At 62.7% G+C, this 112,555-nt stretch carries 117 protein-coding genes and 2 pseudogenes (1 of these 119 cut by a window edge); 60 read left to right on the top strand and 59 right to left on the bottom strand.

Features of this window, described 5'->3' with window-relative positions; genetic code table 11:
* From N1058_RS20495 to N1058_RS20330, 34 genes are all read right to left on the bottom strand, one after another.
* Positions 1-47, bottom strand: partial view of a hypothetical protein gene (locus N1058_RS20495; RefSeq protein ID WP_265519458.1) — the 5' end (the start) only. The gene continues 337 nt to the left of window position 1, outside the view; the window shows 47 of its 384 coding nt (coding positions 1-47); it begins with the start codon at positions 45-47; its stop codon lies off the left edge, out of view.
* Between the two features lie 2 nt (positions 48-49).
* Positions 50-796, bottom strand: a complete 747-nt coding sequence (gene fliR / locus N1058_RS20490; RefSeq protein WP_265519457.1) for a flagellar biosynthetic protein FliR — start codon at positions 794-796, stop codon at positions 50-52.
* Positions 797-803: 7 nt separating this feature from the next.
* Positions 804-2,891, bottom strand: a complete 2,088-nt coding sequence (gene flhA / locus N1058_RS20485; RefSeq protein ID WP_265519456.1) for a flagellar biosynthesis protein FlhA — start codon at positions 2,889-2,891, stop codon at positions 804-806.
* 72 nt (positions 2,892-2,963) lie between these two features.
* Positions 2,964-3,230: a flagellar biosynthesis protein FliQ gene (fliQ, locus tag N1058_RS20480; protein WP_265519455.1), complete on the bottom strand. Its 267-nt coding sequence runs from the start codon at positions 3,228-3,230 to the stop codon at positions 2,964-2,966.
* A 3-nt stretch (positions 3,231-3,233) separates the two neighbouring features.
* Entirely contained in the window at positions 3,234-3,629 is a 396-nt protein-coding gene (gene flgD, locus N1058_RS20475) for a flagellar hook assembly protein FlgD (RefSeq protein ID WP_265519454.1), read from the bottom strand.
* 1 nt (position 3,630) lies between these two features.
* Positions 3,631-4,068, bottom strand: a complete 438-nt coding sequence (gene flbT / locus N1058_RS20470; RefSeq protein WP_265519453.1) for a flagellar biosynthesis repressor FlbT — start codon at positions 4,066-4,068, stop codon at positions 3,631-3,633.
* Positions 4,065-4,412, bottom strand: coding sequence for a flagellar biosynthesis regulator FlaF (gene flaF / locus N1058_RS20465; protein WP_265519452.1), 348 nt, complete (start codon positions 4,410-4,412; stop codon positions 4,065-4,067). The genes flbT and flaF overlap by 4 nt, the downstream gene beginning before the upstream one ends.
* A gap of 26 nt (positions 4,413-4,438) precedes the next feature.
* A complete protein-coding gene (locus N1058_RS20460) occupies positions 4,439-5,488 on the bottom strand; it encodes a flagellar hook-associated family protein (RefSeq protein WP_265519451.1) in 1,050 nt (349 codons plus the stop codon).
* Positions 5,489-5,493: 5 nt separating this feature from the next.
* A complete protein-coding gene (flgK, locus tag N1058_RS20455; RefSeq protein ID WP_265519450.1) occupies positions 5,494-6,954 on the bottom strand; it encodes a flagellar hook-associated protein FlgK in 1,461 nt (486 codons plus the stop codon).
* A gap of 47 nt (positions 6,955-7,001) precedes the next feature.
* Positions 7,002-8,261, bottom strand: a complete 1,260-nt coding sequence (locus N1058_RS20450; protein WP_265519449.1) for a flagellar hook protein FlgE — start codon at positions 8,259-8,261, stop codon at positions 7,002-7,004.
* 121 nt (positions 8,262-8,382) lie between these two features.
* Positions 8,383-9,054 carry a response regulator transcription factor gene (locus N1058_RS20445; protein WP_265519448.1) on the bottom strand — a complete coding sequence of 224 codons (672 nt, stop codon included), beginning with the start codon at positions 9,052-9,054 and terminating at the stop codon, positions 8,383-8,385.
* 137 nt (positions 9,055-9,191) lie between these two features.
* Complete coding sequence (locus tag N1058_RS20440) at positions 9,192-9,743, bottom strand: transglycosylase SLT domain-containing protein (protein ID WP_265519447.1); 552 nt, start codon at positions 9,741-9,743, stop codon at positions 9,192-9,194.
* Positions 9,712-10,989, bottom strand: a complete 1,278-nt coding sequence (gene fliK, locus N1058_RS20435) for a flagellar hook-length control protein FliK (protein WP_265519446.1) — start codon at positions 10,987-10,989, stop codon at positions 9,712-9,714. The genes N1058_RS20440 and fliK overlap by 32 nt, the downstream gene beginning before the upstream one ends.
* On the bottom strand, positions 10,986-12,086 hold the full coding sequence (locus tag N1058_RS20430; RefSeq protein ID WP_265519445.1) for a chemotaxis protein: 1,101 nt from the start codon (positions 12,084-12,086) through the stop codon (positions 10,986-10,988). The genes fliK and N1058_RS20430 overlap by 4 nt, the downstream gene beginning before the upstream one ends.
* Positions 12,087-12,181: 95 nt before the next feature.
* A complete protein-coding gene (locus tag N1058_RS20425) occupies positions 12,182-13,513 on the bottom strand; it encodes a MotB family protein (protein WP_265519444.1) in 1,332 nt (443 codons plus the stop codon).
* Complete coding sequence (locus N1058_RS20420; protein ID WP_265519443.1) at positions 13,510-14,088, bottom strand: hypothetical protein; 579 nt, start codon at positions 14,086-14,088, stop codon at positions 13,510-13,512. Before N1058_RS20420 ends, N1058_RS20425 begins: the two co-directional genes overlap by 4 nt.
* A gap of 65 nt (positions 14,089-14,153) precedes the next feature.
* On the bottom strand, positions 14,154-15,797 hold the full coding sequence (gene fliF / locus N1058_RS20415) for a flagellar basal-body MS-ring/collar protein FliF (RefSeq protein ID WP_265519442.1): 1,644 nt from the start codon (positions 15,795-15,797) through the stop codon (positions 14,154-14,156).
* 113 nt (positions 15,798-15,910) lie between these two features.
* A complete protein-coding gene (locus tag N1058_RS20410) occupies positions 15,911-16,780 on the bottom strand; it encodes a flagellin N-terminal helical domain-containing protein (RefSeq protein ID WP_265519441.1) in 870 nt (289 codons plus the stop codon).
* 197 nt (positions 16,781-16,977) lie between these two features.
* Positions 16,978-17,859: a flagellin N-terminal helical domain-containing protein gene (locus N1058_RS20405; RefSeq protein ID WP_265519440.1), complete on the bottom strand. Its 882-nt coding sequence runs from the start codon at positions 17,857-17,859 to the stop codon at positions 16,978-16,980.
* 195 nt (positions 17,860-18,054) lie between these two features.
* On the bottom strand, positions 18,055-18,792 hold the full coding sequence (gene fliP / locus N1058_RS20400; protein ID WP_265519439.1) for a flagellar type III secretion system pore protein FliP: 738 nt from the start codon (positions 18,790-18,792) through the stop codon (positions 18,055-18,057).
* Positions 18,789-19,292 carry a flagellar basal body-associated FliL family protein gene (locus N1058_RS20395; RefSeq protein WP_265519438.1) on the bottom strand — a complete coding sequence of 168 codons (504 nt, stop codon included), beginning with the start codon at positions 19,290-19,292 and terminating at the stop codon, positions 18,789-18,791. Before N1058_RS20395 ends, fliP begins: the two co-directional genes overlap by 4 nt.
* Positions 19,293-19,304: 12 nt before the next feature.
* A complete protein-coding gene (gene flgH / locus N1058_RS20390) occupies positions 19,305-20,012 on the bottom strand; it encodes a flagellar basal body L-ring protein FlgH (protein ID WP_265519437.1) in 708 nt (235 codons plus the stop codon).
* Entirely contained in the window at positions 20,009-20,140 is a 132-nt protein-coding gene (locus tag N1058_RS20385; RefSeq protein ID WP_265519477.1) for a hypothetical protein, read from the bottom strand. Before N1058_RS20385 ends, flgH begins: the two co-directional genes overlap by 4 nt.
* Entirely contained in the window at positions 20,137-20,673 is a 537-nt protein-coding gene (locus N1058_RS20380; protein ID WP_265519436.1) for a MotE family protein, read from the bottom strand. The genes N1058_RS20385 and N1058_RS20380 overlap by 4 nt, the downstream gene beginning before the upstream one ends.
* 11 nt (positions 20,674-20,684) lie before the next feature.
* Positions 20,685-21,875, bottom strand: a complete 1,191-nt coding sequence (locus N1058_RS20375; protein ID WP_420848023.1) for a flagellar basal body P-ring protein FlgI — start codon at positions 21,873-21,875, stop codon at positions 20,685-20,687.
* The gene (gene flgA / locus N1058_RS20370; protein ID WP_265519435.1) at positions 21,872-22,357 is read right to left on the bottom strand and encodes a flagellar basal body P-ring formation chaperone FlgA; all 486 of its coding nucleotides are present in this window, start codon (positions 22,355-22,357) and stop codon (positions 21,872-21,874) included. The genes N1058_RS20375 and flgA overlap by 4 nt, the downstream gene beginning before the upstream one ends.
* Positions 22,358-23,146: a flagellar basal-body rod protein FlgG gene (gene flgG / locus N1058_RS20365; protein WP_265519434.1), complete on the bottom strand. Its 789-nt coding sequence runs from the start codon at positions 23,144-23,146 to the stop codon at positions 22,358-22,360.
* Between the two features lie 11 nt (positions 23,147-23,157).
* Positions 23,158-23,466, bottom strand: coding sequence for a flagellar hook-basal body complex protein FliE (fliE, locus tag N1058_RS20360; RefSeq protein ID WP_265519433.1), 309 nt, complete (start codon positions 23,464-23,466; stop codon positions 23,158-23,160).
* Positions 23,466-23,882 carry a flagellar basal body rod protein FlgC gene (flgC, locus tag N1058_RS20355; protein ID WP_265519432.1) on the bottom strand — a complete coding sequence of 139 codons (417 nt, stop codon included), beginning with the start codon at positions 23,880-23,882 and terminating at the stop codon, positions 23,466-23,468. The genes fliE and flgC overlap by 1 nt, the downstream gene beginning before the upstream one ends.
* Before the next feature lie 4 nt (positions 23,883-23,886).
* Positions 23,887-24,264 carry a flagellar basal body rod protein FlgB gene (gene flgB, locus N1058_RS20350; protein ID WP_265519431.1) on the bottom strand — a complete coding sequence of 126 codons (378 nt, stop codon included), beginning with the start codon at positions 24,262-24,264 and terminating at the stop codon, positions 23,887-23,889.
* 68 nt (positions 24,265-24,332) lie between these two features.
* Positions 24,333-24,956, bottom strand: a complete 624-nt coding sequence (locus tag N1058_RS20345) for a hypothetical protein (RefSeq protein ID WP_265519430.1) — start codon at positions 24,954-24,956, stop codon at positions 24,333-24,335.
* Positions 24,946-26,283 (bottom strand): flagellar protein export ATPase FliI, encoded by a 1,338-nt coding sequence (gene fliI, locus N1058_RS20340; RefSeq protein ID WP_265519429.1) that lies wholly within the window; start codon positions 26,281-26,283, stop codon positions 24,946-24,948. The genes N1058_RS20345 and fliI overlap by 11 nt, the downstream gene beginning before the upstream one ends.
* Before the next feature lie 55 nt (positions 26,284-26,338).
* Positions 26,339-27,058, bottom strand: a complete 720-nt coding sequence (gene flgF, locus N1058_RS20335; protein WP_265519428.1) for a flagellar basal-body rod protein FlgF — start codon at positions 27,056-27,058, stop codon at positions 26,339-26,341.
* Positions 27,059-27,835, bottom strand: a complete 777-nt coding sequence (locus N1058_RS20330; protein ID WP_265519427.1) for a DUF1217 domain-containing protein — start codon at positions 27,833-27,835, stop codon at positions 27,059-27,061.
* A 142-nt stretch (positions 27,836-27,977) separates the two neighbouring features.
* On the opposite strand from N1058_RS20330, the gene motA reads away from it, so the two are divergent.
* Genes motA through N1058_RS20300 form a run of 6 tightly spaced genes read left to right on the top strand, consistent with a single transcriptional unit; the run spans position 27,978 to position 32,836 of the window.
* Positions 27,978-28,865, top strand: a complete 888-nt coding sequence (motA, locus tag N1058_RS20325) for a flagellar motor stator protein MotA (RefSeq protein WP_265519426.1) — start codon at positions 27,978-27,980, stop codon at positions 28,863-28,865.
* Positions 28,866-28,872: 7 nt separating this feature from the next.
* Positions 28,873-29,817, top strand: coding sequence for a FliM/FliN family flagellar motor switch protein (locus N1058_RS20320; protein ID WP_265519425.1), 945 nt, complete (start codon positions 28,873-28,875; stop codon positions 29,815-29,817).
* Between the two features lie 30 nt (positions 29,818-29,847).
* The gene (fliN, locus tag N1058_RS20315) at positions 29,848-30,210 is read left to right on the top strand and encodes a flagellar motor switch protein FliN (protein ID WP_265519424.1); all 363 of its coding nucleotides are present in this window, start codon (positions 29,848-29,850) and stop codon (positions 30,208-30,210) included.
* Positions 30,211-30,247: 37 nt separating this feature from the next.
* Complete coding sequence (locus N1058_RS20310) at positions 30,248-31,252, top strand: flagellar motor switch protein FliG (RefSeq protein WP_265519423.1); 1,005 nt, start codon at positions 30,248-30,250, stop codon at positions 31,250-31,252.
* Positions 31,253-31,290: 38 nt separating this feature from the next.
* Positions 31,291-32,394: a flagellar biosynthesis protein FlhB gene (gene flhB / locus N1058_RS20305; RefSeq protein WP_265519422.1), complete on the top strand. Its 1,104-nt coding sequence runs from the start codon at positions 31,291-31,293 to the stop codon at positions 32,392-32,394.
* Between the two features lies 1 nt (position 32,395).
* The gene (locus N1058_RS20300; RefSeq protein WP_265519421.1) at positions 32,396-32,836 is read left to right on the top strand and encodes a hypothetical protein; all 441 of its coding nucleotides are present in this window, start codon (positions 32,396-32,398) and stop codon (positions 32,834-32,836) included.
* Here N1058_RS20300 and N1058_RS20295 read toward each other — a convergent pair.
* The 5 genes from N1058_RS20295 to N1058_RS20275 are packed head-to-tail and all read right to left on the bottom strand — an operon-like array spanning position 32,820 to position 37,989.
* Positions 32,820-33,827: an ABC transporter ATP-binding protein gene (locus N1058_RS20295; protein ID WP_265519420.1), complete on the bottom strand. Its 1,008-nt coding sequence runs from the start codon at positions 33,825-33,827 to the stop codon at positions 32,820-32,822. The genes N1058_RS20300 and N1058_RS20295 overlap by 17 nt on opposite strands.
* 10 nt (positions 33,828-33,837) lie before the next feature.
* On the bottom strand, positions 33,838-34,896 hold the full coding sequence (locus N1058_RS20290) for a Gfo/Idh/MocA family protein (protein ID WP_265519419.1): 1,059 nt from the start codon (positions 34,894-34,896) through the stop codon (positions 33,838-33,840).
* The gene (locus tag N1058_RS20285) at positions 34,893-35,732 is read right to left on the bottom strand and encodes a carbohydrate ABC transporter permease (RefSeq protein ID WP_265519418.1); all 840 of its coding nucleotides are present in this window, start codon (positions 35,730-35,732) and stop codon (positions 34,893-34,895) included. Before N1058_RS20285 ends, N1058_RS20290 begins: the two co-directional genes overlap by 4 nt.
* A gap of 18 nt (positions 35,733-35,750) precedes the next feature.
* Positions 35,751-36,671: a carbohydrate ABC transporter permease gene (locus N1058_RS20280; protein ID WP_265519417.1), complete on the bottom strand. Its 921-nt coding sequence runs from the start codon at positions 36,669-36,671 to the stop codon at positions 35,751-35,753.
* A 58-nt stretch (positions 36,672-36,729) separates the two neighbouring features.
* Positions 36,730-37,989, bottom strand: coding sequence for an ABC transporter substrate-binding protein (locus N1058_RS20275; RefSeq protein ID WP_265519416.1), 1,260 nt, complete (start codon positions 37,987-37,989; stop codon positions 36,730-36,732).
* Positions 37,990-38,356: 367 nt separating this feature from the next.
* Here N1058_RS20275 and N1058_RS20270 point away from each other — a divergent pair, with 367 nt between their 5' ends.
* A complete protein-coding gene (locus N1058_RS20270; protein ID WP_265519415.1) occupies positions 38,357-39,241 on the top strand; it encodes a glucosamine kinase nucleotide-binding domain-containing protein in 885 nt (294 codons plus the stop codon).
* Positions 39,242-39,250: 9 nt separating this feature from the next.
* Here the strand turns inward: N1058_RS20270 and N1058_RS20265 are convergent, their stop codons facing one another.
* Positions 39,251-40,537, bottom strand: a complete 1,287-nt coding sequence (locus N1058_RS20265) for an NAD(P)/FAD-dependent oxidoreductase (protein WP_265519414.1) — start codon at positions 40,535-40,537, stop codon at positions 39,251-39,253.
* Positions 40,538-40,747: 210 nt separating this feature from the next.
* Here N1058_RS20265 and N1058_RS20260 point away from each other — a divergent pair, with 210 nt between their 5' ends.
* Positions 40,748-41,761, top strand: coding sequence for a YeiH family protein (locus N1058_RS20260; RefSeq protein ID WP_265519413.1), 1,014 nt, complete (start codon positions 40,748-40,750; stop codon positions 41,759-41,761).
* Positions 41,762-41,780: 19 nt separating this feature from the next.
* On the opposite strand, the gene N1058_RS20255 is transcribed toward N1058_RS20260, so the two are convergent.
* Positions 41,781-42,062 (bottom strand): hypothetical protein, encoded by a 282-nt coding sequence (locus N1058_RS20255; RefSeq protein WP_265519412.1) that lies wholly within the window; start codon positions 42,060-42,062, stop codon positions 41,781-41,783.
* Between the two features lie 200 nt (positions 42,063-42,262).
* On the opposite strand from N1058_RS20255, the gene N1058_RS24290 reads away from it, so the two are divergent.
* From N1058_RS24290 to N1058_RS20235, 4 genes are all read left to right on the top strand, one after another.
* Positions 42,263-43,327: a DUF2793 domain-containing protein gene (locus N1058_RS24290; RefSeq protein WP_265519411.1), complete on the top strand. Its 1,065-nt coding sequence runs from the start codon at positions 42,263-42,265 to the stop codon at positions 43,325-43,327.
* A gap of 115 nt (positions 43,328-43,442) precedes the next feature.
* Positions 43,443-44,273, top strand: a complete 831-nt coding sequence (locus tag N1058_RS20245; protein ID WP_265519410.1) for an ImuA family protein — start codon at positions 43,443-43,445, stop codon at positions 44,271-44,273.
* On the top strand, positions 44,164-45,723 hold the full coding sequence (locus N1058_RS20240; protein ID WP_265519409.1) for a Y-family DNA polymerase: 1,560 nt from the start codon (positions 44,164-44,166) through the stop codon (positions 45,721-45,723). The genes N1058_RS20245 and N1058_RS20240 overlap by 110 nt, the downstream gene beginning before the upstream one ends.
* Positions 45,720-49,043 (top strand): error-prone DNA polymerase, encoded by a 3,324-nt coding sequence (locus N1058_RS20235; protein WP_265519408.1) that lies wholly within the window; start codon positions 45,720-45,722, stop codon positions 49,041-49,043. The genes N1058_RS20240 and N1058_RS20235 overlap by 4 nt, the downstream gene beginning before the upstream one ends.
* 39 nt (positions 49,044-49,082) lie before the next feature.
* Here N1058_RS20235 and N1058_RS20230 read toward each other — a convergent pair whose 3' ends face one another.
* Positions 49,083-49,976 (bottom strand): hypothetical protein, encoded by an 894-nt coding sequence (locus N1058_RS20230; protein WP_265519407.1) that lies wholly within the window; start codon positions 49,974-49,976, stop codon positions 49,083-49,085.
* A gap of 1,083 nt (positions 49,977-51,059) precedes the next feature.
* Here N1058_RS20230 and N1058_RS20225 point away from each other — a divergent pair.
* From N1058_RS20225 to N1058_RS20210, 4 genes are all read left to right on the top strand, one after another.
* Positions 51,060-51,821: a response regulator transcription factor gene (locus N1058_RS20225; protein ID WP_265519406.1), complete on the top strand. Its 762-nt coding sequence runs from the start codon at positions 51,060-51,062 to the stop codon at positions 51,819-51,821.
* A gap of 131 nt (positions 51,822-51,952) precedes the next feature.
* Positions 51,953-52,630, top strand: a complete 678-nt coding sequence (locus tag N1058_RS20220; RefSeq protein ID WP_265519405.1) for a MerR family transcriptional regulator — start codon at positions 51,953-51,955, stop codon at positions 52,628-52,630.
* The gene (locus N1058_RS20215; RefSeq protein WP_265519404.1) at positions 52,627-53,304 is read left to right on the top strand and encodes a hypothetical protein; all 678 of its coding nucleotides are present in this window, start codon (positions 52,627-52,629) and stop codon (positions 53,302-53,304) included. The genes N1058_RS20220 and N1058_RS20215 overlap by 4 nt, the downstream gene beginning before the upstream one ends.
* Before the next feature lie 95 nt (positions 53,305-53,399).
* Entirely contained in the window at positions 53,400-55,847 is a 2,448-nt protein-coding gene (locus N1058_RS20210) for a heavy metal translocating P-type ATPase (protein ID WP_265519403.1), read from the top strand.
* Between the two features lie 12 nt (positions 55,848-55,859).
* Here N1058_RS20210 and N1058_RS20205 read toward each other — a convergent pair whose 3' ends face one another.
* The 3 genes from N1058_RS20205 to N1058_RS20195 form a co-directional block, all read right to left on the bottom strand.
* Positions 55,860-56,186, bottom strand: a complete 327-nt coding sequence (locus N1058_RS20205; RefSeq protein WP_265519402.1) for a YnfA family protein — start codon at positions 56,184-56,186, stop codon at positions 55,860-55,862.
* On the bottom strand, positions 56,186-56,392 hold the full coding sequence (locus N1058_RS20200; RefSeq protein ID WP_274709353.1) for a MerR family DNA-binding transcriptional regulator: 207 nt from the start codon (positions 56,390-56,392) through the stop codon (positions 56,186-56,188). Before N1058_RS20200 ends, N1058_RS20205 begins: the two co-directional genes overlap by 1 nt.
* A gap of 174 nt (positions 56,393-56,566) precedes the next feature.
* A complete protein-coding gene (locus tag N1058_RS20195) occupies positions 56,567-57,244 on the bottom strand; it encodes a glutathione S-transferase family protein (RefSeq protein WP_265519401.1) in 678 nt (225 codons plus the stop codon).
* Between the two features lie 147 nt (positions 57,245-57,391).
* On the opposite strand from N1058_RS20195, the gene N1058_RS20190 reads away from it, so the two are divergent.
* The 6 genes from N1058_RS20190 (at position 57,392) to N1058_RS20165 (ending at position 63,435) form a co-directional block, all read left to right on the top strand.
* Positions 57,392-58,315 carry a LysR family transcriptional regulator gene (locus N1058_RS20190; protein ID WP_265519400.1) on the top strand — a complete coding sequence of 308 codons (924 nt, stop codon included), beginning with the start codon at positions 57,392-57,394 and terminating at the stop codon, positions 58,313-58,315.
* A 152-nt stretch (positions 58,316-58,467) separates the two neighbouring features.
* Positions 58,468-59,220 (top strand): FadR/GntR family transcriptional regulator, encoded by a 753-nt coding sequence (locus N1058_RS20185; RefSeq protein WP_265519399.1) that lies wholly within the window; start codon positions 58,468-58,470, stop codon positions 59,218-59,220.
* Positions 59,221-59,277: 57 nt separating this feature from the next.
* Positions 59,278-60,180, top strand: a complete 903-nt coding sequence (gene kdgD / locus N1058_RS20180) for a 5-dehydro-4-deoxyglucarate dehydratase (protein ID WP_265519398.1) — start codon at positions 59,278-59,280, stop codon at positions 60,178-60,180.
* A gap of 250 nt (positions 60,181-60,430) precedes the next feature.
* Complete coding sequence (locus N1058_RS20175; protein WP_265519397.1) at positions 60,431-61,408, top strand: Bug family tripartite tricarboxylate transporter substrate binding protein; 978 nt, start codon at positions 60,431-60,433, stop codon at positions 61,406-61,408.
* Positions 61,409-61,462: 54 nt separating this feature from the next.
* Entirely contained in the window at positions 61,463-61,927 is a 465-nt protein-coding gene (locus N1058_RS20170; protein ID WP_265519396.1) for a tripartite tricarboxylate transporter TctB family protein, read from the top strand.
* Positions 61,927-63,435: a tripartite tricarboxylate transporter permease gene (locus tag N1058_RS20165; RefSeq protein ID WP_265519395.1), complete on the top strand. Its 1,509-nt coding sequence runs from the start codon at positions 61,927-61,929 to the stop codon at positions 63,433-63,435. The genes N1058_RS20170 and N1058_RS20165 overlap by 1 nt, the downstream gene beginning before the upstream one ends.
* Positions 63,436-63,459: 24 nt before the next feature.
* Here N1058_RS20165 and N1058_RS20160 read toward each other — a convergent pair whose 3' ends face one another.
* Positions 63,460-64,467 (bottom strand): DUF3179 domain-containing protein, encoded by a 1,008-nt coding sequence (locus N1058_RS20160; protein ID WP_265519394.1) that lies wholly within the window; start codon positions 64,465-64,467, stop codon positions 63,460-63,462.
* Between the two features lie 126 nt (positions 64,468-64,593).
* Here N1058_RS20160 and rhaM point away from each other — a divergent pair, with 126 nt between their 5' ends.
* Positions 64,594-64,911: an L-rhamnose mutarotase gene (gene rhaM / locus N1058_RS20155; RefSeq protein ID WP_265519393.1), complete on the top strand. Its 318-nt coding sequence runs from the start codon at positions 64,594-64,596 to the stop codon at positions 64,909-64,911.
* 115 nt (positions 64,912-65,026) lie between these two features.
* Here the strand turns inward: rhaM and N1058_RS20150 are convergent, their stop codons facing one another.
* Positions 65,027-66,037 carry a helix-turn-helix domain-containing protein gene (locus N1058_RS20150; RefSeq protein WP_265519392.1) on the bottom strand — a complete coding sequence of 337 codons (1,011 nt, stop codon included), beginning with the start codon at positions 66,035-66,037 and terminating at the stop codon, positions 65,027-65,029.
* 268 nt (positions 66,038-66,305) lie between these two features.
* Here N1058_RS20150 and N1058_RS20145 point away from each other — a divergent pair, with 268 nt between their 5' ends.
* The 8 genes from N1058_RS20145 (at position 66,306) to fghA (ending at position 74,164) form a co-directional block, all read left to right on the top strand.
* Positions 66,306-66,716 (top strand): cupin domain-containing protein, encoded by a 411-nt coding sequence (locus N1058_RS20145; RefSeq protein WP_265519391.1) that lies wholly within the window; start codon positions 66,306-66,308, stop codon positions 66,714-66,716.
* A 114-nt stretch (positions 66,717-66,830) separates the two neighbouring features.
* Positions 66,831-67,700, top strand: a complete 870-nt coding sequence (locus N1058_RS20140) for a class I SAM-dependent methyltransferase (RefSeq protein ID WP_265519390.1) — start codon at positions 66,831-66,833, stop codon at positions 67,698-67,700.
* Positions 67,701-68,034: 334 nt separating this feature from the next.
* Positions 68,035-68,640, top strand: coding sequence for a sigma-70 family RNA polymerase sigma factor (locus N1058_RS20135; protein ID WP_265519389.1), 606 nt, complete (start codon positions 68,035-68,037; stop codon positions 68,638-68,640).
* The gene (locus N1058_RS20130; RefSeq protein WP_265519388.1) at positions 68,637-68,870 is read left to right on the top strand and encodes an anti-sigma factor family protein; all 234 of its coding nucleotides are present in this window, start codon (positions 68,637-68,639) and stop codon (positions 68,868-68,870) included. Before N1058_RS20135 ends, N1058_RS20130 begins: the two co-directional genes overlap by 4 nt.
* Positions 68,871-68,914: 44 nt before the next feature.
* Positions 68,915-70,147, top strand: coding sequence for a MerC family mercury resistance protein (locus tag N1058_RS20125; RefSeq protein ID WP_265519387.1), 1,233 nt, complete (start codon positions 68,915-68,917; stop codon positions 70,145-70,147).
* A 245-nt stretch (positions 70,148-70,392) separates the two neighbouring features.
* Positions 70,393-71,874 (top strand): alanine/glycine:cation symporter family protein, encoded by a 1,482-nt coding sequence (locus N1058_RS20120; RefSeq protein WP_265519386.1) that lies wholly within the window; start codon positions 70,393-70,395, stop codon positions 71,872-71,874.
* Positions 71,875-72,084: 210 nt separating this feature from the next.
* The gene (locus N1058_RS20115; RefSeq protein ID WP_265519385.1) at positions 72,085-73,197 is read left to right on the top strand and encodes an S-(hydroxymethyl)glutathione dehydrogenase/class III alcohol dehydrogenase; all 1,113 of its coding nucleotides are present in this window, start codon (positions 72,085-72,087) and stop codon (positions 73,195-73,197) included.
* A gap of 124 nt (positions 73,198-73,321) precedes the next feature.
* Positions 73,322-74,164 (top strand): S-formylglutathione hydrolase, encoded by an 843-nt coding sequence (fghA, locus tag N1058_RS20110; protein ID WP_265519384.1) that lies wholly within the window; start codon positions 73,322-73,324, stop codon positions 74,162-74,164.
* A 55-nt stretch (positions 74,165-74,219) separates the two neighbouring features.
* Here fghA and N1058_RS20105 read toward each other — a convergent pair whose 3' ends face one another.
* The gene (locus N1058_RS20105) at positions 74,220-75,125 is read right to left on the bottom strand and encodes a LysR family transcriptional regulator (RefSeq protein WP_265519383.1); all 906 of its coding nucleotides are present in this window, start codon (positions 75,123-75,125) and stop codon (positions 74,220-74,222) included.
* 115 nt (positions 75,126-75,240) lie between these two features.
* Here N1058_RS20105 and N1058_RS20100 point away from each other — a divergent pair.
* From N1058_RS20100 to N1058_RS20090, 3 genes and pseudogenes are all read left to right on the top strand, one after another.
* Positions 75,241-75,381, top strand: a pseudogene (locus tag N1058_RS20100) (FAD-binding oxidoreductase); the annotation flags it as partial.
* A gap of 63 nt (positions 75,382-75,444) precedes the next feature.
* Positions 75,445-76,971 carry an L-piperidine-6-carboxylate dehydrogenase gene (gene amaB / locus N1058_RS20095; protein ID WP_274709352.1) on the top strand — a complete coding sequence of 509 codons (1,527 nt, stop codon included), beginning with the start codon at positions 75,445-75,447 and terminating at the stop codon, positions 76,969-76,971.
* 55 nt (positions 76,972-77,026) lie between these two features.
* Positions 77,027-77,158: pseudogene (locus tag N1058_RS20090) on the top strand (aspartate transaminase); the annotation flags it as partial.
* Between the two features lie 117 nt (positions 77,159-77,275).
* Here the strand turns inward: N1058_RS20090 and N1058_RS20085 are convergent.
* From N1058_RS20085 to N1058_RS20035, 11 genes are all read right to left on the bottom strand, one after another.
* A complete protein-coding gene (locus N1058_RS20085; protein WP_265519382.1) occupies positions 77,276-78,322 on the bottom strand; it encodes an L-idonate 5-dehydrogenase in 1,047 nt (348 codons plus the stop codon).
* Between the two features lie 10 nt (positions 78,323-78,332).
* Positions 78,333-79,610 (bottom strand): TRAP transporter large permease, encoded by a 1,278-nt coding sequence (locus tag N1058_RS20080; RefSeq protein ID WP_265519381.1) that lies wholly within the window; start codon positions 79,608-79,610, stop codon positions 78,333-78,335.
* Positions 79,607-80,113 (bottom strand): TRAP transporter small permease, encoded by a 507-nt coding sequence (locus tag N1058_RS20075; RefSeq protein WP_265519380.1) that lies wholly within the window; start codon positions 80,111-80,113, stop codon positions 79,607-79,609. The genes N1058_RS20080 and N1058_RS20075 overlap by 4 nt, the downstream gene beginning before the upstream one ends.
* An 81-nt stretch (positions 80,114-80,194) precedes the next feature.
* Positions 80,195-81,163: a TRAP transporter substrate-binding protein gene (locus tag N1058_RS20070; protein ID WP_265519379.1), complete on the bottom strand. Its 969-nt coding sequence runs from the start codon at positions 81,161-81,163 to the stop codon at positions 80,195-80,197.
* Between the two features lie 38 nt (positions 81,164-81,201).
* Positions 81,202-81,897 carry a GntR family transcriptional regulator gene (locus N1058_RS20065; protein WP_265519378.1) on the bottom strand — a complete coding sequence of 232 codons (696 nt, stop codon included), beginning with the start codon at positions 81,895-81,897 and terminating at the stop codon, positions 81,202-81,204.
* A 211-nt stretch (positions 81,898-82,108) separates the two neighbouring features.
* Positions 82,109-83,581, bottom strand: a complete 1,473-nt coding sequence (locus N1058_RS20060) for a mannitol dehydrogenase family protein (protein WP_265519377.1) — start codon at positions 83,579-83,581, stop codon at positions 82,109-82,111.
* Between the two features lie 21 nt (positions 83,582-83,602).
* Positions 83,603-84,331 (bottom strand): SDR family oxidoreductase, encoded by a 729-nt coding sequence (locus N1058_RS20055; protein WP_265519376.1) that lies wholly within the window; start codon positions 84,329-84,331, stop codon positions 83,603-83,605.
* Positions 84,332-84,910 carry a P-loop nucleotide/nucleoside kinase family protein gene (locus N1058_RS20050; protein ID WP_265519375.1) on the bottom strand — a complete coding sequence of 193 codons (579 nt, stop codon included), beginning with the start codon at positions 84,908-84,910 and terminating at the stop codon, positions 84,332-84,334.
* Positions 84,907-85,812, bottom strand: coding sequence for an ROK family protein (locus tag N1058_RS20045; protein ID WP_265519374.1), 906 nt, complete (start codon positions 85,810-85,812; stop codon positions 84,907-84,909). The genes N1058_RS20050 and N1058_RS20045 overlap by 4 nt, the downstream gene beginning before the upstream one ends.
* Positions 85,796-86,701: a tagatose-bisphosphate aldolase gene (locus N1058_RS20040; protein WP_265519373.1), complete on the bottom strand. Its 906-nt coding sequence runs from the start codon at positions 86,699-86,701 to the stop codon at positions 85,796-85,798. Before N1058_RS20040 ends, N1058_RS20045 begins: the two co-directional genes overlap by 17 nt.
* Positions 86,702-86,804: 103 nt before the next feature.
* Positions 86,805-87,761: a sugar-binding transcriptional regulator gene (locus N1058_RS20035; protein WP_265519372.1), complete on the bottom strand. Its 957-nt coding sequence runs from the start codon at positions 87,759-87,761 to the stop codon at positions 86,805-86,807.
* A 163-nt stretch (positions 87,762-87,924) separates the two neighbouring features.
* Between N1058_RS20035 and N1058_RS20030 the strand changes: the two genes are divergently transcribed.
* From N1058_RS20030 to N1058_RS19905, 26 genes are all read left to right on the top strand, one after another.
* Entirely contained in the window at positions 87,925-88,896 is a 972-nt protein-coding gene (locus N1058_RS20030; RefSeq protein WP_265519371.1) for an ABC transporter substrate-binding protein, read from the top strand.
* Positions 88,897-88,934: 38 nt separating this feature from the next.
* Positions 88,935-89,906 (top strand): ABC transporter permease, encoded by a 972-nt coding sequence (locus N1058_RS20025; RefSeq protein ID WP_265519370.1) that lies wholly within the window; start codon positions 88,935-88,937, stop codon positions 89,904-89,906.
* Complete coding sequence (locus N1058_RS20020; protein ID WP_265519369.1) at positions 89,903-90,643, top strand: ATP-binding cassette domain-containing protein; 741 nt, start codon at positions 89,903-89,905, stop codon at positions 90,641-90,643. The genes N1058_RS20025 and N1058_RS20020 overlap by 4 nt, the downstream gene beginning before the upstream one ends.
* Positions 90,644-90,772: 129 nt before the next feature.
* Positions 90,773-91,720 (top strand): tagatose kinase, encoded by a 948-nt coding sequence (locus N1058_RS20015; RefSeq protein WP_265519368.1) that lies wholly within the window; start codon positions 90,773-90,775, stop codon positions 91,718-91,720.
* Positions 91,717-93,030, top strand: coding sequence for a D-tagatose-bisphosphate aldolase, class II, non-catalytic subunit (locus tag N1058_RS20010; protein ID WP_265519367.1), 1,314 nt, complete (start codon positions 91,717-91,719; stop codon positions 93,028-93,030). Before N1058_RS20015 ends, N1058_RS20010 begins: the two co-directional genes overlap by 4 nt.
* A 76-nt stretch (positions 93,031-93,106) precedes the next feature.
* On the top strand, positions 93,107-94,408 hold the full coding sequence (locus N1058_RS20005) for an amidohydrolase family protein (protein WP_265519366.1): 1,302 nt from the start codon (positions 93,107-93,109) through the stop codon (positions 94,406-94,408).
* 91 nt (positions 94,409-94,499) lie between these two features.
* Positions 94,500-95,489, top strand: coding sequence for a BMP family protein (locus N1058_RS20000; RefSeq protein WP_265519365.1), 990 nt, complete (start codon positions 94,500-94,502; stop codon positions 95,487-95,489).
* A gap of 13 nt (positions 95,490-95,502) precedes the next feature.
* Positions 95,503-96,948 (top strand): amidase, encoded by a 1,446-nt coding sequence (locus tag N1058_RS19995; RefSeq protein ID WP_265519364.1) that lies wholly within the window; start codon positions 95,503-95,505, stop codon positions 96,946-96,948.
* Positions 96,945-98,486, top strand: a complete 1,542-nt coding sequence (locus N1058_RS19990) for an ABC transporter ATP-binding protein (RefSeq protein WP_265519363.1) — start codon at positions 96,945-96,947, stop codon at positions 98,484-98,486. Before N1058_RS19995 ends, N1058_RS19990 begins: the two co-directional genes overlap by 4 nt.
* Positions 98,476-99,525 carry an ABC transporter permease gene (locus N1058_RS19985; protein ID WP_265519362.1) on the top strand — a complete coding sequence of 350 codons (1,050 nt, stop codon included), beginning with the start codon at positions 98,476-98,478 and terminating at the stop codon, positions 99,523-99,525. Before N1058_RS19990 ends, N1058_RS19985 begins: the two co-directional genes overlap by 11 nt.
* Positions 99,522-100,466: an ABC transporter permease gene (locus N1058_RS19980; RefSeq protein ID WP_265519361.1), complete on the top strand. Its 945-nt coding sequence runs from the start codon at positions 99,522-99,524 to the stop codon at positions 100,464-100,466. Before N1058_RS19985 ends, N1058_RS19980 begins: the two co-directional genes overlap by 4 nt.
* Positions 100,467-100,591: 125 nt before the next feature.
* The gene (locus tag N1058_RS19975) at positions 100,592-100,906 is read left to right on the top strand and encodes a co-chaperone GroES (RefSeq protein ID WP_265519360.1); all 315 of its coding nucleotides are present in this window, start codon (positions 100,592-100,594) and stop codon (positions 100,904-100,906) included.
* Positions 100,907-100,955: 49 nt separating this feature from the next.
* Positions 100,956-102,590 (top strand): chaperonin GroEL, encoded by a 1,635-nt coding sequence (groL, locus tag N1058_RS19970; RefSeq protein WP_265519359.1) that lies wholly within the window; start codon positions 100,956-100,958, stop codon positions 102,588-102,590.
* 125 nt (positions 102,591-102,715) lie between these two features.
* On the top strand, positions 102,716-102,913 hold the full coding sequence (locus N1058_RS19965) for a hypothetical protein (RefSeq protein ID WP_265519358.1): 198 nt from the start codon (positions 102,716-102,718) through the stop codon (positions 102,911-102,913).
* A 51-nt stretch (positions 102,914-102,964) separates the two neighbouring features.
* Positions 102,965-103,114: a hypothetical protein gene (locus N1058_RS19960; protein ID WP_265519357.1), complete on the top strand. Its 150-nt coding sequence runs from the start codon at positions 102,965-102,967 to the stop codon at positions 103,112-103,114.
* Positions 103,115-103,339: 225 nt separating this feature from the next.
* Positions 103,340-104,359: a LysR family transcriptional regulator gene (locus N1058_RS19955; protein WP_265519356.1), complete on the top strand. Its 1,020-nt coding sequence runs from the start codon at positions 103,340-103,342 to the stop codon at positions 104,357-104,359.
* A complete protein-coding gene (locus N1058_RS19950; RefSeq protein ID WP_265519355.1) occupies positions 104,356-105,840 on the top strand; it encodes an NAD(P)-binding domain-containing protein in 1,485 nt (494 codons plus the stop codon). The genes N1058_RS19955 and N1058_RS19950 overlap by 4 nt, the downstream gene beginning before the upstream one ends.
* Complete coding sequence (locus N1058_RS19945) at positions 105,837-106,319, top strand: CMD domain-containing protein (protein WP_265519354.1); 483 nt, start codon at positions 105,837-105,839, stop codon at positions 106,317-106,319. The genes N1058_RS19950 and N1058_RS19945 overlap by 4 nt, the downstream gene beginning before the upstream one ends.
* Positions 106,316-106,894: a peroxidase-related enzyme gene (locus N1058_RS19940; protein ID WP_265519353.1), complete on the top strand. Its 579-nt coding sequence runs from the start codon at positions 106,316-106,318 to the stop codon at positions 106,892-106,894. The genes N1058_RS19945 and N1058_RS19940 overlap by 4 nt, the downstream gene beginning before the upstream one ends.
* Positions 106,895-106,951: 57 nt before the next feature.
* On the top strand, positions 106,952-107,929 hold the full coding sequence (locus N1058_RS19935; RefSeq protein ID WP_265519352.1) for a TRAP transporter substrate-binding protein: 978 nt from the start codon (positions 106,952-106,954) through the stop codon (positions 107,927-107,929).
* A 59-nt stretch (positions 107,930-107,988) separates the two neighbouring features.
* Positions 107,989-108,489 (top strand): TRAP transporter small permease, encoded by a 501-nt coding sequence (locus tag N1058_RS19930; RefSeq protein WP_265519351.1) that lies wholly within the window; start codon positions 107,989-107,991, stop codon positions 108,487-108,489.
* Positions 108,490-108,492: 3 nt separating this feature from the next.
* A complete protein-coding gene (locus N1058_RS19925) occupies positions 108,493-109,791 on the top strand; it encodes a TRAP transporter large permease (RefSeq protein WP_265519350.1) in 1,299 nt (432 codons plus the stop codon).
* A gap of 177 nt (positions 109,792-109,968) precedes the next feature.
* Complete coding sequence (locus N1058_RS19920; RefSeq protein ID WP_265519349.1) at positions 109,969-110,565, top strand: ABC transporter ATP-binding protein; 597 nt, start codon at positions 109,969-109,971, stop codon at positions 110,563-110,565.
* A complete protein-coding gene (locus N1058_RS19915; RefSeq protein ID WP_265519348.1) occupies positions 110,562-111,362 on the top strand; it encodes an ABC transporter permease in 801 nt (266 codons plus the stop codon). Before N1058_RS19920 ends, N1058_RS19915 begins: the two co-directional genes overlap by 4 nt.
* Positions 111,363-111,458: 96 nt before the next feature.
* Positions 111,459-111,842 carry a hypothetical protein gene (locus N1058_RS19910; RefSeq protein WP_265519347.1) on the top strand — a complete coding sequence of 128 codons (384 nt, stop codon included), beginning with the start codon at positions 111,459-111,461 and terminating at the stop codon, positions 111,840-111,842.
* 408 nt (positions 111,843-112,250) lie between these two features.
* Entirely contained in the window at positions 112,251-112,469 is a 219-nt protein-coding gene (locus N1058_RS19905; RefSeq protein WP_265519346.1) for a hypothetical protein, read from the top strand.
* Positions 112,470-112,555 lie beyond the last annotated feature (86 nt).

Raw genomic sequence — 112,555 nt, 5'->3', positions numbered from 1 at the left:
TGCAGGGTGACGAGGCGGGCCAGCCGCTTTCTACTATCGTGCGTCATGCCTATCGCCCCACCGTTGCGGGAAAGAAGCCGTCAGCGAACAAGCTGAGGAACGTGCCGCTGGCGATATAGAGAAGCAGCAGGCCACCGGCGATCACGAAGGGCAGGGAGATGAAGTAGATCGGTATCTGGGGCGTGAGCTTGTTGATGAAACCGATCGCCAGATTGACCAGGATCGCGTAGGCGACGAAAGGGCTGCCGAGCCGGATCATGACGAAGAAGGCTTCCGAGAGCGTGTCGGTAAGATCGACCAGCGCCGACTGCGCATCGAATAGTGCGTCGATGGGGGCAAGGCGGTAGGAACCGACCAACGCACCGATAATTGCGTGGTGAAAATCCAGGATGAAGAGCAGCATGAGCGCCGAGAAGGATATCAGCGCGCCGATCGCAGGCTGGGGCTCCTGCTCCTCGATGGCCGGCCCGCCGCCGGCCATGCCGAAGCCTGTCATCATGGCGATTGCCGAACCGATGAATTGCAGGGCGAGCACGTAGTAGCGGGCGACCAGGCCGATCAGCGAGCCGATCAGCAGCTCCGAGCCGATGAGAAGCAGCAGCGGACCCGGCTGGCGCGTCACGTGCGGCACGATGACCTCCCAAAGATGCACAAGGAGCGCCAGCGAGGCGGCGACGGCCACGAAGAGCCTGATCTGCGGCGGCACCCGCGCGCTTCCCAGCCCCGGCAGGAACATGAAGCAGGCGCCGATGCGGCAGAAGGCGAGAAAGGCGGCGAGGACGGCGGTTTCGATCATCCTCAGGTCACGAGATCGCGCCGAGCACGTTCAGTTCCACTCCCTTGGCGATTTCGACGTGGCTGAGAACGGGCAGCGTCGGGAACAGCCTTTCGACGATCATACGCACATAGGGACGGGCCTCGGGCGCGGTGACGAGAATGAAACGCGCGCCGGTGTCGAGATGGCTGCGGATTGCCTTGCCCGCTTCCTGGCCGAATTCCTCGAGCTGGCGCGGGTCGATGTCGAACTCGCGGACTTCGCCCTTGGCATCACGCTTGAGGCTCTGGTGGAAGGCAAGGTCCCAGCGATTGCCGAGGCGCAGCACCTTGAGCACGCCGCCTTCGCTCAGGTCGCCGCAGATCTGCTGGGCCATGCGGATGCGCACGTGCTCGACGATCTGCTCGGTGCGTCGGATATGCGGCGCGATCTCGGCAATGGCCTCGATGATGAGATGCAGGTTGCGGATGGAGATGCGCTCGGCAAGCAGCAGCTTCAGCACGGCCTGCAGGCCCGGATAGGTGATGTGCGAGGTGCAGATCTCGTCGGCGAGCTTGCGGTATTCGGGATCGAGCCGTTCGATCAGCGCCTTCATGTCCTTGTAGGACAGAAGCTGGGGCAGATTGTTGCGGATAACCTCGCTCAGATGCGTCAGCAGCACCGACATGTTGTCGGCGAAGGGCAGTTGCTCGCGCTTCAGATCCTCGGCAAACATTTCCGGCACGGAGTAGGCGCGCATGCCGAAAGCGGGCTCCTTGACCTCCTCGCCCGGCATTTCGGGTGCGGGCTTGCCGCCGAGCAGCACCATCAATTCGCCGACCCGGAGCTGGTGTTCGGTGACGACGGTGCCGTGGATCTTGATCTGATAGCTTTTCGGCGAGATGGCGTAGTCGTCGGCCAGCCGCACCTCGGGCACGACGAAGCCGTACTGCGTGGCGAACTTCTTGCGCATTTTGTTCATGCGGTAGGCCAGCTCCTGGTGGGAGGCCAGGAGCTTCGTCGACAACTGCTTGCCGATGAGCAGTTCGATCTCGGCCGTCTTGAGCGAGGCCTTGACCGAATTCTGTTCCTCGTCGACGACAGATTGCTCCTTTTCACGCACGGCGGCCTTGGCTTCCTCCTCCCGCTGCCGCTCGCGGCGCGGCAGGACGTAGCCGAGGCCGGCCAGCAGCCCGGCCAGCGCCAGGAAGGGTATCGCCGGAAGTCCCGGCATCAGCCCGATCACCGCCAACAGCAAGGCCGCAACGACAAGCGCGCGCGGATGCGCTCCGAGCTGGCCGAAGACCGCCTGGTTGGCCGCGCCGCGGGTTCCGCCCTTCGACACCAGCAGGCCGGCGGCCAGCGAGACGATCAGCGCCGGGATCTGCGAAACCAGGCCGTCGCCCACCGAGAGCTTGGTGAAGACGTCGGCGGCTTCTCCGATCTCCATGTCGTGGCGGGAATAGCCGATGGCGATGCCGCCGACGATGTTGATGGCGGTGATGATGAGACCAGCCACGGCATCGCCGCGCACGAATTTCGAGGCGCCGTCCATGGCGCCGAAGAAGGAGCTTTCCTCCTCCAGCTCGTGCCGGCGGCGCTGGGCCTCCTTGTCGTCGATGGTGCCGGCCGACAGGTCCGCGTCGATGGACATCTGCTTACCGGGGATGGCGTCGAGGGTGAAGCGCGCGCCCACTTCGGCGATGCGGGTCGAGCCCTTGGTGATGACGACGAAGTTCACCACGATCAGGATCAGGAAGACGATCAGACCTATGACGAAGTCGCCGCTCATGACGAGCTGCGAGAAGCCACCGATCACAAATCCCGCCGCATTGGTGCCTTCATGACCCTCCGACAGGATCATGCGGGTGGTCGCGATATTGAGTGAAAGCCGCATCATCGTCGCGATCAGCAGGATGGTAGGAAACGACGAAAAGTCGAGCGGGCGCGGAATCCACAGCGCCACCATCAGGATAAGGACGGAAAAAGCGATGGAGAACGCCAGGCCGACATCGATCAGGAATGCCGGAACCGGCAGGAACAGGACCGCCAGAATGATGATGATGCCGACGGCAAAGCCGATGTCGCGGCTATGCTTGCGGGTTTCGGTACCGGCGATGACTTCGCTGAGCGCCATTTCTGCCTCCTGAATGGCGGCACATTATGGGCTCAAGCTTGCGCGAAGGCGGAGGAAGCCTTTCCGACCTGCCTAGAATCCGCTCTCGATGCGCTGGAAAATCACCGTAGTGAAGGAGGATATCTGCGAGCCGACGAAGGGGCCGGAAAAGGCGACAGCAAGCAGGATAGCCACGATCTTGGGCACGAAGGTAAGCGTGATTTCCTGCACCTGGGTCAGGGCTTGGACGAGCGCTATGCCCACGCCGACAACCATCGCCACGATAACAGCCGGCCCGGATGCCACCAGCACGGTCCAGATGGCATACTGAACGATATCGAGGGCGTCGGCTTCGTTCATAGGCTAGCGTATCGACACGCCGGGGCCGACGACGACTTTTTCGCCGCTTTCCAGAACGGCGACCACGCCGTCGCTGAAAAGGCGCACTTCCTTCACGATGCCTGTCTGGCTTTCGTCCGCGGAAGTGATCTGTCGTCCGATCAGGCCGCTGGCCTGCGACAGCGAGGACGCCTGCAGGATCTGGTCGAGCTTCGAGTTGATCTGGACCGACTGCTCGACCTGCGAGAACGTAGCCAGCTGCGCCACATAGTCGGTGGATTCCATCGGGCTCGTCGGGTCCTGGTTCTTCATCTCCGCCACCAGCAGCTTGAGAAAGGACTGGTAGTCGACCGCCTGCCCGGAGGATTGGGCGGGGTTGGTTGCCGCTCCGGCGTCAAGCGTCACATTGGATACGTTCATCCTATTCTCCCACGGCCCTGGCGAAGGCAAATTGTGTGTCGTCGTCCTCGCGGCCGAGAATGTCGGCCTCGAGAGGGTATAGCGCGCGGATCGCCTTCAGCGCGTCGTAGACCTGGCCTTCGCAGACGAGCGTATCGATGTCCTTGAGCTCGACGAGAATGTCCTGGTCCTTGAAGGCCTTAAGCAGATTGGCGATGGTCTGCCTGAACACCGTTCGCGTTGCCTCGGCACCTTCCGGGTTCATCAGCATGATCTGGACGACGAAATAGAGCTGGCGCAGCGGCGTGCTCGCATCCTCGGGCTGCAGAACATGGTTCTGCAGCAGGAACTGGACGTCGTTGAGGAATTCCAGCGAGCATTTGCGGTCGGCCTTGATGACCGCGCCGTTCACATAGATCTTCTCGTTCGCCTTCAGCGAGATCTTGAGCGTGTTTTTCATCTCATGCCGTCACGTATGATCTGCGAGACCTCGATCAGGCCGTCGAAATTGTTGGAGCGACCCTGGCGCACTTCCTCGCCTTCGCGCAGCAGCCAGAGGCCGATGGAGATGAGATTGGCCCGCAATTCCTTCGGCAATTCGTTGTCCGGGTTGCCCAGATCCTCGATCAGCGAGGTCCAGACCCGGTTCATGAACAGGACGGCCTCGATGGATTCCCGGGACTCAACTCCCGCCTCGCGGGCAGCGGTCAGCAGGTCGATCGATCGTGTCAGGAGCTGGCGTTCCCGGTCCTTCGCGTCGGCGACGGAATCTGTCTGAACCTCGCTGTAGGAAAATTGATACATGGGTCTGCGATCTCGCTTGCTGACGGTTACGACAGGTAGTTGAGCAGGCTCAACTGCTGGATGCGCGCTGTAAGCGCGTAGGAGGTTTCGATTTGGGTGAGAAGCTCGTTGACCTTTGTCGCCGCCTCAAAGGCGTCGACGCCTTCGAGGTCGGTGATGAAGGTCTTGAAGAGATCGATCTGCGCGGAGACGCGTTCGTTGGCATCCTGGATGCGGTTCTCGGCCACGCCCACTTCCGACTGGGTCTTGGCAATGTCGGCGACGGCTTCGCCGATCAGGGCCGTCGATCGCTGATAGAGCGCGGCGCGGGCCTCGGCGTTGAGAGACCCCTCGAGGAGGTCGGACAGTGACGCGGCGACCAGCGCCAACTTGCGCATGCCGGTGCTGTTTGCCGTCGTGGACGTCTCGGCAGTTTCGTTCTGTGTGATGCGGCTGGTGATCGTCTCGTTGGAAGCGTTCGACCATGTGGCCTGCCAGCCGGTGCCCATGAAGCTTGGTTCCAGCACCGTGCTCAGGAAGTCGTTCATCTGGGCGGCGGTGATATTGGCCGCCGCCGGGTCAGTCTGCCCAAAGCCGAAATAGCCGAAGAAGTCGGCGTCGAACTGGGCCTTGTTGGGCGCGCCCGGCGCGGTGAAGTCGTTGATCGGCTTCACGTCCGTATTGATGCCTGCGAACAGGTATTCGCCGTTGAGATTGCTGTTGAGGATGCTGGTTACCGATTCCAGAACGCGCTCGGCGCTTGTGCGTACGATAGCGGTGTCGTCTACGCCCGAAACGGCCGCCGTCAGTGTGGAAAGAAACTCCGAGCCGATGTCGCTGAGCTGCTGAAGCGAGTTCTGTGTGGCGCCCAGCCGGTTAGCCGCCACGCTGTTGGAATCGAGCAGTCCTTCGTAGCGCTCGATGTCACGCGCCATGGAAAAACTGTAACCCGCCCGCGCGCCGAGCGCGACGCCTGCATCGGCCACGCGGCCTGTAGTGGCTTCCTGTTGTTTCTGTGCAAGTTCCACCTGCATGCGCATCATCTGGCTGCGCATGGAGTGCGACATGGCATGGGATGAAATGAAGGAGGTTTTCATGACGGCTACCTCGCAATCGATATCAAGGTGCCCAGCATCTCGTCGATGACGCTCATGAGCCGCGCGGAAGCCTGATAGGAATGCTCGAGGTCGAGAAGCAACGCCATTTCCTCATCGATATTGACCCCGGTTTCGTTGGAAAGCGCCGCCTCGGTCCGGGTGATGAATGCTTCCTTGGCCTCGGCGCCAGTGGAAGCTTCTCGCCTCAGGCTTTCGAGCCAACTGATGGAGCCGGAGGTGAATGCGCCAAGGCTCATGGAAGCGCCAAGTGAAGCCGCCGGATCGAAGGCCATGGGTTCGTCGAGCTTGGCTGTGTAGGCCAGAAGCAGGTCCGAAAACGAGGCGCCGCCGGTGCCGTTATGGACATAGGCAGCGCCATTCGCGCCGCCATCCCGGAGCAGTTCCGGATCGCCGCCTTGCGTGGAATCCATGGCAGCGTTCACGGTAATGGTGCCGGCGAGGCCATCGATCAGAGTGCCGGATGCCGGGAGACTCGGCCCGGCCGACCAGGTGAACAGACCGGCGGCATCTGCGAGGACGCCGTTCGGGTCGGTCTCAGCAAAAGCCGTGATCAGCCCGCGCGCGGCCTCGTCGAGTTGTTGCTGCATCTGCACCGCTACCGTATCGCGAAGCTGCAACTGGGCCGCCAGCCTGCCGGTCGCGGTGGTGTTGCCTCCGGAGCCGGCACTAAGCGGCACGCCGTCGACATAAACCTGATTGCCGCTCGTGCTGGCGGTATAGGTTTCTGTCTGGGCGAACGTTATCGGGCGGGCGACGGTTTCGAACAGGGTCGCGCCGTCGTGCGTCATGACCACCATGTCGTTGTCGCCGCGCCTGATGGTGGATACAGGGACATATTCGGCGATCTTTTTCAGGAGCGCTTCACGCTGGTCCAGCGCATCATTGACGTCGCGCCCCATGCGTGTGCCGGTGACGATCTGCCTGTTCACACTTTCGAAGTCGGCCAGGAGGCGGTTCAACTCCTCGACCGATTGCGCGATTTCCCGATCGGCATCGGCGCGGAAAGACTGGACGGCGGCCGTGCCACTGTTCAGGGTGCGGACAGTGCTGCGGGCCGCGTTGACGGCGTTTTCCGCTAGCGTCTTGTTGGAGGGCGTTGCCGCGTAGGTTTCCAGCGCCTGAATGAGCTGACCGAGCGACGCCGCAGGCGAGGTGGCGTTGTCGACGCCGTTGATCTGGAGCTGCAACGTGTCGAGGCCGCGAGAAAGGCCGGATTGCGCCTGCCAGCTCGATATCGCCGACAGATTTTGCCGGAAGAGGATTTCGTTGGTTGCCCTGCGGACCTCGGCGACGCGCGCACCGGCTCCCGTGCTCGAAAGGATCGCGTTGCGTCGCGCATAATCTGGATTGGACGCCTCCGAGATGTTGCGGGAAACGACGCTCGTCTGCCGAGACGTATTGAATAGCGCCGACTGTGCGATACTCAAAGCAGTGGTGAGCGACATTTCATCTCCTTAACGACCTTCCTTGCGCGAATTTTTCGCGCCCCCGGCTACCTCTTGAGGTTGACCAGGAGCTCCATCAAATCCGATCCGGTCTGGAACACCTTGGAATTCGCCGTGTAGCTGCGCTGCGACTCGATCATGCTCGTCAGTTCCTCGGCGATGTCGACATTGGAGTTCTCCAGCGCGCCGGAGACCATCTCGCCCAGCCCAGCCTGACCGGCAAAGCCCATGCGCACGGCACCCGATTCGGGACTGGCGGCGAAGAGGTTGCCCGATATGACCTGCAGTTGGTCCGGGCTCGGCACCGAGGCCACCGGTATCTTGTACATCGGACGGAAAGAGCCGTCCGCATACTGGGCATAGATGACGCCATCCGTGCCGATCTCGACGCTTTCAATCGCACTCGGCGCGGCGCCGTCGACTTCCGCATCGAGCACTTCGAAATCGACCGCGAGCTGGGTCATCGAGGACAGGTCGATCTCCAGATTATCGCCGTCGGGCACCGGCACGGTGATGTCGGTGGCACTCGCGCCGTCGAGCTTGCCGTTCGCAGGGTCGAAGGTCAGGCTCTGGGTTGCCAGCGCACCCGAAGCGTAGGGGAACGAGGTATTGGGTGCGGCATCGGCGCGATTATAAACGGCCACCTCCCAAGCATCGGTTCCGGTCTTGGTGAAGTAGACATCCAGCAATATCTGTTCGCCGCGATTGTTGTAGGCGACCATCGATGTCTTGGCCGAGTATTCGGCGGTTGCGGCGTTGGCGGACGGCAGATTGGCCGGTGCGACGACGGCGGCATCAGCCGGCAGGTTCGCCTTCAGCAAGCCGTTGCGGGACGGCGTGGCGACAAGTTCGGCCTGTGCGACCGTCACGGGCTCAAGACCGTTGAAACCGTTGGCCGTCGCCGTTGGTTCACCATCGGCAAAGCTGTAGCCCATCAACTTCAGCCCGGCCGCATTAACCATCTGGCCTTCGCTGTTGAGGACGAAGGAACCGGCGCGGGTCAGAAACGGCTGCCCGCCGGGGTCCTGCACGACGAAGAAGCCTTGGCCCTGGATGGCAAGGTCCGTGACTGACGTGGTGTATTGCAGCACGCCCTGGGTGGAGACCGCATTGCGCACGGTCGTGGTGACGCCGCCGGAATTATAGGCGCCCTCTGTACTCGGCACGACGAGCGTGGAAAATTCCGTCTTGGCGCGCTTGTAGCCATTGGTGCTGGAGTTGGCGATATTGTCGGCGACCGTCGACAAGCGGTTCGCTTGGGCATTCATGCCGGAAACGCCGGTTCGCATCATGCCGTAAAGGCTCATCGGGACTTCTCCTCGTATTCCACGCCGATTATCGGGGAGAGGATAGCGTCTGTGACTTGTGCGAAGCTGGCCTCCAAAAGCCTGCCCACAGGAACGGTCGCGGCTACAACCGCGACCGCCATCACACGACCAGCCGGTAGCCGAGATAGCGTTTGGAATCGATGGGATCGAAACCGAGCTTCGTGCGCAGCTTCTTACGCAACTTCGAGATATGGCTCTCCACGACGTTCTCTTCGACGTCCTCGTCGAAGATGCCGTAGATGGCGTTGAATATCTGGGTCTTGGTCACCCTGCGCGAGGCATTGCCTGCCAGATATTCCAGAATGCGCCTCTCGCGGCGGGGCAGCGGCAGTGGCTTGCCGTCGATCTCGGGATCGCGCCCGTCGGCAAAGATGCGCATCGCGCCAACTTCCGTATAGTTGGGCTCCATGGCCTGCGCGCGCCGGCTGATCGCCGTGATGCGAGCCATGATCTCCCGCACATGCACCGGCTTGCGAACGACGTCGTCGACGCCGGATTCAAACAAGCGAAGCGTATCTTCCAGTGAGTTCTGTTCGGCAAGGGCGATGACCGGCGCGTTCGACCGGCCGCGAATGCGCCGCGCCGGCAAGTCACCTGTCTCACACTGGCCGAGCAGAAACGCGCTGACGGCTTTCAAATCGTCTTCCGCGACAGTCTCGACCCATTCGCCGAACTCGCCGGGACCGAAACTCGCCGTCGCGATCCCTTCTCGTCCGAAAAGTGAGTTATACCCCTCGGTTACGAGCTCACGCTCGTCCACCACTACAATCATCGGCCCGCCCTCCGAATCACTTCCTGTACAAGAGGTACAAGGTCGAACGAATCGGAGACAACAATTATTTTTAATATTTAATTATTCGAGAGGTTCGAGTACGGGTATGACGGGGCCTTCCGGCGAATGAAACTCGCCTATCGGTTGCAGAAATCTCGTGCCCGGTTCGTCCATTGTCCGAAACCGGTGGCGACCATGTTGGCGATGACCCGGCAGATATAGCGCTTCTGGGCGGGGTCGTTGTCGGGGCCGGCATGATAGCGGGCGACGGCCATGGACCATGTCGCGTGCCTCTGCTTCAGCCTTACCAGGAAGCGCGCGGCATAGTCGACATTCTTGTGCGGGTCGAGCATTTCGACGACGGACCGGAACTCGGCGCCGTGATAGTGATGGTTGACCTGCATGCAGCCAAGGTCGATCAGTGTCTTTCCCCGAGCCTTGGCCTCAGTGAAAGCCGCCTGCGCCTCGCCACGGCTTTTTGGGAAAAAAGCCTTGCCCTCGATGTTCAGCGCGTAGGGCTGCAGGCTGCCGCGAACGCCGGTCTCCGTAAGACCTACGGCGTACAGGATGCCGGCGGGGATATGGTATTTCGACGAGGCCCGCAGGATCTCCGCTTCGCAGGGATTGGCGTGCGCGGTCCCTGCTGCGACGATGAGGCTAGATGTAAAGATCACCGCCCGAAGGATCATTGTTCCTCATCTCGCCGCTATGGCGGTCCGCTGCTTTTCGGCCGTGGCCGGAATTCCCTTCGCCGTTCGCACCGCTGCCCGATTGGCGATCCCCGCCGGTGCTCTGCCGCAGCGAGGGCTCGCGGCCGCTGGGCTGATTGCCGGCAGCCGGAGCGCCGTTGCTGGCGTTCTGCGAAATCTGGATGCGGTCGACTTCGTAGCCCATCGCCCGCAAGGCCCGGAGCATGGAGTCGCCGTCCGCGTTCAGCCGTTGGCGGGCATCGGCGTTGTCGACCTGTATTTCTACCATGAGTTGCTCTCCCGACAGGCTGAGCTTGGCCGTCACGGCGCCCAGCTCTGCCGGGTGAAGCTGGATTTTCAGCGTGTGAAGCGGACCGGTCGGCCGCTCGCCGCCGGAGGCCGCGATCCGTGCCGCTTCCGCTGCGGCTGCCGCAAACCCCGGATCAGCGTTGAGCGTCCCGACAAGCGCGGTCCCGGTTGGACTTGTCGAAACCGTCACGGCAGCCGGTGCCGGTGCGGACTGCACGCTCACTACGCGAAATGCCTTCGCATTCTCGCCATTTCCGCCCTGCTGACGCTGGTCGGAGCGGTCTTCCGTCATGTCGCCAGCCGATCCGGATTTGCCCGCCGCCGCTGCAATTTTGTCGCCTACCGCCACAGCGCCCTGTCGCTGCGTGTTTTCAGCATCACCCGAGCGGGTTTGAGGGAGAACCAATGCTTCTCGTATCTCGGAAGGCCCGCTGATTGATTTCGCTGCTTGCGCGCCGGGTCTGGCGGTCACCTGAGATGCCTGCGTATGGTCGCCGGGCTGCCTTGCCTGCTCAGCCTCCTCGCCGGCGGGATCGGCTTTCGGCTGATCGGATTGACCGCGGGCAGGGCCGACAGTCGGTGCAAGATTGCCCTTTACCTCCGCTGCTGACGCGCCCGCCGTAGGCATGCTCGACTGTTGGTTTTCCGTATCGCCGGCTTCGATAGGAGGGACTGGCAGCTCGATCTCGGTCGCTTCGTCCTGTCCGGCATCTTCCGGCAGATCGAGCTTCTGGAAAAGGTCGGACAGTTTCAGATCGGCCTTGGGCTGTGCCGCATCCTGGGGCAGAGTGGGAGGATCGCTCTCCTTGCGGGGGATGTTGTCGCCCAGTTCCTTGCTAAAAAGGTCCGCCAACGTGGTGCCGCTTTCCGCATTGCGGGGGACATCGCGGGATCGGCCCATGACGGCAAGCACATTCGTTCTGATCGCGTCTGTCATTCCTTATCCTCGCCGAGCAAGGCATCCACGGATTTGAGTTTGTCCCGAGCCGCCGCGAAGAATGCTTCGCTCTCGTCGGCAGCCGTCGCTTCTTCCGTCGCTTCGGTCTCGGTTGCTTCAGCGACTTCTTCAATGGCCGGCGCGGATGCATTTGTGTCCGGTGGGGACACGACCCGCTCGGCAATGGCGCGAGCCGCCTGCAGTAGCTGGCGGTCGTTGGCGGAAAGCTGCCGCTCGTCGAGCCCTTTCAATGTCTCCAGAACGCTGCCGACATTCTCGGAAGTCACGGAGGCGACGTTCGCGTAGAGCACGGCGCGGGGGTCCGGCCCGGCTTCGCCGCCTTCGGCATAGGCTTCAGCATTGTCGGAGGCGAAAGCAAGGAGCCGGTCATACCCTTCGATTGCGCTTTTGCGCGCGATGCGAAGGTAGATCACCTGCGCCCGCTCACCCTCCATGGCACCGATGACACGCTTGACCAGGGCCAGGTCCGCAGTTTCGTGCATCTCGATCACACCGCTAACGAATGCCTCGGCGAACTGGCTGGCATAGGGGGAACCGAGGAAACGCCGTACATACTGCATCGAAACGCTGGCGAAGCGCGTCATGTCGTGAATGTGGGCGGCAAGCTCCACGGAGCGGCGAAGCGCTGCTTCCTCGATCAGCGTGCCGGGGCTGAGAAGCCGAGCCTCGTCAAACAGGTCGAGAGCCCGGTGGGGATCGTCGCGCACATGCAGCGCACCGGCGACGAGCGCCAGCGGAGCCGCCAGGTCGCCGTCGACTTCGCGCGGGTCGAAACCGTCGAGAGCTTCGCGCGCCGAGGCCAAGTCGCCGAGCGAATAGCTGACGACGCCCCTGCCCAACCGGTCGCGGTCGCCTTCCAGCTCAAGCCGTGAAACGACGCTGGCGAGCGTCGCGGGATTGCCGCCGCTGGTTCCGTAGATGAGGAGCGCGTTGAAGTTTCGCGAATCTTGAAAGTCCGCGGCTTCGGCGGCGCGGAATTTCTCGTCGATAATGCCAAGCAGCTTGCGCTGCATGGGCAGCGCCGCGTGGTCGCCATCGGCAATCTTGTCCTGAACGACCTGGAGTGAGCGGACCATCTGATATGGCTGCAGGGCACCGGCCTGCGCGCCCGGTGCCAGCGTCAAGCCCAGCAGCACAAGGCAAGGCGCGAGGAAAATGCCGCGGCAGCATCTCACTGCGGCACCTCAAGGAGAATATCTATGCGGCGGTTGGCGGCGGCGAACGGGTCGCCGGGAATCTTGAGCTGGCGGTCGGCGAAGCCGGCGACCTCGCTTATCCGGGCTTCGTCCAGGCCACCGCGCACCAGCATGTACTGCGCGGCATGAGCACGGGCGGTTGACAAGCGCCAATTGTCATAGGAGCCGTCCGCAAACGGCCTTCCATCGGTGTGCCCGTGCACGCGAATGGTGCCCGGCTTGTCGGCCAGGGTGGCGCCGATCTTTTCCATGGCAAGTACCAGCTCGCGCCCCGGCACCGCCGAGCCGATGGAGAACATGCCGTGCCGCATGTCGTCCGTTACCGAGATCATGACGCCTTCGCGGCCAGCCGAGACGGTCACCGAGGCCTCCAGCCCTTCGCCGGCCAGCGCCCGTGAAAGCTCGGCACGCACGCGCTCGGCCGCGTCGCGGGTGCGCTCGGCCTGTTGCGTCTCCGCGGATGCGGGGTCGGGTTCAGCGTCGGCGGCCGGTTCCGCGGGGGCAGGGATTTCGCGCAGAGGCTCTACTTCCGGGACCGGAGCCAGCGCGGCGCGCTCGCCGGCTTCGATTTCGTCCGCCCTCGTTTGCGCCGGTCCGCCGAATGCCGGTTCCGCCTCGCCTTGCGAAGCGAGCTGATGGGAGCCGGTTTCGGCCGCACGCTCGTCGGCGCCGGAAGGCTGATCCCGTGCCTCGTCGGGATCGCCTTCGACGCCGATGCGGGGCGTGACGACCTGCTGCGACCAGAAATCGGGAGCGAACGGATCGCGGTAGGCTTCACCGCCCGATGCGCCCGAGGATGGGCCGGCCAGCTGCGCGCCGCCTTCCCCCTTGGCCGATATATTCTGCATCGTGCCGGTTTCCGATGCGATTTCGGCCAGCACCGCATAGGGATTGGAGAAGAAGTTCTCGTCGGAATACTTCCTCGTATCCGAAAGGTCGGTCGAGTTCTTGAATGTCGAGGGGCCTAATGTTTTGTCGTTCTCGCCGGCCGGCGCGTCGGTGGATTTCTCGGCATCGCTGTCGGATGTCGACGTCTGCGGACCTTGGCCAATCTCCTCGAGACCCTTGCGATTGGTGTTGCGGTCGATCAGCTTCACCGGGTTGAAATAGCTGGCAAGCGCGGCGCGTGTCTGCTCGTTCGCTGCATTGATCAGCCACATCACCAGGAAGAAGCACATCATCGCCGTCATGAAGTCAGCGAAAGCGATCTTCCAGACGCCGCCGTGATGGCCTTCGTCCTCGTCGTCGCTTTTGCGGCGGACGATGATGATTTCCGGGCGCCGGTCCTGTGTATCGTCCATGCTCATCCGAATACCTCGGCGAGCGCGTCCGACCATTCGCCCAGCCGAGTTTCGAGCAGGGTTTCATCGAGCTGGACGGTGAGATCCATATCGGTGCCGTCGGCAAAGGTCACTCTGTTGGCTTTGTCGCCGATCTTTCCGCGCAGCGCCTCGCACATGAGCGGCGTCCCGCGCACGCGCACATTCACGATGTCGCTGTCAGCCAGCGCCTGGTTTACGATCCGCGCCAGTTCCTCGATGGAGCGCCGCTGCAGGTCTTCGGTGAGTGCGACGCCAAGGATGCGGGCGGCGACGGCGCTCGTCAGCGACACCACCTGCTGCTCCAGCGCCTCGAAACGGGCGCCGATCAGCGCCGCGGCTGCCTCTCCAAGTTGCGCCTTCAGCGATTGGGCCTCGGCTTCGTGTTTCTCGCGTTCGCCGGCCAGCAACGCCTCATATTCCTGCCTGACACGCTCTTCCGCCCTGGCTTCAGCCTCGGCAATCCCGGCTTCCAGTTCCTTGCGCGATACGGTCGGCTCGGGTTCGGGGGGGCTGGCGGCCGGCTGCTGCGTAGCAGTTCCGGCGGCGGTAAAGTCGGCCATGCGGCGTCGGGGCAAAACCTGGCCTGAGCCAAAATCTGTCAAAGCGTCGGCTAGTGCGATAGCGTTCATGTGCGTGCTACCTCGGTTTCAGCGCGCGCCCATTTACGCAGTATTTCCGCCGTGCGTTCCTCGCTCAGGTCGACCATGCGGGCCAGCCTGTTCTGAGGCGCGGGGTTGAGGCGGAGCGGGTGGTCCGCCTCCTCATCATCGGCTTCAAGGTCGGCCATCTGATCAGTCGCGCCAGGCAGACGCGGCTCATTGGCAGGATTGGGCAGGGAGCGGCGGGCCTCTTCCATGGCCGCCGCGCCGCCCCCGGCGGGTGAGAGCAAGGCAGCCGTCATCGGCTTCAGGCCGAACCAGGTGACGAGGAAGGCGACGAGCACGAATGCGGCAGCATTGATCAGCGTGCCCGTGTGCTGGCCAAGCTGCGCCAGCGGGCCGGGCTCCACGATCTCGACGCCGTCCAGCCCATCGATGAACTCTACCGCCGTGACATTGAGGATGTCGCCGCGAACTTCGGAAAAGCCGGTGGCAGAGGCCACGACCGACTGGATCTCGGCGATCCGTTCGTTCAACTGGTCCGGCGTGGCGCCTTCGCCCAGCACGGCCTGGAGGCGTGCCCGGTTGACCACGACGGCAATCGACAGCTTCGAGATCTCATAGCCATTGCTCGTCGTGGCGATGCGTTTGGTGTTCATCTCGTAATTGGTGGTCTCCTCGCGCCGCTCGCTTTCCTCGGTGGAACTTGGCCGTTCGGTGGCCGGGTTGTCTTCCTGCGGCAGGTTCTGGAGAACGGTGGTGGGGGTTGCGGCCGTCTCCTGGCTGGCGCTGTCGGAAGAGCGGACGACCTGGACGGAGCGCTCGACGCGGGAGTCGGGATCGTAGATCACCTCCTCGACCTGTCTGGCATCCGTGTTCACGTCGGCTTTCACGCTGGCGCGGAAGTTGTCGGGCCCGAGATAGGGGGCCAATGCTCTGCGGATATTGTCCTCGACCTGCGCCTCCACCGTGCGCTCCACGCCTATGGAGCGCTGTGCCGTGTTGTTGGCGGGATCGTCGCCCGCTGCAAGCAGCGTTCCCGAGGAATCGAGAACGGTGACTTTTTCTGCGTTAAGTCCAGGAACGGCGGCCGAAACCAGGTACCGGATCGACGCGGCCTTGGCGCTGGCCTCGATGCCCGATGACCGGATCACGACCGAGGCGGACGGCTCCTGCTCTTCCCGTCTGAAATTGCCCCGTTCCTGCATGACGATGTGAACACGCGCGGCCTTGATGCCCGCGATGGACTGGATGGTGCGGGCGATTTCTCCTTCCAGCGCGCGGACCCGCGTGACTTCCTGCATGAAGGTCGTCAGACCAAGTGATCCCACGTTGTCGAAGAGCTCGTAGCCGGCATTGGTGCTCGTCGGCAGGCCTTTTTCGGCCAGGAGCATGCGCGCCTGCGCGGTCTTGCCGGCCGGAACGAGCACGGCGGTTCCGTCCGACACCACGTCGAAGCCGATGCCGGCTTCTCCCAGTACGAGGCCGATCTGGTTCACGTCGGAGCGTTCGAGGCCAATATAAAGCGTTTCGTAGGCGGGACGGTTGAGATAAAGCGCGCCTGCCACGACCATGGTCATGACGAGGGCCAGGATGCCGGCCATCATGCCCAGCCTTCGCGGCCCGAGCGCCCGGAAATTATCGAAAACGGTTTGAAGCTGTTCAGGCAAAGTCCACCACACTCCTCGGCAGGATACGTAGTGACACTAGGCCTTGAAACTTGTGCGAAAATGAAATGGGCCGCGCATGGAGCGGCCCATCATTCAGATACGTACAACGGTGATTACTTGAAGAGGGCGAGGATGCTCTGGGCGTTCTGGTTGGCGATGGAAAGCGCCTGGATGCCTAGTTGCTGCTGAACCTGAAGGGCCTGGAGCTTGGTTGATTCCTCGCTCATGTCGGCATCGACCAGCGCACCGACACCACGCTCGATGGAGTTCTTGAGGTTGGCGACAAAATCTTTCTGCAGGTCCAGCCGGGTTTTTGCCGCACCGAGATCGGCGGCCGCATTGGCCATCAGGCCCATGCCGGTTTCGAGCTGCGTCAGAAAGGTGTCGACCTGAGCATCTGTTGCACCGTTGACGTCTATTGCCATGATGTCGGCGACCATGGGCTCGGCGACGGCGCCGGCGGCGTCGAACAGCTTTATCGTCGCGATGGACACGGTGATGGTTCCGACCGAAACGGTGCCGTCGGATGCACGATTGTAGGACGAAACGATCTCGACATCGGCGGTGGAATCCGTCGCCAGGATATTGGTGCCGGCATAGCTGGCGCCCATGGCGGCGTTTCTGATGTGGTCCTGCAGAACCGAGATTTCGGCCTGGATCTTCGTCTGGTTCTCCGCGCTCGCCCCGCGCGCTGAAACAAGCTTCGACTTGATCTCGTCGACCCGACCGATGATGTCACTCATGGAGGTGTAGGCCGTGTCGATCTTGCCTGCCCCCAGCCCCAGCGAATCCTGTACCGCCGAAAGCGCCTTGTTATCGGAGCGCATGGTGGTGGCAATCGACCAGTAGGCGGCGTTGTCGCTGGCTTCCGCCACCCGATAGCCCGTGGAGATGCGGCCCTGAACGGTGTCCATCGCCTTGTTGGTGGCTTTAAGGCTCTGCAATGCAACCATTGCAGAGGCGTTCGTCATGATGCTGGCCACGTTGCTCACCCCTTCGACTGTGTGCCTCGGGCCGGTTGGGACCCGGCGGCGAAACCTTTGGTTAACCATGACTACAAAGCTATGGTTAACAACTGTTTAACCGGTGATGGGTCGGCAAGCAAAAACGGGCCGCCTCCCGTAGGAAGCGGCCCGACCGATTGTCATTTCGCTCCGGGCTAGGCCCGGAAAACCGCGGATTAGCGGAAGAGCGAGAGAATGCCCTGGGTGTTCTGGTTGGCGATCGAAAGCGCCTGAACGCCCAGCTGCTGCTGAACCTGAAGGGCCGACAGACGGGCCGATTCTTCGTTCATGTCGGCGTCCACGAGCTGGCCCACGCCGCGGTCGATGGCGTCGGAGAGCTTGGAGACGAAGTCCTTCTGCAGATCGATGCGCATCTTGCCGGCGCCAAGGTTCGAGGCCGCAGTGGCCATTGTTCCAAGCGCGGTGTCGATGTCGGTGATGAGGTTGTCAATGTCGGCATCGGTCGTTCCGACAACGGTCATCCCGAGGACCGTAGAGCCGGAGGCCGCACCTACTGTTTCCAGGAGGCCGTTGCCCGCGCCAGCGTCCACGAGAGTAACGGTGCTCAGGTCGATGTTGATGGTGCCGACGGCTCCGTCGGCAAAGGACGACACGACACTGACCGAGGTCGGATCGGTGTCGGAATTGCGCGACAGCCAGTTGTCGCCGGCATAGGACGCGGAGTTGGAGATGGCGGTCAGCTGATCCTGATAGGCATCGATTTCCGCCTGGATCTTCGCCTTGTCCTCAACGCTTGCGCCGCGCGCCGTGATCAGCTTCTGCTTGATCTCGTCGACCGCCTCAAGAGCGCTGTTCATGCCGGTATAGGCCGTGTCGATCTTGCCGGCGCCAAGGCCGAGCGCGTCCTGCACTGCCGAAAGAGCCTTGTTGTCGGATTTCATCGACGTGGCGATCGACCAATAGGCCGAGTTGTCGGACGCTTCGGCGACACGAAGGCCGGTCGAGATGCGCGACTGGGTGGTCGCCATGTTCTTGGAGATGGAGTTGAGGGTCTGCAGCGCGGTCATTGCCGACGCATTGGTATTGATGCTTGCCATGGGAAATACGCCCCTGAATACGAAAATTACGCGGGACATACCGGGCGATCCGGTAGGACGGAGAGGCATCATGCCGGTGACCTACATACACGGTCACTCCGCCCTGCTTTCGGATGCATTTATGGGGAGGAAATCCTACCAAAAGGATAATCGGCCGAACTATTTTCGGCAGGCACGTCCCGCGCGCGAGGCGCTCTAAAGGAACGACCGCACGAGGCTGCCTACGAGCAGATTCCACCCGTCGATCAGCACGAAGAACAATATCTTGAACGGCAGCGAGACCACGGTGGGCGGCAACATCATCATGCCCATCGACATGGTTATGGTGGCGACGATCAGGTCGATCACCAGGAACGGCAGCACGATCAGAAATCCGATCTCGAAGCCTCGGCGGATTTCCGAGATCATGAAGGCCGGGACGAGGACGCGCAAATCCACGCTGTCCGCGGAAATTTCTATTTCGCCACGTTCCGCCGCCAGGTCGGCGAACAGCGCGAAGTCCTTTTCGCGCACATTGTTCGCCATGAAGGTGCGGAAAGGCTGCGCGATACGCTCCATGGCCACTGTTTCAGTGATCTCGTTGTCCATCAGGGGACGCACACCTTCGTTCCACGCCCGGTCGAAGGTCGGGGCCATTACATAGAATGTCATGAAGAGCGCCAGGCTGATGAGGATGAGATTGGCCGGCGTCGATGGCAGACCCATGCCGGCCCTGAGGATCGAGAAGGCGATGACGAAGCGGGTGAAGCTCGTCACCATGATCAGGATACCGGGCGCGATGGACAGAACCGTGAGCAGGCCAAACATCTGGATGATGTAGCCTACGGTCGTTCCGTTCGTATCGCCCGCGAGCGCACCGAAATCGAGAGTCTGGGCCTGGGCGGGTGCGGCAAGGAAAAGCAGCGCCATTGCGAAGGGCAGCGTGCGGATCATTCGAACAGAAATGTCCTGAACAGAACATTCTCCACCTGGCCGTCGCTGCGAATGCGGGCGCGTTCGAGCAAGTCTTCCTTCAGGTGCTGGAAGCCGCTCGCGCTTTCGATCTGACGCAGCTTGACCGTGCGCATGAAGGCGAACAGGTCTTGGTGAATGGCTTCGGCCAGTGCCGGGTCCGGCTGCGCCGAAAAGACGAGCGCGACTTCCATACGAACCCAGATTTCGCTCGGGTCGGCCAGATTGGTGGTGATGGGGTCAAGCGCATGTATCACAGGCGGAAGAGGGGCTTCGCCTTCGGCAGCCGCCGGCGCTGCCGCTGCCTTGCTCCCGTCGTTGAAGCCGGTTGGTTCCGTCTTGACGATCTGGCGCTCCTCCAGGTAGCCACCGGTGAACCAACCCATTCCGACAGCCATCGCTGTCACGACCAGCAGGGCGACGACCTGCAGGATGAGCGACGGCCCCTTCTTTTCTTCTTCTTCCTGGATGACGAGTGTCACGGACGCTTGCCCTTAGAATGGGAGTACTTTGTCGAGGAATTCCTGGCCGTAAGGCGGCTGCTGGACCTCGGTGAGGCGGCCGCGCCCGCCGTAGGAGATGCGCGCCTCCGCTATACGTTCATAGGAGATCGTGTTGTTCGGTCCGATGTCGCTGGGTCGGGCGATGCCGGCAATGGTGAGTACGCGCAACTCCGCATTCACGCGCACTTCCTGGGTGCCCGAAATACGAAGATTGCCGTTGGGCAGCCTTTCGGTGACGATTGCCGCGACCGTAAGTTTGATCGCCTCGGAACGCTCGGTCGCGCCGGCGCCGTTGGTCGAGGTGCCGGAGCCGATTTCGGCTTCGGCCGAACCAGACGATCCCGCACCGCCGAGGGCGAATGCCCCGGAAAGGCCAAGATTGCGGCTGGCCTGGCGCGAACGCTCCGATTCGTTCTTGAAACTGGCCTTGTCGTCGATCGAAATCTCCACCGTCAGGATATCACCCACTTCCAGCGCGCGCGGGTCGGTGAAGAAGCGGCTTTGCCGGTCGCTCCATAGCGAATAGCGGCTGACCGAGGAGGGGGGGCGGTTCGGGTAGTGATAGGCGGGAAGCGAAGTTGGTTCGGCCCCCGCGCCGACCGGTGAAAGGGCGGGTGGTCTGTTGAACTCGCTGTCGGCGGCGCAGCCGGCCACCGCCAGGGTCACCACGAGCAGCGGCAGGCGGGCGAAACGTATCATGAGGGATCCTCGGGGCGTGCCGCGCTGGCGATGATGGTGGTCAGGGCCGCGGCCGATTTGCTGTTCATTTCGTTGAGGATGACGCCGGCCACGCGGGGCTGCAGCGGCAGGCGGGCGAAACGTATCATGAGGGATCCTCGGGGCGTGCCGCGCTGGCGATGATGGTGGTCAGGGCCGCGGCCGATTTGCTGTTCATTTCGTTGAGGATGACGCCGGCCACGCGGGGCTCCAGCTTCATCAGAATGGCGGCGGCCAGTTCCGCCCGCACCTCGGCCAGGCGCTCGGCGGCGGCGTCGGGCCGCATGCTTGCATAGATGCTTACGACGCCGCCCTCCGCCTTGGCCAGGAAAGCGTCCCGGCGGGCGAGCCAGCCCTCGTATTCGGAGCGCTTTTCCTCCAGCGCCACGATGCGTTCGTCTATCTCGCCGCGCAGCTTTTCAAGCTCCAGGCGCTGCAGCGAATAGCGCCGGTCACGGGCGGCGTCGGCGATGTTGGCGCAGAACCGCTCGATCTCGTCCTGCGTGGCGTTGGCCATGCTCTCGGCCGCCTGCAGGGCGCGCTGGCCCGGCGCCGTGGACAGCGCCAGCACGGCCACGCACAAGATCAGAGCACAACGATCCCAGCGGAGGGTTTTGGGCCATCGCGGCACGGAGAGCTTCATGGTCACGATCCCTATTGCAACACCAGCTCGGCCTGCAGCGCGCCGGCCGATTTGATGCCCTGGAGAATGGCGATGATGCCGTCGGGTTTTACGCCGAGACGGTTGAGGCCGGCGACCAGCGTTTGCAGGTCCGGCCCGTCAAGGACGGCGACCCGTGCATCCGGCTGGTCGGCCTCGATGACGGTGTAGGGTTCGACCGCCGTCTCGCCAAGCGAGAAGGGTTCCGGCTGCACGACCTGCGGCATTTCCGTGATGCGGACGGTGAGTGCGCCATGGGAGATGGCAACGCGCGAGATGCGGACATCCTGGCCTATCACTACGGTACCGGTGCGCTCGTCGACGACGACGCGGGCGGGGCCATCGGATTCGACGACGAGGTTCTCGATCTCGGCATAGAAGCGCGCGGCCGATATATCCTTCGGACGGCGTATCCGGATGGTTCGCGCGTCCTGTTCGGCAGCGGTGATCATGCCGAAGCGCTGGGTGGTATAGGCGTTGATGGCGTCGGTGATGCGCACGGCGGTGGAGAAATCGGGGTTGCGAAGTTGCAGCGTCAGGACGGAAGTATCGCCGAATTCCGCTGCGACCTGCCGCTCGATGATGCCGCCATTGGGCACGCGGCCGGCGGTCGGTACGCCCTGAGTCAGGGATTCGGCCTGCCCCTGGGCGCTGAATCCGGAAACGATGACCGACCCCTGACCCACGGCGTAAATCTCGCCATCGGCGGCGCGCAGCGGGGTCATGACGAGAGTGCCGCCGGCCAGCGAGGTGGCGTCGCCGAGCGAGGAGACGGTCACGTCGATGCGCGCGCCGGACTGCACGAAAGGCGGCAGGTTGGCCGTCACTATAACTGCGGCGACGTTCTTGGCGCGGGCACGCCCGCCTTCAGTGGCGATGCCGAGGTTCTCGAGCATGGCGCGGATGGACTGCTCGGTGAAAGGGGCGTTGCGCAAGCTGTCGCCGGTGCCCTTGAGGCCGATGACGAGGCCATAGCCGACGAGCTGGTTGTCCCGTGCGGCCTGCAGTTGTGCGATATCTTTGATGCGGGAGGCGGCCATGGTGCCGGAACCGCTGCCGAGCGCCGAGGGGGAGGACGGGGACGACGGGTACGACGGCGCGGAAGCCTGAACATAGTCGTAATCGGCCGCGCCGGAGGACGTCGCGATAGCCATTGCCGCTAAAAGGACGAGGCGGCCGATCATGACGCGCCGACCTGCACCGTGCCGTCGGCCATCACGATACCGCTGAACACGGCGCCGCTATCGGCGTTGCGCAGTTTGATCATATCGCCCGCCGCGCCAGGCTGAAGCGGTACGGCCATCAGCGATATGGTCAGCGCTCCCTGACGGTAGACCGCCGTAACGGCGGTGCCGGTTTCGACGAGGTAGGCCTCGCGCACCGAGGACAGAGGCACCAGCCGGCCGGGCAGCAATGTGCGCCGCGCAACCTTGCCGTCGAGATCGGTGACGCTGCGCGCGATCTCTGCCCCGCCGCGCGGCGGCCGGCGCAGGGCTACCTCATTAAGCGCATCCATGGTGACCACCTGCCCCGGATAGATGACGCGGGTGGGGATGACGGCGATCTCCTGCGCGCCGGCCGGGCCAGCAAGGACGCAGGCGAAAAGCGGCAGGACCGTCGCCAGTCCTGCCAGTAAGGCCCGCCGCGGGAGAAAACCGTGTTGCATCTATCGCATCGCCTGGGTGATGGTGGAGGCCATTTCGTCGGCTGCCTTAATGACCTTGGAATTCATCTCATAGGCACGCTGCGCCGAGATCAGCTCGGTAATCTCCTTCACCGGATCGACGTTGGAATCTTCCAGATAGCCCTGCTCGACGGTTGCGAAGCCCGGATCGCCCGGCACACCGACATTGGCGGGACCGGACGCGGCTGTTTCGCGGAACAGATTGTTGCCGATGGGTGCAAGGCCGGCTTCATTGGCGAAATTGGCAAGTGTGAGCTGGCCCAGATCCTGCAAATCTTCCTGTCCGTCGATGCGGGCGAAGATCTGTCCGGTCTTGTTGACGATTACCTCCACGGTGCCCTCGGGGACGACGATGGCGGGATTGACGGGGAAGCCGTCGGCGGTGACGAGCTGGCCGGTGGCGTTGGTGTTGAAGGCTCCGGCGCGGCTGTAGAGCATTTCCCCGTCCGCGCCTTCGATTTCAAACCAGCCCCTGCCGACCAGCGCCATGTCGAACTTGTTGCCGGTGTTGGTGAGCGAGCCCTGGATGTGGACATTGCGCACGGCCGAGGTCTTAACGCCGAGACCGATATTGGCCCCCTCCGGCACGATATTGGCGTTGGCCCGTTCCGGCACGCCCTGCAGCCGCTCGACCTGATAGAGAAGGTCGGAAAACTCGGCCCGCGCACGCTTGAATCCGGTGGTGTTGATATTGGCGATGTTGTTGGCGATCACCTCGAGATTGAGCTGCTGTGCGCTCATGCCGGTGGCTGCGATGGATAGGGCCTTCATATTCTTCTTCCTCAGATCGCCATGCGGCTGACTTCGAGATAGGCGGTCACGATCTTGTCGCGGATGGCGATGGCCGCCTGCAGGGACTGCTCGGCGCTCATCACCGCATCGACCACCTGGCGCGTATCGGCCTCGCCCTGGAGCGCCTTGACCGAGAGCTGCTCGGCGGATTCGAGGCGGGTAACGGTGCTCGTCGCCAGATCGCTCAGCATCGCCGCGAAGGCGTCGCCGGACGGAGCTGCCGCGCCCTGTGTCTCCTGCCCAGGCAGGATCGATTGCGGCCCCGAAAGCCTCGTAAGTTCACCTATACCGGAAATCATCAGCTGCTCCGCAGGAGGTCTATGGTCATGGAAATGAGTTCGCGCGCCTGCTTGATAACCTGGAGATTGGCCTCGTAGCCGCGGTTCGCCTCGCGCATGTCGGACATTTCGACAAGCATGTTCACGTTGGGCCGCTTGACGTAGCCGGCCTCGTCGGCGGCTTCGTGGCCGGGATCATAGTCGATGGTGAAATCGCCGGGATCGCGGGAGATGGCGGAGACCTCCACCATGCTGCCGCCGCTGGCCTTGTCGAGCTCGGCCGAGAAGCTGATCGTCTTGCGGCGATAGGGGTCGCCGCCCGGTATGTCGCTGGTCGATTGGGCGTTGGCCAGGTTCTCGGAAACGACCCGCATCCGCTCCGACTGGGCGGTCAGGCCGCTGCCGGCCACTTTCAGCGCGGTGGAGAGGGCATCCATTCGATCAGGTCCTCGTGGTCATCATCATCATGCGGTGGAAGGATTTGACGATGGCGGTATTGAGTTCGAATGCGCGACGTATCTCGCCGGCCTTCACCAGTTCTTCCTCCATCACCACGCTGTTCTTCGAGGGAAGAAGCTTCGGATCGTCGGCTTCGTTGAGACCGAAGGACGCCGGCGTCACACCGTTCTGGTTGTGAGAGGCATCGGTGGCCTGCATGGCCACGCGCGTGTTGTTCAGCACGCTTTCGAAAGGCTCGACATCGACCGTGCGGTAGCCGGGCGTGTTGACGTTGGCGACATTGCCGGCCACGGCGGCCTGGCGGACCGAAAGCCACCGAGCCTGCTGCGCGGCCAGATCGAACAGGTTAACCGGTTGCATGGCGACTCCCACGATTGTTCGCCACGGAATCTAGGCGTCCAGTCTTGCGTGGGCCTTGCGTCGTCCCCTCAAGGTTGGCCGAGGGCGATCTCGGCGTTTCGGGTGGTCGTCAGCACCCAGCCTTCATTGCGCTTTTCGATGGAGGCGACGCGGCTGCCGTCGGGGAGGGGCGAACCACGCTCGACGATCCAGAAGCCGTCCTGGTCCTCGATCATGGCGCGCCCGGCAGCAGCATGGATGAGCTGAAACGCCACGACGTCGCCGGGGAAGGGCTGGGTAACGGGACCGCCTTCCTCGAAAGAGGTCGTGCCGATCGTCCCGGTGGGAATGAAGTCAAGCTGCTCAGGCGCCATGCCGAGCGGAATCCTGGCGCCTGTGAGCTGGGGCTGAAGTGTGGCGGCGCTTCCCGCACTTGTCTCGCGGCCGGCAAATTTCAACGGCCTGATGCCGAATTGTTCCTGGTTGAAAAAGATGTACCAGGGAAACACGGCACAGACGACGGCAAGGCCGATCCCGCACGTGGCGAGCAGCCAGTCGCCGCTCGTCCGATGGCTCATCTTCGTGCGCCAGCGGCCTCGCAGCCGCCATTTGCGGCGGACGCGGCTATTCGGCGCTTTCGGCTCGTCGTCCATGTCCAGCGCCTCGACGGGCGTCATGTCGGGCAGCACGAGGTCCGCGAGCTTATCCTTCACGCGGCATCTCCCTGGCTTTCAGCCTCGTGGCCAGTTCGGCGAAAGGATCAAGCACCGGCGGATCCTGGGGCGACTGGCGCAGCACATCGTAGATGACGGGGACCTGGCGGACGGCGGCGTCCAGCTCGGCATCGACGCCGGCCTGGAAGCCGCCCAGAAGACGAATGTCCCTCGTTTCCTCAAAACGGGCGATCATCGCCTTCAAGTGCTGAACCAGGCGGCGCTTGTCCTCGCCCCAGGCATGCTGGGCGAGCCGCGAGATCGAGGCGAGCGGGTTGATGGGCGGATACCGCCCCTGCTCGGCTATCGCGCGGTCGAGAACGACGTGGCCGTCGAGGATGCCGCGCACATTGTCGGCCACCGGGTCGTTGTGGTCGTCGCCGTCGACGAGCACGGAGATGACGGCAGTGATCGTGCCGGCGCCCGCTTCGCCGGGCCCCGCACGCTCCAGAAGGCGCGGCAGGTCGGTGAAGACGGAAGCCGGATAGCCGCGTGCGACCGGCGGCTCGCCCGCGCTGATGGCCACTTCGCGCGCGGCGTGGGCATATCGGGTGATGGAATCGACGATGAGCAGCACGCGCTGCCCCAGGTCGCGAAAAGCTTCGGCCACACGCATGGCCGTATCGGCCGCGCGCCGTCGCATCATGGCGCTTTCGTCGCTGGTGGCGACGATTGCGATGGCCTTTTCAAGGCCCTTGTCGCCCAGCGTGTCTTCCAGGAACTCGCGCACCTCGCGACCGCGCTCGCCGACCATGGCGACCACGACCGTGTCGAAAGCGTCGGCACGGGCAAGCATGGCGAGCAGGGTCGATTTGCCGACGCCCGAACCGGCGAAGATGCCGATGCGCTGGCCGTGGCACAGGGGCGTGAAAATGTCGATGGCGCGCACGCCCGTGCTGAAGGGCTTGACGACGCGCTGGCGCTTCAGCGCGGCGGGCGTCCGCGATGTCGGGAGCGCGTTGTCCGCCGGTCGCACCAGCGCCGGCCCGCCGTCGATCGGTTCGGCCAGGGCGTTGATGACGCGCCCGCGCCAGCTTTCGTGCGGGACGATGGTCAGCGGTCCGCTGGAGAAGGCCGGCTGGCCAAGATTGGCCTGCTCGTTCTGCCCGAAGGGCGCGACTAGAATGTCCTCGCCATTGATGCGGACGACTTCGCCGCAGTGGCTCCGGCCCTGGTGCTGATAGGAGACGATGTCGCCGAGGCAGGCAGCGGCGGAAAGACCGCGCACGTGGTAGTGCACGGGCGTCACCTCGGAAATGCGCCCGCCATGCTTGATGGCCAGCCGCGGATCGCTGAAGCGCAGGTAAAGACCTTCGAGAGCTTCCAAGGCCCGAGTGCCTCGAAGGGTGCCGGACACGGGTTCGCCGGACGTAGTGTCCACCTCACGAACCCATGGTCTTGATGGCATCCTTGAGCGCGGTGTCGCTGTCGCGCATCAGCGTCGTCACCTGCTCGAACGCCCGCTGGACCTGGATCAGGCGCATCATCTCGTGGACCGGATTGACGTTGGATTGCTCGACGAAGCCCTGGGCTACTCCGACGTCGGGCTGGTCCACGACCGGCTCGGGCTGATTGCCGGGGATGAAGCCGGAATTGCCATAGCGAACCGAGTTCGGCCCCGGATGGAAGGAAAACAACCCGATGGCCCCCGCAAGTTGCCCATTTTGCCGCAAGGTGCCGTCGGCCCCGGCCTCGGGCGGCCCCGCAAACGGATCGAGCAGCAACGGGGCACCGCCGGCGTCGAGCACCGGATGGCCTTCGAGTGTGACGAGTTCGCCCGTATCGCGCAGCGTGAAACGGCCGTCACGGGTCATGACCGGGCCTGCGGGCGTCTCGATGGCGAACCAGGCATCCCCCTGGACGGCGAAGTCAAAAGGATTCGACGTCTCCTGCAGCGCACCGGCGGCGGTATCGTAGGAATCATCGCCCGGCGAGACGAAGCTTACCGCCTCGTTGGTCAATCCGGTGAGTATGTCGTCGAAGGTGACGCCGCCGGCGCGGAAGCCGGCGGTGCCGCTATTGGCGACATTGTCGGCCAGCGTCGTCATCCTGCGCTCAAGCGCCATCTGCGCGGAAAGCGAGACGTAAAGTCCGGTCTGCATCTATTTCCTCATCTGGGCGATGGTCAGCAGCATGTCGGTCGAAATGCCGAACTCGGCCGGCTGCGCGAAAAGCGCGGCAATCGAGCTATTCGGCGTGTAGCTGGGGTTCTCGATCTCCCACATGGTGGTGAAGCGCTTCAGGAATTCCTCGACCTTCTCCGGATCCTTGAAGTCCGCGATGTCGATGCGGTCCTTGAACATGTCCACCTGTTTGTCGACATTGGCCTGGGCAAGGGCTTGCGGAAAACCCAGCGCGGTGCGCACCACCTGCGCCAGAGCAGGATCGGCAAGCACTTCGTAGAAATTCTTGATACCGCCGGCTTTGCGCTGGAAATAGAGGGCCAGCCGCACGCCTTCGTTCTGCTTGCCGGCGTCCTCTTCCAGCGTCTGGCGGAGATATTTGTCGATCGTGCCGGTCGTCGGGCTGTAGAAGGTGGTCGTCGCCTCGCCGTCGCGGGCGAAATTGAAGGTCTTCACGAAGTCGCGGTAGCGCTTGTCGGACAGGCTGTTGGCGAAGCTTTCCTCGTCATCGATCCCGCCTTCCAGCGCCTTGACCATGAAGGCTTTGGCATAGGCCATGTCCTCCAGCCCATGCGCCTTCATCGCATAGCGGAAGAGGCGCTCGTCGCCGACAAATTCTTCGATCGTTTTCACATTGCCGATGTTCTCGCGATAATAATCGCTCTCGCGGTTCACAAGCGGCTGGCTCTCAATGCGATCGAGTGAACTCGTGATATCCCTCGAGATCAGCTGGTAGCTGGTATAGGTGTTGATCACGTCGCGGCTCCGGCAGGATAGATCGGCCTGAAGCTAGCTGCCGTGCCTTGCGCGAGGCTTTCCTTCCTGTCTCCGGTGTTCAAGCCTCGCGCAAGCCACGGCAGCTAGGCATAGGTCGACTGAACTCAACCGAGGGCACTCCGTGAGCATTCTGATTGGTCTGATCGTCACATTTGGCTGCGTCATAGGCGGCTTCATGGCCATGGGCGGTCACGTGGACGTACTGGTGCAGCCGTGGGAGTTCGTCATCATCTGCGGCGCGGCGATCGGCACCTTTCTGGTCGCCAATCCAATGGGGGTGGTCAAGGACACCGGCACGGCCAGTCTCGAAGCCTTCAGGCAGAAAGTGCCCAAGCAGACCGAGTATCTGGAAACGCTGGGCGTGCTGCATGCTCTCATGCGCGAATTGCGGGCGAAGTCCCGCAGCGAGGTCGAGGCGCATATCGACAATCCGGAGGAATCGGCGATTTTCCAGGCGTTTCCCACGGTGCTTGCCAATAAGGATCTGACGCATTTCATCTGCGACTATTGCCGCATCATCATTATCGGCAATGCGCGCCCCTTCGAGATCGAGGCGCTGATGGATGAGGAAATCCAGACCATCCGCCGCGACAAGCTCAAGCCCTACCACGCGCTCCAGGGCATGGCCGACGGCCTGCCCGCGCTCGGCATCGTTGCCGCCGTCCTCGGCGTCATCAAGGCCATGGGTGCGCTCGACCAGTCACCGGAAATCCTGGGCGCGCTGGTGGGTGCGGCACTTGTCGGAACTTTCGTAGGCATCTTCATGTCCTATGCGGTCGTCGGACCGATCGCGACCAAGATCAAGATCGTGCGGGAGAAGAACAACCGGCTCTACGTCATCGTGAAGCAGACACTGCTCGCCTACATGAACGGCTCGCTGCCGCAGGTTGCGCTCGAATTCGGCCGCAAGACGATCTCCGCCTATGACCGCCCGTCGATCGACGCGGTGGAGCAGAGCACCATGAATCCCGGCGCTGCCGCCGGCGGCATTGAAAAGAAGGCGGCTTGACGGGATCATGACGCTGGGCGCTGACAATCCGGAGCTGATGCGAAAGCTGATCGTGGAGCGGCTGGTGGGCGCCACCGGCGATCCCCGGCACGTCGCGGAAGCGGCCAAGGCGACCTCCATGCGCGCTCTTCCGGTCTTGGCGGACATGTTTCGCGACAAGTTCGTTTCTCCCGTCATGCTCGATGTCGGCGACATCGACGTCGTGCGGCTCGCCGAGCTGAAGCCGGAACGCGAAGCGTTCGATGCGATCGTCGTCGTGCCTGGGGACCGGTCTCGCGATGCCCTGACCATGTGCCTCGATGGGCAAGCGCTTTCGCTGCTGGTGGGGGCGTATTTCGGTGGCGATCCCGATATTCCGCCGCCACCGCTGACGCGTCCGCCGTCGCGGATCGAACTCGATGTCGCCACCATGGTCTTTGAGGCGTTCGCGCAGGCCATCAACGGCACGGGAGCGCGCGCGCTGGGCCTGCGGCTGCCCATTCCGCGGCCGTTTTCCGGGCCAACAGATTTCAAGCGTTTCGTCGTGCGCGACGGCCCCGGCGTGCGCGTCAGTTTCACGCTTGGCGTCGGCGACGAGGTGGGAGAACTGACGGCCTGGTTCCCGCAGAGGGTGATCCTGGAGACGCGCGTGGTTGCAAAGCCCGATCCGATAATGGAGCAGGCAAGAGCAGTCGAGTGGCATCATCGTTTCAGCGAGGAAGTAAAACGCTCGAACGTCGAGATGGAAGCGACCATTCCATTGGCGCGCATGCCGCTTCGCGCGTTGGCCGATCTTCAGGTGGGGCAGATCCTAGAGCTTGGCGAGACGGCGCAAACCGAAACGAAACTCTCGGTGCGCGGGCGCACCGTGTTCGTCTGCGAATTCGGCAAGTTGGGCAAGCATTACACAGTGCGGATCCGGCAACCCTTCGATGCAAGACAGGAAGTCATAGACGGGCTGATGGTCGGTTGACGCTGGCCTTCCCGACAGGAGCGAAAGAAAATGACGAAGAACGATCCGGCGGGCGAACAGGGCAATGACGAGCAGCTCAACCAGGCGATCGAGGAATTGCGGGGCGTTCTCCACGACGGTGGGCAGAGAGCGGACACACCGCATGGCGGTCCTGCCAATGCCGACCTGGTCATGGGCATTCCCGTTGATGTGCAGATCGTGCTGGGCAGCGCCGAGATGCCGGTTTCCGAATTGATGGCCTTGCAGAAGGGATCAACCGTCTCTTTGGATCGGCGCATCGGCGAGCCGGTCGATGTCGTCGTCAACGGGCGGCGCATCGCGCGCGGCGAAATTACCCTTCTGGAAAGCGATCCCAGCAGGTTCGGCGTCAAGCTGACCGAGATCGCGGGCTAATCCGGTTGCGTAGCGACTTATCGGGGGAAGAGCGTTCATGAACCAGCCATTGAAGCTGACCCAGGCGCAGAAAGCTGCGGCCATTCTGGTTGCCATGGGAAAGCCGTCAGCAGGCAGGCTCCTGAAGTTCTTCAAACAGGAAGAGCTCAAGGCGCTGATTGAGGCTGCCCGGCTGTTGCGAAGCATTCCGCAGGCGGAGCTTGAAAAGGTCGTGCGCGAGTTCGAGCACGAGTTCACTGTGGGCGCGGGCCTGCTGGATTCGGCCGACAGCATGGACACTATCTTGACCGAATCGCTTTCGCCCGAAGAGGTCAACATCCTGCTTGGCCGAAGTGAGGCGCCGCCACCCAGCCTGGAGGAAGTATGGGCTGAGCTCGAGAAGATCGACGCGGAGCGGCTTTCGCAAATCCTGCGGGGCGAGCACGACCAGACCGTGGCGGTCATCATGACCAACCTTGCGCCGCAGGCGGCCTCGCGCGTCCTCGTGCTGCTCGACAAGGGACAGCGGGGTGCCGTGGTGCGCCGCATGGCGACGATGGGCCAGTTGCCACTTGCCGCCAAGCAAATGATCGAGAAGCGGATCGCAGAGATCCTGCGGGCAGAAGCCAATGGCAAGGATGCGTCTGCCGGGCACGCCCGCGTGGCCAGCGTGCTTAACGAGCTCGACAAAGAGCAGGTGGATGAGGTGATGGAGGAGTTGCGCGCCACGGGCTCGGACGATGTGGATGCGATCCGCTCGCGGCTGTTCACGTTCGAGGAACTCGTTACCCTGTCGCAAAAGGCGCGTGTGGCGCTGTTCGACGGTCTTCCGACCGACCAGGTGACGCTCGCTTTGCGCGGCGCGCCGAAGGATCTTGTCGAGGCGGTTCTTTCCGCCCTGGGCGCACGGTCGAGGCGCATGATCGAGTCCGAGCTGGCAGGTGGCGATGACAATGTCCTGGCGGAGGATGTCGGCCGCGCACGCCGCCGCATCGCATCGACCGCGGTCCAACTTGCCCAAGCTGGAAAAATCGAACTTCAACCTTCCCAGGAAGCCGCCTGAGAATCGGGCCAGACCGGCTGATCCGCGGGGAGATTTGAATGGCCGAGAAGCCGGACAAGGAAAGCAAAACCGAAGAGGCGACCGAGAAGAAGATCCGCGATTCCGTGGACAAGGGCCAGCTTCCCTTTTCCAAGGAAGCGCCGGCGCTGGCTTCCTTCCTCGCCATCCTGGTGTTTGCGATCTTCTTCGCGCAGGACAGCGCCGTGCGGCTCGCCGGTTTTCTCGCCATTTTCCTGGAGCGCGCCGACGGGTGGTCGCTGGAGACGCAGACGGACGCGATCGCGCTCTATCGCATCGTGTTCCTGGAGATTTCCAAGGTCGTGGGCACGCTGATGGCGCTTCTTATCGCCGCCGGGATTTCCGCATCCGTGCTGCAGAATGTGCCGCGCTTCGTGCTCGACCGGATCCAGCCGAAGATGTCGCGCATATCGCTCAAGGAAGGCTGGACACGCCTGTTCGGAGCGAAGGGCATGGTGGAGTTCGCCAAATCTCTGGGAAAGATGATGATCGCCGGCGCCTTCGTCATCTTTACCCTGCAAGACGCCCAGCCGCGGATGCTTGCCGGCATGGTCACCCACCCATTTGCATTCACCCTGACCATCCGCGAGATTTTCATTCAGATACTAACCGCGATTACGCTTGTGATGGTGGTGATCGCCGTCGCCGACATCCTGTGGTCGCGCTTCAACTGGCGGCAGGACTTGCGCATGACCCGCCAGGAAGTGAAGGATGAGCAGAAGCAGACTGACGGCGATCCGCTGGTGAAGGCCCGCATGCGCTCGCTTGCCCGCGACCGGACGCGCCAGCGGATGATGTCGGCTGTGCCCCAGGCGACGCTCGTCATCGCCAACCCCACGCATTTCGCCATCGCCATGCGCTATGACCGCGACAAGGATGCGGCACCCGTAGTGGTGGCCAAGGGGCAGGATCTTATCGCCCTGCGCATCCGCGTGATCGCTGAAGCCAACGGCGTGCCCGTTTTCGAGGAACCGGCGCTGGCCCGTTCCATGTACAAACAAGTTTCGGTCGATAGCATCATACCGTCACAGTTCTACAAGGCGGTCGCGGAGTTGGTGCGGCGTGTCTACCAGGCTGGGCGGAAGCCACGACCTAATACCAATTCCATGCTTGAGGCGACATAAGATGGACCGGCAGCCTTTTTCTGTCACACGCGAAATCATCGTTGCGAACGCCATCCAGGACGTGGCCAGCGAATTGCGGCTCATCGAACTGGCGGATTACATTGCCTTTATCCGGCTGGAGAGCATGGCGAATATTGCCGACATCGTGGAATCGGCGGCCGAATTGTTCTTCATGCCAGGCACGTTGCTGCTGCGGCACGGCTGCGAGGCGCACGTGACGTGGACGGATAGCCCGCGCATAGCGCTCGACCTGGAACTGCGGCCGGAAGGCGCCACCATCTATTTCACGCTATCGCTCACTGCCTTCAAGGCGGGCGTGGAGGTCAACTATGTAGCCTTCCAGAACCCGTCGGACGATCCCGAGCTCAATTCGGCCTTCCTCAAGGAAACCCTTGAGAATGCGCGTATACGCAAGTCGTTTCCTTCTAGCCGCTCGGCATGACGGCGCCGGTGTTGTCAAACCGGTAGAGGCGCGCGCTGTCTGGGCTGGCAAACAGGGTTTCGTCGGGCACGAATTTGTGCTCGCCGAAGAGCCGGACGGTCAGGAACCCCGCCTTCTCGCAGTCCATGTAGACGATCGTGTCGGCGCCCAGATGCTCGACATGCAGAACTGTTCCTTTGAGGTCGCCCCGGCTGCGGTCCACGGTGATGTGTTCGGGGCGCACGCCGACCGTCCTGGCTCCGGACTGGCCGAGCAACGCGGCGTCGATGAAGTTCATTCTGGGCGAGCCTATGAAGCCGGCGACGAACATGTTCTGCGGGTTGTTGTAGAGCTCCATCGGCGAGCCGATCTGCTCGACCCGCCCTTCGTTCAGGATGACGATGCGGTCGCCCAGCGTCATAGCCTCCACCTGATCGTGCGTGACGTAGATCATGGTGGCGTTCAGCTTGCGGTGTAGCTTGGCGATCTCGATGCGGGTGTTCACGCGCAGCGCGGCATCGAGATTGGACAAGGGCTCGTCGAAGAGGAAAAGCCTCGGATTGCGCACGACGGCACGGCCGATGGCGACGCGCTGGCGCTGGCCGCCCGACAGTTCGGCCGGCCGGCGGTCGAGATAGTCGTCAAGGCCCAGCATCCTGGATGCCGTGGCGATGCGCTCGGCGATCGCATCCTTCGGCCGTCCCGCCTGCTTGAGGCCGAGGCCCATATTGTCGCGCACGGTGAGATGCGGATAGAGCGCATAGCTCTGGAAGACCATCGCTATGCCGCGCTTTGCCGGCGGGACGGTATCGACCTCGTCGCCGTCGATCGAGACAGAACCGGCGGACGCATCCTCAAGGCCCGCTATGACGCGCAGCAGCGTCGACTTCCCGCAACCCGACGGCCCGACGAAGATCACGAACTCGCCGTCTTCGACTTCCAGGTCGATGCCCTTGAGGACTTCCACCTGGCCGAAGGACTTGCGGATATTTTCCAGTTTCAGCGAACCCAATTGACGACCCTCAAAGCCTGATTGCGCGACCGGTGCGCACGCTTTCGTCCGCCGCAAGGCAGACCTTCAGCGATTGGACCGCGTCTTCCATGTGCCGGGACAGATCGACGTCCTCCCGGATCGCCTTCAGCACGAAGGCCTGTTCCCGTTCGCACAGTTCCTGGTGCCCCGGCTCGCCCTCCATGCGCATGAGCTCGTCCGGTTCGGCAAAGCTGCCGTCGGGCTTGCGCGCGGCCTTGTGCAGGCGGATCGTGGCCGTCTTGGTGTGCGTGTCGATGTCGTCGGATTTGGCCCCTTCGTCCATGACGATGGAGACGCTGCCTTTCGGCGACATGATGTCCTTAACGAAAAAGGCGGTTTCGGAGATCATCGGGCCCCATCCAGCCTCGTACCAGCCGACAGAGCCGTCTTCGAACAGCACCTGCAGATGGCCGTAATTATACATGTCGGGCGCAATCTCGTCGGAAAGCCGAAGCCCCATGCCGCGCACCTCCACCGGCTTCGCGTCGGCGATCTGGCACATGACATCGACATAATGCACCCCGCAGTCGACGATGGGCGAGGTGGTCTGCATCAGTTGCCGGTGGGTGTTCCAGGTCGGACCGCTCGATTGCTGGTTGAGGTTCATACGGAAGACATAGGGACCTCCGAGAGCCCGCGCCTCGGCGATGAGCTTCTGCCATGACGGGTGATGGCGCAGGATATAGCCGATGACGAGCTTGCGGCCATTGGCTTTTGCCGCGGCCACCACGCGTTCGGCGTCCTTCACGGTCGTTGCCAGCGGCTTTTCCACGAAGACGTGGGCGCCCGCTTCCATCGCGGCGACCGCATAGCCGGCATGGCTGTCGGAGTATGTGTTGACCGAAACCACATCCGGCTTTTCCGCGGCCAGCGCTTCCTCGAAGGAATGGCCGATTGCGTAGCCAGCCAGTTCGCCACCCAGCTCTACCGGCGAGCGGTTGACGAGGGCGGCGATCTGGAAACCAGGATTGCGGTGATAGGCCAGCGCGTGGCTGCGGCCCATATTGCCGAGGCCGGCCACCACGACGCGCAGCGGCTTGTCGCTCATTTGACGGCTCCTGCTGTGATCCCGCGGATGAGTTGGCGGGAGAAGATGAGATAGAGAACGAGCACCGGCAGAATGGCCAGCGACAGGGCCGCCAGCACCGCATTCCAGTTGGTCACGAACTGGCCGATGAAGACCTGTGCGCCGAGCGTGATCGTCTTGGTCTCCTCCGACGGAGCCAGGATCAGCGGAAACCATAGATCGTTCCATATGGGGATCATGGTGAACACGGCGACGGTCGCCATGGCCGGCCGCACCAGCGGCAGCACGAGCCGGAAAAAGATCGTGTATTCGGACAGCCCGTCTATGCGGCCGGCGTTCTTGAGGTCGTCGGAGACCTGTTTCATGAACTCCGACAGGATGAAGATGGCGAGCGGCAGGCCTTGCGCCGAGTACACGAGCACGAGCGCGGTCAGCGTGTTGACGAGGCCGCCTGCCACCATAAGCTGCAATATGGCGACGGTGCCGAGCCGGATCGGGATCATGATGCCGAGCGCGAGGTAGAGCCCCATCAGCGGATTGCCGCGGAAACGGTATTCGGCAAGCGCGAAAGCGGCCATCGCGCCGAAAAGAAGGACACAGGCGAGCGAAGCCACGGTGACAATGAAGCTGTTCTGGAAATAGAGCAGGAAGTCACCCTGCTTCAGCACGGTCTCGAAGCCGATGAGCGTGAAGCTCTCGGCGTCGGGCAGCGACAAGGGAGAGCGGAAGATCGCCTGCCGCGACTTGAAGGCGTTGATGATGATCACGATCACCGGGAAAAGCGCGATGGCCGTATAGAGCAGCAGCACGCCATGGGCGGCGGCCGAGCGGGGGAGGGATGTGCGTGCCTTGCTCATGACGATTTCAAAACCGGCTCAAAACTGGTAGCGGCGCAGCCGCGTCTGGATCATGAAGAGGTAGATGCAGACGCCGACCAGGATGATGAGGAACATCATCGAGGCGATCGCCGCGCCCATGTTCGGGTCGCCGATCTGCAACTGGAACCCGAAGAAGGTCCGGTAGAGGAACGTGCCCAGGATGTCGGTCGAGAAGTTGGGCCCGGCCATGGCGCCCTGGGTGGCGTAGATCAGGTCGAAGGCGTTGAAATTGCCGACGAAGGTCAGCACCGAGATGATGCCGATGGAGGGCAGGATGAGCGGCAGCTTGATCTTCCAGAACTGGCTCATGCCGGTGATGCCGTCGCATTCGGCCGCCTCCAGCAGCTCCTCGGGAATGGAAAGAAGCGCGGCGTAGATCAGCATCATCGGAATGCCGATGAACTGCCAGACCGAGATCAGGCCGAGCGTCGTCAGCGCATATTCCTCCTTGCCGAGCCACGGCTCGAACAGGCTCCTGAGGCCGACCATGTCGAGCAGGCTGGGCGCCACGCCCCATAACGGGCTGAGGATCAGCTTCCAGGCGAAGCCGACAATGACGAAGGAAAGGATCGTCGGCACGAAGATCGCCGTGCGGTAGAAGCCGCGCAGCCGCAGACGGGGATTGGAAAGGAGGGCGGCCAGGAGGATGCCGATCGGGTTCTGCACTGCCATGTGGATGATGAAGAACCAGGTATTGTTCCACAGCGCGTTCCAGAAGCTGGCCGACCAGCGCGGGTCGAACAGGAGCGTGCGGAAATTGTCGAAGCCGACGAAGATCAGCCCGCTTTCGCCGCGGCCGAACAGCGAAAGCTGCAGCGTGCCGAAGAGTGGCAGGATCATCACCGACGTGTAGATCAGGACGGCCGGAGCCAGAAAAACGGCAATATGCCAGCGGACCGGCTTCTTAGCGGCTGCCATGGTTCCCCCGATTGTTCAAATCGGGGGCCGCGCCTGGCGGCCCCCAATCGATCGTCCGCTATTGCTGCGGCTCGTACCAGCTTGCCAGGCCTTCCTGCAGGCGCTTGGCCGCTTCCTCGGGCGTTTCGGTGCCGTTGATCACATTGGCGGCCGCGACCCAGGTCTCGTTTTCGAGATTGGGCGTTCCGCGCGACAGGATCTGGTATGTCGAGCGGATGGTCGGCTCGCACTTCTCGCGCCAGGAAACGAATTCCTTGGCCAGCGGGTCTTCCATCTCGACCGGGGTGGAAGAGAGGCTGAAGAAGCCCGGCAGCGCATTGGCGTAGATCGTGGCGAATTCGTCCGAGGCGACCCAGTTGAGGAAGGTCCTGGCTTCCTCGGGATGCTCCGTATCGGCGTTCATGCCCATCGCGATGTCGGTGTGGTCGGAGATGTAGCAGGTGTCGCCTTCGGCCTGAACCGGCGGCGGGAAAGCGCCCATCTCGAAATCTGCCTGCTCGTTGAAGACGGAGATTTCCCACGAACCGGCGGGATAAATCGCCGCGCGGCCGAGCGTGAACAGGTTCTGGCTGTCGGGATAGGACTGGGCCTCGAAGCCGTCGCCCAGGTAGTCCCGCCAGCGCGCCAGCGTTTCATAAGGCGCGACCCATGGCTCGTCGGTCAGCTTCTGCTCGCCCTTGATGAGCGCCAGCCGGCCTTCCTCGCCTTTCCAGTAGTTGGGGCCGATATTCTGGTAGCCCATGGTCGCCGCTTCCCAGAGATCCTTGGTGCCCATGGCCATCGGGATATAGGTGCCGTCTTCCTTGATCTTGTCGAGCACGGCGAAAAATTCTTCCTCGGTGGTCGGCGGCTCGATGCCGATTTCCTCGAAGGCGTCCTTATTGTAGATGAAGCCGTGGATGACCGAGGCCATCGGGACGCAGAAGGTGGCGGAACCATCGTCGGTCTGCCAGGCCGACTTGGCGACGTCGGAGAAGTTCTGCATGCCTTCAAGGTCGCTGAGGTCGGCAAGCTGACCCTTCTTGTAGAGTTCCAGCGACGCGTCGAACGGCCGGCAGGTGATGAGGTCGCCGGCCGAGCCCGCCTCGAGCTTGGCGTTGAGCGCGGCGTTGTATTCGGTCGGCGCCGAAGGCGAGAACTCCACGTTGATGCCCGGATGCTGGGCTTCGAAGGCGGGGATCAGTTTCTCCTGCCAGATCGCCAGGTCGTCGTTGCGCCAGCTCTCGATGGTCAGCGTCACGTCCTGGGCCTGGGCCGCGCCGGACATGCCGAGCACGGTGGAGGCCATGAGTAGAATCGATAGATGCGCCCGTTTCATTCTTCATTCTCCCAATTAGGCGTCTGGGACGCCCGTTCCCGTCTGAAACCGTCCCGTGACAGGGAAGTGGACATGTCGTTCAGCGTATACCCTGGCAGTCAAAATACAATTGGCGGAACGTGCCCTCTGGCCCTTCGCCCGGACTGTCGGCTATGTTCTTTTCCCGCTGACGATTTTCCCCCGCTCCCGGCGCGAATGGCTGGCGCCTATTCAGGTCATTGGACAGAACCAAGTCAATACCATTTTTTCTGGAGAATCCAGACTGAAATTTTTATTAATGATAAACAGTGCTTTGGTTTGAAGGCAGCAGGACGGCATCTCGCAGTGGCCTGCTACTGGTATCTATACGAGCTGCATGGAGGAAGATTTGCGGCACCTGGTGGCGGTAGACGGGGGAGGGACGGGATGCCGCGCGCGCATCGCCGATCCCTCGGGGGCCGTGATCGGCAGCGGCCAAAGCGGGCCTGCCAATGCAATGACGGATCCCGACAGGGCTGCCCTCAACGTGATCGAAGCAGCCGAACTGGCCGCCGGGGCGGCGGGCCTCGCGCCCGATGCGCTGTCGGATGCGAAAGCGGTGGTCGGGCTGGCCGGGGTCAATGTCGGCGATTACGGCGAACGGCTTCGCCGCCGTCTGCCATTCGCCGAGAGCGTGGTGCTCTGGGATGCGGAGATCGCGGTTCGCGGCGCGCTGGGCCCGCATAACGGTGCGGTGGCGATCGTCGGCACCGGCTCGGTCTTCGGTGCACGCGACGGCGATGCGGTGCGCCTTGTCGGCGGATGGGGCTTTCTCATCGGCGACCAGGCGAGCGGGGCACGGCTCGGCCGTGCCCTTCTGGAGCACACGCTCCTCGCCCATGACGGCGTGGGCTCCGGCTCCGCGCTGACCGATGCGGTCCTGAAGCGTTTCGATGGCGAGGCGCGGGAGATCGTCTCCTTCGCGCATTCTGTCAAACCTTCCGAATTCGCGGCCTTCGCCCCGCAGATATTCCAGGCGGCGGCGGCCGGCGATCCGATAGCGCTCGAAATCGTCGGTGAAGGTGTGGCCGCCATCGAGGCGTCGCTTAGGGCGGTGATGCCGCGCGATTGCCGCCGCATATGCATGCTGGGCGGCCTTGCCGCACCCTACACGCCATTTCTGGCCGACAGCCTCAAGGCCATGCTGTATCCCGCGCAAGGCAGCGCGGTGGATGGCGCGATGGCAATTGCAGTGGAGCGGTTTGCCGGCGCATCGAGCGCGGCCCGGTCTTGAGCTGCGCCCTTACCCGAGCATCCGCATCAGGTGGATCGCCTGCGCACCCCATTCTATGCCCGCCTCTCGTATCGCCCGCAGGCGCTGCGGCACGGGCAAGGTGACCGGGAGCGGAAGATCGCTCCCGCCGATCCTGCCGCCGATATGTTGGGCCAGGACCTTGCCGAACGCCGTGCCCGGCGCGATGCCCCGGCCATTATAGCCGCTGAAGCCGACGATGCGGCGGTCGAGGCGATGGAACTTCGGGAGGTGATCGTCGGTCATGCCGATCATGCCGTGCCATCCCTGATGGAAGCCGACATCTTTCAGCATGGGAAACATGCGCGTCATGGCGCGCCGCGCCCAGGCCTGATGAACGGATCTGCCCGTGCCCGAAAGTGCGCCGACGCTGCCAAGCACCAGGCGGCCGCTCTGGTCGAGGCGGAAGGAGGTGAGCACCTTGTTCGTGTCCCACGCGCCTTGCTTTTCGGGCAGGATGGCGGAAAACGCCTCCGGCGGCAGCGGTTCGGTGGCGAACTGGAAGTAGGGCAGGTGCACGAGTTCCTCGCGCAATTGCGGCCAGAGACGGGTGGTATAGGCGTTCGTGGCAGCGATGACCCAGTCGGCCGTAACGCTGCCACCCGGCGTGACGGCGCGCCAACGGTTCCCATCTTCCTCCACCCGCTCGACCGGCGAATGGGTGAATATTTCAGCGCCTGTCTGCAATGCTGTCGCCGCCAGTCCGCGCGCATAGGCCAGCGGCTGGATCGTGCCGGCGCGTTCGTCGAGCAGCGCGCCGGAGAAGACGTCCGTTCCCGTCTTGTCGGCGGTTTCACGCGACGAAAGCAGGCGCACGGGTGCGCCGCGGCGCCGCCATTGTTCGGCACGGGTTTCAAGCTGGCGCAGACCGCCGCTGCCAACGGCGCAGTGGAGCGTGCCGGTATTCACCGCTTCGCAGGCCATGCCGTGCTTTTCCACAAGACCATAAACCAGCTTCGGTGCATCGCCCAGAAGTTCCAGCAGGCGTTCGCCATAAGGTTCGCCGAGCGTCGCCGGCAGGTCATCGGGAAGGACCCACATGCCGGCATTGACCAGGCCTACGTTCCGTCCCGACCCGCCATGGCCGATCTCGCGGGCTTCGAGCACCACCACTTTCGCGCCTGCTTCCGCCAGATGCAAAGCTGCTGAAAGGCCGGTGAAACCACCGCCGACGATCACAACATCGGCTTGCAGGTTGCCCGCCAGAGAGGCGGTTTGTGGCGCCGCGGGGGCGGTGGCATCCCAAAGGCCGTTAGCGGCTTGTTCGAGCTTCGTCATGCAGGCTCCGGCGTGGAAGGAATTGCGGCGGGTTCCGTTTCTTCAACAGAGCGCCGGCCACAACGTCAAGAGACGCGTGTAAGGAAGCCCGGCGGCAAATGGTTTTCCATTTATCCGTGGCCCTTGTATTAGGAAAGGCAGTGCCAATTGCCGAGCGTTTGGGAAATGTGTTGCTGTCGGCGACGAGCGTGACGTAAAGGATTTCCGATCGTGGCCCAGTCGACCTATTCCATCGCCGGTGTGAAATCGGTCTTTCCAGGACTGCTGGTTTGCCTCGTCATTGCCGCCGCCGCGCAATTCCTGGCGGATCACTATGGCGCACCACAAATGCTGTTCGCCCTACTCATCGGCATGGCGGTGCACTTTCTCGCCGATGACGTGAAGACGGCACCGGGGATCGGATTTGCGTCGAGCACGGTGCTGCGTATCGGCGTCGCGCTTCTGGGGCTGCGCATCACGCTCGATCAGATTTCCGGTCTTGGCGCGTTCGCCGTCGTGTGGGTGGCGCTCGGCGTTCTCGCCACCATCCTCTTCGGCTATGCGCTCGGCCGTTTCACGCGCGCCGGCAGCCGGCTCGGCGTCTTGAGCGGCGCCTCGGTGGGTATATGCGGCGCTTCCGCCGCGCTGGCCGTGGCGGCGATCATGCCGCGCGACAAGGATCAGGAGCGCAACACGATATTTGTCGTGATCACCGTTACCACGCTTTCCACCATATCCATGATTGCCTATCCGATCCTGGCGCAGGCCCTGGGCCTGTCGGACAACGAGGCGGGGTTGTTCCTCGGCGGCACGATCCACGATGTGGCGCAGGTGGTGGGGGCCGGCTACTCGGTTTCGGAGGAGACAGGCAATGTCTCGACGGTGGTCAAGCTGTTTCGCGTCGTGCTGCTGGTTCCCGTGGTGCTGGTGCTGGGATTTGTCTGGCGACAGGGCGAGGGCGTTGCGGCCGGCGCCGGCAAATTGCCGCGCGTGCCGCTGCCAAGCTTCGTCACCGGCTTCATTGCGCTGGTGCTCGTCAACAGCTTCATGCCGCTGCCCGAAGCCGTGAACGCCGTCCTGGTCGACGCATCGCGCTGGTGCCTGGTTACGGCCATCGCCGCACTGGGCATCAAGACCTCGCTGCAATCGCTAGGGGAGGTTGGGTTTCTGCCGGTCCTGATGATTGTGCTCGAGACGGTGCTGCTCGCTGCATGGGTGCTGGCGGGCCTTGCCTATCTTGGCTGAGGCGAGGGGCAACAGCCAATCAGCACAGTTGCGGGCTACCGGGTCGGGAGACGGCGCGAACGGAATATGCACCGCCCGACGCCCGCTCGACGGCCTCTGTCGCCTCCTGCCCGCATGCATAGAAGGTGCGCCCGCAAGCGCGGAAGACGATCGCCGCCTCACTGCAAGTCGCAGGAGCCGCGTCGAAAGCATAGAAAGCCGACAGGCGATAGTTTTTCTTGAAGATCGATATCTCGAACTTTTCCGCCGACGATGCGGCGGTAGTCAGGAAAAGCGCCAGACAAGCCAACAGCAGTCTCATACAACCCGTTCCTTCGGCTCGACCCGTGCTGTGTTGTGAACCTGCGGCTATATATAGGAGATTTTCGCCATTGCACGCATTTTCCTATGGGCGCTGTGCTGGCAGCGGCTATGGAAGCACATCTTTTACCCCCGATTTATCCACGGTCTTCCGGGCGGCGGTATTCTTCCTCCTGCGCAACTCAAGCAGGATAGCTGACCATGCAGAACTCTCCCTCTCTTTCACTCCCCTACATACTTCCATCGCAGGCTCAGAAGCACGTGACCCACAATGAGGCGGTGCGGATGCTCGATGCGCTGGTGCAGGCGAACGCCGCCAGCGATACGTTGGCGGCGCCGCCGGCCGAGCCGGCCGAAGGCGAAGCCTATATCGTGGCCGGCCCGGCTTCGGGCGCATGGGCCGGGCGGGAAGGTGATCTGGCTGCCTATCAGGATGGGGCGTGGGCTTTCTTCGCGCCCTCGGCGGGCTGGCGCGTTTGGGTGCAGGACGCGGCGCGACTGCGCGTTTTCGACGGTTCGGCGTGGATCGATATTTTCGAGCGGGTGGAGATGCTGGGAATTTCGGCCGATGCCGATGCAACCAACCGGCTTGCCGTTTCCTCGCCGTCGACGCTGCTTAACAATGCCGGCGCCGGTCATCAACTCAAGATCAACAAGAACGCGGCCGGCGATACCGCCAGCCTCCTGTTCCAGACCGGCTGGTCCGGCCGGGCCGAGATGGGAACTGCCGGCAGCGACGATTTTTCGGTGAAGGTGAGCCCGGACGGCGCGGCTTGGGGCACGGCGTTGGCCGTTCACGCCGACAGCTCGGTTCGTTTCCCCGGCATAGGAACGACCGCGAACGCGGCCAACGCCTATCTCGACAGCGCCGATGGCCTCAGCCTTCTGCGGGTGACGTCGAGCGCCCGCTACAAGACGGACGTCCAGGCGCTGGAGATATCGCGGGCAATGGCGCTGATGGGGGTCAAGCCCGTGCGTTACCGCTCGCTGGCCGCTTCCGACAATCCGGGCTGGAGCTGGTACGGCTTCATCGCGGAGGAGGTGGCGGGGATCGACCCGCGCATGGTGCATTGGGGCTATGGGCCGGACGATTACGAGACGATCGAAACCACGGACAAGGACGGTGGGCTGAGGCCGGGCGCGGAGTTGAAACCGCAAAGCGTGGCCTATGACCGTTTCGCGGTGATCCACCATGCCGTGCTCGATCATGTGCTGCAAAGGCTCGATGCCCTTGAAGGCGTTGCCGCTTCACAGCCGGGGGCATGATTGCTGCAGGGGGCGGGCTTCGGCCCGCTCCCTGCTGTCCGGCTTTTGGAGGGGAAAGGAGCCGTTGACTCTCGGTTTCTCCTGAGTCTTAATAGAACAAAATAGGAACATAGCCATGGATGCGAGACGCCATATCCATGCGCTGCGGAAGGTTATCGATGCCGTCCAACCCGCCGTGCCCGCAAGCGCGGAGAGCCGGTTTGCGCTTGGCGCGAACGGGCCGGACAGGGCGTTGGGCGGCGGGCTTCAACGCGGCGCGTTGCACGAGATTATCGCTGCCGGCCAGCCCGATGCGGCTGCGGCGGCGGGGTTTTGCGCGGGCCTGTGCATAAGCGCCACCCGGCGGGCCCCTGGCGCCGGCGCCAGGGCACCGGCTGCGGCGCGCCGGCACGGGGTTGTGTGGATCAGGCAAGTCTATGGCGAGATGGAATCCGGCAAGCTTTATCCGCATGGCCTGCGCGAAATGGGCATGCCGCCGGGCCGGCTCATCCATATCCGGCTCAAGGATGCGACCGAGATCCTGCGTGCCGGCATGGAGGCGATCGGCTGCAAGGCGCTGGGCGCGGTGGTCGTCGAAATACCGGGCAGCCCGAAGATACTCGACCTGACTGCCACGCGCCGATTGTCGCTGGCAGCGGAAAAAAGCGGCGTGCCGCTGTTTCTCCTGCGGATTTGCCCGCAGGCGGAAGGGAGCGCGGCGACGACCCGGTGGCAAATCCGTTCCGCCCCCTCGCGCGCCCTTGAAGCCAACGCCCCGGGCCTGGCGGCCTTCGACATCACGCTTTTGCGCCACCGCGCCGGACCGGCCGGCCAGCGCTGGCGACTGGAGTGGGACCGTGACGCACAGCTTTTCAGGGAACCGGCGCTATCTCGCCCTGTGGTTTCCCTATCTCCCGACCGACCGGCTGCATCGTCTGGCAAGGAAGAATGGCGCCGGGCCGGGTGAACGGCCGACGGTGGTGACGACGCGCCACAACAATGCGATGCGGGTGGCCGCCGTGGACCGCCGTGCGGCATTGCTTGGATTGAAGGCGGGCCTTGCGCTGGCGGATGCCCGCGCGCGGGTGCCGGATATCGACGCCCACGAACACCAGCCGGAGGCGGATCAGGCCCTTCTTGCCCATGTCGCCGACTGGTGCGATCGCTATACGCCCGTGGTCGCCGAGGATTTGCCGGATGGCCTGACGCTGGAGATTTCCGGATCGACCCATCTTTTCGGAGGCGAGGCCGCGCTGATGGCCGATCTGCGCGGCCGCCTGAAAGGCTTCGGCCTTTCGGTCCGGACGGTGATCGCCAGCACCACGGATTGCGCCCGCACCCTGGCGCGCTTCGGCGGGCAGGGCCTTGTCGCCAGGGGAGAGGAAAAACGGGCTTGCGCGTCTCTTCCCGTCGGCGCTCTGCAACTCGATCAGGACAGGATGGTCGCCCTGCGGCGCGCCGGCCTTGCCAGGATCGCCGATCTGGCTGAACGTCCCCGCAAGCCGCTGGCCGCCCGCTTCGGCGTCGACATGATCGAGCGGCTTTCCGGCATTCTGGGAGAGGTCGACCGTCCCCTTTCGCCCCGCCGCCCGATACCAGAATTCAGCGCCGAGCAGCGCTTTGCCGATCCCATCGGGCTTGCCGAAGACATCGGCGCCGCTTTCGACGCACTTTCGCGCGACCTGTGCGAGACCCTTGAGAAATATGGAAAGGGCGGGCGCCGGTTCGAGGCGGTCTTCTTCCGCGCCGATGGGGCGACCCGGCGCATCCAGGCGCTTTCGGGGCGTCCCCTGCGCGACCGGACGGCGCTCAAGCGTCTCTTCACGACGCGCCTCGAAGCGCTGGCCGATCCGCTCGATCCCGGTTTCGGCTTCGACATGATAAGGCTGTCGGCATTCGGGATGGAGGCGGCCGCGCCGGCGCAGGTCCATTTCGAACGCGAGCACGCCGAAGAGGAGGCGGTCGCCGATCTCATCGACAGGCTGACGGCGCGCTACGGACCCGCTGCGGTCGAGTGTTTCCTGCCGGAAGAAAGTCATGTTCCCGAACGCGCCGCGCGCCATGTGCCGGCGATTTCCGCTATGCCGTGGAAAAGCGGATGGCCCGAGGCTTTACCCGGCGAGCCGCCGCTGCGCCCGCTCCTGATGCTCTGCCCCGCCCAGCTGGTCGAGACGGTGGCCATGGTGCCCGACGGTCCGCCGCTCAGGTTTCGCTGGCGCCGGGTGCTGCACGAGATCGCCCGCGCGGAAGGGCCCGAGCGCATCGCGCCGGAATGGTGGCGGAAGGAGCCGGGCCAGACCCGCGACTACTACCGTGTCGAGGATACGCAGGGCCATCGCTTCTGGCTGTTTCGCTGCGGCCTTTACGGGCGGGAGGCCGGAGAAATCCGCTGGTATATCCATGGGTTGTTCGCATGAAGGGCTATGGCGAACTGGCCGCGGCGACGAATTTCTCCTTCCTGCGCGGGGCTTCGCATCCGCAGGAGATGGTGCTGGCGGCGCTGCTTCTGGGCCATACCGGCATCGGCATTGCGGACCGGAATACGGTGGCCGGCGTGGTCCGGGCCTATGGCGCGCTCGAGGATCTGAAGGGCGGGGAACTGCCCGCGGAAAAGATGCGCGAAGGCTCGGGTCCCGGCGAATATGTCTGGATCGAGCATCCGGACAGCGAGGCCTTTCCGTTCACGCTGGAGGCGGTGCGGGAGAGGGCCCGCCGGTTCAAGCTTGCCGTCGGCGCCCGCCTCGTCTTTTGCGACGGCACGCCGGATATCCTTGCCTATCCGGAAAACAGGGAAGGATGGGCAACGCTCTGCCGTCTTTTGACGCTCGGCAATCTTCGGGCGGAGAAGGCGGATTGCATCCTGCGCCTCGACGATCTTCTTTCCCATTGCCGCTCGCTGCTGCTTGCCGTCATGCCGGAGCTGGACATCGAGGGCATGGGCGGGCTCCTGAAAAGCATGGGAGACGCGGCGCCGGGCGCGGTTTGGCTTGCCGCGCCGATGCTTCACCAAGGTGGCGACCGGCGGCGGCTGGCGCGGCTGAAGGCGGTTGCGGGATCGGCCGGCGTGCCGCTTCTGGCCGTCAACGACGCGCTCTACCACGCTGCCGAGCAGCGCGATCTCCAGGACATCCTTACCTGCATTCGGGAGGGAACAACCATCGAAAGCGCCGGCCGGCTCCTTCTTGCCAATGCCGAACGCCATCTCAAGACGCCCGAGGAAATGGTCCGGCTTTTCCGCGATTGTCCCGAAGCGATCGCGGAGACGCAATATCTGATGCAGCGCCTCGATTTTTCGCTGGGCGAACTCAAATACGAGTATCCGGACGAGCCGATACCCCCCGGCCGGACACCGGAGGACTGGCTTGAGGAACTGACCTGGCGGCGGGCGGAGATGCGCTATCCGCAAGGCATTCCCGACAAGGTGAGGCGGCTCCTGAAGGAAGAACTCGCCCTCATCGGCAAGCTTGAATATGCGCGCTATTTCCTCACGATCTACGACATCGTCCAGTTTGCCGAAAACAACGGGATTCTATGCCAGGGGCGCGGCTCGGCGGCCAATTCGGCGGTGTGCTATGCGCTCGGCATCACCGCCGTCGATCCGGCCAAGCACGAGCTTCTTTTTGCCCGCTTCATTTCCGACGAGCGCAAGGAGCCGCCCGATATCGACATCGATTTCGAGCACGAGCGGCGCGAGGAGGTGATTCAGTATATCTATCGCCGTTACGGCCGGCACCGAGCCGGCATCGCCGCCACCGTCATTCATTACCGGCCCAAGAGCGCCATCCGCGAGGTCGGCAAGGCGCTGGGGCTGAGCGAGGACGTGACGGCGCGGATCGCCGGCACCGTATGGGGAAGCTGGGGGAGCGATACGCTGCCGGACAACCGTATCAGCGAGGCAGGGCTCGACCCCGCCAACCCGGCCATCCGCCGGGCGGCGGATTTCGCCGCAAGGCTTCTTGGCTTTCCCCGCCATCTTTCCCAGCATGTCGGCGGCTTCGTGCTGGCGCGCGGCAGGCTCGACGAGATGGTGCCGATCGGCAATGCCGCCATGGAAGAGCGCACCTTCATCGAGTGGGACAAGGACGATATCGACCGGCTCGGCATGATGAAGGTGGATGTCCTGGCGCTCGGCATGCTGACCTGCATCCGCAAGGCGTTCGACCTGATCGAGGCCCATTACGGCCAGTCGCTCGATCTTGCCACGGTCGAGCAGGAAGACGGGGAAGTCTATCGGATGCTGCAGCGCGGCGATTCCATCGGCGTCTTCCAGGTGGAAAGCCGGGCCCAGATCAACATGCTGCCGCGCCTGAAACCGGAAACTTTCTACGATCTGGTCATCCAGGTGGCGATCGTGCGGCCCGGCCCCATCCAGGGCGATATGGTTCATCCCTATCTGCGCCGGCGGGATGGGGAAGAACTGGATTATCCTTCGCCCGCGCCACCGCATGACCCGGACGAGTTGCGCAATGTCCTGATACGGACGCTGGGCGTTCCCCTGTTCCAGGAGCAGGCAATGAAGATCGCCATGGTGGCAGCGGAGTTTTCCGACGCGGAAGCCAATCAGCTTCGAAAGGCGATGGCCACCTTCCGCAACAACGGCACCATCGGAAAATTCGAGAAGATGATGGTGGAGCGGATGGTCCAGCGCGGCTACAAGCGCGAGTTCGCCGAACGCTGCTTCAATCAGATCAAGGGTTTCGGCGAATACGGCTTTCCCGAAAGCCACGCCGCATCCTTCGCCAAGCTCGTCTATGTCTCGGCCTGGATCAAGTGTCATCATCCGGAGGTCTTTGCCTGCGCGCTCCTGAATTCCCAGCCCATGGGATTTTATGCGCCCGCCCAGATCGTCCGCGACGCGCGGGAGCATGATGCCGAGGTGCGGGCGGTCGACATCAATGAAAGCGCCCTCGACAATACGCTGGAGCCGCGCGGCGGCGGGCCTTGCGCATTGCGCCTCGGCTTCCGGCAGATCGACGGGTTCCACGACGACTGGGCCGGCAAGCTGACCGCCTTGCGGGGCGGCGGCTATGAAAGCGTCGAGGATCTGTGGCGCCGCACCCGCCTGCCGCACCGGGCGCTGCGGCTTCTGGCGGATGCCGATGCGATGCGGTCCGTCGGGCTCGACCGGCGGGAGGCGCTTTGGCAGGTCAGGCGCCTGCCCGACGACGCGCCGCTGCCGCTTTTTGCCGCCGCCGACGAGCGGGAATTGGCGAGGGAAGAAGATGTGAGACTGCCCGACATGGCGCTGTCGGAGCATGTGGTCGCCGATTACCAGACGATCCGGCTTTCGCTGAAGGCCCATCCGATGCAGTTCCTGCGGTCGTTTTTCGAGCGCGAGGGCATCGTCAGTTGCGCGGGCCTGTCGGCTCTTCCCGATGGCGCCTGGGCGCGTGTCGCGGGCATCGTCCTGGTGCGCCAGCGGCCGGGCAACGGCAAGGCCATCTTCATGACGCTGGAGGATGAGACGGGCATTGCCAACGCGCTCATCTGGGCGCGCCGTTTCGAGCGTTTTCGCCGGCCGATCATGTCTGCGCGGCTGGCGCTGGTGGAAGGACGGGTGCAAAAAAGCAAGCAAAACGTGGTGCACCTGATGGCAACCGCCGTCCATGACCGGACGGGCGAGCTCGACCGGCTGTCGGCCGTCGATGCTGACGAGGCGCCAAGTTCCCAGACGGCGTCCCGCCATGGCCACCCGCGCAATGTGCGCATCATGCCGAAATCTCGGGATTTTCATTGAGAAAGAGAGGCGTGAGACGTGATGCGTTTGTCCTGGCGATCAGGACTCGTGGGACCAATCGGAGAAGTTGAGCAACTGCGCTACGCCACCGTGGCCGGTGACGCCCCCGGCCAGAACCAGCTCCGCTGCCTTGAGCGCCCCGGCGAGGAGGCGCACCGTCGGCGCCGGCCCCAGTGCCTCCAGCGGCATTCCCATCTGCCCCTTGCCGGGCGCGCGGGGCGGCCAGACCTCAAGCCCGAAATAGTGCGCTGCCTTGCGGTCGATGTCTCCCCAATATTGGATGATGGTAGCGTTGGGAGCGGCCTCGGCGATGCGTCCGAGGTCGCGGATGCCGAGGCTCGGTTGATCGGTTGGCCGTTGCGCCAGCACGATGGCGTCCCAGGAATGCGTGAACATCGTGCTTGGATTGGGGAATACGACCACCTTTACTCCGGCCGCCTGCATGCCCTCCTCGAGGTTGCGGGCCAAGGGGTTGCCGCAGATGAGCGCAACAGTGGCGCCGACAATCGCAACGCCGGCAGCTTCGAGAAGCTTGAGACACAGGGCGGGCTGATAGTCGGCGCCACCGATCGCGGGACGGGACTCGTTGACGGCGGAGATGGGAACCTGATGTTCCTGGCACGCCATGATATCTATCTCCCCCTTCAACAGCATCCACGCCTCATGCATCGTCGCTATGACCGACGGCCGGGGCAGCCGCTCGATGATCGAGCGTGTAACGGGCCCCGTGGGGCCGCTGCTGACGAGAAGGTTTGTGCTGCGGCAGGTCAGGTGGTCGATCCGCTCGCTGACCCTGAGGCCGGCATGGACTCCGGCAAGCGATGCCAGCGACAGGGTGGTATCGGCCGCTTCCTCGGCGGAATGATACCGGTTAGAGGGACGTGTGATGGCCGTCACACTGGCTGCTCCCGCGAGAAGTGCGAGCGTTGCCATGGCCGCCTGGTATCCTCTCGTTGCCGGAGCCACAACGTGCAGCCCGGAGAGATTCAATGCAAAGTTGTCGACGTTTCTCCGGATGAGCGACAGGACCCGAGGCATGTCAGCTCGTGCGATCGCTCTTTGGGAATTGCCAGCGTACCACATTGCGTATTCATGCTCTGTTCGCACATGCTTGCGTTGGGTCATTTTTCGCATCTGCTGCTCGAACACAGAGTCCATCATTGTGCGACGGTTTTTTTGAAAGAAATGAGGAGATATGTAGTCACGAAACCGAATGGCACTCGCCCGTCTGCAGAATCCGATTTGCATGTCGGGAGGACAATTCATAGAGCCGCATTCGATTGATGCAGCCAGTATATCGGACGAAGATTCCGGCGCATAGGTATTAGCACCTCATCTGGTGAGTGTATGGGGGCACTTGGCCTAGTCAATTTGATGCGTTTCTGGCTGTGCCCTGGGTGAAGGAAGGTAGCCCTGGTCGCGGTTTCGCCATCTTCCCGATAACCGCGTCTTTCTTGCCGAGCAGGCTTCACTTGCGGACAATTCGGGGAGATTGATAATCTGCAACCTCTCCGAATGGCGCCAGCGTTCGCGCCGATCGTGCGCTTCAGCCTCACTATCTCCTTCCCCTCACCGATGGGGGCGAGGTTTTTGGCTAATCTCATCAAGGTTTTGCGCCCGACCACGGAGCACCTGTCGCCGAAGGGAATCAGTTCAGTAAGTGGTTGCTAGTAGAGGTAATAAGTCAACTTTTGCGCGATTCTGTTTCGTGAAGAAGTCGAGACTGAACGGTGAAATATCGAGCACACCATGGGCATCCAATTCTACAGTTTCATGGCTACTCGTTTTGCACGAGACTCTACCACCTTGGGACAGATGCCTAACGAAATTTGTATGTGCTATATTGGGCACGTACTCATCTTAGTAGTTGGCAAAGATTGATCTGGAACCGGGGCATGCGGAGTGAGTCCTCCGCCAAAAAGCAGAAACGGAAGTTCGGGAGAGCCGCAAATATCGCGAGTTGCGGCTGCGCTGATTAGTACTGGCGTGTGAATAACCAGTCAGGGGAGTGGTGCAATGGAACTCAGGAGCGCGACTGCACAAGATTCAGGCCTCAAGCGGGTAACGAATTTACCAGGGGCGTTCGCGAAAGCCGGAAAGTACAAAACAGAGAGCGTTTCCGGTCAGGAGGTAGTGCGCGATCTTGTCCTCCTGATCGACCCCCGTGTGCTCGACCGGGAGTGTCTGGCGCACAGCCTGAGTGCCCAGAATCCGGCCATGGATGTCGTCGCGGTCGGGTCCGCAGAAGAGTGGCAGGAGAGCGGCGACCCGCGGGAACCGTCAGCGGTGCTCTTTATCGTCGGTAGCAGGAAGATCGCGGATCCGGCGGTCAGCGGGGAGATACACGACCTTGCTGAGGAGTTCGAAGACAAGCCCGTCGTTGTACTCGCCGATACGGATGATCTCGGGCAGATTCTGAAGGCGCTCGATTGCGGGGCGCGGGGCTACATTCCCAGCAGTGTGAGTATTGACGTGGCGGTGGGGGCAATCCTCTTGGCGCGTGCGGGCGGGGCGTTCGTGCCTGCCAGCGGCGTTCTCGCCATGCGCGACGCCATCAACTCGACGTCCAATCGCGCGGCCAGGCTTGGCAGTCTTTTCACGGGGCGCGAGGCGGAGGTCGCCGAGGCATTGCAGCGCGGAAAGGCAAACAAGATTATCGCCTATGAACTGCAGCTCTGCGAAAGTACGGTCAAGGTCCATATCCGCAACATCATGAAAAAGCTGAATGCGACCAACCGCACCGAGGTTGCCTACAAGATCAGAGAAATGATGCCCTGACCCACGGGCGTGGCGTCTGCCGTATGGACTGGCGCTTTTCCATGCGCCAGCATAATCGCCGGCTGTAGTTGACTCCGTATCATGGTACGGAGTCTATACTCCGTACCATGAGACCAACTCCTCAAGCGTCGATGACTATCGGAGTGCTGGCCGAGGCGGCCGGTGTCGGGGTTGAGACCGTGCGTTTTTACGAGCGCAAGGGCCTGATCGCGCAACCTCGGAAGCCGCAACGGGGCTTTCGGTATTACGCTCCTGAAACGGTGGAGCGCATCAGATTCATTCGGCAAGCCCAGGAACTGGGCTTCACGTTGCGGGAGACCAGGGAACTGCTCTCCTTGCGCACCGCCCCCGGTGCCGACTGCGCGGCCGTACGCGCGCAGGCACAAGCCAAACTCGATGACGTGATGGAGAAAACCCGTCGCCTCGAAGCCATCTGCCAGGCGCTGCAAACCCTGATAGCGGCATGTCCCGGCAAGGGACCCACGGTCGCTTGCACCATCCTCGATGCTTTCGGCAGCCAGGGCTCGCAAGGCGCGCCGCAGCAGGTAAAAGTCAGGCGCAAGCAAACGAAGGCGCAACCAAGCGGTTCGATGAAAACGCTCGTTCTGTCCATTTCGGGAATGCACTGTGCCGGCTGTACCGAGACGGTCAAGTCGCTGCTCGAACTTGAGGAGGGCGTTCAAACGGCCGCACTGTCACTTGAGGAAGCAAAGGCGCGTATTCTGTACGATTCCACTGTGACGGAACCCGGACGGCTGGTGAAAGTCGTCGAGCGCGCCGGATATTCGGCGTCGACGCCTGCCGAATGACGGCACCCGAACTTCTGAACCTCGTTGTGCTGCCGATCGGGCTTGGCCTGTTCGGCTTCATCGAGCCATGCTCCATCGGCTCGACGTTGGTGTTTCTCAAGGTTTTGGAAGGGCGCGACGGCGCATCGAAGGTTCTACAGGTCTGCATCTTCATGGTCACACGCGCGTTTGTCATCGGCTTGCTCGGCATGTTAGCCGTCGTGGCGGGCGCTGCTTTCCTTCCGCTCCAAAAGGCGGGCTGGCTTCTGCTTGGCTGGCTCTATGCGGGCATCGGCATCGTCTATTTGACGGGCCGCGCCGGAATGTTCATGACGACGCTGGGGCCGCGCCTGTCCTGGATTTCCGGGAAAGGCGGGTCGGCCGGCCTCGGGGTTCTTTTCGGGCTGAACATTCCGGCTTGCGCGGCTCCGCTTCTGTTCGTTCTGTTAGGCACGGCGGCAGTCGGCGGTGCTGGCGGCAATCCGAGGTACGGTTTCCTTTCGCTCGGCCTTTTCGGTTTGGCGCTATCGCTGCCGATCGCGGCGGCGGTGATCGTGCCGGAGGCACGGCGCCTGCTCGACCGTGTCGCGGGCCTGTCGCGCCGCCTGCCTTTCTGGACCGGCGTGCTCATGGTCCTGCTTGGCGCCTGGTCTATCTGGTTCGGCCTGTTCGTTACGCTCCAGCCCACCACCTGATACGACCGAAAGGGATTTATCCCGGACTTGACTCCGCACCCCGATACGGAGGGCATGATCCTTGCCCGAAACATCAGGCGAGGATGAGGGCAGCCATGAGCGCGCAATCCACGGCCGCAGCAAAAGCAGAACTCTGGACGGAGGAGCGCGCTTCCCGTGAAGGCAGGGCTCGTTTGCGTGCACGGATCGGCGGTCTGCACTGCTCTCTCTGCACGGGCACCATCGAAAAGGCGCTCGGACGCAAGCCCGGTGTCGACAAAGTGGCGGTCAGCCTGACGCACGAGCAGGCCCTTGTGGAGTACGATCCGGAGGTGGTGCGACCCGTGGATCTGCTCAAGACGCTCAAGGATATCGGCTACACGGTCTCCGATCCGCGCAAGACCCGGCCCTTCGAGGAAGAGGAGCGTATGCTTGTACGAGAGGGCCGCCGGTTTCTGGCCGCCATCGTCTTCAGCCTTTTGGCGATCGCCCTGGTTTCGGAGCCGAGCGGGCCGTTGTCGGCGTTGCTGCCTGCCGTTGTCGGCATCAGTCTCGTCGCAGCGGTTTTCCTGGTGCTCAGGTCGAGCGGGCTTGGCATCGCTCTTCTTGGGGCGGCGGGGATCGGCGTGGTTTCCTTCGGTCTGCTCTTCCTGCGCGAGCATGTAGGGCTTGGCTCCGCGATACCCTGGATAGCGGCGGGAATGGCGTTCGTTCTCGTATTCATCGTCGCGCGCCACATTTTGCGCATGGCTGTCCAGGCGTTGCGCAGAGGCATCCTGAACCAGCATGTCCTGCTCGAATGCGCCGCTTTCGCAGGCATTGCAGGGGGTGTCATCGGGTTCGTTCTCAACCGGCCGGACTATCCAACGGCGGCATTCTTTGCTGTCGCCGTAATGGTCGCCACCTATCACATCTTTTCCGAATGGCTGTCGCTCATCGTTAAGACGCGAAGCTCCCAGACGGTCCGGCGGTTGCTCGACCTCCAGCCCGATCGGGCGCGCATTCTGCGGGAGGGGCAGGAAATGGAGGTTGCGCTTGAAACGGTCACAGTCGGCGACCTCGTCCGCATCCGGCCCGGCGAGCGTATCCCGGTAGACGGCGAGGTGGAGGACGGTCGCTCAGCAGTCGACGAGTCGCTCGTAACCGGGGAGCCGATTCCGGTCGAGAAGAGGGTAGGCGACGGGGTGACGAGCGGAGCCATGAACGGCACCGGGACATTGCTGATCCGGGCGCAGGTGGTGGGCGAGGAGACTTTCCTGCAGCGGGTCGTGCGCGAGGTGGAAATCTCGCGGGCGCTGAAGCCCGGAATCATGCATCTGGTCGACCGGGTGCTGCGCGTCTACACGCCAACGGTGCTGACCATATCGGCCCTCGCCTTTGTCGGCTGGATGCTTGGGCCCTTGTTGTTCGGCATGGAAAGCCACCTTGAACGCGCGGTGTTCGCCGGTCTCAGCGTTTTGGTCATGGGTTATCCCTGTGCCGTCGGCATTTCGGCGCCGCTTGCAATCGTGCGCGGTGCTGCCCAGGCGGCGGAACAAGGCATTCTGATGCGGACGGGCGAGGCGTTTCAGGGCTATCGGCTCGTGGGTCATGTGGTTCTCGACAAGACCGGCACGCTGACCGAAGGCAAGCCGGTGGTACGCGAGATCGTTGCCGCGGCTGGAGAAGAAGACCGGGTACTGGCTGTCGCCGCGGCGGCGGAAGGTGCTTCGGAACATCCTCTGGCGAAAGCTATCGTGGAAGCCGCATTCGAGCGGGGTCTGACGCCGCCGGGTGTGGCGGAATTTGAAGCCATTCCCGGGATGGGAGTTGTCGCGGAAACCGAAAACGGCAAAGTTCTGGCCGGCAAGCTCGCGCTTCTGGAGAAGAACGATGTCGAAGGGCTGTCGGCTTATGATGACCGGTTGGCGGAACTCGAGGCGGCGGGCCTTACGGTGATCGCTGTCGCCCAGGACAGCTCCTTTCTCGGGGCTTTGGCGCTGGGAGATGCGCTGCGCGCGGATGCGGCGGATGCCGTTGCAGAGTTGCGCAAGATCGGGCTCGAGGTGAGTATCGTCACCGGCGACAATGAAGGCACCGCCAGACGGATCGCGACCGTCCTCGGCATAAGCAACGTATTCGCGGGCATTCTCCCGGGTCAAAAGGCTGAGCTTATACGCTGGTTCCAGAAGAGCGGCCGGGTCGCGATGGTCGGCGACGGCATCAACGATGCGCCGGCGCTCATGCAGGCCGATATCGGCATCGCCATGGGCAGTGGCACGGACACGGCGATCGACTCGGCGGACATCATCCTTCTGGGCCCCCGTCTCATGGCGCTTGTCGATGCCTATCGGATCAGCCAGCTAGGGTACCGCAAGATGCTGCAGAATGTATCGATCGCCTTCCTGTTCAACGGCATAGGGGTGCCTTTGGCGGCGACCGGGCTCCTCTATCCGGTCTGGGCGATGGCAGCGATGGCTGTCAGCGTGACGGCTATTTTCCTGAATTCAATCGGCGACCGTCCCGCGATCTTCGTCGATGCCATCACCAGCGTCGGGTGGCCGACGGGAAATTCGGCCCAATAAAACATGCCCCTCTCAGCCGGCCCGGGGCCCCCAAAGAATAATCGCCGCACCGACGAGGCAAGTTGCAGCACCAAGTAGATCCCATCGGTCCGGAATTTGCCTCTCGACACTCAAGAGCCATAGAAGCGAGGCGGCTATATACACGCCTCCATAGGCGGCATAAGCCCGGCCGGCGAAATCGCTGTCGATGCGTGTCAGGAGGTACGCGAACAAGGCGAGGCTGAACATTCCCGGTGCTAGCCAGACCGCGGATTTTCCGTGCCGGATCCACGCCCAGAATGCAAAGCATCCAGCGATTTCAGCAAGCGCAGCTCCTATGTAGATCGCCGCCGCCGTCATTATGCGAGCGCCTCCAGTACGGGACATTCCGGCACGCCCTTGCCCATGCATTTGGCTGCCGTGGCGGCCAGGACGCTTTCGATGCGCTTCAGGTCAGCGATCTTCGCCCGGAGATCGGCAAATGGCGTGCGTGGCGGGGCGGGTATCAGGCCGATATTCTCGTAGTAGCGAATGGCCTCCTGGTTGCAGCCGGTCCGCTTCGCCAATTCCGCCCGCTTGAGCCCTCGAGCGACTTCGCGTTCTCTGCCATCGGAGATATCCTCGTCTCTGTAGTCGACACAGAGTATAACGCGCTGATGGCAAGCGATCCAATTCATACCATGGGCCATGGATAACGTCCGCCTTGACCGGAGCTATTGCGTGTCGTTGCAAGGCGCGCCTCACGCCGCGATCTTGAGAATATGGGCGTCGTGTGCCGCCAGGAAAACGTGCAGGCGGTCCTCGTAGCCGTCGGCTGCCGCTTGAATGACGCTCGGCCGTTCCGACAACGCAGACCGCCAGGCACGCACTTTCGGTGTCTTGTCGAATATGCCGTGCGATGCCAGCTGATCGAAGACATTGAAGTAGCGAAACACCGGCGCGAAAGCGGCATCAACCAGGCTGAAATCCGGGCCCGCAAAGTAGGAACCGTCGGCCAGTTCCGCCTCGACCCGACCGAACTTTTCGGTCAGGCGCTGCTGCGCGGCGTGATAGCGCTCCGGCCCGGTGGCCGTTTCCAGGTTCCAGATGTCGCCAAGGACAGCGGAGCCGAATTCGATCCAGGCGCGATGCCGGGCGCGCTCCAGCGGATCGGCTGGGTGCAGCGACGTGCCGGCCTGCGTTTCCTCGATATATTCACAGATCACAGCACTTTCGAAGACCGCCGTCTCGCGGCCATCGCCGTGGATTACTTGTAGTACGGGCACCTTGCCGAGCGGCGACAGGGTGAGAAACCAGGTGGGCTTGTTTGACAGGTCGATGTAGACCCGCTCGAAGGGCGCACCTTTTTCCACAAGGGCGATGGCGGCTCGCTGCACATAGGGGCAGAGGTGATGGCTTATAAGAGTCAGATCCGTCATTGCGGCCTCCGTTGATCGGCTTGCTTTGTCCGGTCCGTTGGAACCGAGAATGCGGCCGGTATAGACCAAGCAGATCAGCAAGGCACCTTGGGAATTTGCTAGCTGTCCTTGCATGACTGCAAGGAGAAACTCGGCTATGTTTACTCCATGGACGATTGGAACGATCTCAGGCTGATTCTGGCTGTTCGGCGCGCCGGCAGCCTGACCGCGGCCGCCGGCATCCTCGGTGTCGATCACTCGACGGTTTTCCGCAAGCTCAATGCCATCGAGGCCAAGTTGGGCGCGCGATTGTTCGAGCGGTTGCCGGGCGGCGTCTATCAGGCGACCGCGCCGGGCGAGCGCATGGCCGTCGCCGCCGAGAGGATGGAAAGCGAGGTGCTGTCGGTGGACCGCGATATCAGCGGCCAGGATAGGCGCCTGAGCGGCCGGCTCGTGGTGACTTCGTCGGAGACACTGGCCTATAGCAGGCTGACGCGGCATCTGGCCGCCTTCCGTTCCGCGCATCCAGGCATCGTCGTGGAGCTTATCATCGATAACCGGGTGCTCAGCTTGTCGCGCCGCGAGGCCGATGTGGCGTTGCGCCCGACCAGGCCCAGCGAAGGGGATCTGTGGGGCAAACGGCTGGCCGATGTCGCCTGGGCGCTCTATGGCAATCGGGACATGATCGATGCCGAGGACAGTGCGCAGGCCTGCCTGGCTGCGCTCAAGGCGCATCCGGTGATCGGCTGGGACGAGACGGCGGCCGGCGTGGCCGCCGCCGCTTGGCTCGCCCGTCACGCGCCGCCGGAAAACGTCGTCTACCGCACCAACAGCCTGGTCAACCAGCTGATCGCGGCCAGGGAGGGTATCGGCCTTGCCCTGCTGCCTTGCTATCTGGGCGATACGGAGCCCGGCATGACCCGTGTCTCGGCGGAGTCCTTGCCAGCACTCACCGGCGAGTTATGGATCATCACCCATGCCGACCTGAAGGCGACGGCGCGTGTGCGTGCCTTTTTCGATATCGTCGGTGCGGGCCTGGCGCGGGAGAGCAGGGCATTCGAAGGAGCTGCGCAAGACGGCGCTGAAGGATGAACCCCGGGAGTTTCCGCCAATCATCGTATGACATTGAGAATTGCATAGTACCACTTGCGCTCCCCTCGCCATGGTCTAAGAATTGCGACATGACAGTGGCCGGAAGACAAGCGGCCCATCGGTTCAAGTTCAGGCAAGGAGCATTGAAGGCAATGGTAGCTGCCGTGTCGAAACGGTCAAGGAAGAGTCTTTCCGCGGGGGTGGCCGAAGCGCTGCGCGAGGACATTTCCGGCGCCATCTACCGGGTTGGCGACAAATTGCCGACGGAGCCCGAGCTTGTTGACCGCTTCGGCGTCAGCCGGACCGTCATCCGCGAGGCGATTGCGGCGTTGCGCGCCGATGGGCTGGTGGTGTCACGCCACGGCGTGGGTGTATTTGTGGTCGAACCGCCCAGCACGATTCCCGGATTGCAGTTGCTGACCCGGATCAACAAGAAAATATCCGATATAATTGAAGAGCTTGAGCTGCGCGCCTCCGTGGAGATCGAAGCGGCTGGCCTCGCGGCGGAGCGTTGTTCTCCTGCCCAGGAAGCGGAGATCCAGGCGCAGCTCGATGCGTTCGGCAAGCTAATGTCGGCAGGCGCGCCGACGGAACAGGCCGATTTCGAGTTCCACATGGCGATCGCGCGGGCGACCAACAATGCGCGTTTCGAGGAGTTCCTGGCGCATCTCGGTCGCCGCACGATCCCGCGGTCCAAGCTGAAGGATTTCAGCGCTGGGAACGACCTGCGAGGCAATCGCGACGCTCAGCTTCACAGCGAACATCTGGCCGTCGCCGAGGCGATCTATGCCCGCGATCCCCAGGCAGCAAGAGATGCGATGCGCGTACATCTGGGCGGCTCTCTCCAGCGCTATCGCGTGCTGAGTCGACCCATAAACGCGCTGGACGACAAGAAGTCATCTTGACGAGTATCGCATGGTCATCATATGACTTGACGATACAACAGATCAGGATCAGCCTTTATGACGCCCACCGAAATCCAGTCCCGCATCTCCTCCGGTCTGCTTTCCTTTCCCGTGACCCATTTCAACGAGGACCATTCGTTGAATCTGGAAAGCTACCGCCGGCATGTGGCGTGGCTGTCGGGTTTCGAGGCCTCGGCCCTCTTCGCCGCGGGCGGTACGGGCGAGTTCTTTTCGCTGTCGCCGCAGGAGGTCGTTGCGGTCGTTGCGGCCGCCAAGGAGGTGGCCGGCGACGTGCCCATCATCTCCGGCTGCGGCTATGGAACCGAGATGGCGAAGGAGATCGCGCGCGGGGCGGAAAAGGCCGGCGCCGACGGTCTGCTCGTCTTGCCGCAGTATCTGATCAATGCGCCGCAGGAAGGGCTCTTCCAGCATGTGAAGGGGGTATGTGGGGCCACCGGCCTTGGCGTGATCGTTTACAACCGCGACAACTGCGTGTTCGAGGTCGAAACGCTGCAGCGCCTCGCCGACGCCTGTCCCAACCTCGTCGGTTTCAAGGATGGCACCGGCAGGACCGATCTCGTGCGCCACGTCACCGCCGCGCTCGGCGACCGGCTCTGTTTCATCGGCGGCATGCCGACGCACGAACTCTTCGCCGAAGCCTATAATGGCGCCGGAGTCACAACTTATTCCTCCGCCGTGTTCAATTTCGTGCCGGCGCTCGCCGTTCGTTTTTTCAATGCACTGCGGGGCGGCGATACGGCAACGATGCGGCAGATCCTGACGGATTTCTTCTTCCCCTTCGCCACGCTTCGCGACCGGCAGCCGGGCTATGCCGTCTCGGCCATCAAGGCGGGGGTTGGTATAGCAGGATATGGCCCGGGCCCGGTTCGTCCGCCGCTGACGAACCTGACGGACGAGGAAACAGGAATGCTGCGCGGCCTTGTCGAACGGGCAACGTGATCAGTGTGCGGCGCGCCTCGGCGGGCGCCGGGCGTGAAACCTTTCCGGCGCCGGCCCCATGGCGCCGTCATATGCCGTCGGAGGTGGTTTGTCTTCGGCGGAGAGGAGGAGGGCGGCCCCGACGCGGTCGGCAGAGAACTCCGGCACCGGTCCGGCGTTCAGCGGCCTGCCGCATGGGATTTCCGACCTGCAGGCGCGTGACCGCGGCGCGCCGGAAATGACTGCGAACTGCAATCCAGGGAGAGAGAGAATGTACAGGAAATTTCTGACACTGCTGGCTGCTGGCGCCATGGGCGCGCTCATGACCTCGGCGGCGATGGCCGACTATCCGGAGAAGGATATCCGCGTCATCGTGCCGTGGGGAGCTGGCGGCGGCACCGACGGCATCGTGCGCAAGCTGACCTCGATCGCCGAGAAGAACATCGGCGCTTCCATGTATGTGGAAAACATCGAGGGCGGCATCAGCGCCACCGGCGTTTCCCAGGTCATGAACGCGCGGCCCGATGGCTATACGATCGGCGCGCTGACCTATGACAGCGTGGTGACCGTGCCCTGGCAGGGCCTGCTACCCAGCTACAAGATGGACAAGCTCAAGCTCATAGCCCGCGTCACGAGCGAACCCGATGCCATCATCGTCGGCTCCGATACGCCTTATGAGACCATCGACGACCTCATCGCCGCTGCGAAGGAGGCCCCTGGTACCGTGAAGATTGGTATCCAGAATGTGGGTTCCCGCCTGCATCTGGCGATCCTGCAACTTCAGGACGAGACGGGCGCGGAGTTCAAGATCATCGCCTATCCCGGCGGTGCGGCGCCGCAGAAGGAAGCCATCCTCAACGACGAGGTCGATGTGGTGGCCACCAGTCTCGGCGATTTTGCGCCGCTTATCGAAAGCGGCGATGTGCGTGGCATCCTCGAGTTCTCCGAGACCACCAACCCCACCTTCAACACCGTACCTACCGCCAAGGAGGCCGGCCTCGATCTGCGCATGGGCAGCTTCATCGTGTTTGCTGCACCGGCCGGTACCCCTGACGAGGCGATCGAAGCCTTGGAGCAAGCCTACAAGCAAGCGCTGGAGAGCGACGAATTTCAGACATGGGTCGCAAGCGTCGGTGTGACGCCCGATTGGCTCGGCACGGATGAGGTCACTCAGTGGGCGGACGAAACCAGCAAAACCCTGTTCGATCAAATGGACATGCTGGTCGAGGAAGGCGTCATCAAGAAGTAGCTGCAGTAGGCGCCGGCGGGACAGCACTCGCCGGCGCTACACGGGAGGATAGCGATGGCCGTGCAACAGCAACGTTGGAGGAGCCGGCTCCTGCTGCCGGTTTTCCTTTTCCTTTTGACGACAATCTACGTCGCTGCGACGTTCCAGATCACGCCGCAGTTCAGTGAGGGTTTTGTCGGCCCGCGTTTCTTGCCGCTGCTGGCGGCCCTTCTCATGTATGCCGCGCTCGCTCATATAATCTGGCGGGATCTGGCCTCCGACGAAACCAGCGAGACCGGATCCTTCCTGCAGCCGGTGGCGGTGGTTCTGGCAACGGCGGTCTACATCGCCGTCTTCAAGCCACTTGGCTATAGCCTGGCAACGCTCCTCTACGTGTTCTTCCTGTTCCACATCTTTCATTATCAGCAGGGCCGGCCGGCCCGGCGGCTACTCTATGCGGTTGCCGTGACCGCGGTGTTCTACGGCTTGTTTGCGCTGGTGTTCGGAATCCGGCTGCCAACCCTTCTGGATGTCATCTGATGGATTTCTTTCTGGATTTGCTCCAGGGCTTCGCGACACTCGCGCGCCCCGACGTCCTGGCCTATATGGTGCTCGGTTTCGTCATCGGCACATTTTTTGGCGCGGTTCCCGGCTTGACCTCGGTGCTGGCGATCGCGCTGCTTCTGCCGATCACCTACAGCATGGATGTGGTGCCCTCGCTGGTCATGTGCGCGGCCATCTTCATGTCCGGCATGTATGCGGGCAGCATCACGGCGACGACGATCAACATTCCCGGTGCGCCGTCCTCCATGATGACCGCGATCGAGGGCTATGCCCTGATGAAGAAGGGAGAGGGCGCCAATGCGCTCGGCCACGCCGCCCTCGGCTCAATGATCGGCGGCAGCCTCGGCGCGCTGCTGCTCATGGCGCTTATGCCGCTCGCCGCCAAGGCCTCGCTACTGATCCAGACGCCCGGCAAGTTCGCGCTGGTTCTTTTCGCCCTGGTGGTGATCGTCATCGTCCAGCGCGGCGCGGTCGCCAAGGGTGTCGTCGCGACCATGCTCGGCGTCATGATCGCGACCATCGGCATCGACGTGATGCAGCCCATCCCGCGTTTCAATTTCGGCACCGAGATGCTGGTGGAAGGGATCGACATGATGCCCATCATCATCGGCACCTTCGCCATCAGCGAAGTCCTTTATCAAGCCTACCACAACCGGGACGACATACACCTTTCCCTCTCCAAAGCCGCGTCGGTGACCATCCGGCGGCGGGATTTTCTGCCGCCCCTCGGGCAGATCCGCCAGATCGGCCTGTTCACCTACCTGAAAAGCTCTCTTTTGGGATACGGAATCGGCATACTTCCCGGCGTCGGCGGTTCGATGGCGGCATTCGTTGCCTATGCGGATGCCAAGCGTCGCTCTGAACGCCCTGACGAATACGGCCACGGCAGCCGCGAAGGTATCGCCGCGGCGGAAGCCGCCAACAATTCCATGTGCGGCGGCGCGTTCGTCCCCATGCTCATGTTCGGAATTCCCGGCGATCCGACGACGGCTATCGTGCTCGGCGTCCTGGTGATCAACGGCCTGCAGCCGGGGCCGCGCCTGCTCGAGACCCAGGCGGATCTCATCGCGCCCATGCTCGCATCGCTCTTCATCAGCGCGCTCGTGCTCATTCCGTTGACGCTGTTTCTGCTGGGCCCGTGGTTCGTCCGGATTGTCTCCATCCCGAAGGGCCTGCTCTACGCGTGCATCGCGGTGGTCGCGCTGGTCGGCAGCTTTGTGGCGACCTTCTCCATCTTCCAGATGGGGCTCGCGCTACTGTTCGGCATCCTCGCCTTCTTCCTGCGCCAGCAAAACTACCCGACCGTTTCGCTCCTTCTGGGGTTCATTCTGGGGCCGGATCTCGAACAATATCTGCGTCGCTCGCTCTCGCTCAGCGACGGTAATCCGATGGTTTTTCTGACCAGCCCCGATAGCCTGTTCTTCCTCGCGCTGATGGCTATGTTCCTGTACTTCATGGTGATCAGGCGACCGAAGGAAATCTGACCGGAGGCGCACGCCTGCGAGTATCTACTCGCCGTTTAACTTGATGAGACCTTTCTCGGTGAGAACAGAGGCATCCGGGTGGAATGCATACACCACGAACGCGAATGTGATGTCATGCACCAGCGGTTTTCCATCATCGATATTTTGGGCTTGCACGGCCCCAATATCGGCCCCGCCGGCAACTTCGGCGGCATCCAGAGCCGAACTCATGCCATCGCGCCAGGTCAGCTTCACATCCCGGATCTCAATAACCCCCTGTCGCCGAAGATGAGACAAAGCGACAGCGACCACCTGGTTGTCTTCCTGGACGACGATCACCCGCGCCATCGGCGCGATTTCACTGGGCAGCTCGCCTGTATAGAGCGGATAGGGCGCGTTTCGGCGATCATAGCCTATGTAAGGATTGCGCCCGTAGGGTCGCAGCGACGGGTCATTGGGGACTAGCACGTCGCCATCGGGAAAGTCGGCTAGGAAATGCGCGAAACTTTCTACGCGGGAGGGAAGCATTTTGAGTTCCTCGCCAGCGTATTTGCCGACAATGCCCCTGCCGGTGAATTGCTGCCACCAGCTGTGCGTCGCGCGATCGTACATGATCATATCGGAATTGCGCAGCAAACCACTGACGCCAAACTCCGCAACCGAGCCGTCGGAAAGTCGACGGTTGAACACGACGGAGGAATTGCACAGGGGGCAGTAGGTCACCGCGACCGGCACGCCTTCGATGATGTCGTTGGCGATTTCGTGCCAGATCAGGATGCGGAGCGGATAGGCCCGTGCGATACCGTCGAGTTCGAGGCGAATGACAGGTTCGTTCGGTTCGAGATTTCCGACATCGCTGGCGGTCTCAAAGACCGGTGAGTTGATCGACGGGATTCCGTCACGAGGGGGCCCGCCCGATATGACCTCCGCCAGATCAATCACGGTGCGATTGAAATCGGTCTGCCAGCCGGCACTGCGCCAACGCTCCGGTCCTGCCATGGTGTGTGTGGATGCGGCAACGGTCAGCAATATGGCGACAATTAGCGGTCTCATTGTCCATGGTCCTTAGTATAACCATTATCGCCTTTACGTGACGCACGAACCAATCAAGGTTTGGTGAAATGCCATGGTGCTCATCGATGGAGGTCTGTTTGCCAGTCTGCAATGGGGAGGGAACCGATGCCGGAGAAATTTGCCTTTCGAATGAACCTCAGTCCCGGCCATGCGGCTGAATACAAGCGCCGCCATGACGAGATCTGGCCCGAACTGGCCGCGCTTCTAAAGCAAGTCGGCGTGTCGGACTACTCGATCTGGCTCGACGAGGAGACCCACCATCTCTTCGCCGTCCTGACGCGCGCCGACGACCACGCGATGGATACGCTGGTGACCAATGCAATCGTGCGCCGTTGGTGGGATTTCATGGCCGACATCATGGAGACCCGACCGGACAACGAGCCGGTGCAGGTGCCGCTCGAGAAAATGTTCCATCTGGAATAGGGAACGGAGAATCCGCAGTTCGGCCCAAAATTGCCGCCAGCTTTCGCCTCAGCAAACTGCGGCAGCAGCATTGCGCAATCCAGGCCGTTATCGTCTCACGTAATTCTTGTTGGCTTCAAGCGGCCTGCCGCCGTGCCTCGCCCGGCGTCGTCTTGTAGCGTTCGCCGAAGCGGCGGTAGAAGGTCGATAGGTCGTTGAAGCCCGACAGGAAGGCAATTTCGGCGATGGACAGTTGGTTCGAGGCCGGGTCTTCGAGCAGCGCCCGACACTTTTCGAGGCGACGGCCGGCCACGAGGTCCGCGAAACTAACCCCGATATCTTTCAGGAGCGCGTGCAGCCAGCGCGGCGAGATGCCGAGGTCCCTTGCCGTGCGCCCGGCCGTGAGGCGACCGTCGGCCAGATGCGTCTCGATATGGGTCAGGATCCGCTGGCGCTGGTGGGAGCGATAGTTGCAGTTGCGCACCCGGCGCGGCGTCTTTTCCGCTTCGATGGCAAGTCCCAGAAGACCGCACAGATGCGCGAGCAGACCGCGCTGGATATTGCTATCCAGCCGCTCAGCCTCACGGGCGAGCTCGCGTATGTGGTGTGCAAGCACGGTCATCAGGCCCTCGCGTGCCGGGAGATATAGCACCGAACGCTTGCCGCCCACCGGCAGGAAGGGCGCGATAAGGGTCTCGGGAAAGCTTAATCTCAGCAGGCGGGAACTGACCGGAGAGACCACTTGAGACGGTTCGGCGGTGTCCAGGATAATGATGTCGCCCGGCGCTTGAGTGACGGTGCCACCCTCCCAGCAATAAGTCCCATGCCCCTCCAAAAGAAGAATGACATGGATGCGGTGGGAATCGCCTCCGGCCGAGTTGTCCTGCGTCACCGTGACAGGCGGGGCGGCGATCTCCGCAAAAGCGGCGTCGGCAATAGGCAGCGGCCGTATCGCAAGCGCCTCCGGCCGGTCGCAGAGCAGTTCGATCGTCTTGTTCCACAATTCCGGACAGGAAAATTCCCTGGTTTCCCCGGCTCGGACGGAAGCATCCGATATGCGCTCCCGGTGTGCTGGTGTCGATAAATTGGAAGTCGCTGGCAGCCGCGTCGCCGGCTTGGTTGGGCGCGCGGAAACAATCTCGGCCATGTCCTCCCCTCCTTTTCCAGGTTCGGCAGTATAGGACGCGACCTTCCTGAAAAAGTTCCCGGAGAATACGCCGCCCCGAAGCGGTCATGACGACCTAGTCCCGGTGCACAAATCGCAAAGCCTTGCTTCTCGAAACGCCAAGACCGGCGGCCGGCCTGTCCACTAGTTTGTTGTCCGTATTGGTCGTCGTCCTGCCGATTACTCCGCAGGATGCGCCAACAGACGAGCCAGGGCCGAACAATCGGCAAGAGGTGGAAGGATCATGGCAATGAAATCTAAAGGTTTCGCGGCATGTGCCGCTGTGGCGATGCTGGGTGTGGTTGGTGTCGGTGTAAACGGCGCCTCTGCGGATGAGACAAGTACGACGCCGGTGCTGAAGACCGAACTGTCGGGCGTCGAAGGGACGGAAGCCAATATCGTGCTGTTCGACGTGGCGGCCGGGTGGGAAACGCAGCGCCACATCCATCCAGGCCATGTCTTTGTCTACGTGACGGAGGGCTCGATCCAGGTCGATGTCGATGGAGAGGAGCCACGGACCTTCGCCGCCGGCGAAGCGTTTTACGAACTGCCGGACAAGCCGATGGTGGCACGCACCACCTCGGCCGATGAAGGCGCCCGTTTTATCGTCTTTCAGGTGGGACCCACCGGGGAGCCGATCATGGTTCCACATCCGCAATGAGTTCATGCCGGGCCGGGGGCGCGATGCAGCGCCTCCCCGGGGGGCGGCATGACCGCCGGCCTTCCGGTGCTCGGGGGCGTGAGAGGAAACTGCGGAACAAAGGGAGAGACAATCATGAGCACAACAGCAGGCACGCAACAGAACGAATATGTTGACTTCTGGAACGAGGTACTTGTTCCGAAATTCACCCGCTTCAAGCACATCCTTGTCGGTGGGCTGACACATCACAGCGCAAAGGTTCTTCCCACGCTCGCCGTGCGCGAAGGGGATCGGGTGGTCGATGTCGGTTGTGGCTTCGGCGATACGGCCATTGAACTGGCCGGGCGCGTCGGACAGTCCGGGTCGGTATTGGGCATCGACTGTTGCGACGCCTTTCTGGAATATGGGCGCCGCGACGCCGAAGCCGCCGGCATCGATAATGTCACCTTTGTCGAAGCCGACGTGCAGACCTATCCGTTCGAGCCGGTCCACGACTTCTGTTTTTCCCGTTTTGGCACACAGTTTTTCGAAAACCCGGTGGCCGGTCTCAAAAACATGCGCGCTGCGCTGAAGCCTGGCGGGACCATGACAATGATCGTCTGGCGGACCATCGACGACAATCCCTGGCTCGGCCAGCCCAAGCAGGTTGTCATGCAGTTCCTACCGCCGCCGGGAGAAGATGCGCGAAGCTGTGGCCCGGGCCCGTTCTCAATGGCCGACCAACCCATGGTCACAAAGCAGCTTGAGATCGCCGGCTATGACGACATTGAATTCGAACGCATAGACGCGCCCTTGATGGTCGGGCGTACGGTCGAGGATGCGGTCGCTTTCCAGCTGGCGCTTGGCCCCGCCGGTGAGGTTTACCGCGAGGCTGGAGATCTCGCGGAGCAGCGCCATGTCGAGATTGTCGATGCGCTGCGGGCAAAGCTCGCGGCTCACGAGGCGCCGGAGGGCATCATGATGAACTCCAGTTCCTGGAAGATCAGTGCGCGCAATCCAGGCTGATCGGGCAACCGGTGCAGGCTCGGCGGGGCAGGCGGTAAAGCGTGAAGTACAGCGGCATATGGGTTATGATCAGCATGCGCGATTTGCGAGGCCATATGGAAGAGCGGTCATCATTGTCTGCCGATCCTCTGCTGAGGTCTTTTGAGGCGAGGATCGCCGACTTCGCTTTGTGGAGTGCCGCACGCCGGCTGGTGCGTCAACACGGTTCGGCTGCCTCGATGCAGGCCCGCAGGAAAGAGGAAGCCGCGAGCTTCGACGGCGATGCCGACGGAGTACGGATTTGGCGCGCAATCGGTGCCATTTCCCATGCACTCACAAGGGAGGGCGGGACCAGATGACCAGCATCGGCAAACCGCTTCGCAGCTTCTTTGAGGCGGAAGTGGAGCGCCTGTTGGACCGCCTCTACGGCACGGCATTGCGGCTGACACGCGACCGGACCGACGCCGAGGATCTGGTTGCCGACACGCTCGCCAAGGCCTGGGCCAAGCTCACCGATCTGCGGGATCGGCAGGCTTTCGAGAAATGGGTCTTTCGCATCCTCGTCAACAGTTTCATCAGCGAACGCCGGAAGCAGCGAATAAGGCCGCACGAGGTTTCGGCCGAGGCCGGATGCGGAGATGAAGCTTTTTCCCTGTTTGAGAAAGTGCATCAGCCATTTCTCCTCTGGTGGGGCAATCCGGAGCAGGCGCTGCTCGACAAGCTGTTGCGCGAGGATATCGAAAGCGCGGTGGAGGAGCTTCCGGAGGAGTTCCGGCTCGTCGTGATCATGGTCGAGTTATGGGGTCTCAGCTATGCCGAGGCGGCCGACACACTCGACGTTCCCGTAGGCACGGTACGCTCCAGGCTGAACCGCGGCCGCAGCCTGCTTCAGGGTGCGCTGTGGCGCCAGGCAGGCGAGGCCGGGCTCGCGTGCGGCAATGCGAAAGGTGGTGTCCGATGACGAGAGATCTGCGCTGCGAGGAGGTGATAGACAAGCTCCTCGAATACCTCGATCAAGAGCTGGACGGCGAGACCGATCGGGCGCTCGCACGTCACATGGAGACCTGCCGGGCCTGCTTTACGCGGGCGGAGTTCGAGCGGAAGCTGCGCGCGCGCGTCAACGAGACCGGCAAGGTGAAAGCGCCGGAAACGCTGCGCCGGCGCGTCCGCGCGATCCTCGATCACTATTGAACACATGGAAAGGTGCGCCGCCAAAGACGAACCGGAGGGGTAATATGGTTGCGATCCTGGGGTTCTCGAAAGAGCAGATCAGCGAAGCCGTGCAAGCCATGTATGCCAGCGTGGCGGACGATCCGCATCAGGGCTTCCACTTCCCGGTGGGCCGACCGGCGGCGCTGGCCGTAGGCTATCAAGGGAAAGAACTCGACGGCCTTCCGCCTTCCGCTCTCGACCGCTTTGTCGGTGTAGGCTATCCCTTCCGTGCCGATGTGATCAGGCCCGGTCATACGGTGCTCGACATTGGCTCGGGTTCGGGAACCGACACGCTGATAGCCAGCAGGATTGTCGGAGAAACCGGCAAGGTCTGGGCGCTCGACATCACGCCGGATATGCTGACCCGGCTAAGAGCAACGCTGAAAGAGGTCAGTATCGAGAATGTCGAAACCATCGAGGCGGATGCCGAGCGCATCCCATTGCCCGACAATTCGGTGGATGTGGTAACCTCGAACGGCGTACTCAATCTCGTTCCGGATAAGCACAAGGCGTTTGCGGAGATCTTCCGTGTGCTCAAGCCCGAGGGGCGCGTGCAGCTTGCCGATATCGTCATCAGCAGGCCGGTGCCGCTCGGCGGGCGAAGCGATCCCAAGATGTGGGCCGAATGCGTGGTCGGTGCGTCGGTCGACGAGGACTATCTGGGACTGTTCAGTGAGACAGGCTTCACCGACGTCGAACTGCTTGGCGAGTTCGACTATTTCGCTGAGAGCCCCAGCGCCGATACGCGGCGCATTGCAGCGGGCTTGGGTGCACGCTCCGTTCAGGTCGTCATGCGCCGACCGGCCGTGGCGAAGGTGCCCACCAACATCGAGCGCCTTGTATCTCGCCTGCACCCGCGACGTCTAAAGATGATGATCGGTGGGCGTGGACTATGGGGGGCGGTTGCGGCCATCGTGGCGGCGGTCGCCTGCTATGGTACGCTCGCATTTGTGGGATTTCTGTCGCTGATGGGCATTGCGCTGGCGCTTCCCGAGGGCACCTGGGCGGTCACCATCATTGCCGCCGCCGTACTCGCGGTCGTCGCCACCGCGTTCAATCTGCCGCGTCACCGGCAGCCCTGGCCATTGCTGGCCACGGGCCTTGGCGCCATTCTCATCGGCTATGTCATGTTCTGGGGCTACAATGCGATCACCGAAGCACTGGGCTTCGCCATTCTGATCGGCGGTATCGGCCTTGATCTTTATCAGATCTACCGGGTCGAGTGCGCTCCTGCCCGCGTCGAGACGCCTCGCTAAAGGCTTGCGCTATAGTATTAAGCCGACACCACCGGCTACGGCGCGCTCGCTGCCGTCTGCCGCCATCTCGGCGACAACTTCGGTCGCTTCTCGATGACTTCAGAGCGATTTCGCATCACATCGGAAGTTGGGCGTAAGTAGCCTTCGCCGCTTGTTTTTCCGGTCATAATCGGCAGATAGTCGAAGTTGGGCGCAAGCAGGGGTTGACTTGCGTTGGGACTCCAGACTTGGAAGGTGAGAAGCCGATGGACATGATTACGAGCTTTTTCGGCCTGATTGAGGACCTGACTTGGGGATGGGCTTTGATCCCGATCCTGGTCATCTTCGGCGTCTTCATCACCCTTATGAGCGGGTTCGTCCAATTCGAGTATTTCGGCAGGATGTTCCGGGTTCTTTCATCGAAGAACCAAAGCGGCGACCCGAACGCGATCAGCGCGCGCGAAGCACTCCTCGTTTCTGTCGGCGGTCGGGTCGGCGGCGGCAATATTGCCGGCGTTGCCGTAGCGATTACGCTCGGCGGACCAGGGGCGGTTTTCTGGATGTGGGTCATCGCTCTGATCGGCATGGCAACAAGCCTTGTCGAGTCGTCGCTCGCCCAACTCTATAAGCGCTCCAACGGTGACGGAACCTATAGAGGCGGTCCGGCCGGCTACATCATCTACGGGCTGGGAGCCCAATTCCGCTGGCTGGCCGTTCTCTACGCAGTCTGCCTGATGGCTGCCTTCGCGTTTGGTTTTAACGCCTTCCAGGGCAACACTTTCGCTGGCGCCGCGAATGACAGCCTTGGGATCGACCGCATGTGGAGCGGATTGTTATTGGCCGTGATTACCGGCTTCATCGTCTATGGCGGCATCCGGCGAATTGCAAAGGCAGCGGACATCATCATCCCGATCATGGCCTTTATCTACATAGCGATGGCGCTTCTGATCATCGTTCTCAACATATCCTCCCTTCCGGGCGTGCTGTGGACCATCGTTGCCAACGCGTTCGGGCTCGAGGAAGCCGTGAGCGGCGGCGTCGGCGCAGCGCTGGCGCAGGGATTGCGGCGCGGGCTGTTTTCCAACGAGGCCGGATTGGGCTCCGCTCCGAACGTGGCGGCGACCGCCGATGTCCGACACCCGATCAGTCAAGGCATAACCCAATCGTTTTCGGTCTTCATCGACACCATCATCATCTGTTCCTGTACGGCCTTCATGATCCTTCTTAGCCCGGTTTATGTGCCGGGTGCCGAGGGGATCGACGGTGTCGCGCTTACCCAGCAATCGCTGGTCAGCCAACTCGGGAACTGGTCGCAGTATTTCCTCACGTTCGCCATCCTGCTCTTTGCCTTCAGCTCGATCATCTACAATTACTATCTCGGTGAGACGGCACTGAGGGTCATGACAAACAATCGGTCAGCGTTGCATGTGCTACGGCTCGCTATCGTGGTCATTGTTTTTCTGGGCGCCACGGCCCCAGGTGCAACCGCGGTGTTCTTCTTCTCCGACCCGCTGATGGGTGTGCTGGCCCTCGTCAACCTCATGGCCATAGTGATGCTGTTCCCGGTCGCGTTGCGCATCCTCAACGATTTTCGCGCACAGCTAAAGGCAGGTGTCGCACGCCCCGTTTTCGATCCGCAGAAGTTCTCAGATCTCGACCTCGACCACAGCGCCTGGCTCTACGCCACACGCGCGCAAACGATGGCGGAGGGGGTAACAGCCCCGATCTCGTCGGGTGCGGGTCGTTGAGCAGTCGAACTTGATGTGGTAGCGCGACGCAGAACGCGCTTGCCGGCTGGGTGACGCAACCTGGCGTCACCGAAGATGTATCCGCTTTCATTGCCGTGAAGCGGTCAGGACGTGCCTGGGGCCGTTGAGCGAGGCGAGGGCATCCCGTAGAGTGAGCTTGTCGTCAAGGGGCTGCCGGGTGGGCGGCTGGTTAATGGAGAATTTTCCGACATGAAATCACGCGCAGCGGTCGCTTGGGCGGCGAACAAGCCGCTTTCCATCGAGACGGTCGAGATCGGCGGTCCGAAATCCGGCGAGGTTCTGGTCGAGATCATGGCTACGGGCGTTTGTCACACTGACGCCTACACGCTCTCGGGCCTCGATTCGGAAGGCAAATTTCCCGCGATCCTTGGCCATGAGGGAGCGGGGATCGTGCGCGAAGTCGGTGCCGGCGTTACTTCGTTAAAACCCGGCGATCACGTTATCCCGCTTTACACGCCGGAATGCCGCCAATGCAAAACCTGCCTGTCGCAGCGTTCGAATTTGTGCACCTCGATCCGCGCGACGCAGGGTCAGGGCCTGATGCCTGATGGCACCAGCCGCTTCTCTTGCGATAGCGGTGATGTCTTCCATTACATGGGCTGTTCGACCTTCTCGAATTTCACCGTCCTGCCCGAAATCGCCCTCGCGAAGGTTCGCGAGGACGCGCCCTTCGACAAGATTTGCTATATCGGCTGCGGTGTCACCACCGGCATCGGCGCCGTGATCTATACGGCCAAGGTCTGGCCGGGCGCCAATGTCGTGGTCTTTGGTTTGGGCGGCATTGGGCTCAATGTCATTCAAGGCGCCCGCATGGTCGGGGCCGACAAGATCATCGGCGTCGATCTCAATCCGGCCAAGGCCGAGATGGGCCGGAAATTCGGGATGACCGATTTCATAAATCCCAACGATGTGGGCACCGACAAGGTTGTGGAAGCGATTGTCGACCTGACCGATGGCGGGGCGGATTTCTCCTTCGATGCCACCGGCAATGTCAACGTCATGCGGCAGGCGCTGGAATGTTGCCATCGCGGTTGGGGCGAATCCATCGTCATCGGCGTTGCCGAGGCAGGCAAGGAAATTTCCACACGACCTTTCCAGCTTGTCACCGGCAGGGTCTGGAAAGGCACGGCGTTCGGTGGCGCTCGTGGCCGTACCGATGTGCCGAAAATTGTCGACTGGTATATGGACGGAAAGATCAATATCGACGATCTGATCACCCACACCATGCCGCTCGAGGAAATCAACACCGCGTTCGACTTGATGCATGAAGGCAAGTCCATCAGAAGCGTTATCGTCTACTGACGCGGCAAGATCGTTCCCGGACAGACATATCGCTGGGCTGAAAATTGGCGGCTTCGCGGCCAGCCGAGAAGGCCTGAGTGCATGCCACGGTCCGGGGCGCATTGAGTAGAACGGGGAATATCCGATGGGCCCTTTCGAGAAAATATCCGACAATCAGTGCTTTGGTGGGACACAGCTTACGCTTGCCCATCACAGCCGGACGACAGGCACGAAGATGCGGTTGAGTGTCTACCTGCCGCCCGCGGCCAAAGATGGGCCTGTACCGGTGGTTTATTACCTTTCCGGCCTGACCTGCACCGAGGAGAATTTTACCGTCAAGGCGGGCGCTCAGCGCGTGGCGGCGGAGATGGGTCTCATCGTCGTCGCGCCCGACACCAGCCCGCGTGGCGAGAACGTCGCGGATTCTTCCGAATATGATTTGGGCCAGGGTGCTGGTTTCTATGTCGACGCGGTGCAGGAACCCTGGGCACCGCATTTCAAGATGTACTCGTATATCGTCCACGAACTGCCGCAGCTTGTCGCAGAGGACTTCCCGGTGCGCCCGGGCGGAGCGGGCATTATGGGCCATTCGATGGGCGGACATGGCGCCCTGACAATCGCGATGCGCCATCCCGATCTGTTCAAGTCGGTCTCAGCCTTTTCACCTATCGTCGCGCCGTCCCAGGTGCCGTGGGGGCGCAAGGCGTTTGCTGCCTATCTGGGGGACGACGAGGCCGCATGGGCGGAGCATGACGCATGCCATCTCGTCCGCGAGCGCGGGTTTCCCACCCAGATCCTCATCGATCAGGGCGCTGACGACCCCTTCCTGGAAGAGCAGTTGCAGACACACCGCTTTATCGACGCGCTGAAGGAAAAGGGTCAATCGGCCAAGGTGCGCATGCAGCCCGGCTACGACCATTCCTATTTCTTCGTCGCCTCATTCATCGACGATCATCTGCGCCACCATGCCCTTGTGCTGAACGGCTGAGTTCCGCTCCCGCCAAGGTGGCGCCCCATGCTACAGATCGACGGCAACTCCCGGGTCAGGAAAACCTTGAGCCGACCTGTTCCAGAAGCCAGCGCTGAAAGGCCTTCCCGAGCGAACTCTCCTGCTTGCCCTCGGGAAGAACGACATAATAGCTGTTGTCCGTAGGCATCGGTCTGTTGAAAACGATCTGCAACTTGCCGGAGGCGACCTCGTCTTCGATCAAGTAGAGCGGGAGAAGCGCGAAACCCAGCCCGCGCACCGCCGCTTCGATGATCATGGCAATCTGGTCGAAGCGATTGCCGCGATAGGCGTTCTCCCAGTCGATCCCGTTGAGCTCGAACCATTCGGCCCAGAGCTTCGGCCGCGTCGCCAGGTGCAGCAGCGGCTTCCCCTGCAAGTCCTCCATCCGCGCGATGGGGCGGGATTGGATGAACGAGGGACTTGCCACCGGCAGGATGATCTCGCCGCAAAGATAGGTGCACGTGGCATGCGCCCATACGGGCTGGCCATAGTGGATGGCGAGGTCGAAACCCTCCGTCGTAAAGTCGAACGGTTCCGAGCGGGAGGCGATATTGATGGCTGTGCCGGGATGCCGGCGCAAGAAATCGGCCAGGCGCGGCACCAGCCAGCGGCTCCCGAATGTCGGCAGCGAGGCAATCGACAGCACGTGTTCGCCATGCGCGGAAGTTCGCGCCCGCACGACGATTTCTTCGGACTGGTGCAGCAGGCGGCGGATATCCGGAAGCAACGTTCTCCCGGTCTCCGACAGGACGACCCGCTGGCGAACCCGCTCGAACAGAAGCACACCAAGCTGCGCCTCGAGCGTTTTGATCTGACGGCTGACGGCGCTCTGGGTCAGGTTCAGCTCGACCGCGGCCTGGGTGAAATTGCCGTGCCGGGCAGCGCATTCGAATGCCTGGAGAACGCTCAGGTCCGGGATTAGCGTTCGGCTCAACTTCATTCTTATCTCGCATTAAGCTAGTCCGATTCCTTGCAACATCGGCCAAATAGGTTGCGCTATGATCAGAATGCAGAATGAACTATCATTAGCGCAGAGCGATCTTCAACGCCATGGCAAACGGTCTCCTCACCCCGCCGATCCTGCTTTCGCGGCACGCCTGCGGGAACAGGTGGTCGCGGTTGAGGAGTTCGATTGCAGCTTCAGTGCCGAACATGCGATCGGGCGGAAGAACCAGATATTTTACGACCGCTATACGCTCGGCACGGCGACGTTCTGAATTGAGGTGGCAACGACCGCCCACGGCAAGGAGATTAAGACCATGACCAAAACAGTGGATGTGAGAGAGGAAACGGCGCGCATACTTGATACGCTGGGCGTTGCCCACAGCAGCTGGACCGGCGGCGACATGCCGTCTTACAGCCCGGTCAACGGAGAGGAGATCACCAGGCTCAAGGCGGCTTCCGCTGCCGATGCCGGCCGGATCATCGAAACAGCGGATGAAGCGTTCAAGGCCTGGCGCACGGTGCCGGCACCCAGGCGCGGCGAGCTCGTGCGGCTGCTCGGCGAGGAGTTGCGTGCGGCTAAAGCGGATCTCGGCCGCCTCGTTTCCATCGAGGTAGGCAAGATCGAGCCCGAAGGCCTGGGCGAAGTGCAGGAGATGATCGACATCTGCGATTTCGCCGTCGGCCTTTCCCGCCAGCTCTATGGTCTCACCATTGCAACCGAGCGCCCCGGGCACCGCATGATGGAGACCTGGCACCCGCTTGGCGTCGTCGGTGTCATTTCCGCATTCAACTTTCCGGTCGCCGTCTGGTCGTGGAATACGGCGCTGGCGCTCGTTTGCGGCAACACCGTCGTCTGGAAACCATCGGAGAAGACCCCGCTCACGGCACTCGCCTGCCAGGCGATCCTCGACCGCGCAATCGCTCGCTTCGGCGAGGCTCCGAAGGGTCTCTCCCAGGTGCTGATCGGCGGCCGCGATGTTGGCGAGGCGCTTGTCGATCACCCGAAAGTGGCGCTCGTATCCGCCACCGGCTCGACGCGCATGGGCTGCGAAGTGGGTCCGCGTCTTGCCAGACGCTTCGCCCGCTCGATCCTGGAGCTTGGCGGCAACAATGCCGGCATCGTTTGCCCCTCGGCCGATCTCGACATGGCGCTGCGCGCCATCGCCTTCGGCGCCATGGGCACCGCCGGCCAGCGCTGCACGACGCTGCGCCGCCTCTTCGTACATGAGAGCGTCTACGGCGATCTCGTGCCGCGCCTGAAGAAGGCCTATGAAAGCGTATCCATCGGCAATCCGCTGGAGACATCCGCTCTCGTCGGGCCGCTGATAGACAAGGGCGCCTACGAGAACATGCTGAAGGCATTGGAGGCCGCCAAGACGGCAGGTGGCAATATCACCGGCGGCAGCCGCGTGCCAGACGCCGGCAAGGAGACGGCCTATTACGTGCGGCCGGCTCTGGTGGAGATGCCGGAGCAGACCGGCCCCGTTCTGGAGGAAACCTTCGCACCAATCCTCTATGTGATGAAGTACAGCGATCTGGATGAGGCGATCGCCCAGCACAATGCCGTGGCGGCCGGTCTTTCCTCGTCGATCTTCACCCTCGACATGCGCGAGGCTGAACACTTCCTTTCGGCGGAAGGGTCGGATTGCGGCATTACCAATGTCAATATCGGCACCTCGGGCGCCGAGATCGGCGGCGCTTTCGGCGGCGAGAAGGAAACGGGCGGCGGCCGCGAGTCCGGTTCGGATGCCTGGAAGGCCTATATGCGCAGGGCAACGAATACAGTGAACTATTCCACCGCGCTGCCACTTGCCCAAGGCGTTTCCTTCGATATCGAGTAGCACGATGACAATCGCACCCAAGGTCGAGGAAGCGGGCTTTCGTCCCGCTTCCCGCACCTTCGCCGGCTGGGCCGGGCCTATCGGCAAGACCTTCGCTGGCGGCAAGACGATCGCCACCGACTTCACGGATTATCTTCTGAAAGAAGCGCATGTCGCCGTGAGGCCGGGTTCGGCGTTCGGCCTGTCGGGAACTGCGCTGACGAGGCTACTTGGCTGCAGTTTCAATACCGACGCACCAACATGTGTGACAGTTTCGGAGCGGATATAGACAGAGGCGGCAAGCCGCGCGAAATCATCCGAAGGTTCAGGAGCCAGAGAAGGTAAGCTGTATCTTCACTGCCCGGCTGCGATCGCCGGCGCGCTCGAAGGCATCCTCGGCTTCTTCCAGCGGATAGCTGCCTGAGATGATCGGGCGCACGTCTATCGCGCGGCCGCCGATGAGGCGCACGGCCTCCACAAACTCGGTGTCGAACCGGTGCGACCCGACGAGATTGATCTCCTTGCCGACCAGCATGTTCAGCGGGATCGGCAGGTCCCCGGCCACGCCGAGTTGCACGACCGTGCCTTGCGGGCGTACGGCCTGTATGGCGGATTTGAGGGCAGGGGCGGCGGCGGAACATTCGAAAGCCAGGTCGAACGTTCCCTTGGCCTCGAAATATGGATCGAGAGCGTGCGGCTCCGTCGCCATGTTCACCGTGTTCGTCGCACCCACGGCGCGCGCCACGGTCAGAGCTGCGTCCTGCAGATCGGTAACGACGATTTCGCTCGCGCCCGCATGGGCGCACGCCGCCGTCGTCAGAGTGCCGATGGGTCCGGCGCCGGTTACCAGTATGCGCTTGCCGCGTATGTCGCCGGCACGGCTCAGTGCGTGCAAGCACACTGCCAGCGGCTCCGCTGCCGCGGCCTCCGCGAGACTCGCTTCGCGTTCGATTTTCTCGCATTGAAAAGCGTCCGCCACGATCAGGTCGCGAAAACCGCCCTGTTCGTGCGGGAAGCGCAGTGCCGAACCGTAGAAGCGCATCGAAAGGCAATGCTGGCGCAGCCCCTCGCGACAATAGCGGCATTCATTGCATGGCCGGCTCGGATTGAGCGCCACGCGATCGCCCGCGATGAGGTCACCCACGCCTTCGCCCACAGCTTCGATCGTGCCAGCCACCTCATGGCCCAGGATGATCGGTTCGCGCACGCGGATCGGCCCGAACCCCCCGTCGTGATAATAGTGCAGGTCCGATCCGCAGATACCGCCGGCGCCGATGCGCACCAGTACCTCGCCCGCGCGGGGCTCTGCCACGGGCTGGCGCTCGATGCGGATATCATGCGGACCGTAGAGGCGGCAGACGCGCGTTTCCATCGCAGTAACCTCAGTCGAACAGAAGGGAGGGAAGCCAGGTCGCTAGCGGCGGGTAATAGGAGACCAGCAGCAGAACCAGGACGTTGGTCAGCAGAAACGGCGTGATTGCCCGCACCACCGGCGCCAGCGGCAGCCGGGCAATGCCCGCGCATACGAACAGGCACACGCCGACGGGTGGCGTGGTGAGACCTATCATCAGGTTCAGCACTGCGAAGGTGGCGAAGTGCAACGGGTCGATGCCGACGCTCTGGGCAAGGGCCAGTAGGGGCACGAAAAGCACGATGAGCGCGGCAATCGTCTCCATGAACATGCCGATGAAGAGCAGGAAGAGGTTGATGAGCAGGATGACGAGGAACTTGTTGTCCGTCACCGAGAGCACGGCCGCCGCCACCGTCTGCGGAATGCGCTCGGAGACCAGAATCCAGCCGAAGACATTGGCAAAGCCCACCAGCGCCAGGATGGCGGCGGAGGAGACGGCGCTGTCGACCAGCACCTTCGGCACCGCCTTGAGGGACAGCTCGCGGTAGATGAAGGCGCCCACGATGAAGGCGTAGACGCTCGCCACCACCGCCGTCTCCGTCGGCGTCATCATGCCCGAAAGCAGCCCGCCGACGATCAGCGCCGTCATGGCGAGCGCCCAGAAGGCGCCCATGAAGGACCGGCCGAGTTCGCCCACGCCCTGCCAGGGCTGGCGTGGAAAGTTGCGGCGCGTGGCGATGATGTAGGTCGTCACCATCATGGCCAGGCCGAGGAGAATGCCCGGCACGGCGCCGGCGATGAACATTCGGCCGACCGAAATGCCCGATAGCGAGCCGACGATGATCATCGGTACGCTGGGCGGGATCATAGGGCCGACCGTGGAGGAGGCGGCGGTGACGGCGGCTGAGAAGTCAGCCGGGTAGCCGGCCTTCTTCATGCCCGGGATCATCACCCCGCCGATCGATGCGGCGTCGGCCACCGCGGTGCCGGAGATGCCACCGAACAGCATGGAGCCGGCCACGTTGGAAAGGCCGAGCCCGCCGCGCATCCAACCCACCAGCGCATTGGCGAAGCGGATGATGCGCTCCGTAATGCCGCCATGGTTCATCAGATTGCCGGCGAGGATGAAACCGGGGATCGACAGCAGCACGAAGACGTCGATGCCCGCATACATCTTCTGCGGCATGACCACGAGCGGTATGCCGGCGGCCAGGAGATAGCACATCGAGGCAAGCCCGAGGGTGACGGCGACGGGAATGCCGGCAGCAAGCCCGCCGACGAAGACGCCGATCAGGATGGCAAGGTTCATTGCGGCAAATCCGGGTTGAAGACTGGGCGCCCGTCGCTGCGGCCCGACAGCATCGCAAGCCCCCGAATGAGCGCGAAGAGCAGGAGGGACGCGATGAGCACCAGCACGCTGGCGTGGATAAAGGTCATTTTCCAGCCCAGCGCGGGCGAGGTCTGCAGGCTGCCGATCATCGTGAAGCGCCAGGAGGGGAGGATGAGCGCCGCGCACAGCCCAACGGTGGCCAATGCCGAAATCAGCCGCAGGATGAACGGCAGGCGGCCCGGCAGCGATTCGCTGATGATATCGACATTGACGAGATCGCCGGTGCGATAGGAAAGGCCGACACCGAAGGCCGTCAGATACAGAAGCGCAAAGCGTGTCAGTTCCTCCGTCCAGACGGGAGAACTGTTGAAAACGGAGCGCCCAAGAACCTGAACCAGAACCGCGAAGATCAGCACCGCGAAGGCCAGCCCCACTGCAACCTGGAAAAGCGCGATCAGACCGCTATAGAGCTGCTTCCACATGGCTGGCTCCGCTTTGAAAAAAAGGGTGTTGTGGCCCCGGGGGGCGCGGGAGTCGACCCGCGCCCCCCCGGGCTCTTCGGTTCAGTTGGCGAAGAACTGCTCGACGATCGGGCGGATCTCGTCATTGACGTTTGCCAGCACGGCGTCCTTCGCCTTCGAGGCAAAGGCGTTGGTGTCCACCTCGACGAAGGTCATGCCCTTTTCCTTGAGCACACTGGCCAGGCGCTGCTCGTCTTCCAGGAACAGCTCGCGCTCATACTCCTGCGCGCGGCTGGCCGCTTCCATCACGGCTTCCTTGTCCTCGTCGGAAAGCTTGTTCCAGGTCATCTCGGAGATGGTGAGATAGATCCAGGACCGTACGTGCTCCGTCAGGTTCACTTGGCTCTGCACCTCGTAGAAATTGGCCGAGTAGATGAGCGCCAGCGGGTTTTCCTGGCCGTCGATGGTGCCGTTCTGCAGCGAGGTGAAGACCTCGGAAAAGGCCATCGGCGTCGGCTGGGCGCCGAGCGCGCCCCAAACGTCGACGAAGAGCGGCACGTTCGGCACCCGCAGCTTGAGCCCGTTGAGCTCGTCCGGCGAGGTGATCGGCCGGTTGGAGGTCAGGTTGCGCGGTCCGCGGGCGAAATAAGCGATGGGGCGGATCTGCGCCTTCTCAATGATCTGCGCCTCGATCTGATCGCCGATTTCCCCGCTCGCCACCTCGTCCATGTGTTCAAGGCTCTTATAGGCGTAGGGAACGGCCAGCAGCGCCGCCATGGGTGCCCAGTTCTGCAGGCTTTCGCCGGTGATGGTCATGTCGGCTGTGCCGAGCTGCATGCCGTTGATAAGATCCATTTCCTTGCCGAGCGACTCGTTTGGGTAGACCTCGACGGCGATGCGGCCGTCCGTCAGCGTCTGCAGTTCTTCGCCGAATTTCACGGCGGCCTTGTGCCAGGTGTTCTCCTCGTTGGCGAGATGGCCGAGCTTCAGCGTCATCTCCTGCGCCAGGGCTGTGCCGGTAACCAGTACGCCGGCGAGGCCGGCGATCAGCGTTCTTGCGATGGCTTTCATCTGTTTTCCTCCGTCTTGGTTGGTTTGGGTCTTTGCGCTCAGCCTGCCGTCTCGAAGAGATCGGGGCGGGTGCTGGCGATGGCGGGCAGATCGGTCAGGATCTTTCGCAGATGCGCGCGCATGGCACGGGCGGCGCCCTCGGCATCGCGCGCGCCGATGGCCGTCACGATCTCGCGGTGCTGAAGGACGAGCTCGCGCTTGGGGAAGTGAAGCGCGCTCAGATAGCGCACGCGGTCCATCTGCGCTTTCACTTCCTCGATCACCTTCCAGGCATAGGACTTGCCCGCCGCATCAGCGAGCGTGCGGTGAAAGCGCTCGTCGAGCTCGATGAACTGGTGGGCCTCGTTGTCCGGAAGCTTTTCCTGACGCATCAACTGGTCGTGCAGATCCGCCATCAGCACATCGTCCACCCGCTCTGCCACCAGCTTGACGATGTCGGCCTCAATGGCCTCGCGCACGAAACGCGCGTCCATAACGGCCGCTGGGGATATCTTGCGCACGAGGGTGCCGCGCTGCGGACGGATCTCGACGAGGCCGTCCTCGGCAAGCTTGATGAAGGCTTCGCGCACCGGCTGCCGGCTCAGGGCGTAGCTCCTGGCGATCTCGGACTCGGAGATCAGGCTGCCAGGCGCGAGGTCAGCGCTGATGATGCGTTCGCGCAGGATGCGATAAAGCTGCGGCCCGATGGGCATGCCATGCTCCAAGATCCATTCCGCGCGCGGCTGCAGATTCATTGGCTCTTGCCTCCATCGGTTCTCTCTAACGCTATACTTACATACTAGTCAACAGAAAGAGTTCTTGCTACCAGTCCACCCGCCGGCCTGCAGGCGCCGCGGGAACGGTCGACGGTTGTCAATGCGCCCCCGGGGGCGCAGCAAATCTTGCACAAGCGCGGAAGGGAGAATTATTGGGGCGCTTTAGTATTGGCGCTGGTCTGCCGGCATCTCAAACGGTTTGCGCGGCGTAGACCTTCAGCGCCTCGCGGACGCCAGCCTCGTCCAACCGCGTGGTCCAACGGCTAAATGCTTCCGCGAGGCGCGGGTTCTCGGCCAAGTCTCCGAAGACGCGGATGTTTCGCAGAAAGATCAGCGGGTCGGCTTCCAATTCCTTCGCGCGGCGGCGCAGGTCCTGGGCGAGCGGGTCATGAATCGTGATCTCCTGTCCCGCCTCGTCAACCCCGCGCAGATATCTGGCCCACAGAGCAATTTCGAGCGCCAGGCCCGACACTTCCTTGCCTGCCGCGATCGCGTCTCGCAATGCGGGTAGGATGAATTTGGGTTGCCGGTCCGAACCATCGGCCGCGTTGCGCGCAATCGTATCGCCGATCTCGGGGTTGGAGAAGCGGGCGATCACCGTTTCCAGATAATCGTTATAGGCCACCTCATCGAGCGGCGGCAGCGTCGGAATCATCTCGCGGTTTTGCAGGGCACGCAGCCAGCTGAGAATATCCGGATCCGCCATCGCATCATGGATGAAGCGGTGCCCCAGTAGGGCAGCGGCGTATGAGATGCTGGCATGCGATGCGTTCAGAATCCGCAGCTTCATCAGTTCGTACCGGGCGATATCGCCGATAAATTCCACGCCGACCTGCTCCAATGGCGGTCTGCCTGCCGGAAAACGATCCTCGATCACCCATTGCCGAAACGGCTCGCAAACGACAGGTGCGGCGTCCTCGATCCCGAACCTTTCCCGGACAAGATCGCGCTCGCGCTGCGTCGTTGCCGGCGTGATGCAATCGACCATGGAATTGGGGAAGGCGACTGCCTCGGCGACCCAATCGGCCAAGGCCGGGTCTGTCATCCGGGCAAGTCCCGTGACCGCCCGGTGTGCGGCCGCGCCGTTGCCCGGCAGGTTGTCACAGGAAAGCACCGTGAAGGGCATATGTCCCGCAGCTCTGCGCAGGCGCAATGCCTTCAGGATCACTCCAAGAACTGTTCGTGGCTGGTCCGGTGTCCGCGCGTCTACCCGGATGTCGGGATGATCCGGGTCGAACTGCCCTTCCGCGTCCAGAAAGTAACCACCTTCGGTAACGGTGAGTGAAACGATACGGATGCGCGGATCGGCCATTCCAACGACGATGGCCCGCGGTTCGACGGGCAGAAAATCGACCATCGCTCCGGTCACCCTGGCTGACAGCCCTTCGGGATCGAGCTCAACCACCGAGGTCAACCAGTCCTGCGCGGCCAACCTGTCGCGCATCGCGGCATCGCTCTCGCGAACCCCGGCCCCGATTATCGCCCAGTCGTGGCTTCTGCCGGTCGCAAAGAGGCGATCCAGGTAGACGCCCATATGCGCGCGATGAAAATTCCCCACACCCACATGAAGGATGCCCGGTGAGAGAGCCGCACGATCATATTCCGGCGCGGCGACGCCTTGGGGCAGGTTGGCGAGCGTACCGGCACTGAGGCGAAGAGCCATCCTCCGTTTCCTCTTATAAGATCAGCAGGCGGTGAAGCCACCGTCGATGGGCAACGATACGCCGGAGATCATTGAGGCGCCGTCGCTCAGCAGGAAGGCGATAGGCGCGGCTATCTCTTCTTCCGTCGCCCAACGGCCGAGGGGCATCTGCTTCAGGAACGGTTCGCCGATCTCAGGGCGGCCCCAGTAGAACGCCGACATCTCGGTCATCACCACCGTGGGATGCACGCCATTCACCCTGATGCCATAGGGCCCGAGCTCGAGGGCCGAGACGCGCGTGATGTTGTCCAGTGCTGCCTTGGACGCGCCATAGGAAATATGGCCCTTGAGCGCGACCAGAGAGGCCTGGCTGGACACGTTCACGATAGCGCCGCCCCTGCCAAGTCGGATCATTGTGCGTGAGGCGTATTTGGTGACGAGAAGAGCGCCGCGGGCGTTGATGGAAATCACTCTGTCGAACACGTCGATATCGGTCTCCATCGGCGTTGCGATCTCGCCGCCGAAGCCGCCGCAATTGACCACGCCCCATAGATCCAGGTCGCCTATGGCATCCCGCACACTGTCCTCGGAAGTCAGATCGAACGCTACCTTCCGGCAGCCGGTCTCGTCGGCAAGCGCCTTGAGCTTCGTTTCATCGCGGCCGCTGGCGATTACATCGGCGCCCTTGGCGACCAGATGTCTGACCGTTGCCGCTCCGATGCCGCCCGTAGCGCCCGTCAACAGAATAGGGCCTTTGTCGTACGATGCCATTTACGTTCCTCCTCCCGATGGAATTTGCAGTGTGGCCGAGCCCAACAGGTCGCGGACCTCGCCAAGCACCCGCGAATCGATTGGTTTTTCAGCGTTGATCTCCACGACCGGGCCGATGGCGAAGGGCTTTGCGCGCTTGGTGAGTTCGAACAGTTCATCGGCGTAGGATGCAGGCGGATGCCCCGTGTGCCGGCCGGCAGTCCGGGTACGATAACGCGCGGCGGCGGTTTCCGGACTCACCCGGCACCAGAGTTCGATTACCCTTTCGATCCGCGCGAGCGCAATGTGATCGCGCAGGACGCCTTCGGGTTGAAACCCGTGCCACGCGTCGATCACCGGCACCAGCCTGTCGGGAAAAGACGCAATAGTATTGAAGATGGCGTGGTAGCTGGCCCTGCCCAGCATCCGGTTATGCTCGCGGTCGCCGGTTCCAACATGAACGAAGAGCCCCTCCTTGATCGTGTCGAGGCTTAGAGGCACCGCGGCGATGTCCGCGTCATGAAGCGCCTGGATCAGACGTTCGCTGACGGTCGATTTGCCGCTGGCTGGCACGCCGTTGACGATAATCGCCTGCCTCATGCTGCCGGTCCCCGTTCCGCGCCGCGCACCACCTGAAGAGCGTGAAGCCCCGCACCGATGACGCCAGCGTCGTCCCCAAGCGATGCCGCCTCGACGGGCATTTCGAACCATTTGCTCCGTCGGGGCATCCGTTCAAGCGCACGTGCCATCTCGGCACCAAGTCCGCCGCCGATGATAACGAGGCGCGGATCGGCCACAGCGACAAGGGATTCGATCGCACGCTGCAGCGGGCCGGCCCATTTGTCGAGAATGATTGCCGCCAAGGAGTCCCCCGTCCCGGCGCGCGCGAGAAGATCGTCCGCGCGGGTTTCCTCGGGCAGGTCGGTTTCCGCGATCAGACGGCCAAGCGCCGTGCCTGAGCTGAATGTTTCGACACAGCCGGTCCGCCCACAATTGCACTGAGGCCCATCCTTGGCGACGACGATATGTCCGAACTGTCCCGAAAAGCCGCCCCCATACCACGGCGCGCCGTCACTTAGTGCCGCGCCGCCGATCCCGGTGCCCACGGTTATCATGAAGATCAGACCCAGCGCGCCTTCCGGGCGTGCCCGCCCTTCGGCGATCAATGCCATTGTTGCATCGTTCTCGATCCGGGATTGCAGTCCAGTCTTGTGCGCGATCAGGTCGGCCAGATCCAGCCCTGCGATATCGAGGTAGCCTGCGGATTTAATCTCGCCTGATTTGCCGTCCACTCTGCCGGGAATGCCGATGCCCACAGCGGTATCACCATCGGTTCGCAGGTTATCCACCAGGCGCAGCAACTGACCCACAAAACCCTGTCGATCCTGTCTGACCGGCTCGATTACGCGCTCCAGCAGCGCGCCCGCCCGGTTCACCCGGGCAACACGGATGCGGGTTCCCCCCACATCCACGCCAATGGCCGTGTCAGCCTTGGACCGCATGGGCGTCGAGAACCTTCTGGATCTGGCGGAGCCGGTCACTGGCGATCTGCTCAAGGCGTGTCTCATGCGTCTTGGCATCGAGCGAGATGCAATCCTTCCACAGGGCGCGGCCCGCGATCACGCCCGATGCCCCGTTCTCCATGGCGGTTTCCACCTGTCCGATGAAGGTTTCATGGTCGACACCGGCCGACAGCACCGCCCAGGGCACGCCGTTGCAGAGTTCGGTGATCCGGCGGCACGCTTCGGCTGTACCGGGATAAGGCAGCTTGAGAACCTTGGACCCCAGCTCCAGCGAGATGCGGGCGCAATCGACGATGAGATCGGGGAAGGCCTTGGCGTAGTCCGCGTCCGATTCACCGTCGAGCTGGTAGGTCAGGATCTCGACCACCAGCAGAACGTCCTCGCGCGCGAAGTCGGCGATGCAGTCGCGGATGATCTGGATGTTGACCTCGTTCGCATCGGGGCGGTCGGGGCGCAGATACACCATCAGCTTGGCGCCGGTGCCGCCCAGTTCGCGCACGCGGCGGGCGTCGATACCCGGCACCAGCTTGGAGATCCGATAGCCGTTGGCGTCGGTGTCCCAGCCTGACGCGTCGAGGCCGATCAGAAGCCCCGTGTCGCGGGCCAGAACACCTTCATCGACGACTTTCGGAACGGCACATACCGCGTCGAGGAGCACGCAGGAGGCCTTGTTCGCGAGATGGCGCACGATGCCGGCCTTGACGATGCCGAGCATGGCCTCGTCAATCTTGGCCTGTGCCTCCGGCGTATCGGCCAGAACCTTGCGCATGCCTCCGCGTTGATCGCAGGCGACGACCATCATCAGACCGTTGTCGCCGCAAATCTGCTGATAGCCGCGAAGTTCCGAAGTCGTCATTTTCGTATTCATGCGGATGATCCTGATTTCCGTGTCTCTCGGTGCGCCATTGACTTTACCGAGGGAGATAGCGCCCTCCGCGACATCCTTCAACAATAATTTACAGAAATATATTTCACATAAGTTCCTCGCCCGGGCGCTCTCTGTGTTGCAGGTGGTCCAGCATCACACGGGCAACGCGCGTGTCGGTTACAAGCGCGTTGATCATGCCCGACCGCGCCGCGCCCAGTATGGAGCGAACCTTGTCCTTGCCGACCGCCACACCGATGCTCAACGGAATTCGCTGCAACTGCTCCCGGCTGATCGCCATGAGATTGTCCTGACCCGGCCACCGGACTTCCTGTCCGTTTTCATCGAAGTAGTGCCTCACGACGTCGCCTACCACGCGACGGGCATCACTGCGCTCGAAAGTGGCGTCCTGATTGCTGGCGGCCTTTCGGAAATCGCCGATCCCCAGGATCGCAGCGTCCACGTGCGACCAATATTTCAGGATTCGCGCCGTATCCGGATCCTGCTTCAAGACGGAGCGCAGCTCCGCCGAAACCAGCGAGGGGGCATGAAGAAAGCGAGCTTCGCCCTGCGTCGACTCTGCGGCGATGCGCACGAACTCGTTGATCTGAAAATGCGAGGCGGTTTCGTGTATGCCGCCCATTGCCGGCACCACGACGACATCCGGTATCCTTGGAAGTCCGGCGGCGATGACGCTCTGGATCGTGCGGCCCCACCCGATGGCGACCACGGACCCCGCCGGCAGTTCGGCATCCGTCAACAGCGCGCCGACGCTCGAGGCGAGCGCGGCAACCTTGTCGCTTTCGACCACCCGGACGGCGCGCAGCTTCAGCGCGGCACAAAGCTGGTCGCCGATCTCGTCCGCCTCATCCAGGTCGGCGACATGGATCCGCACGATCCCATCTTCGCGGGCTTGCGCCAGAAGCCGGGACACCGTTGCGGTCGACACCTGCATACGGCGCGAAACCTCCAATTGCGATGCGCCCTCCAGATAATGTAGCCTTGCAGCGGTGTGCATCAGGCTTCGGTTCAAAAGCCGAGCGCCCTTGGGGCGTCTGGTCATCGTCGTTCTCCGTGAAATATATTTCTGGAACTTAATTCTTGCGTCATAACTCGCGGTTGGGCAATATCAAACTCGTCGAACTCGTTTGGTTCGCGGCGGGTGATGTTTCCCCGCCATCGGTGTTCCGGTTCGGAGGAGCCGGTTTCAAAGGGAGGAAATCTTTATGCTAAATTTCATCAGATCGACCGTGTTTGCTGCCGCGCTTGGCGTGGCTGGCATGGCACAGGCCCAAGAAGATATAACGATCACGCTCGTTCCGGGCCTGACGACAGATGCCTTCTACATCACCATGAACCGCGGCGCCCAGGCGGCGGCTGAAGCACTTGGCATCACGGTCGATTTCCAGGGGGCGGAAGAATTCGATCCCGTTCTGCAAACGCCGGTTCTTGACGCGGTCATCGCCCGTCAGCCCGATGCGATCCTCATCGCGCCGACAGACAGCGTGCAGATGATCGAGCCCCTGCGCCGCGCGAATGATGCCGGTATTCCGGTCATCACCGTGGACACCTTCATCGACGATGGAAAATATCAGGACGGTGCGGGAGACGGCGACTTCCCGATGTCCTACATCGCGTCAGACAATATCGGCGGCGGCCGTATGGCAGCGCGCTTCATGGCCGAGCGGATCGGCGGAAAGGGCAAAGTCTACGTCTCCAACGTGCGGCCGGGCATCTCGACGACCGACCAGCGCGAGGAAGGCTTCAAGGCCGAGATGGCCGAGAATTACCCCGACGTTGAGGTGCTCGAGACTCAGTATAACGAGAACGACGCATCGCTGGCGGCATCGCAATTCCAGGCCGTTCTGGCCCGCAATCCCGATATCGCAGGCGTGTTCGGTGCGAACCTGTTCTCGGCGCTCGGGGCAGGCAACGGCGTTGAAGGCGCGCAGAAGTCCGAAGACGTGACCGTGATCGCCTTCGACGCGCCGAAGAGCATTGTCGACAACATCTCGTCCGGCCTCGTCGACGCGGCAATTGCGCAGCATCCGGCGGAGATCGGCTATTATGGCGTAGTGACCGCCTATGCGGTTCTGACCGGCCAGTCGGTGCCGACGTCGATCGGGACGGGGTTCACCGTCATCGACGCTGACAACGTGAACGACGACGACATCGCCAAGTTCATCTATTCCGAATGAGGCCGAATTTGATGTTGGAGAATAATGGGACTTCATTCTTGAAGTCCCTACTCAACGCATGGTCGTGGCTGTTCCTGATCCTCATCCTCGGCTTTTTCGAACTCTATGCGCAGCTTGAAACCGGGAACACCTTCCTTTTCCGTGTCTACACGCTTCAATCGATCGCCGTTGCAGCGTCGCAGATCCTGCTGCTGGCGCTTGGCCTGACGCTGGTCATCGTGGCGGGTCATATCGATCTTTCCATTGCGTTCACCACCGGGTTCTCTGCCGTCGTCATGGCGCTGGTCATCCGCTTCTTCGGACCGGAGGGCGGCTGGTTGACGGTGATCCTTGCGCTTGGCGTCGGGCTCCTGGCGGCGATCGTGGTGGGGCTTGTCAACGGCTGGCTTGTCGCCTTCATCAACGTGCCGAGCTTCATCGGCACCCTCGGCACCTACGGGGTTGCCCGTGGTGTCGCGTTGATCGTGGCGGGGGGGGCGACCGTGTCGATCCGCAGCGACGAGGCGCGCGAGATCGGCAACGGCATAATCCTGGGCATCCCGATCCCGGTATTGGTAGCGGCGGTACTGGCGATCGCTTTCAGCTACCTGCTTACCCACACAAAGTTTGGTGTGCATACATATGCGCTTGGCGCAAACAGGGCGTCGGTCGAACGGGCTGGGGTGGACGTCAAGAAGCATCTGGTTATTCTTTTCGTACTTTCGGCGCTGACCGCCGGCATCGGCGGTCTGATCTACACGGGCCGGTTCTCGGCCGGTGCAGCCAATGCGGGCGAGCCGATCCTGCTCTATGCCGTCGCGGCCGTGTTTATCGGCGGCGCATCCCTGACCGGCGGGCAAGGCACGGTGGTCGGCACGGTGATTGGCGCGATCATCATCGCGGTGATCCAGTTCGGCCTCGTCTTCTCCGGCCTGCCTCCTTACTGGCAGTTCGTTGCCGTGGGGCTGGTGATCATTGTCGCCGTGGTTGTCGATCAGTCCAGAGACCGGCTGACGGGAGTGAGTTCATGACGGCACTCCTCAGCGCAAAGGGCCTGAAGAAACGGTTCGGAGGCAACGAGGCGGTCAAGGACGTCACCTTCGATGTCAATGAAGGCGAATGTGTCGTGCTCGCCGGCGACAACGGTGCCGGGAAGTCAACCGTCATCAAGATGATCTCGGGCGTCTACACGCCGACCGAAGGGGAGGTGCATTTCGACGGCGGACGCCTGACCGGCAAGTCGGCCGAAGCAATTCGGACCGCCGGGATCGAGACGATCTATCAAGATCTGGCCCTGGCGGATAACCTCGATCCCGGACTGAACCTCTACCTCGGACGGGAAAAGACCAACCGGTTTCTGGGGCTTCCTTTCCTGGCGCGGGAAGAGATGCGGCGCGATGCGGTCGACGTGCTTCAGAGTCTCGGAATAGTCGTACCGGACCCGACTGCGCCGGTTCGCGAAATGTCCGGCGGCCAGCGACAGGCGATCGCCATTGCACGCGCGATCCATTGGCAGGCAAAGCTTGTCATCATGGATGAACCGACGGCGGCGCTCGGCGTGCCCGAGCAGCGCGAGGTGATGGCGCTGATCGAGCGGATGAAGTCGAAGGGCGTGGGGATCATCCTGATCTCGCACAACCTGCCGGACATCTTTGCCGCTGCCGATCGTATCATCGTGCTGGCCCGCGGCGTCGTGGCGGGAGAACGCCGCCCATCCGAGACGAACGACGAAGAGATCGTTCGAATGATGATGGGCGCCACGCTGTGATACTTCGGTCCGCATGAAGGCTGGACGCTCCCGCGCCGTCGGGGACCGAAGGCGCGGGAGGCTCTTCCGAAGGCATGTTTCGCAGATGTTTGGGACGTGCCGTGACATTCTGAACAGGCCAACGCTGCCATGACCAAGATCCTGACAGTCGGAGAAATCCTCGTCGAGATAGTCGCTGCCACCAAGGGTGATGGGTTCCGGGAAGTTCAACCGCTGACGGGCCCATATCCTTCCGGCGCACCGGCGATCTTCGTCGATCAGGTCGGCCGCCTGGGGTTCGACGCCGCGATCATCGGTCGTGTGGGCGATGATGATTTCGGCCGCCTTAACATCGCGCGGTTGGCAGCAGATGGGATCGACGTCTCCGGAATCGATGTGGCTACGGGCGAGGCGACGGGCTGCGCCTTCGTCCGCTACCGTCCCGACGGGTCGCGCGCTTTCGTCTATACGCTCGACGGTAGCGCCACAGCGACCCTGGTACTGACCGATGCGGGCGAAGCCTTGATGGACAGCTGTGGGCATGTCCACATCATGGGCACCGCCCTGTCTGTCCCGGGTATGGCCGGAATCGCGCTTCAGGTCGTCGACCGGGTGAAAGCGCGGGGCGGCACGCTGAGCTTCGACCCGAATATCCGTGCCGAAATGCTGAACAAGCCGGGCCTGCTCGAAAAGCTCGCCGGCCTGTTGGACCGCACCAAGATCTTTCTGCCTTCGGGGGACGAGATATTCCAGTTCACTGAGGCGACCGACGAAGAGGGGGCAATCCACGACTTGCTGTCCCGAGGGATCGGAGAGATCGTGATGAAACGGGGAGACAAGGGCGCATCTTATTTCGCGCCCGGCGTACGGTTCGACGTAGCCGCCCATGCGGTCGAGGAGCGCGACCCCACCGGGGCCGGCGATTGCTTTGGCGGAGCCTTTGTTGCGCTGCGACTGGCAGGCCAGCCCCCCGAGACGGCGCTCCGCTATGCCAATGCAGCCGGCGCGCGGGCCGTAACCGAGATAGGGCCGATGGAAGGGGCTTCCACCCGAGCCGAACTCGAGAGTTTTCTGGAAGACAAGGAGGCCCTGCGATGAGCGCGCATCCCCTTTCCAATATCGCTCGCTGGCGCAACAAGGCCGGACCTTCCGGTCTGCCCTCGGTCTGCTCGGCTCATCCCATGGTGCTGGAAGCGGCTATGCGCGCGACACTGCCGGCCGATCTGCCGCTTCTGGTTGAAGCCACCTGCAACCAGGTTAATCAGGAGGGCGGCTACACCGGTATGACCCCTGTCGATTTCCGCACCCGTGTCGAGGACATCGCACGGCTGGCCGGTTTTCCGATGGAAAGGGTCATCCTGGGGGGCGATCACCTGGGTCCGAACCCGTGGAAGTCGCTGCCGGCGGAGGAAGCGATGGACAAGGCCGCCGCCATGGTTCGCGCCTATGCCGCCGCGGGGTTCACCAAATTGCACCTCGATTGCTCGATGGGTTGTGTGGGGGAGCCGGTGGCGCTGGACAATGCCATGACAGCACGCAGGGCGGCGCGGCTGGCGGCTGCGGCGGAAGGGGCGGCGCCAGGCGGCGACATGCCCGCCCCCGTCTATGTGATCGGGACCGAGGTGCCGATTCCCGGCGGTGCGATGGAGGAGTTGGGCGCTCTGGGGGTCACCACCGCTGCTGCTGCGACCGAAACGGTATCCGCCCACAGGAAGGTCTTCGAGGAAGCAGGGCTGGATGGCGCCTTCGCACGGGTGGTCGGTCTGGTCGTTCAGCCAGGTGTCGAGTTCGGCAATCACAACGTGATCGACTATGACCCCGCCTCTGCGCGGGAACTGAGCGCGGTTCTGGGCGATCTGCCCGGTCTCGTGTTCGAGGCGCATTCCACCGACTACCAGACCCGCGGGAGCCTTGCCGCGCTGGTCTTAGACGGTTTTGCGATCCTCAAGGTCGGCCCTGGTCTGACCTTTGCGCTACGCGAGGCGCTTTACGGTCTCGATGCAATCGCGACCGAGCTTGTGCCGGAGGGCAGGGACCGGACGCTGCGGCAGGTGATGGAAGCGGTCATGCTGGCCGATCCGTCGCACTGGGGAAAATACTATGAGGGCGACGCAGAGGTGCGGCGCCGTCTGCGGCATTTCTCCTACAGCGACCGCATTCGCTATTACTGGCCGAGCGCCGAAGCCGAGGCAGCTGTTGAGCAGCTTTTCGGTCTTCTGGACGGCTGGGACATCCCGGAGCCGCTGATCGGCCAATATCTGGGCCGCCTGTTCTCCGCCGTCCGCGCGGGCGAGGTCCCCTGCCATGCGCGGCCGCTGGTCCTGGCTTCCATCGAGTTGGTGATGCAGGACTATATTGCGGCGTCCTTCGGTCTCGATCGCGTGACCGGATCGCTCCGTCAAGCCTAGCTTGCATCTGCGCGATTGTGATCGGTCCGGGCGGTGGGTATTGTCCCGGGGTCATCCCGCCTGCCCGGAGTCCTTCATGTTCGACTTGCTCATCCGCAACGCCAATCTTCCCGATGGACGCGAGGAAATCGATATTGCGATAACGGCAGGTAAGATCGCGGCGCTTCAGCCGCGTATAGACGCCGAAGCGCGCGAGGAGATTGACGCTACGGGCCGGCTTGTCTCGCCGCCCTTCGTCGACCCTCATTTTCACCTCGACGCCACCTTGTCGCTTGGTTTGCCGCGCATGAACCGCTCTGGCACGCTGCTGGAAGGCATCGCGTTATGGGGCGAGCTGCGCCCTATGCTGACGCGTGAGGCGCTGGTCGAGCGGGCATTGCGCTATTGCGACCTCGCCGTTTCGCAGGGGCTCCTGGCGATCCGCACCCATGTGGACACCAGCGATCCGCGCCTTGTCACCGTAGAGGCCATGCTGGAGGTGCGCGAGCGCGTCGCCCCCTATCTCGACCTGCAACTCGTTGCCTTTCCGCAGGACGGCTACTTCCGCTCGCGCGGCGGCGAAGATGCGTTGAAGCGGGCGCTGGACATGGGTATCGATGTGGTCGGCGGCATTCCGCATTTCGAGCGTACCATGCAGGACGGAGCGGCGTCGGTGGAGGCATTGTGCCGCCTCGCCGCGGAGCGTGGCCTGCCGGTCGACATGCATTGCGACGAGACCGATGATCCCTTGTCGCGGCACATTGAGACGCTTGCGGCCCAAACCATGCGCTTCGGCCTTCAGGGGCGCGTTGCCGGCTCGCATCTTACTTCCATGCATTCCATGGACAATTACTATGTTTCCAAGCTGATCCCGCTGATTGCCGAGGCCGGCATCCACGCCATTGCGAACCCGTTGATCAACATCATGCTGCAGGGGCGGCACGACGCCTATCCGAAACGGCGCGGCTTGACGCGTCTGCCCGAACTGATGTCGGCGGGTGTCAACGTCGCGCTTGGCCATGATTGCGTGATGGACCCCTGGTACTCGATGGGTTCCGGCGACATGCTCGAGGTGGGTCACATGGCAATCCATGTGGCGCAAATGGCCTCCATTGACGATAAGCACCGGATTTTCGAAGCCATCACCGTCAATTCGGCAAGGGCCCTGGGGATTGAAGGCTACGGCCTGGAAAAGGGCTGCAACGGCGATCTCGTCGTTCTGCAGGCTCGCGATCCGATAGAGGCCCTGCGCTTGAAGGCGCACCGGCTGGCAGTCGTTCGGCGCGGCCGTATCATCGCCCGCAGCGCGCCGCGAACCACGCAACTCATGCTTGACGGGCGGCCGGGCACAGTCGACGCGGCTGCCTATGCGCCTGCAATCGGGTCGGAAAGGTTATGATGTAAAATTAGGCATGGATTCGCCTTGACTTAAACTTGTGCAGATCGCCATAGTAATTGGACCAAATGGTCAAAAAAAGGGGAACAGGGGTATGACACGCAATCTGGTTGTTTCGCGCCGAACCGTTCTGGCCGGCGGGCTGGCGTTTGGCACGAGTGCATTGCTTTCCTCGGCGCGCGCGCAAACGCCGATGATGAAGGTGGCGGGCATTCACGCCTCGCCGGTCGAGAACGCCTGGAATTCCCGCCTGCACGATGCAATGCAGCAGGCGGCCAAGGACGGCGTCATCGAATATGTCTTTTCCGAGGGCGTTTCCGGTACGGACTATCCGCGCGCCATGCGCGAATATGCCGAACAGGGCCACGCGTTGATCGTCGGCGAATCCTATGCGGTGGAGCGCGAGGCGCGCGAAGTGGCAACCGACTATCCGGAAACTGCTTTCCTGATGGGGTCGAGCGGCGAGGCTTTCGGCGACAATTTCGGCACCTTCGGCACCTGGAACCACGAGGGCGCCTATCTGTGCGGCATGCTGGCGGGCGCGATGACCAAATCCGGCGTTGTCGGCTCTGTCGGCGCGATACCGATCCCCGAAGTCAATATGCTGATCAACGCTTTCGCCGCCGGGGTAAAGGATGTGAATCCCGATGTGCAGCATCTAGTCGCTTTCATCGGCACCTTCTTCGATCCGCCGAAAGCGCGGGAAGCTGGTCTTGCCCAGATCGATGCGGGCGCAGACATCCTGTTTGGTGAGCGTATCGGCACGGCCGACGCGGCGAAGGAACGCGGCATCAAGTCCATCGGCTCACTGATCGACTACACGCCGCGCTATCCGGACACGGTGTTCGCCAACGCCATGTGGTATTTCCGCCCATTGCTTGACGCGGCCATGGCCGATGTGGCGGCGGGCAATCCGACGGGAAAGAACTACACGCCGCTCAGCCTCATGAAGGACGGCGGCAGCGACATCGTCTATGTGGCCGAGGCTGCGCCCACTGAAGCAGTCGCCGCTATGGAAGGGCGCCGCGCGGCGATAAAGGCAGGAGAGTTCGAAGTGCCGATCGACATGGAAGAGCCCGCCTGACGCAAAAGAAGACGTGCTTTCAGCCAATAAGCCGCGGCCCGGCGTTCACGACGATGCGACGGCGCTCGCCAGCGCCATCGCATCTTCCGGCTTGACCGCGACAGCGGTGATGGAGGCGGCGATTGCCGCCGCCGAACGGAACGAGGCACTTGGCGCTATCGCCAGGTTCCTGCCGGCGCTTGGCCTCGAAGAAGCCGCGGCAATGGATCGCCTGCGTGATACTGGGCGGCCCGGGGATTCGGCTCCTCCTTTCGCAGGCGTACCCTGTCTGGCCAAGGATCTGGGCGGTCCGTTCGCCGGAATTCCTCTTTATGCAGGGTCCCGTGCGCTGGCCGCCCATGCGGAGGGTGCGGCCGATTCCGATCTGGCAGGGCGTTTCCGCAAGGCCGGATTCTGCTTTTTCGGCAGTACCACCGTGCCGGAGTTCGGCCTCTCCTTGAGCAGTGAGCCGGCGATGGGGCCTGTCTGCCGCAATCCGTTGGCGCCGGACCGCAGCGCCGGCGGCTCTTCCGGAGGAGCGGCCGCTGCCGTTGCGGCAGGCATCGTCGCCATCGCGCATGCGACAGATGCCGGAGGTTCGATCCGCGTGCCTGCCGCCTGCTGCGGTCTCGTCGGTCTCAAACCGACGCGCGGAGCGCTGCCCGGCGGCCCCGATTTCGGCAATCATCTGGGCGGCATCGCCAGCGAGTTTGCCGTCTGCCGCTCCGTGCGCGATGCCGCGCTTGCCTTCGCGCATCTGGCGGGAGATGCAAAAGGGCCGTTTGCCGATCCGTACAAGGAAAAGCCTGCGCCTTCCGGTGCATTGCGCATTGGTGTGCTGGCTGAAATGGGTGATTTCGCCCTGGATACTGATCGTCGGCAGGCCGTTCTCGAGGCGGCGGGCGCGCTCGAGCAAGACGGGCACAGGATCGTTCGGCTCGACTGGGAAGCGTTCGCGGCCGTAGTGCGCGACAGCGCCGAAGTCTTCGCGCGGATCGTCGCCGTCAATCTGGCGCAGCTTTTCGAAGCGTTGGAGCTCGATCCGCGCAAGGCCGAGCCGCTGACGCGCGCTTTCCTGGAGCGGGGAGGAAACTGCTCGGCTATCGCGCTCTGGAGCGCTCTCCAGAAGGGCGTGAAAGTCAGCCATGCACTTTGGACCGTGTTTGAGAAGGTCGACGTTCTGCTGACGCCAATGCTGACATCGTCACCACCTCGGCTTGGCGATTTCCCCACCGATCACGCGGACGTCAGCGCGCATCTCGACCGCATGACGAACTTGGCGCCGCTCGCCGCGCTTGCCAATGTGTCTGGCGCGCCGGCGCTCACGCTTCCCTTCGGTGCCGATGCTGGAGGCTTGCCGCTAGCCGTGCAGTTGATGGCGCCGATGAGCGGTGACCGGCTGCTTCTGGCGCTTGCCGCGCGTCTGGAGAGGGAAGGGCGCTGGCGTCATCCCTTTCCTGTTGCCGGGCTAGCATCATGACCGCTTCTCCGGTTCTCGACCTGCGAAATATCACCAAGCGCTTCGGCGACACGCTGGCCAATGACGATGTCTCGGTGTCCCTCGCCAAAGGCGAGGTTCTCGCGCTTCTGGGGGAGAACGGCGCCGGCAAGACGACGCTGATGAGCATTCTGTTCGGGCATTACACTCCGGACGCGGGCACCGTGCATGTGGAAGGCAGGGAACTGCCGCCCGGCAAGCCCCGCGCCGCCATTCGCGCCGGTGTAGGCATGGTGCATCAGCACTTTTCGCTGGCCACCAATCTGACCGTCCTGGAAAACGTGATGACGGGCACGGAAAGCTTGTTGCGGCTGAGATCGGATACGCGTGCCGCCCGCGCCCGGCTGGACGACGTCTCGCAGCGCTTCGGCCTTGTCGTGGATCCCGACGCGCGCGTCGGCGACCTTTCCGTGGGCGAGCAGCAGCGGGTCGAAATCCTGAAGGCGCTCTACAACGACGCCCGCATTCTCATTCTCGACGAGCCGACCGCCGTCCTCACCAATATCGAGGCGGAGAAGCTGTTTCGCATCCTGCGCGACATGGCGCGGCAGGGGCTTTCGCTGATCTTCATCTCGCATAAGCTGCATGAGGTGCTGGCGGCGGCCGACCGCATCGTCGTGCTGCGCGGCGGCAAGGCGGTCGCAGAACGCCGAGCCGCCGACACCAGCAAGGAAGAGCTTGCCGAACTCATGGTCGGCCGGCGTGTGGAGCGCCCGAGGCGCGAGGCGGCGACGCCGGGCGAGACGGTTTTGGAAGCCCGCAATGTCAGCCTCAGCGGCAGCAAGGGATTGTCGCATGTGAACTTCGCCCTGCGCGCGGGCGAGACCTTGGGCATCATCGGCGTTTCCGGTAACGGACAAACGGCTCTTGCACATCTGGCCTCCGGCCTGGTGCGCCACGAGGAAGGCGATCTGATCCTGTTCGGCAACCCGGTAGGCAAGGCGAGCGTGCGGGCTTTCATAGAGGCCGGCGTCGGGCGCATTCCCGAGGACCGCAACGCCGAAGGGGCGGTCGGCGACATGACGATCTGGGAAAACGCGATCCTCGAACGCATCTGGTCTCCCACATTCTCGCGTCATGGTCTGATCGACCGTGCGGCGGCGCGCCGGTTCGCTGCCGAGATCATCAAGGCGTTCGACGTGCGGGGGGGCGCTCCCGACAAACGCATCCGCCTCTTGTCAGGCGGCAACATGCAAAAGCTGATCCTTGGACGGAATCTCCACGAACAGACCAAGCTTCTGGTCGCCGCGCAGCCGACACGAGGATTGGACGAAGGTGCCATCGCCTCCGTTCACACGCGTATCCTCGATGCGCGAAAGAAGGGCGCTGGCGTGCTTCTGATCTCGGAGGACCTCGATGAGGTGATACAGCTTGCCGACCGCATCCAGGCTATCGTCAAGGGACGGCTTTCGCCGCCTGTCGCCGCCGATCAGGCCGATGCGCGCATGCTCGGCCTGATGATGGCGGGCGACTGGGACAAGGCGGGGCATGTTGCGGGGAGGGGCACCCATGAGATTTGAGCGGCGGGCGCACCGCCCGTTGATCCTCGTCCTTTTGGCGCCGGTTTTTGCCCTTGGCGCCGCGCTCGCCATTGCCGGCGTGTTGATCATGCTGGCCGGGGCACCGGTGGCGGAGGCCTTTGGGCAGATCCTGAACGGTGCGTTTGGCTCAAGGCTCGGCATCAGCGAGACGCTGACACGGGCAACGCCGCTTATTTTCACCGGCCTCGCCGCCGCGGTCGCCTTTCGCGCCCGGTTATGGAATATCGGAGGTGAGGGGCAGTTTTATATGGGTGCGATTGCGGCTGCCGCCCTCGCTTCGGGGGCGATCGCCGGCTGGCCGCCTCTTATCGCTATTCCCGGCGCCATGTTCGCTGGCGCACTTGCCGGCACGGTGACGCTACTCCTGCCGCTCGGCTTGCGCCTGCGCTTCGGTGTCGACGAGGTGGTAACCAGCCTGTTGCTCAATTTCGTCGCGCTGCTTTTCGTTTCCATGTTGATCGAAGGGCCACTGAAGGATCCGCTCGCCTTTGGCTGGCCGCAATCCGTGCCGGTTTCCGAGGGAGCGGAATTGCCCAAGCTACTTGCACGCACGCGGCTTCATGCTGGGCTCCTGATCGCCCTGGCGGCGGCTTTGCTCGTGCATTTCGTGCAGTCGCGGACAAGGTTTGGAATGCAGTCGCGCGCCGCTGGCCTCAATGCCGCGGCAGCCAGGTTCGCCGGCGTGCCGCTCGGTATGACGCTGATCAAGGTTGCCTGCATGTCAGGCGGATTGGCGGGGCTTGCCGGCGCTATCGAAGTAATGGGCGTCAAGGGCTATGTGACGACCGACCTTTCGCCGGGATACGGCTACGCGGGCATCATCGTCGCGATGCTCGCCAATTTGCATCCTATCGGCGTTGTGGCGGCGGCGCTGTTCGTTGCCGTGATGTTCGTCGGAGCCGACAGCATGAGCCGGGTCATGGATATCCCCAGCTATATTGCCGACGTAACGGTGGCGCTCTCGCTCCTCACCATGCTCCTGTCCCTGTTCTTCACGCAGTACCGGATCAGCCGATGATGGAGCTTTTCGACATTTTTGCTTCGGCCGGCCTCTGGGCGGCGGTGCTGCGGATCGCCACTCCGCTGATCTTCGGAACGCTCGGCGCGCTTCTGTGCGAACGGGTCGGGGTACTCAATCTCGGTATCGAAGGCATCATGACCTTCGGGGCGATGATAGGTTGGCTCACGGTCTACCAGGGCGGAGATCTCTGGTTGGGCCTCCTGGCCGCCGCCTTCTTCGGCGCGATGTTCGGATTGCTGCACGCGGTTCTCACGGTGCCTTTCGGCCTTTCTCAACACGTGGCTGGGCTTGGGATCACCCTTTTTGCCTCGAGCCTCAGCTACTACGTGTTTCGCCTTGCCGTCCCGGTCGCTTCCTCTCCTCCCACCATCGAGCCGTTCCGCCCGCTTCAGATTCCGTTCCTGTCCGATCTTCCCTTTCTGGGCACCGCCCTGTTCAACCAGACAGCGCCTACTTATCTCGCGATTGCGGTGGCACTGGCCCTTTCCTATGTCCTGTTTCGCACGCCGCTTGGCCTTGCCATGCGCATGACAGGCGAAAACCCGCACGGCGCCGAGGCGCAGGGCGTGAACCCGGTCGCCGTTCGGTTCGGAGCGATCATTGCCGGCAGCGCGTTGATGGGCGTCGGCGGCGCATTTCTGACGCTATCGGCGTTCAACAGCTTCTTCCCCACCATGATGCAGGGACGTGGATGGGTGTGCATCGCACTGGTCGTTTTTGCATCCTGGAATCCTGGTCGAGCGCTTCTTGGCGCCTTGCTGTTTGCACTCTTCGATGCCTATCAGCTGCGCTTGCAGACGGTGATCGGCAAGACGGTGCCTTATCAGCTCTTTCTGATGATTCCCTACATCCTCTCAATCGCGGCGCTTGCCGTCATGGCGCGCCGCGCGCGCGTGCCGCAGGCCCTGATGCAGCCTTACAGGCGCGGTGAGCGCTGATGGGCGAACTCTCATCGAAGCGGCTCCATGGAAGTGAATATAGTTCCTGGCACTCCTGTTAATCGACTGCCAAAGAGTCTATATGAGGTGGTGGCCCCCTACACCCGGCCGCAGAAAGAACATTCATGAAATTCCGGCCCCTCCACGACCGCGTCGTTATTCGGCGCGCCGAAGGCAATGACAAATCCAAGGGCGGGATCATCATTCCCGACAATGCGAAGGAAAAGCCGCAGGAAGGCGAAGTGATCGCCGTCGGCCCGGGGCTCCGCGACGAAGGCGGCAAGCTCATCCCGCTCGATGTGAAGGCGGGCGATGCGGTTCTGTTCGGCAAATGGTCGGGCACCGAGATCAAGATCGGCGGCGACGATCTGCTGATCATGAAGGAATCCGACATCATGGGCATCGTCGAGAAGACGGTTGCAGCCGAAAAGGCCGCCTGACCGGGCGGTTTCCCACACTCAGTTTCAAGAACGAACGGATCGAAATCTTATGTCTTCCAAGGAAATCAAATTCGGTGCCGACGCGCGCGACCGCATGCTGCGCGGCGTCGAGCTCCTCAACAACGCAGTCAAGGTGACGCTCGGCCCCAAGGGCCGCAATGTCTTGATCAACAAGGCCTATGGCGCACCGCGCATCACCAAGGACGGCGTGACCGTCGCCAAGGAAATCGAGCTCGAGGACAAGTTCGAGAACATGGGGGCCCAGATGGTGCGCGAAGTGGCCTCCAAGACAAACGACCTCGCCGGCGACGGCACCACCACCGCAACCGTGCTCGCCGCCTCCATCTTTCGTGAAGGCACCAGGCTGGTGGCCGCCGGCATGAACCCGATGGACCTGAAGCGCGGCATCGATCTTGCGGTCGCAGCCGTGGTGAAGGACATCGAGGCCCGCGCCAGTAAAGTCAAATCCTCCGGCGAAATCGCCCAGGTCGGCACCATCGCCGCCAATGGCGATGCCTCGGTAGGCGACATGATCGCCAAGGCGATGGAAAAGGTCGGCAATGAGGGCGTGATCACGGTCGAGGAAGCCAAGACCGCCGAGACCGAGCTGGAAGTCGTCGAAGGCATGCAGTTCGACCGCGGCTACCTGTCGCCCTACTTCGTCACCAATGCGGAGAAGATGCGCGCCGAGCTCGAGGACGTCTACATCCTCATTCACGAGAAGAAGCTCGGCAATCTGCAGGCGATGCTGCCGATCCTCGAAGCCGTCGTCCAGACGGGCAAGCCGCTGCTGATTATCTCTGAAGACGTCGAAGGCGAAGCGCTCGCAACGCTCGTCGTCAACAAGCTGCGCGGGGGCCTGAAGGTCGCCGCCGTCAAGGCGCCGGGCTTCGGCGACCGCCGCAAGGCCATGCTCGAGGACATTGCCGTGCTGACAGCCAGCCAGGTGGTTTCCGAGGATCTCGGCATCAAGCTCGAGAACGTCACGCTCGACATGCTGGGCCGGGCCAAGCGCGTTCTGATCGAGAAGGACACGACGACGATTGTGGATGGCGCCGGTGAAAAGGCTGACATCTCGGCCCGTATCCAGCAGATCAAGGGTCAGATCGAGGAAACCACCTCAGACTACGACAAGGAAAAGCTGCAGGAGCGGCTTGCCAAGCTGGCCGGCGGCGTTGCCGTCATCCGCGTCGGCGGCGCGACCGAGACCGAAGTCAAGGAAAAGAAGGACCGCATCGACGACGCGCTGAACGCCACCCGCGCGGCGGTCGAGGAAGGCATCGTGCCTGGCGGCGGCGTTGCGCTTCTGCGCGCCAAGGCAGCTCTGACGGGCCTTGCGGGAGCGAACGCGGACGTGACCGCCGGGATCTCGATCGTCCTGCGGGCGCTCGAAGCGCCGATCCGGCAGATCTCCGCCAATGCCGGCGTGGAAGGCTCCATCGTCGTCGGCAAGCTCCTGGAAGCGAAGGATCCCAATACGGGTTTCAACGCGCAGACCGAACTTTACGTCGACATGATCAAGGCAGGCATCGTTGATCCGGCCAAGGTCGTCCGCACGGCCCTGCAGGATGCGGGCTCCATCGCCGCGCTTCTGGTCACCACGGAGGCGATGGTCGCCGATATGCCGCAGAAGGACGCGCCGGCGATGTCGGGCGCTGGCGGTATGGGCGGCATGGGCTACTGAAAACGGTCGAAAGCCCTGCCGGAAACGGCGGGGCTCGAACAAATTTGATCGGCGCGGGACAATCAGCGGCCGCAGGGACCAAGTGCCCCGCAAGCCGCCCTGTGGCGGAAGACAAGGTGACAATCATGATGACCCATCGTTTTGCCGTCGGACAACTCGTCCGTATGAACGGAGGCTTTGGCGCCTTGTCTTCCGCTACAGAGACCTATCGCATCACAGCAATCTTGCCGCCGGCGCGGGAAAATTCTCCTCAATACCGTATCCGCAACGAAGCCGAGCGTTACGAGCGCATGACCACTGAAGACAATCTCGAAGAAATATGACATCGCGGTCAGCCCCAGTCGGCGCCGCACCCAACCCAAAGGAACGTGAAAATGGCCAAGGGACAAAAACGCAGTAGCCGTGAGATCAGAAAGCCAAAACAGGACAAGGCCGCCCCAAAGGTGGAGGCATTGGCCGGATCGCAGGTCAAGCAGGCAAGCAGTAGCAACGTGTCCTTCGGAAAAGCCAAGAGCAAGGCTTGAACGTGCTCAGAGGCCCGTCGGTGCGAGCATCAGATTCGAAATGGCATTAGACGAGCGCGAGTTCTTGGCCGGCGTACTGAAAACAGTGGCCCTAGTTGTTGCGGCATAGCCGGCCGCTCCAGTACCGGGCGGCGTGGCGGCCTTTGGCGTGTGGCGACAAGCGGCCCCACAATAGATGCAAATTAAGAATGGATTCGCGCATCTAATTCATGTATCACATAATTCATGGAGACACGCGACCTTCGTACCTTCCTCGCGGTAGCCGAGACCGGCAGTATCACCAGGGCGGCAGCGCTTCTGGACCGGTCTCAGCCCTCGGTCACGCGGACGATCCAGGACCTGGAAGCAGAGCTCGGTCTTGCGCTCCTTCAGCGTGTCGGTCGCAGAATAATGCTCTCGGAGGAAGGCGTGGCCTTCGAGGAGGAAGCGCGACGCGTACTCAATTCCCTCTCCGGTCTGGCAACCCGCGCCCGTGCCATCGCCGCCGGCAAGGGGCGCATGTTGCAGGTCGCGTCCACCTCGGCGATTGCCACGGCGCTCATTCCCCCTGCGCTGGCGGGCTTCGCGGTCGAAGCTCTTCCTTCGGAAGTTCACGTCGCACAGTATTTGCCCAACGTTGTCGCCCAGGAGGTGCGTGCGGGGCGCGCTGAGATCGGTTTTTCCAGCATGCCGCTCGATTTGCCGGGACTGGAGGTCCTGCGGCTCTACGCGGCCAATGACGTGGCTGCCTTCCCGAAGGGCGATCCGCTGTCCCAGTATGACGTGGTGCCCCTTTCGGCCTTTGCCGGGCGGCGCCTTGTAACGATGCTGGATCCCACGCGCTTCCAGCACAGGGTGGCGCGCGCCATGGAGGCGAGCGACGTCCGTCCCGGTCCGGTGATCCGCACCAACGTCTCCTATTCGGCTCTGCGGCTCGTGCAGAAGATGGGCGCCGTATCGATCGTTGATCCTGTCAGCGCCTACGGCGTGACGCTGCCTGACGTGGTGATCCGGCCGATCGACACGGCCATACCATTCTACTGGGGCGTCGTCGCCGCGATGGCGCGCCCGCTTCGCCCGCTCGTCGCACAACTGGTTGAGGCGGTCGAGGCAGAGGCGCTGCGTCTCATCCCCAACCTAAGGATGCTTGACCCATCCGATGCCGCGCAGGCGTGTCTCTCCCAGGAGAGCGACGCCAACGCACCTACCGGTACGCAGTCGGCCGCTCTCGCAAGCCGCCAAATGCACGACCGAGGATCAAGATGACCTGTCATTCCCGAACTGCCGCTTTCGCCGAACAAGACCTTGATGCCCTGGCTGCCCGCATACGCTTCGATCTCGAATGCCTGAACCTGCCCGCGGCCAACTGGGTGCCGGCGCATCGCAGCGAGAGTGGTGAGCGGGTGCATGACGTTGTGGTGATGGGCGGCGGCATGTGCGGGCTGGTTGCAGGCTTCGCCCTCATGGCCGGGGGGATGCGTAACATGCGCATCTTTGACCGCAACAAGGCGGGTCAGGAAGGCCCGTGGGTCACTTACGCCCGAATGGAGACGCTGCGGTCGCCCAAGACATTGCCGGGCCCTGCCTTTGGCATGGGGCCGCTGACCTTCCGCGCCTGGTACGAGGCGCAGAATGGCCGCGAGGCCTGGGAAAAACTGGACAAGATTCCCCGCCCGATGTGGATGGATTATCTGCGCTGGTACCGGAAGGTGTTGGACTTGCCGGTGGAGAATGGCATCGAGATAATCCGCGTCGTTCCTGAGGGAAATTACCTGCGCCTCTTTCTGAAGGGCGGCGACGAGGCCTCGATTCTGACCCGGCGGCTGGTCATGGCGACTGGTCGAGACGGCACCGGCGGGCCGAACATTCCCGGCTTTGTGCAGGGCCTGCCCTCGGATGCCTGGGCACACTCGGCGGACGACATCGACTTCGCGGCGCTTAGCGGTAAACGCGTGGCGGTGGTGGGCGTCGGCGCCTCGGCTGTCGACAACGCGGCGGAAGCGCTGGAGCATGGCGCGGCCGAGGTGCGCCATCTGATCCGCCGTACGGAAATGCCTACCATCAACAAGATGATGGGCATAGGCTCCTACGGCTTCACGCAGGGCTACGCACGGCTGCCGGATGAGTGGCGCTGGCGCTTCATGCATTATTCCTTCGTCACCCAGACACCCGCACCGCGCGGCTCGACCCTGCGGGTCAGCCGGCATCCGAACGCCCATTTCCACTTCGGCGCCGGTATCCAGGAAGCCCGGTACGACGGCCGGCAGGTTGTGCTGGATACTGAGCGCGGACCGCTTGAGACGGATTTCCTGATCCTCGGTACCGGTTTCCGCATCGAGCCCGCTGCGCGGGTAGAGCTTGCGGATTATGCCGACCGTATCCTTCTATGGCGTGACTGCTATGCGCCGCCGCCGGGACTGGAACATCCGGAGCTGGGGAATTTCCCCTATGTGGGCGGCGATTTCGCCTTCCGCGAGAAAGTTCCCGGCACTGCTCCGTGGCTCCACCGCATCCACTGTTTCAACTTCGGCGCCACCGTGAGCCTCGGCAAGGTCAGCGGCGATATTCCCGGCATCAGCGAGGGGGCACGCTGGCTTGCCGAAGCGATTGCCGCAGCGCTCTATGCAGAGGATATCGACGATCACTGGCAGGCGTTGGAAACGTATGACAAGCCCGAGCTTCTGGGTGATGAATGGCGGGTCTCCGAATGGCCCGCATCGGCCGCCGTGGAAGGAGCGCGCGCATGATATCCCATGTTCTGGAACGGACAGCCGGCGTGCCCGAGACCGGTGCGCTTGCGAAGGTGCTAAAGCTGCGCGCCCGCCTGATGGATCTGACCCAAGCCTCTCATGACGCCGCCCTCTTGCCAAGGGTTCCGGGCGGGCTGTCGTTGCCGGAACGGGCGGTTCTGGCCGCCCGGATGGCGCGCATCTGCGGTGATGCGGCGCTGGCCGCACACTACACGGAACTGGCCGGGAATGCTGGCGATCTGCTGGCGGTGGCCGAACCCGGCGTCGGCAGTGAAGAACGCCGGCTGGCCGCGCTACTGGCCTATACGGACAAGGTCACCCTGCGCCCGAAGGATGCCGTGCCTGAGGACATCGAGATGCTGCGCGACGCTGGCCTGGCCGAGGGCGATATCGTCCGCCTGGCCGGCCTGGTCGCCTTCGTCAACTACCAGCTGCGCGTCGCCAACGTGCTGCGCGCGATGGGAAAGAGCGCATGAGCCGCATCATCCGCAAGTTCACCACCCGCGTGCCGAAATGGCGCCCGCACGTCGTGCCGGTCGATTTGGAGACGGCGACGGAGGAGCAGCGCACCGCGCTGTCGGAAACTCCGTCGAACACCAAGATCTCCGACTATGTCCTTGTGCTGGCGCATGACCCGGAGGCGCTGTCCGCACGCACGCCGCTCTTCAACGGCATCATGTACGATGCGGGCGGCCTGTCGCGAGCGGAGCGGGAGTTGGGCGCCGTCGCCGCTTCGTTCGTCAACCGCTGCATCTACTGCGCTGCCGTTCATGCCAGCCGCTACAACCAGATCACCAAGGACGAGACGGTGATGCAGAAGGTTTTTCTCGACGGCGAGGCCGCCGATTTAGACGCACGCAGCAAAGCCATCCTGGAGTTTGGTGTACGCCTGTCGCAATGCCCACCCCAAGTCGGCCAAGCCGATATCGAGGCCCTGCGCGCGCTAGGTCTGGATGACCAGGAAATCCTGGACCTGACACTGGCCACGGCGCTGTTCGGTTGGGCGAACCGGCTGATGCATACGCTGGGGGAACCGGTGGACGACCGCTAAGAACCACGAGCAAGAAAATGGGTCGCCGAAGACCCTGCGCAAAGAGGAGACTCCGACATGAAACTGACCCCGGCGACAACAATCCTGGCTGCGGTTCTCATTGCAACCGCCCTGCCTGCGACAGCACAAACGCTGCGCCTGGCGACCGTCGTGGCCCCCCCGCACCCGTGGATCGACGCCGCCGAGACCTTCAAGACCGAGGTCGAAGCCAATACCGATTTGACTGTCGAGATCTTCAACGGTGGGCAGTTGGGCAATGACCAGACCGTGGTCGACGAGATGCGCATCGGCACCGTCGACGTCATGATCGGCGGCGTCCAGAATATCTCGCCCTTCGTCAAGAAATTCGAATTCTTCAGCCTCAACTACCTGTTCGACGGAATGGACAGCTTTCGCGCCGCCACCGATCCCGACGGCGAGGTATTCAGCTTCTTCAAGCAGGAGGTGGCGGATGCCGGCGTCGGCCTGAACCTGCTTGCGCTGACAGGCGGCGGCACGCGCAACCTGAACGCCTCCAGCGGTCCGGTCACCAGCCCCGAAGACCTGGACGGCGTCAAGATGCGGGTTACCGGCTCGCAGCTCGATGCGGAAATGTGGCAGGCGACCGGCGCACTGACTACCTCGCTGCCCTGGACCGAGGTCTATACGGGTCTCCAGACCGGCGTCGTCAACGCCTTCGAGAGCACCATCAGCGGCTATTATGGCGGGCGGCTTTATGAAGTGGCCAAGTTCCACAACAAGACCGAGCACCAGATCATGATGAGCCACATCTCCATCAGCGAGATCACCTGGGGCCGTCTGTCTGAGGAGGAGCGTGCGACGGTCGAGGCTGCAGCCAAGTTGGCCGCCGAACGCGGCACCGACATGGGCGAGCAATATGACAACGAGCTGATCTCCAAGCTTGAAGAGCAGGGCGTCACCGTCTCAGAGGTCGACAAGCAGGCCTTTATCGCCACGGCCAGCCCGCTGCATGAGGAATATGCCGAGCGCCTCGGCATGAGCGACATGCTGGAAACCGTGCGCAACCTGCGCTGATCGCCATCCGCTCGGCGGCCAAGCGCCGCCGGGCTCGCCAAGCTGCCGGGGGAAGCGCCATGCGGGCGATCAACGGATTTATCGAGTGGGTCTTTATGTTCGTGGCGGGTTCGCTGTTCGCCGTCTTCATAACCACGATCGCCTACCAGGTCCTGGCGCGGAACTATCTCGGCATCTCGGTCAACTGGACCGACGAGGTGGCGCTGCTTTGCTTCGTCTGGTCCGTGTTCCTCGGCGCGGCCGTAGCCGTACGGCGACAGGTTCACTATGTGGTGGAACTGCTGCCCGAAGAGTTCATTACCACCAACAACGCGCTGCGGCTGTTCGGCAGCCTGGCCTGCCTGCCCGTCGTCTACGTGCTGGTGGTGCACGGCCAGATCTTCACCGGCATGGGGCTGCGGCGCTCCTCCATCTCGCTCGGTATTCCGCTGGCCTATGTTTTCGCCGCGATCCCCGTTTCGGGACTCGCGATGGCGCTGTTCTTGATCGAGGTTATCCAAACTGATCTGCGCCGGCTGCGCACCGGCGGCGCGGGTGAGCACCAGCAGGGGGACCTCTGATACATGCCGCCGATCCTGACGCTTATCGCAAGCTTCCTGGTCCTGATCGCCTTGCGCGTGCCGATCGCATTCGCCATTGGCCTTGCCTCGATCATGACCATCTGGCAGCTCGGCATTCCGCTCACTTCAGTGGTCAATCAGATGTTCGCCAGCATCAACTCCTTTCCGCTGCTGGCTGTGCCGTTCTTCCTGCTTTTGGGGAGATTGATGAATGACGGCGGTATCACCGACCGGCTGCTGAACTTCGCCGATGCGACCGTCGGCCATATCCGCGGCGGACTCGGCCACATCAACGTCATGGTCTCGATGATGTTTGCCAGCCTCTCCGGTTCTGCCGCCGCCGACACGGCAAGCGTGGGCGGGGTGCTGATCCCGGCGATGAAGAAGGCCGGCTACCCCGCGCCGTTTGCCGTTGCGCTGACTGCAGCCTCTTCGGTCCTGGGCGGCATCATTCCGCCTTCGATCCTGATGGTAATCTATGGTGCTTTCGGCAATGTCTCGGTGGGCGCGCTGTTTCTGGGCGGCATCGTTCCGGGCATCCTGATCGGCCTGTCGCAGATGGGCTACACCTATGTCGTCGCGCGCAAGTTCGACATCAAGCCGCAGCAGAAGGCCTCTCTCCGGCGTGTGGCCGAAACCGGATTGTCTGCTGCGCCGCCCATGATCCTCCCGATCGTCATTCTGGGCGGCATCACGTTGGGCGTGTTCACCGCCACGGAGGCAGCGGCAATCGCCGTGGTGGTCGGGCTGTTGCTCTCCATGGGCTTATATCGCGCCATCCGTCCTTCCGCGCTGCCGCGCATTTTTTCTGATTCCGTCATCGCCTATTCGCTGCCGATGTTCGCCGTGGCCTCGGCCGGCATCATGGGCTGGCTGATCTCCTATCTCGGCATTGCCCGCGAGGTGGCTGAGTTCATTTTATCGATCACCGAGACACGCATCGGCTTGACGCTGATGATCACGGCTTTCATGCTGATCATCGGGACCGTTCTCAGCCCTGTAACGGCAGTGATCATCTTCTTGCCCATCATTCAGAGCATTGGAACCATCGGCGGAATCGACCAGGTGCATCTGGGCTTGATCGTGGTGCTGTCATTGATGCTGGGGCTGGTCACTCCACCCTACGGCATCTGCCTGCTGATTGCGACGCAGATTGGCAATGTCTCGACGCCCCGAGCGTTCATGGCGATCCTGCCGCTGATCGGGCTGGTGCTGGCGATCATCGTTGCAGGCATCGTGCTGCCCGCTCTTTTCATGTTCCTTCCCTGGACCTTCCTTCCCGATGCGTTTCCAGGTCGGTGACGGGCGCAGCTTGCCTGTAGAAATTGGGAACAGCAGGTACTGGCCGGATTGCCAAAGCCGCAATCTCGGCTGGCTGGGCAAATACACTTTGACGGGCTATCGCTCATGGCGGATAGTTGGCGTGGGCGGTTAGTCTCGACAAATCTCCACGTCAGCGCCTGAAGAAAACCGGTTGGCATGCGTCTTATTGCAAAGGGGATCACCACTTCAGTCCTGACAGACTGCAGCCTTGAAGTGCCTGGCGGCGAGATTGGCACATTGCGTGGCCCGTCGGGCGCCGGAAAGAGCCTGCTCCTGCGTGCCATTGCCGACCTCGATCCTCATGAGGGCGAAGTCTGGTTTGACGGCGTGGCGCAATCCGAGACAAGCGGGCCGCAATGGCGCCGCCAGGTGCGCCTCGTGCCAGCCGAGGCCGCGTGGTGGGATGATTGCGTCGGGCCGCATTTTCGGTCCCTCGACGAGGCGCGAGCAATGGCGGGATTGCTCGACCTGCCTAAAGATTGCATGACATGGCAGGTTGCGCGGCTCTCCACCGGCGAGAAGCAGCGCCTTGGTTTTCTGCGCGCGGTCGAAGACCGTCCGGCTGTCCTCTTGCTTGATGAACCGACGGCGGCGCTTGATGCGGAGACTGGGCAGAATGTGGAAACAATGATCCGCAGTCTCCGCGACGATGGCGCAGCAATCCTGCTCGTCACCCATAGTGATGCTCAGGCAAATCGACTTGCTGACCGCCGCTATGCCATGGAAACCGGCAGGCTGAAGGCGGCGGTATGAACGTTGTCAGCCTGACAGTCTGGGATCTTGCCGCCGTGTCGGTATTTGTCTTATTGAGCGGCCTTCTGTCCCTTCGGCTCTCCCTTGGTGTCGAACGGCAACTGCTTATCGCGACCGTGCGTATGGTGGTTCAGCTCTCTGCGGTGGGAGCTGTCCTTACGCTCCTGTTCAGTGTGGCATCACTTCCCTGGACGCTCCTTATGGCGCTTGTCATGGTGTTGTTTGCCGGGCGAGAGATTGCCGCACGTCAGCACCGCCGGCTTAGCGGATGGTGGGGTTACGGGTTGGGCACGGCAACCATGACTCTCGCTGCCGCAACGGTAACCGCCGTAGCGCTTTTGGGGAGCATCCAGCCTGAACCCCTGTATGATCCTCGTTACGCCATCCCACTCTTCGGCATGGTCCTCGGCAACGCAATGACGGGGATCAGTCTCGGCCTCGACACATTGACCACCGCCGCCGTTCGCGAACGCCCGGCCATAGAGACGCGCATTGCACTCGGGGCGACGCGCTTTGAGGCGCTGCGTCCTGCCATGCAGGAAGCAATGCGTCGCGGTTTCATGCCGATGATCAACGCCATGGCGGCGGCCGGTGTCGTGTCTCTGCCTGGTATGATGACCGGCCAGATCCTGGCCGGTATACCTCCCGCGGAAGCCGTTCGGTATCAGCTGCTGATCATGTTCCTGATTATCGGGGCGACTGGTCTCGGCCTTCTTTGTGCAGTTCTCGGCGGTGCTTGGCGCCTCACAGATCACCGCCACAGGCTAAGAACCGACCGGCTCGCCGCGGCGAAGTGATCGGTTGTGGTCCGATGTCCGAGCTGAGATGAAGCCAGCCGACGAGAATGGCGAGGCAGCATGTTCAAGTTCTCTTTTTCGGGCAGAACAAGCGATATGGCGAAATCACCAAAGCATGAAACAACTGCGTCTGGAACGACCCGCCTGGATCGCCGGGCGTTTCTTCAGGCAAGCGGCGGCATGGCCTTTCTCGGGCTTGCCGGCTGCACCACGGCTGGGACAGTCCTACCCTTTGGGAGCGCGAAGGTTACGCGTGTTCCCGGACAGGAAGGCATGGACGTTGGCGAATTCGCCTACTATGCGGCGATGTATGCGGCCCGTCCGGACGAAAAGTTTCCGCTTCCCTCGGTTCCCTTCGAGCGCATCGATCCAATCTATTACAGGCGCCTTGTCGATGATCGCCTCGATCATCAAACCGCTTCTGCGGGGCACGGAGGCTTTCAGCCAAAGATGATGGAACGGTGCTACGGCGGCGAATGAGATTCGCCGTCGCCATGCATGGACCAGAAACAGGATCGACATAGTGAAGCCTTCCTATCTCCCAACATCTGGCGCGGCTGCGCCCCGTGATCGAACAAGAGGCGATGTGCGCTCGCTGATCAGGCGCGGCAGCGATTACCTGGCGACGCAGGTTGGCCCGAAGGGCCGCTTCATCTATGGCTGGCATCCATGTTTCGACCACCGGCGATACAAAGCTCAAGGCCGCCATCGACCGTTCCTTGGACTGTCTGACCGGTACAATGATCAAGCCCGTCGAACTCGCACCATCGCGCATTGCCGCGTTAATCGATGTCATATACGGAGTGTGTACATAGACGGCATGTTATAATAGAAGAACATTATTCAGAAATTTCATTGATTAGATATAGTTTAAAATAAGGAGAAGATATGAACCGGTCGCAAGATGTTTTGTTCGCAAGGCTGGCTAATTTTAAGATCGATATTTCAAAGCTGCATGATCATTTTCTGAAGCATGTGAAGACGACGCCTGCGTTGCCATATCGTGATAATCGTGTCGACTATATCGGCGTGGCGCCTGCATATCCCAATCGTTACAAATCCCAATTGGAGGTCTCTAAAAACCTCGCCTTCGGCACCGGATTTTGATTCACTGTCGCGGTGATTTGCGCGGAGGTAGCGGATGCGGGGACAAGCCGGGTTCTGGGACATTGACGAGCGGTATGCCCGATTGA

Origin of the sequence: Nitratireductor luteus, from assembly GCF_026162365.1 — a bacterium.
Taxonomy (GTDB): domain Bacteria; phylum Pseudomonadota; class Alphaproteobacteria; order Rhizobiales; family Rhizobiaceae; genus Chelativorans; species Chelativorans luteus.
Note: the sequence above shows the minus strand (reverse complement) of the source record. Positions and strands in the feature narration are given on the sequence as shown.

Coding starts and splice junctions, on each gene's coding strand:
- N1058_RS19955 (WP_265519356.1), top strand. CDS start 103,340: ATGGAGACACGCGACCTTCGTACCTTCCTCGCGGTAGCCGAGACCGGC.
- rhaM (WP_265519393.1), top strand. CDS start 64,594: ATGCCGGAGAAATTTGCCTTTCGAATGAACCTCAGTCCCGGCCATGCG.
- N1058_RS20030 (WP_265519371.1), top strand. CDS start 87,925: ATGCTAAATTTCATCAGATCGACCGTGTTTGCTGCCGCGCTTGGCGTG.
- N1058_RS20085 (WP_265519382.1), bottom strand. CDS start 78,322: ATGGAAACGCGCGTCTGCCGCCTCTACGGTCCGCATGATATCCGCATC.
- N1058_RS20165 (WP_265519395.1), top strand. CDS start 61,927: ATGGATTTCTTTCTGGATTTGCTCCAGGGCTTCGCGACACTCGCGCGC.
- N1058_RS20195 (WP_265519401.1), bottom strand. CDS start 57,244: ATGACGGATCTGACTCTTATAAGCCATCACCTCTGCCCCTATGTGCAG.
- N1058_RS20245 (WP_265519410.1), top strand. CDS start 43,443: ATGGATGCGAGACGCCATATCCATGCGCTGCGGAAGGTTATCGATGCC.
- N1058_RS20310 (WP_265519423.1), top strand. CDS start 30,248: ATGAACCAGCCATTGAAGCTGACCCAGGCGCAGAAAGCTGCGGCCATT.
- N1058_RS20010 (WP_265519367.1), top strand. CDS start 91,717: ATGAGCGCGCATCCCCTTTCCAATATCGCTCGCTGGCGCAACAAGGCC.
- N1058_RS20115 (WP_265519385.1), top strand. CDS start 72,085: ATGAAATCACGCGCAGCGGTCGCTTGGGCGGCGAACAAGCCGCTTTCC.
- flgD (WP_265519454.1), bottom strand. CDS start 3,629: ATGAACGTATCCAATGTGACGCTTGACGCCGGAGCGGCAACCAACCCC.
- N1058_RS20215 (WP_265519404.1), top strand. CDS start 52,627: ATGACGGCACCCGAACTTCTGAACCTCGTTGTGCTGCCGATCGGGCTT.
- N1058_RS19915 (WP_265519348.1), top strand. CDS start 110,562: ATGAACGTTGTCAGCCTGACAGTCTGGGATCTTGCCGCCGTGTCGGTA.
- N1058_RS20055 (WP_265519376.1), bottom strand. CDS start 84,331: ATGGCATCGTACGACAAAGGCCCTATTCTGTTGACGGGCGCTACGGGC.
- fliE (WP_265519433.1), bottom strand. CDS start 23,466: ATGATTTCCGGTATAGGTGAACTTACGAGGCTTTCGGGGCCGCAATCG.
- N1058_RS20140 (WP_265519390.1), top strand. CDS start 66,831: ATGAGCACAACAGCAGGCACGCAACAGAACGAATATGTTGACTTCTGG.
- N1058_RS20285 (WP_265519418.1), bottom strand. CDS start 35,732: ATGAGCAAGGCACGCACATCCCTCCCCCGCTCGGCCGCCGCCCATGGC.
- N1058_RS20160 (WP_265519394.1), bottom strand. CDS start 64,467: ATGAGACCGCTAATTGTCGCCATATTGCTGACCGTTGCCGCATCCACA.
- flaF (WP_265519452.1), bottom strand. CDS start 4,412: ATGTATCAATTTTCCTACAGCGAGGTTCAGACAGATTCCGTCGCCGAC.
- N1058_RS19935 (WP_265519352.1), top strand. CDS start 106,952: ATGAAACTGACCCCGGCGACAACAATCCTGGCTGCGGTTCTCATTGCA.
- N1058_RS20280 (WP_265519417.1), bottom strand. CDS start 36,671: ATGGCAGCCGCTAAGAAGCCGGTCCGCTGGCATATTGCCGTTTTTCTG.
- fliN (WP_265519424.1), top strand. CDS start 29,848: ATGACGAAGAACGATCCGGCGGGCGAACAGGGCAATGACGAGCAGCTC.
- kdgD (WP_265519398.1), top strand. CDS start 59,278: ATGACGCCCACCGAAATCCAGTCCCGCATCTCCTCCGGTCTGCTTTCC.
- N1058_RS19910 (WP_265519347.1), top strand. CDS start 111,459: ATGGCGAAATCACCAAAGCATGAAACAACTGCGTCTGGAACGACCCGC.
- N1058_RS19950 (WP_265519355.1), top strand. CDS start 104,356: ATGACCTGTCATTCCCGAACTGCCGCTTTCGCCGAACAAGACCTTGAT.
- N1058_RS20065 (WP_265519378.1), bottom strand. CDS start 81,897: ATGAATCTGCAGCCGCGCGCGGAATGGATCTTGGAGCATGGCATGCCC.
- flgG (WP_265519434.1), bottom strand. CDS start 23,146: ATGAAGGCCCTATCCATCGCAGCCACCGGCATGAGCGCACAGCAGCTC.
- N1058_RS20430 (WP_265519445.1), bottom strand. CDS start 12,086: ATGGTCCGCTCACTCCAGGTCGTTCAGGACAAGATTGCCGATGGCGAC.
- amaB (WP_274709352.1), top strand. CDS start 75,445: ATGACCAAAACAGTGGATGTGAGAGAGGAAACGGCGCGCATACTTGAT.
- N1058_RS20050 (WP_265519375.1), bottom strand. CDS start 84,910: ATGAGGCAGGCGATTATCGTCAACGGCGTGCCAGCCAGCGGCAAATCG.
- N1058_RS20405 (WP_265519440.1), bottom strand. CDS start 17,859: ATGGCAAGCATCAATACCAATGCGTCGGCAATGACCGCGCTGCAGACC.
- N1058_RS20145 (WP_265519391.1), top strand. CDS start 66,306: ATGAAATCTAAAGGTTTCGCGGCATGTGCCGCTGTGGCGATGCTGGGT.
- N1058_RS20040 (WP_265519373.1), bottom strand. CDS start 86,701: ATGAATACGAAAATGACGACTTCGGAACTTCGCGGCTATCAGCAGATT.
- groL (WP_265519359.1), top strand. CDS start 100,956: ATGTCTTCCAAGGAAATCAAATTCGGTGCCGACGCGCGCGACCGCATG.
- fliK (WP_265519446.1), bottom strand. CDS start 10,989: ATGACAGACGCGATCAGAACGAATGTGCTTGCCGTCATGGGCCGATCC.
- flgB (WP_265519431.1), bottom strand. CDS start 24,264: ATGCAACCGGTTAACCTGTTCGATCTGGCCGCGCAGCAGGCTCGGTGG.
- flgC (WP_265519432.1), bottom strand. CDS start 23,882: ATGGATGCCCTCTCCACCGCGCTGAAAGTGGCCGGCAGCGGCCTGACC.
- N1058_RS20205 (WP_265519402.1), bottom strand. CDS start 56,186: ATGACGGCGGCGGCGATCTACATAGGAGCTGCGCTTGCTGAAATCGCT.
- N1058_RS20105 (WP_265519383.1), bottom strand. CDS start 75,125: ATGAAGTTGAGCCGAACGCTAATCCCGGACCTGAGCGTTCTCCAGGCA.
- N1058_RS20135 (WP_265519389.1), top strand. CDS start 68,035: ATGACCAGCATCGGCAAACCGCTTCGCAGCTTCTTTGAGGCGGAAGTG.
- N1058_RS19925 (WP_265519350.1), top strand. CDS start 108,493: ATGCCGCCGATCCTGACGCTTATCGCAAGCTTCCTGGTCCTGATCGCC.
- N1058_RS20190 (WP_265519400.1), top strand. CDS start 57,392: ATGGACGATTGGAACGATCTCAGGCTGATTCTGGCTGTTCGGCGCGCC.
- flgA (WP_265519435.1), bottom strand. CDS start 22,357: ATGCAACACGGTTTTCTCCCGCGGCGGGCCTTACTGGCAGGACTGGCG.
- flhB (WP_265519422.1), top strand. CDS start 31,291: ATGGCCGAGAAGCCGGACAAGGAAAGCAAAACCGAAGAGGCGACCGAG.
- N1058_RS20005 (WP_265519366.1), top strand. CDS start 93,107: ATGTTCGACTTGCTCATCCGCAACGCCAATCTTCCCGATGGACGCGAG.
- N1058_RS20375 (WP_420848023.1), bottom strand. CDS start 21,875: ATGATCGGCCGCCTCGTCCTTTTAGCGGCAATGGCTATCGCGACGTCC.
- N1058_RS20080 (WP_265519381.1), bottom strand. CDS start 79,610: ATGAACCTTGCCATCCTGATCGGCGTCTTCGTCGGCGGGCTTGCTGCC.
- N1058_RS19965 (WP_265519358.1), top strand. CDS start 102,716: ATGATGACCCATCGTTTTGCCGTCGGACAACTCGTCCGTATGAACGGA.
- N1058_RS20175 (WP_265519397.1), top strand. CDS start 60,431: ATGTACAGGAAATTTCTGACACTGCTGGCTGCTGGCGCCATGGGCGCG.
- flgK (WP_265519450.1), bottom strand. CDS start 6,954: ATGTCGCTCACCACTGCTTTGAGTATCGCACAGTCGGCGCTATTCAAT.
- N1058_RS19945 (WP_265519354.1), top strand. CDS start 105,837: ATGATATCCCATGTTCTGGAACGGACAGCCGGCGTGCCCGAGACCGGT.
- N1058_RS20020 (WP_265519369.1), top strand. CDS start 89,903: ATGACGGCACTCCTCAGCGCAAAGGGCCTGAAGAAACGGTTCGGAGGC.
- N1058_RS20300 (WP_265519421.1), top strand. CDS start 32,396: ATGGACCGGCAGCCTTTTTCTGTCACACGCGAAATCATCGTTGCGAAC.
- N1058_RS20070 (WP_265519379.1), bottom strand. CDS start 81,163: ATGAAAGCCATCGCAAGAACGCTGATCGCCGGCCTCGCCGGCGTACTG.
- N1058_RS20045 (WP_265519374.1), bottom strand. CDS start 85,812: ATGCGGTCCAAGGCTGACACGGCCATTGGCGTGGATGTGGGGGGAACC.
- N1058_RS20420 (WP_265519443.1), bottom strand. CDS start 14,088: ATGGCCGACTTTACCGCCGCCGGAACTGCTACGCAGCAGCCGGCCGCC.
- N1058_RS20440 (WP_265519447.1), bottom strand. CDS start 9,743: ATGATCCTTCGGGCGGTGATCTTTACATCTAGCCTCATCGTCGCAGCA.
- N1058_RS20130 (WP_265519388.1), top strand. CDS start 68,637: ATGACGAGAGATCTGCGCTGCGAGGAGGTGATAGACAAGCTCCTCGAA.
- fliP (WP_265519439.1), bottom strand. CDS start 18,792: ATGATCCGCACGCTGCCCTTCGCAATGGCGCTGCTTTTCCTTGCCGCA.
- N1058_RS20255 (WP_265519412.1), bottom strand. CDS start 42,062: ATGAGACTGCTGTTGGCTTGTCTGGCGCTTTTCCTGACTACCGCCGCA.
- N1058_RS20385 (WP_265519477.1), bottom strand. CDS start 20,140: ATGATACGTTTCGCCCGCCTGCCGCTGCAGCCCCGCGTGGCCGGCGTC.
- N1058_RS19905 (WP_265519346.1), top strand. CDS start 112,251: ATGAACCGGTCGCAAGATGTTTTGTTCGCAAGGCTGGCTAATTTTAAG.
- N1058_RS20235 (WP_265519408.1), top strand. CDS start 45,720: ATGAAGGGCTATGGCGAACTGGCCGCGGCGACGAATTTCTCCTTCCTG.
- N1058_RS20035 (WP_265519372.1), bottom strand. CDS start 87,761: ATGACCAGACGCCCCAAGGGCGCTCGGCTTTTGAACCGAAGCCTGATG.
- N1058_RS20450 (WP_265519449.1), bottom strand. CDS start 8,261: ATGAGCCTTTACGGCATGATGCGAACCGGCGTTTCCGGCATGAATGCC.
- N1058_RS24290 (WP_265519411.1), top strand. CDS start 42,263: ATGCAGAACTCTCCCTCTCTTTCACTCCCCTACATACTTCCATCGCAG.
- flgF (WP_265519428.1), bottom strand. CDS start 27,058: ATGCAGACCGGACTTTACGTCTCGCTTTCCGCGCAGATGGCGCTTGAG.
- N1058_RS20320 (WP_265519425.1), top strand. CDS start 28,873: ATGACGCTGGGCGCTGACAATCCGGAGCTGATGCGAAAGCTGATCGTG.
- N1058_RS20425 (WP_265519444.1), bottom strand. CDS start 13,513: ATGAGCATGGACGATACACAGGACCGGCGCCCGGAAATCATCATCGTC.
- fghA (WP_265519384.1), top strand. CDS start 73,322: ATGGGCCCTTTCGAGAAAATATCCGACAATCAGTGCTTTGGTGGGACA.
- N1058_RS20380 (WP_265519436.1), bottom strand. CDS start 20,673: ATGAAGCTCTCCGTGCCGCGATGGCCCAAAACCCTCCGCTGGGATCGT.
- N1058_RS20170 (WP_265519396.1), top strand. CDS start 61,463: ATGGCCGTGCAACAGCAACGTTGGAGGAGCCGGCTCCTGCTGCCGGTT.
- flgH (WP_265519437.1), bottom strand. CDS start 20,012: ATGATACGTTTCGCCCGCCTGCCGCTGCTCGTGGTGACCCTGGCGGTG.
- N1058_RS20460 (WP_265519451.1), bottom strand. CDS start 5,488: ATGAAAACCTCCTTCATTTCATCCCATGCCATGTCGCACTCCATGCGC.
- N1058_RS20060 (WP_265519377.1), bottom strand. CDS start 83,581: ATGGCTCTTCGCCTCAGTGCCGGTACGCTCGCCAACCTGCCCCAAGGC.
- N1058_RS20210 (WP_265519403.1), top strand. CDS start 53,400: ATGAGCGCGCAATCCACGGCCGCAGCAAAAGCAGAACTCTGGACGGAG.
- N1058_RS20265 (WP_265519414.1), bottom strand. CDS start 40,537: ATGACGAAGCTCGAACAAGCCGCTAACGGCCTTTGGGATGCCACCGCC.
- N1058_RS19985 (WP_265519362.1), top strand. CDS start 98,476: ATGAGATTTGAGCGGCGGGCGCACCGCCCGTTGATCCTCGTCCTTTTG.
- N1058_RS20290 (WP_265519419.1), bottom strand. CDS start 34,896: ATGAGCGACAAGCCGCTGCGCGTCGTGGTGGCCGGCCTCGGCAATATG.
- flhA (WP_265519456.1), bottom strand. CDS start 2,891: ATGGCGCTCAGCGAAGTCATCGCCGGTACCGAAACCCGCAAGCATAGC.
- N1058_RS20075 (WP_265519380.1), bottom strand. CDS start 80,113: ATGTGGAAGCAGCTCTATAGCGGTCTGATCGCGCTTTTCCAGGTTGCA.
- N1058_RS20230 (WP_265519407.1), bottom strand. CDS start 49,976: ATGGCAACGCTCGCACTTCTCGCGGGAGCAGCCAGTGTGACGGCCATC.
- N1058_RS20150 (WP_265519392.1), bottom strand. CDS start 66,037: ATGGCCGAGATTGTTTCCGCGCGCCCAACCAAGCCGGCGACGCGGCTG.
- N1058_RS19990 (WP_265519363.1), top strand. CDS start 96,945: ATGACCGCTTCTCCGGTTCTCGACCTGCGAAATATCACCAAGCGCTTC.
- flbT (WP_265519453.1), bottom strand. CDS start 4,068: ATGAAAAACACGCTCAAGATCTCGCTGAAGGCGAACGAGAAGATCTAT.
- fliR (WP_265519457.1), bottom strand. CDS start 796: ATGATCGAAACCGCCGTCCTCGCCGCCTTTCTCGCCTTCTGCCGCATC.
- N1058_RS20000 (WP_265519365.1), top strand. CDS start 94,500: ATGACACGCAATCTGGTTGTTTCGCGCCGAACCGTTCTGGCCGGCGGG.
- N1058_RS19980 (WP_265519361.1), top strand. CDS start 99,522: ATGATGGAGCTTTTCGACATTTTTGCTTCGGCCGGCCTCTGGGCGGCG.
- N1058_RS20275 (WP_265519416.1), bottom strand. CDS start 37,989: ATGAAACGGGCGCATCTATCGATTCTACTCATGGCCTCCACCGTGCTC.
- N1058_RS20125 (WP_265519387.1), top strand. CDS start 68,915: ATGGTTGCGATCCTGGGGTTCTCGAAAGAGCAGATCAGCGAAGCCGTG.
- N1058_RS20225 (WP_265519406.1), top strand. CDS start 51,060: ATGGAACTCAGGAGCGCGACTGCACAAGATTCAGGCCTCAAGCGGGTA.
- N1058_RS20445 (WP_265519448.1), bottom strand. CDS start 9,054: ATGATTGTAGTGGTGGACGAGCGTGAGCTCGTAACCGAGGGGTATAAC.
- N1058_RS19975 (WP_265519360.1), top strand. CDS start 100,592: ATGAAATTCCGGCCCCTCCACGACCGCGTCGTTATTCGGCGCGCCGAA.
- N1058_RS19920 (WP_265519349.1), top strand. CDS start 109,969: ATGCGTCTTATTGCAAAGGGGATCACCACTTCAGTCCTGACAGACTGC.
- N1058_RS19930 (WP_265519351.1), top strand. CDS start 107,989: ATGCGGGCGATCAACGGATTTATCGAGTGGGTCTTTATGTTCGTGGCG.
- N1058_RS20185 (WP_265519399.1), top strand. CDS start 58,468: ATGGTAGCTGCCGTGTCGAAACGGTCAAGGAAGAGTCTTTCCGCGGGG.
- N1058_RS19940 (WP_265519353.1), top strand. CDS start 106,316: ATGAGCCGCATCATCCGCAAGTTCACCACCCGCGTGCCGAAATGGCGC.
- fliQ (WP_265519455.1), bottom strand. CDS start 3,230: ATGAACGAAGCCGACGCCCTCGATATCGTTCAGTATGCCATCTGGACC.
- N1058_RS20015 (WP_265519368.1), top strand. CDS start 90,773: ATGACCAAGATCCTGACAGTCGGAGAAATCCTCGTCGAGATAGTCGCT.
- N1058_RS20120 (WP_265519386.1), top strand. CDS start 70,393: ATGGACATGATTACGAGCTTTTTCGGCCTGATTGAGGACCTGACTTGG.
- N1058_RS19960 (WP_265519357.1), top strand. CDS start 102,965: ATGGCCAAGGGACAAAAACGCAGTAGCCGTGAGATCAGAAAGCCAAAA.
- N1058_RS20220 (WP_265519405.1), top strand. CDS start 51,953: ATGACTATCGGAGTGCTGGCCGAGGCGGCCGGTGTCGGGGTTGAGACC.